Origin of the sequence: Paracidovorax anthurii (assembly GCF_003269065.1) — a bacterium.
In the GTDB taxonomy this organism is placed as follows: Bacteria; Pseudomonadota; Gammaproteobacteria; order Burkholderiales; family Burkholderiaceae_C; genus Paracidovorax; species Paracidovorax anthurii.
In genome coordinates this window covers 56907-170834 of record NZ_QLTA01000003.1, presented here as the reverse complement: position 1 = coordinate 170834, position 113928 = coordinate 56907, and the positions used below count along the sequence as shown (strand labels likewise).

General features: G+C 70.7%; 97 protein-coding genes, 1 tRNA gene and 1 riboswitch (2 of these 99 running past the window's edge). Of the genes, 43 read left to right on the top strand and 55 right to left on the bottom strand.

The genetic code is table 11. The features are described from left to right. On the top strand, positions 1-858 hold the 3' end of the coding sequence (locus AX018_RS02895; RefSeq protein ID WP_111875811.1) for a M61 family metallopeptidase. 924 nt of this gene lie to the left of the window's left edge; the window shows 858 of its 1782 coding nt (coding positions 925-1782); its start codon lies off the left edge, out of view; it ends in the stop codon at positions 856-858. Positions 859-922: 64 nt separating this feature from the next. Further along, positions 923-1702: an enoyl-CoA hydratase gene (locus AX018_RS02890; protein ID WP_111875810.1), complete on the top strand. Its 780-nt coding sequence runs from the start codon at positions 923-925 to the stop codon at positions 1700-1702. 21 nt (positions 1703-1723) lie between these two features. On the opposite strand, the gene AX018_RS02885 is transcribed toward AX018_RS02890, so the two are convergent. Together AX018_RS02885 and AX018_RS02880 are read right to left on the bottom strand one after the other, a co-directional pair. Further along, positions 1724-2848 (bottom strand): sigma-54 interaction domain-containing protein, encoded by a 1125-nt coding sequence (locus AX018_RS02885; RefSeq protein WP_111875809.1) that lies wholly within the window; start codon positions 2846-2848, stop codon positions 1724-1726. A gap of 5 nt (positions 2849-2853) precedes the next feature. Next, on the bottom strand, positions 2854-3996 hold the full coding sequence (locus AX018_RS02880; protein ID WP_111875872.1) for an acyl-CoA dehydrogenase family protein: 1143 nt from the start codon (positions 3994-3996) through the stop codon (positions 2854-2856). A gap of 421 nt (positions 3997-4417) precedes the next feature. On the opposite strand from AX018_RS02880, the gene ssuD reads away from it, so the two are divergent. From ssuD to AX018_RS02825, 11 genes are all read left to right on the top strand, one after another. Then, positions 4418-5590 (top strand): FMNH2-dependent alkanesulfonate monooxygenase, encoded by a 1173-nt coding sequence (gene ssuD, locus AX018_RS02875; RefSeq protein ID WP_111875808.1) that lies wholly within the window; start codon positions 4418-4420, stop codon positions 5588-5590. Further along, the gene (locus tag AX018_RS02870; RefSeq protein ID WP_111875807.1) at positions 5587-6771 is read left to right on the top strand and encodes an acyl-CoA dehydrogenase family protein; all 1185 of its coding nucleotides are present in this window, start codon (positions 5587-5589) and stop codon (positions 6769-6771) included. Before ssuD ends, AX018_RS02870 begins: the two co-directional genes overlap by 4 nt. A 344-nt stretch (positions 6772-7115) precedes the next feature. Then, entirely contained in the window at positions 7116-7700 is a 585-nt protein-coding gene (gene msuE, locus AX018_RS02865) for an FMN reductase (RefSeq protein WP_111875871.1), read from the top strand. Positions 7701-7746: 46 nt separating this feature from the next. Further along, entirely contained in the window at positions 7747-8868 is a 1122-nt protein-coding gene (gene sfnG / locus AX018_RS02860; RefSeq protein ID WP_111875806.1) for a dimethylsulfone monooxygenase SfnG, read from the top strand. Positions 8869-8903: 35 nt separating this feature from the next. Then, the gene (locus AX018_RS02855; protein ID WP_111875805.1) at positions 8904-9707 is read left to right on the top strand and encodes an ABC transporter ATP-binding protein; all 804 of its coding nucleotides are present in this window, start codon (positions 8904-8906) and stop codon (positions 9705-9707) included. A gap of 11 nt (positions 9708-9718) precedes the next feature. Then, positions 9719-10600: a branched-chain amino acid ABC transporter permease gene (locus AX018_RS02850; protein WP_211322356.1), complete on the top strand. Its 882-nt coding sequence runs from the start codon at positions 9719-9721 to the stop codon at positions 10598-10600. A gap of 6 nt (positions 10601-10606) precedes the next feature. Next, positions 10607-11695 carry a branched-chain amino acid ABC transporter permease gene (locus AX018_RS02845; RefSeq protein ID WP_111875804.1) on the top strand — a complete coding sequence of 363 codons (1089 nt, stop codon included), beginning with the start codon at positions 10607-10609 and terminating at the stop codon, positions 11693-11695. A gap of 47 nt (positions 11696-11742) precedes the next feature. Then, positions 11743-13056 carry an ABC transporter substrate-binding protein gene (locus AX018_RS02840; RefSeq protein ID WP_111875803.1) on the top strand — a complete coding sequence of 438 codons (1314 nt, stop codon included), beginning with the start codon at positions 11743-11745 and terminating at the stop codon, positions 13054-13056. A gap of 47 nt (positions 13057-13103) precedes the next feature. Further along, the gene (locus AX018_RS02835; RefSeq protein WP_111875802.1) at positions 13104-14393 is read left to right on the top strand and encodes an SfnB family sulfur acquisition oxidoreductase; all 1290 of its coding nucleotides are present in this window, start codon (positions 13104-13106) and stop codon (positions 14391-14393) included. A gap of 5 nt (positions 14394-14398) precedes the next feature. Further along, entirely contained in the window at positions 14399-15187 is a 789-nt protein-coding gene (locus AX018_RS02830; protein WP_111875801.1) for an ABC transporter ATP-binding protein, read from the top strand. A gap of 79 nt (positions 15188-15266) precedes the next feature. Continuing rightward, entirely contained in the window at positions 15267-16466 is a 1200-nt protein-coding gene (locus tag AX018_RS02825; RefSeq protein WP_111875800.1) for a DUF2252 domain-containing protein, read from the top strand. Positions 16467-16573: 107 nt separating this feature from the next. Here AX018_RS02825 and AX018_RS02820 read toward each other — a convergent pair. Next, positions 16574-16650 (bottom strand) — tRNA-Met (locus AX018_RS02820). A gap of 137 nt (positions 16651-16787) precedes the next feature. Here AX018_RS02820 and AX018_RS02815 point away from each other — a divergent pair. The 6 genes from AX018_RS02815 to mdoH all read left to right on the top strand — a co-directional run bounded on the left by AX018_RS02815 (position 16788) and on the right by mdoH (position 24661). After that, positions 16788-17207: a hypothetical protein gene (locus tag AX018_RS02815; RefSeq protein ID WP_245951402.1), complete on the top strand. Its 420-nt coding sequence runs from the start codon at positions 16788-16790 to the stop codon at positions 17205-17207. Positions 17208-17319: 112 nt separating this feature from the next. After that, entirely contained in the window at positions 17320-18669 is a 1350-nt protein-coding gene (gene miaB, locus AX018_RS02810; RefSeq protein ID WP_111875798.1) for a tRNA (N6-isopentenyl adenosine(37)-C2)-methylthiotransferase MiaB, read from the top strand. A gap of 17 nt (positions 18670-18686) precedes the next feature. Continuing rightward, positions 18687-20147 (top strand): sensor histidine kinase, encoded by a 1461-nt coding sequence (locus AX018_RS02805; RefSeq protein WP_111875797.1) that lies wholly within the window; start codon positions 18687-18689, stop codon positions 20145-20147. After that, positions 20137-20859 (top strand): hypothetical protein, encoded by a 723-nt coding sequence (locus AX018_RS02800; protein WP_211322353.1) that lies wholly within the window; start codon positions 20137-20139, stop codon positions 20857-20859. Before AX018_RS02805 ends, AX018_RS02800 begins: the two co-directional genes overlap by 11 nt. Before the next feature lie 9 nt (positions 20860-20868). Continuing rightward, a complete protein-coding gene (locus tag AX018_RS02795; RefSeq protein WP_111875796.1) occupies positions 20869-22287 on the top strand; it encodes a sigma 54-interacting transcriptional regulator in 1419 nt (472 codons plus the stop codon). Between the two features lie 292 nt (positions 22288-22579). Further along, entirely contained in the window at positions 22580-24661 is a 2082-nt protein-coding gene (gene mdoH / locus AX018_RS02790; RefSeq protein WP_111875795.1) for a glucans biosynthesis glucosyltransferase MdoH, read from the top strand. Positions 24662-24939: 278 nt separating this feature from the next. On the opposite strand, the gene ffh is transcribed toward mdoH, so the two are convergent. After that, positions 24940-26316: a signal recognition particle protein gene (ffh, locus tag AX018_RS02785; RefSeq protein WP_111875794.1), complete on the bottom strand. Its 1377-nt coding sequence runs from the start codon at positions 26314-26316 to the stop codon at positions 24940-24942. 80 nt (positions 26317-26396) lie between these two features. Here ffh and AX018_RS02780 point away from each other — a divergent pair, with 80 nt between their 5' ends. From AX018_RS02780 to AX018_RS02745, 8 genes are all read left to right on the top strand, one after another. Further along, positions 26397-27194, top strand: coding sequence for a cytochrome C assembly family protein (locus AX018_RS02780; RefSeq protein WP_111875793.1), 798 nt, complete (start codon positions 26397-26399; stop codon positions 27192-27194). Next, on the top strand, positions 27191-27421 hold the full coding sequence (locus AX018_RS02775; protein WP_111875792.1) for a PP0621 family protein: 231 nt from the start codon (positions 27191-27193) through the stop codon (positions 27419-27421). Before AX018_RS02780 ends, AX018_RS02775 begins: the two co-directional genes overlap by 4 nt. 23 nt (positions 27422-27444) lie before the next feature. After that, entirely contained in the window at positions 27445-29148 is a 1704-nt protein-coding gene (locus AX018_RS02770; RefSeq protein ID WP_111875791.1) for a two-component system sensor histidine kinase NtrB, read from the top strand. Between the two features lie 26 nt (positions 29149-29174). After that, on the top strand, positions 29175-30674 hold the full coding sequence (locus tag AX018_RS02765) for a sigma-54-dependent transcriptional regulator (RefSeq protein WP_111875790.1): 1500 nt from the start codon (positions 29175-29177) through the stop codon (positions 30672-30674). Further along, positions 30655-31290 carry a 1,6-anhydro-N-acetylmuramyl-L-alanine amidase AmpD gene (gene ampD / locus AX018_RS02760; RefSeq protein WP_111875789.1) on the top strand — a complete coding sequence of 212 codons (636 nt, stop codon included), beginning with the start codon at positions 30655-30657 and terminating at the stop codon, positions 31288-31290. The genes AX018_RS02765 and ampD overlap by 20 nt, the downstream gene beginning before the upstream one ends. A gap of 374 nt (positions 31291-31664) precedes the next feature. Further along, positions 31665-34619 carry a ribonucleoside-diphosphate reductase subunit alpha gene (locus AX018_RS02755; protein WP_111875788.1) on the top strand — a complete coding sequence of 985 codons (2955 nt, stop codon included), beginning with the start codon at positions 31665-31667 and terminating at the stop codon, positions 34617-34619. A gap of 135 nt (positions 34620-34754) precedes the next feature. After that, on the top strand, positions 34755-35951 hold the full coding sequence (locus AX018_RS02750; protein WP_111875787.1) for a ribonucleotide-diphosphate reductase subunit beta: 1197 nt from the start codon (positions 34755-34757) through the stop codon (positions 35949-35951). A 187-nt stretch (positions 35952-36138) separates the two neighbouring features. Next, a complete protein-coding gene (locus AX018_RS02745) occupies positions 36139-36702 on the top strand; it encodes a histone (RefSeq protein WP_434803072.1) in 564 nt (187 codons plus the stop codon). 78 nt (positions 36703-36780) lie between these two features. Here AX018_RS02745 and AX018_RS02740 read toward each other — a convergent pair whose 3' ends face one another. The 7 genes from AX018_RS02740 to AX018_RS02710 all read right to left on the bottom strand — a co-directional run bounded on the left by AX018_RS02740 (position 36781) and on the right by AX018_RS02710 (position 43478). After that, positions 36781-37677, bottom strand: a complete 897-nt coding sequence (locus AX018_RS02740) for a carbohydrate kinase family protein (RefSeq protein WP_111875786.1) — start codon at positions 37675-37677, stop codon at positions 36781-36783. Between the two features lie 47 nt (positions 37678-37724). After that, positions 37725-39329, bottom strand: a complete 1605-nt coding sequence (locus tag AX018_RS02735) for a DUF3426 domain-containing protein (RefSeq protein WP_111875785.1) — start codon at positions 39327-39329, stop codon at positions 37725-37727. Positions 39330-39387: 58 nt separating this feature from the next. Then, positions 39388-40269 carry a 50S ribosomal protein L11 methyltransferase gene (prmA, locus tag AX018_RS02730; RefSeq protein WP_111875784.1) on the bottom strand — a complete coding sequence of 294 codons (882 nt, stop codon included), beginning with the start codon at positions 40267-40269 and terminating at the stop codon, positions 39388-39390. Between the two features lie 73 nt (positions 40270-40342). Further along, positions 40343-41692: an acetyl-CoA carboxylase biotin carboxylase subunit gene (gene accC / locus AX018_RS02725; protein WP_111875783.1), complete on the bottom strand. Its 1350-nt coding sequence runs from the start codon at positions 41690-41692 to the stop codon at positions 40343-40345. A gap of 50 nt (positions 41693-41742) precedes the next feature. Then, on the bottom strand, positions 41743-42192 hold the full coding sequence (accB, locus tag AX018_RS02720; RefSeq protein ID WP_111875782.1) for an acetyl-CoA carboxylase biotin carboxyl carrier protein: 450 nt from the start codon (positions 42190-42192) through the stop codon (positions 41743-41745). Positions 42193-42300: 108 nt separating this feature from the next. Further along, positions 42301-42882: a TlpA family protein disulfide reductase gene (locus AX018_RS02715; protein WP_111875781.1), complete on the bottom strand. Its 582-nt coding sequence runs from the start codon at positions 42880-42882 to the stop codon at positions 42301-42303. Beyond that, positions 42879-43478: a hypothetical protein gene (locus AX018_RS02710; protein WP_111875780.1), complete on the bottom strand. Its 600-nt coding sequence runs from the start codon at positions 43476-43478 to the stop codon at positions 42879-42881. The genes AX018_RS02715 and AX018_RS02710 overlap by 4 nt, the downstream gene beginning before the upstream one ends. A 189-nt stretch (positions 43479-43667) precedes the next feature. On the opposite strand from AX018_RS02710, the gene mpl reads away from it, so the two are divergent. Further along, positions 43668-45080 (top strand): UDP-N-acetylmuramate:L-alanyl-gamma-D-glutamyl-meso-diaminopimelate ligase, encoded by a 1413-nt coding sequence (gene mpl, locus AX018_RS02705; RefSeq protein ID WP_111875779.1) that lies wholly within the window; start codon positions 43668-43670, stop codon positions 45078-45080. A 107-nt stretch (positions 45081-45187) separates the two neighbouring features. Here mpl and AX018_RS02700 read toward each other — a convergent pair whose 3' ends face one another. From AX018_RS02700 to tldD, 5 genes are all read right to left on the bottom strand, one after another. Next, positions 45188-45496 (bottom strand): hypothetical protein, encoded by a 309-nt coding sequence (locus tag AX018_RS02700; protein WP_111875778.1) that lies wholly within the window; start codon positions 45494-45496, stop codon positions 45188-45190. Positions 45497-45682: 186 nt separating this feature from the next. Further along, complete coding sequence (locus AX018_RS02695) at positions 45683-46009, bottom strand: hypothetical protein (RefSeq protein ID WP_111875777.1); 327 nt, start codon at positions 46007-46009, stop codon at positions 45683-45685. 171 nt (positions 46010-46180) lie between these two features. Next, positions 46181-47326 (bottom strand): 3-deoxy-7-phosphoheptulonate synthase, encoded by a 1146-nt coding sequence (locus AX018_RS02690; protein WP_111875776.1) that lies wholly within the window; start codon positions 47324-47326, stop codon positions 46181-46183. 299 nt (positions 47327-47625) lie between these two features. Next, the gene (locus AX018_RS02685; protein ID WP_111875775.1) at positions 47626-48195 is read right to left on the bottom strand and encodes a hypothetical protein; all 570 of its coding nucleotides are present in this window, start codon (positions 48193-48195) and stop codon (positions 47626-47628) included. Between the two features lie 38 nt (positions 48196-48233). Continuing rightward, on the bottom strand, positions 48234-49694 hold the full coding sequence (gene tldD, locus AX018_RS02680) for a metalloprotease TldD (RefSeq protein WP_111875774.1): 1461 nt from the start codon (positions 49692-49694) through the stop codon (positions 48234-48236). Positions 49695-49829: 135 nt separating this feature from the next. On the opposite strand from tldD, the gene AX018_RS02675 reads away from it, so the two are divergent. Further along, positions 49830-51194 (top strand): amidase, encoded by a 1365-nt coding sequence (locus AX018_RS02675; RefSeq protein ID WP_111875773.1) that lies wholly within the window; start codon positions 49830-49832, stop codon positions 51192-51194. A gap of 22 nt (positions 51195-51216) precedes the next feature. Here the strand turns inward: AX018_RS02675 and rodA are convergent, their stop codons facing one another. After that, the gene (gene rodA, locus AX018_RS02670; RefSeq protein WP_111875772.1) at positions 51217-52383 is read right to left on the bottom strand and encodes a rod shape-determining protein RodA; all 1167 of its coding nucleotides are present in this window, start codon (positions 52381-52383) and stop codon (positions 51217-51219) included. Positions 52384-52455: 72 nt separating this feature from the next. On the opposite strand from rodA, the gene AX018_RS02665 reads away from it, so the two are divergent. Then, a complete protein-coding gene (locus tag AX018_RS02665; protein ID WP_111875771.1) occupies positions 52456-53049 on the top strand; it encodes a YqiA/YcfP family alpha/beta fold hydrolase in 594 nt (197 codons plus the stop codon). Positions 53050-53085: 36 nt separating this feature from the next. On the opposite strand, the gene AX018_RS02660 is transcribed toward AX018_RS02665, so the two are convergent. Then, the gene (locus AX018_RS02660; protein ID WP_245951401.1) at positions 53086-54666 is read right to left on the bottom strand and encodes a Wzy polymerase domain-containing protein; all 1581 of its coding nucleotides are present in this window, start codon (positions 54664-54666) and stop codon (positions 53086-53088) included. Between the two features lie 180 nt (positions 54667-54846). Here AX018_RS02660 and AX018_RS02655 point away from each other — a divergent pair, with 180 nt between their 5' ends. The 4 genes from AX018_RS02655 to mtgA all read left to right on the top strand — a co-directional run bounded on the left by AX018_RS02655 (position 54847) and on the right by mtgA (position 59516). Continuing rightward, entirely contained in the window at positions 54847-56934 is a 2088-nt protein-coding gene (locus AX018_RS02655) for a ribonuclease catalytic domain-containing protein (protein ID WP_111875769.1), read from the top strand. Positions 56935-56943: 9 nt separating this feature from the next. After that, positions 56944-57804, top strand: coding sequence for an energy transducer TonB (locus AX018_RS02650; protein ID WP_111875768.1), 861 nt, complete (start codon positions 56944-56946; stop codon positions 57802-57804). A 55-nt stretch (positions 57805-57859) separates the two neighbouring features. Beyond that, the gene (aroE, locus tag AX018_RS02645) at positions 57860-58705 is read left to right on the top strand and encodes a shikimate dehydrogenase (protein ID WP_111875767.1); all 846 of its coding nucleotides are present in this window, start codon (positions 57860-57862) and stop codon (positions 58703-58705) included. A 76-nt stretch (positions 58706-58781) separates the two neighbouring features. Beyond that, positions 58782-59516 (top strand): monofunctional biosynthetic peptidoglycan transglycosylase, encoded by a 735-nt coding sequence (gene mtgA, locus AX018_RS02640; RefSeq protein WP_111875766.1) that lies wholly within the window; start codon positions 58782-58784, stop codon positions 59514-59516. A gap of 247 nt (positions 59517-59763) precedes the next feature. On the opposite strand, the gene AX018_RS02635 is transcribed toward mtgA, so the two are convergent. From AX018_RS02635 to AX018_RS02620, 4 genes are all read right to left on the bottom strand, one after another. Then, entirely contained in the window at positions 59764-60615 is an 852-nt protein-coding gene (locus tag AX018_RS02635) for an IclR family transcriptional regulator domain-containing protein (protein WP_245951400.1), read from the bottom strand. Between the two features lie 200 nt (positions 60616-60815). Further along, on the bottom strand, positions 60816-61634 hold the full coding sequence (locus tag AX018_RS02630; RefSeq protein WP_111875765.1) for an HpcH/HpaI aldolase family protein: 819 nt from the start codon (positions 61632-61634) through the stop codon (positions 60816-60818). Further along, positions 61631-62008, bottom strand: a complete 378-nt coding sequence (locus AX018_RS02625) for a cupin domain-containing protein (protein ID WP_111875764.1) — start codon at positions 62006-62008, stop codon at positions 61631-61633. The genes AX018_RS02630 and AX018_RS02625 overlap by 4 nt, the downstream gene beginning before the upstream one ends. Further along, positions 62005-63006: a Bug family tripartite tricarboxylate transporter substrate binding protein gene (locus tag AX018_RS02620; protein ID WP_111875763.1), complete on the bottom strand. Its 1002-nt coding sequence runs from the start codon at positions 63004-63006 to the stop codon at positions 62005-62007. The genes AX018_RS02625 and AX018_RS02620 overlap by 4 nt, the downstream gene beginning before the upstream one ends. Positions 63007-63267: 261 nt before the next feature. Between AX018_RS02620 and AX018_RS02615 the strand changes: the two genes are divergently transcribed. From AX018_RS02615 to ruvC, 3 genes are read left to right on the top strand one after another with little or no spacing between them, the layout of a single operon-like run. Then, positions 63268-64071, top strand: a complete 804-nt coding sequence (locus AX018_RS02615) for a lysophospholipid acyltransferase family protein (RefSeq protein ID WP_111875762.1) — start codon at positions 63268-63270, stop codon at positions 64069-64071. Beyond that, a complete protein-coding gene (locus tag AX018_RS02610) occupies positions 64068-65072 on the top strand; it encodes a phosphatidate cytidylyltransferase (RefSeq protein WP_111875761.1) in 1005 nt (334 codons plus the stop codon). Before AX018_RS02615 ends, AX018_RS02610 begins: the two co-directional genes overlap by 4 nt. A 59-nt stretch (positions 65073-65131) precedes the next feature. After that, the gene (gene ruvC / locus AX018_RS02605; protein WP_111875760.1) at positions 65132-65680 is read left to right on the top strand and encodes a crossover junction endodeoxyribonuclease RuvC; all 549 of its coding nucleotides are present in this window, start codon (positions 65132-65134) and stop codon (positions 65678-65680) included. A 67-nt stretch (positions 65681-65747) separates the two neighbouring features. Here the strand turns inward: ruvC and AX018_RS02600 are convergent, their stop codons facing one another. After that, positions 65748-66275 carry an RcnB family protein gene (locus AX018_RS02600; RefSeq protein ID WP_111875759.1) on the bottom strand — a complete coding sequence of 176 codons (528 nt, stop codon included), beginning with the start codon at positions 66273-66275 and terminating at the stop codon, positions 65748-65750. 95 nt (positions 66276-66370) lie between these two features. Further along, positions 66371-68014, bottom strand: coding sequence for a methyl-accepting chemotaxis protein (locus tag AX018_RS02595; RefSeq protein WP_111875758.1), 1644 nt, complete (start codon positions 68012-68014; stop codon positions 66371-66373). Positions 68015-68273: 259 nt separating this feature from the next. On the opposite strand from AX018_RS02595, the gene AX018_RS02590 reads away from it, so the two are divergent. Further along, complete coding sequence (locus AX018_RS02590) at positions 68274-69983, top strand: methyl-accepting chemotaxis protein (protein WP_111875757.1); 1710 nt, start codon at positions 68274-68276, stop codon at positions 69981-69983. A 40-nt stretch (positions 69984-70023) separates the two neighbouring features. Here AX018_RS02590 and thiC read toward each other — a convergent pair whose 3' ends face one another. The 25 genes from thiC to AX018_RS02470 all read right to left on the bottom strand — a co-directional run bounded on the left by thiC (position 70024) and on the right by AX018_RS02470 (position 101405). Beyond that, positions 70024-71865, bottom strand: a complete 1842-nt coding sequence (gene thiC, locus AX018_RS02585) for a phosphomethylpyrimidine synthase ThiC (protein ID WP_111875756.1) — start codon at positions 71863-71865, stop codon at positions 70024-70026. Between the two features lie 84 nt (positions 71866-71949). Further along, positions 71950-72071: riboswitch (TPP riboswitch) on the bottom strand. 49 nt (positions 72072-72120) lie between these two features. Continuing rightward, positions 72121-72297, bottom strand: coding sequence for a hypothetical protein (locus AX018_RS25130; RefSeq protein WP_170146164.1), 177 nt, complete (start codon positions 72295-72297; stop codon positions 72121-72123). 7 nt (positions 72298-72304) lie between these two features. Then, positions 72305-73228 carry a UDP-3-O-acyl-N-acetylglucosamine deacetylase gene (gene lpxC / locus AX018_RS02580; RefSeq protein ID WP_111875755.1) on the bottom strand — a complete coding sequence of 308 codons (924 nt, stop codon included), beginning with the start codon at positions 73226-73228 and terminating at the stop codon, positions 72305-72307. A gap of 154 nt (positions 73229-73382) precedes the next feature. Then, positions 73383-74615: a cell division protein FtsZ gene (gene ftsZ / locus AX018_RS02575; protein WP_111875754.1), complete on the bottom strand. Its 1233-nt coding sequence runs from the start codon at positions 74613-74615 to the stop codon at positions 73383-73385. A 191-nt stretch (positions 74616-74806) separates the two neighbouring features. Then, complete coding sequence (gene ftsA / locus AX018_RS02570) at positions 74807-76036, bottom strand: cell division protein FtsA (protein ID WP_111875753.1); 1230 nt, start codon at positions 76034-76036, stop codon at positions 74807-74809. 31 nt (positions 76037-76067) lie between these two features. After that, positions 76068-76910 (bottom strand): cell division protein FtsQ/DivIB, encoded by an 843-nt coding sequence (locus tag AX018_RS02565; protein ID WP_111875752.1) that lies wholly within the window; start codon positions 76908-76910, stop codon positions 76068-76070. After that, positions 76907-77905 (bottom strand): D-alanine--D-alanine ligase, encoded by a 999-nt coding sequence (locus AX018_RS02560; protein WP_111875751.1) that lies wholly within the window; start codon positions 77903-77905, stop codon positions 76907-76909. The genes AX018_RS02565 and AX018_RS02560 overlap by 4 nt, the downstream gene beginning before the upstream one ends. Continuing rightward, positions 77902-79335: a UDP-N-acetylmuramate--L-alanine ligase gene (gene murC / locus AX018_RS02555; protein ID WP_111875750.1), complete on the bottom strand. Its 1434-nt coding sequence runs from the start codon at positions 79333-79335 to the stop codon at positions 77902-77904. Before murC ends, AX018_RS02560 begins: the two co-directional genes overlap by 4 nt. Next, positions 79332-80402: an undecaprenyldiphospho-muramoylpentapeptide beta-N-acetylglucosaminyltransferase gene (gene murG, locus AX018_RS02550; RefSeq protein WP_111875749.1), complete on the bottom strand. Its 1071-nt coding sequence runs from the start codon at positions 80400-80402 to the stop codon at positions 79332-79334. The genes murC and murG overlap by 4 nt, the downstream gene beginning before the upstream one ends. Next, positions 80399-81673 (bottom strand): putative lipid II flippase FtsW, encoded by a 1275-nt coding sequence (ftsW, locus tag AX018_RS02545; protein WP_111875748.1) that lies wholly within the window; start codon positions 81671-81673, stop codon positions 80399-80401. The genes murG and ftsW overlap by 4 nt, the downstream gene beginning before the upstream one ends. A gap of 37 nt (positions 81674-81710) precedes the next feature. Continuing rightward, on the bottom strand, positions 81711-83597 hold the full coding sequence (gene murD / locus AX018_RS02540; RefSeq protein WP_211322352.1) for a UDP-N-acetylmuramoyl-L-alanine--D-glutamate ligase: 1887 nt from the start codon (positions 83595-83597) through the stop codon (positions 81711-81713). Next, positions 83594-84772, bottom strand: coding sequence for a phospho-N-acetylmuramoyl-pentapeptide-transferase (gene mraY / locus AX018_RS02535; RefSeq protein ID WP_111875747.1), 1179 nt, complete (start codon positions 84770-84772; stop codon positions 83594-83596). Before mraY ends, murD begins: the two co-directional genes overlap by 4 nt. Then, a complete protein-coding gene (locus AX018_RS02530) occupies positions 84763-86253 on the bottom strand; it encodes a UDP-N-acetylmuramoyl-tripeptide--D-alanyl-D-alanine ligase (protein WP_111875746.1) in 1491 nt (496 codons plus the stop codon). The genes mraY and AX018_RS02530 overlap by 10 nt, the downstream gene beginning before the upstream one ends. Next, the gene (locus AX018_RS02525) at positions 86250-87803 is read right to left on the bottom strand and encodes a UDP-N-acetylmuramoyl-L-alanyl-D-glutamate--2,6-diaminopimelate ligase (RefSeq protein ID WP_111875745.1); all 1554 of its coding nucleotides are present in this window, start codon (positions 87801-87803) and stop codon (positions 86250-86252) included. Before AX018_RS02525 ends, AX018_RS02530 begins: the two co-directional genes overlap by 4 nt. Continuing rightward, positions 87800-89545 (bottom strand): peptidoglycan D,D-transpeptidase FtsI family protein, encoded by a 1746-nt coding sequence (locus AX018_RS02520; RefSeq protein ID WP_111875744.1) that lies wholly within the window; start codon positions 89543-89545, stop codon positions 87800-87802. The genes AX018_RS02525 and AX018_RS02520 overlap by 4 nt, the downstream gene beginning before the upstream one ends. Then, entirely contained in the window at positions 89542-89889 is a 348-nt protein-coding gene (gene ftsL, locus AX018_RS02515; RefSeq protein WP_111875743.1) for a cell division protein FtsL, read from the bottom strand. The genes AX018_RS02520 and ftsL overlap by 4 nt, the downstream gene beginning before the upstream one ends. Further along, a complete protein-coding gene (gene rsmH / locus AX018_RS02510) occupies positions 89886-90824 on the bottom strand; it encodes a 16S rRNA (cytosine(1402)-N(4))-methyltransferase RsmH (protein WP_111875742.1) in 939 nt (312 codons plus the stop codon). The genes ftsL and rsmH overlap by 4 nt, the downstream gene beginning before the upstream one ends. A gap of 5 nt (positions 90825-90829) precedes the next feature. Next, positions 90830-91258: a division/cell wall cluster transcriptional repressor MraZ gene (mraZ, locus tag AX018_RS02505; protein ID WP_111875741.1), complete on the bottom strand. Its 429-nt coding sequence runs from the start codon at positions 91256-91258 to the stop codon at positions 90830-90832. 313 nt (positions 91259-91571) lie between these two features. After that, positions 91572-92888 (bottom strand): ATP-dependent protease ATPase subunit HslU, encoded by a 1317-nt coding sequence (hslU, locus tag AX018_RS02500; protein WP_111875740.1) that lies wholly within the window; start codon positions 92886-92888, stop codon positions 91572-91574. Positions 92889-92993: 105 nt separating this feature from the next. Then, complete coding sequence (hslV, locus tag AX018_RS02495; protein ID WP_111875739.1) at positions 92994-93542, bottom strand: ATP-dependent protease subunit HslV; 549 nt, start codon at positions 93540-93542, stop codon at positions 92994-92996. 117 nt (positions 93543-93659) lie between these two features. Further along, positions 93660-95423: an STAS domain-containing protein gene (locus AX018_RS02490; protein ID WP_111875738.1), complete on the bottom strand. Its 1764-nt coding sequence runs from the start codon at positions 95421-95423 to the stop codon at positions 93660-93662. 87 nt (positions 95424-95510) lie between these two features. Beyond that, positions 95511-96083: an RNA polymerase-binding protein DksA gene (gene dksA / locus AX018_RS02485; RefSeq protein ID WP_415842055.1), complete on the bottom strand. Its 573-nt coding sequence runs from the start codon at positions 96081-96083 to the stop codon at positions 95511-95513. 225 nt (positions 96084-96308) lie between these two features. Continuing rightward, on the bottom strand, positions 96309-97433 hold the full coding sequence (locus AX018_RS02480; protein ID WP_111875736.1) for a CobW family GTP-binding protein: 1125 nt from the start codon (positions 97431-97433) through the stop codon (positions 96309-96311). 259 nt (positions 97434-97692) lie between these two features. Then, positions 97693-98877 carry a class I SAM-dependent rRNA methyltransferase gene (locus AX018_RS02475; protein WP_111875735.1) on the bottom strand — a complete coding sequence of 395 codons (1185 nt, stop codon included), beginning with the start codon at positions 98875-98877 and terminating at the stop codon, positions 97693-97695. 50 nt (positions 98878-98927) lie between these two features. Then, positions 98928-101405 (bottom strand): hypothetical protein, encoded by a 2478-nt coding sequence (locus tag AX018_RS02470; protein WP_245951399.1) that lies wholly within the window; start codon positions 101403-101405, stop codon positions 98928-98930. A 230-nt stretch (positions 101406-101635) separates the two neighbouring features. On the opposite strand from AX018_RS02470, the gene AX018_RS02465 reads away from it, so the two are divergent. Beyond that, positions 101636-103261 carry a methyl-accepting chemotaxis protein gene (locus AX018_RS02465; RefSeq protein WP_111875734.1) on the top strand — a complete coding sequence of 542 codons (1626 nt, stop codon included), beginning with the start codon at positions 101636-101638 and terminating at the stop codon, positions 103259-103261. Positions 103262-103324: 63 nt separating this feature from the next. Here the strand turns inward: AX018_RS02465 and AX018_RS02460 are convergent, their stop codons facing one another. From AX018_RS02460 to dapF, 3 genes are read right to left on the bottom strand one after another with little or no spacing between them, the layout of a single operon-like run. Next, on the bottom strand, positions 103325-104395 hold the full coding sequence (locus AX018_RS02460) for a tyrosine recombinase XerC (RefSeq protein ID WP_245951398.1): 1071 nt from the start codon (positions 104393-104395) through the stop codon (positions 103325-103327). 9 nt (positions 104396-104404) lie between these two features. Beyond that, positions 104405-105106: a DUF484 family protein gene (locus tag AX018_RS02455; protein ID WP_111875732.1), complete on the bottom strand. Its 702-nt coding sequence runs from the start codon at positions 105104-105106 to the stop codon at positions 104405-104407. Next, positions 105103-105981: a diaminopimelate epimerase gene (gene dapF / locus AX018_RS02450; protein ID WP_111875731.1), complete on the bottom strand. Its 879-nt coding sequence runs from the start codon at positions 105979-105981 to the stop codon at positions 105103-105105. Before dapF ends, AX018_RS02455 begins: the two co-directional genes overlap by 4 nt. A gap of 136 nt (positions 105982-106117) precedes the next feature. On the opposite strand from dapF, the gene AX018_RS02445 reads away from it, so the two are divergent. Next, positions 106118-106831, top strand: a complete 714-nt coding sequence (locus AX018_RS02445) for a glutathione S-transferase N-terminal domain-containing protein (protein WP_111875730.1) — start codon at positions 106118-106120, stop codon at positions 106829-106831. Positions 106832-106876: 45 nt separating this feature from the next. Here AX018_RS02445 and chrA read toward each other — a convergent pair whose 3' ends face one another. From chrA to AX018_RS02425, 3 genes are all read right to left on the bottom strand, one after another. Continuing rightward, positions 106877-108235 (bottom strand): chromate efflux transporter, encoded by a 1359-nt coding sequence (gene chrA / locus AX018_RS02440; protein WP_111875729.1) that lies wholly within the window; start codon positions 108233-108235, stop codon positions 106877-106879. 411 nt (positions 108236-108646) lie between these two features. Then, positions 108647-109669 (bottom strand): Bug family tripartite tricarboxylate transporter substrate binding protein, encoded by a 1023-nt coding sequence (locus AX018_RS02430; protein ID WP_111875728.1) that lies wholly within the window; start codon positions 109667-109669, stop codon positions 108647-108649. Between the two features lie 104 nt (positions 109670-109773). Continuing rightward, positions 109774-110337: a MarR family winged helix-turn-helix transcriptional regulator gene (locus tag AX018_RS02425; protein WP_111875727.1), complete on the bottom strand. Its 564-nt coding sequence runs from the start codon at positions 110335-110337 to the stop codon at positions 109774-109776. Positions 110338-110401: 64 nt separating this feature from the next. Between AX018_RS02425 and AX018_RS02420 the strand changes: the two genes are divergently transcribed. The 3 genes in view from AX018_RS02420 to AX018_RS02410 are tightly spaced (at most 59 nt apart) and all read left to right on the top strand, a layout consistent with a single transcriptional unit that may run on beyond the window. Then, positions 110402-111712, top strand: coding sequence for a flavin-dependent oxidoreductase (locus AX018_RS02420; protein ID WP_111875726.1), 1311 nt, complete (start codon positions 110402-110404; stop codon positions 111710-111712). A 59-nt stretch (positions 111713-111771) separates the two neighbouring features. After that, positions 111772-113445 carry an MBL fold metallo-hydrolase gene (locus tag AX018_RS02415; RefSeq protein ID WP_111875725.1) on the top strand — a complete coding sequence of 558 codons (1674 nt, stop codon included), beginning with the start codon at positions 111772-111774 and terminating at the stop codon, positions 113443-113445. After that, on the top strand, positions 113438-113928 hold the 5' portion of the coding sequence (locus AX018_RS02410) for an rRNA pseudouridine synthase (protein WP_111875724.1). 313 nt of this gene lie beyond the right edge of the window; only the first 491 of its 804 coding nucleotides appear in the window; it begins with the start codon at positions 113438-113440; its stop codon lies off the right edge, out of view. Before AX018_RS02415 ends, AX018_RS02410 begins: the two co-directional genes overlap by 8 nt.

Here is a 113928-nt window from a genome sequence, read left to right as displayed (position 1 = left end):
GCGCAGGAGAACTACACGCAGCTGCTGTGGTTCTTCGAAGGCTTCACGAGCTATTACGACGACCTGCTGCTGCGCCGCGCGGGCCTCATCGACGATGCGGCCTACCTGCGCCTGCTCACCAAAACCACCAACCAGGTGCTGCAGACGCCCGGGCGCCGCGTGCAGAGCGTTGCCGAGGCCAGCTTCGACGCCTGGGTGAAGTACTACCGCCAGGACGAGAACACACCCAACGCCACGGTGAGCTACTACACCAAGGGCTCGCTCGTGGGGCTGTGCCTGGACCTGGCCCTGCGCCGCGAAGGCCGCACCACGCTCGACGACGTGATGCGCGCGCTCTGGGAGCGCTGCGACGCCGGCCCCATGACCGAAGCCGACCTGCTGGCGGTGCTCGAATCGCTGGCCGGCCGGTCCTTCGCGCAGGAGATCGCGCAGTGGGCCCACGGCACGGTGGACCTGCCGCTGGCGGAACTGCTCGGGGCCCATGGCGTCGCCCTGCGCACGGAACCCGCCCAGCCCGCGCAGCGCCTGGGCCTGCGGGTCTCCGAAGGCCAGGGCCTGCAGGTCAAGGTGGTGCTGCGCGGAGGCCTGGCCGAGGAGGCCGGCTTCGCGGCCGGCGACGAATGGCTGGCCATCGAGGCCCGGGGCGAGACCTGGCGCGTGCAGCGCCTGGACGACGTGGCCCTGTACGCAGGCAGCGAAAAGCGCGTGACCGCCCTCGTGGCGCGGGACCGCCGCGTGCTCCGGCTGCCGCTCGCCCTGGAGCGGGACGCCGGAGCCGCGCAGGCCGATACCGTGGCCCTGGCGATCGCCGACGCGGCGCTGGCGCAGCGCTGGCTGGGGGCCACAGCGGGGGCGTAACGCTTCCTGCCAGCGGCCCTTGGGTATAGTCGTCCGCACCACAACGACACGCAGGAGATACCCCTTGGCCTACGAAGTCATCGAGGTCCGCATCGAGGCGGACAAGGTCGGCATCATCACGCTGAACCGGCCCAAGCAGCTCAACGCGCTCAACGACCAGCTCATGGACGAGCTGGGCGCCGCGCTGGCCGCCTTCGACGCGGACGAGCGCATCGGCTGCACCATCCTCACCGGCAGCGAGAAGGCCTTCGCCGCGGGCGCGGACATCGGGGCCATGGCGAACTACAGCTTCGCCGATGCCTACAAGGGCGACTACATCACGCGCAACTGGGAGCGCATCCGCTCCATGCGCAAGCCCGTCATCGCCGCCGTGAGCGGCTTCGCGCTGGGCGGCGGATGCGAGTTGGCGATGATGTGCGACTTCATCATCGCCGCCGACAACGCCCGGTTCGGCCAGCCCGAGATCAAGCTGGGCGTCATCCCCGGCGCGGGCGGCACGCAGCGCCTGCCGCGCGCGGTGGGCAAATCCAAGGCCATGGACATGGCCCTCACCGGCCGCATGATGGACGCCCAGGAGGCGGAGCGCGCGGGCCTCGTGAGCCGTGTCGTGCCTTACGACAAGCTGATGGACGAGGCACTGGGCGCGGCCCTGGTGATCTCGGACTTCTCCCGCGTCGCCGTCATGGCGGCCAAGGAAACCGTCAACCGCGCCTTCGAGGGCTCGCTCTCCGACGGCCTCATGTACGAGCGGCGCCTGTTCCACGCGCTCTTCGCCACGCAGGACCAGAAGGAAGGCATGGCGGCCTTCCTGGAAAAGCGCAAGCCGGACTTCACCCACCGCTGAAGGCGCGCGATGCCCGCGGCGCTACCGCAGCGCCGCGATGTCGCCGTTCTTGATGAGCCGCGCGCGCAGGATGTTGCGGCTGATGCCCAGCAGCCGCGCGGTCTGCACCTGGTTGCGGTGGCAGAACTCGAAGGCCGTGCGCACCACGGTCTCCTCGATGCGCTCGTAGAGCGGCTCGCCCTGCTCCTGGAACAGCCGGGCCAGCGCGGACTCCAGGGCCTGCTGGGGTGTCGCCTCCGCCGGCGGCGCATCGGCCACGGCACGGCGCTGCAGCCCCAGCGACGAAAGCTGCAGATCCTCGGCCGTGAGCACGCCATGGCGGCAGATCAGCAGGCCGTGGTGGATCACGTTCTCCAACTCGCGGATGTTGCCGGGCCAGTTGTGGCCCAGCAGCTTGCGCTCGGCGCCCGCGTCCAGCCGCACCGCGCCATAGCCCAGCCGGTGGCGGTATTCGTCGATGAAGTGGCGGGCCAGCGGCAGGATGTCGCCGGGCCGCTCGCGCAGCGTGGGCAGCGCCAGGTGCACGACGTGCAGCCGGTAGAACAGGTCCTCGCGGAAATTGCCCGCGGCCACGGCATCCTGCAGGCGCACGTTGGTGGCCGCCACCACGCGCACGTCCACGGGAATGCTCTTGCGCGCGCCCAGCCGCACCACCTCGCGCTCCTGCAGCACCCGCAGCAGCTTGACCTGGATCGAGAGCGGCAGGTCGCCCACCTCGTCGAGGAACAGCGTGCCGCCGTTGGCCGCCTCGAACCAGCCCGCCTTGGCCGTGAAAGCGCCGGTGAACGCGCCCTTCTCGTGGCCGAACAGCTCGCTCTCCACCAGCGTCTCCGAGAACGCGCCGCAGTTGACCGCCACGAACGGCCGCCCGCGCCGCGCGCTCAGCGCATGCACGTGGCGCGCGATCAGTTCCTTGCCCGTGCCCGTCTCGCCGACGATGAGCACATTGGCCTCGCTGGGCGCCACGAGGCGGATGCGCTCCAGCAGCGCCACCGAGCGCGGGTCTTCGAACACCTGCGCGGTGGCGCGGATCGACGTGGGCATGCCCCGTGCACCAGGCAGGGTGAGCAGCGGCGCCGAGTCCCAGTGCGGGGCCGGAGCATCGTCGCCATCGGGATGCGCGGAGTGGAAATGGAGGGCGGGCATGGCGTTCAGGAGTAGAAGCTGGGATCGGGATGGCGCTGCAGCAGGGCCCATTCCCCCAGCTCGCGCAGCTTGTAGGCCAGGGGATCGTGCAGGGTGTGGGTGCGCAGATTGCGCCAGTGGCGGTCCAGGCGCAGCCCGCCATGCGTGGCACGCGCGCCGGCCACATCGAACATGCGGGTGCAGAGGTCCAGGCCCATGCGCGTGGCCGCCACCTTGGCGGTGGCCACCGCCACGGCCACGTCGCCGCGCTCGGGGGCCGCGAGGGCCGCATCGCGCGCCCAGGCGGCATCGAACCGATCGGCCGCGCGGTCCAGCAGCACGCGCGCGCTCTCCAGCCCCACCCAGAAGTCGCCATAGTGGCCCAGCACATAGGGGTCGTCCGCCGCCTGCGCCACGCCCGAGGTGCGCCAGGGCCGGGCTTCGTTGAGCGTGTAGTGGCGCGCATCCTGGAACGCGCCCTCGGCGATGCCGAGGTAGATGCTGGTCAGCACGAGCTGGGCCAGCAGCGGTCGCAGGCAGGCGAAGGGCGTCGCCAGCGGACCGGGGTCGGCCAGGATCTCGTGGTGCTCGACCCGCACGCGCTCGAAGGTCACGCTCCCGCTGTCGGTCTGGCGCTGGCCGATGTTGTTCCAGTCCGGCGCCACGGCGATACCGGTGCGCGCCGTGGGCAGCGCCGCCACCACGAGGGCTCCGCCCCCCTCGTCGCGTGCGGAGGCGATCAGCATCTCGGAATCGAGCGCGCCGGAGCAGAAACTCTTCTGGCCCGAGAATTCGCTCCACCCGACATGGCGCGTGCACAGCGTGCGGTCGTCCAGCGGGTTGAGGGCGTTGCCCCAGAACCAGCGCAGCCGCGCGGTCTGCGCGAACCAGGGCTCCCACTGGTGCGGCTGCGAGAACAGGCGCGCCGTGGCCAGCATGAGATGGTGGAAGCCGAACACATGGGCCAGCGACGAATCGGCGCGCGCCAGGATCCGCACCACGTCCAGGGTGTCGCGCCAGCCGGCGCCCCCGCCGCCGTGCTCGCGCGGGATGCTCATGGCCAGCAGACCGCTGGCGCGCAGGGCATCGCGCTCTGCCTTGGGGGTTCCACCCAGCTCGTCCCGCTCGGCGGCCGTCAGGGCGAACTGCTCCGCCAGCCGCCGGGCCATGCCGTGCGCTGCCTCTCCCCCCTGCGCCCCGGCCGGGGCGGGCGCCGGATCGCCGGGCGCGTGGTCTTGCGGGGAAATCAGCACAGTGCTCACATCAAGCTCCCAGGAGGCGGTCATCGCGGCGCAGTCCGCCGTGCCACCGTGAACACCGCTGCTGCGTGAACAGCAATTCTGGAACCCCGCACCCCCAGCACCAAACGCGGATTCCAAGGATCGATAGATGGTTTGCGGCTACAGCAGCAACTGCGGCATGGCAGGCATCGCCGCAGCACGAACGCTCTCCGGCTGCTGCCACTGCAGCAGGACCAGACCGCGCTCCCAGGGAAAACGCATGGCACGGACCCTGCGACATCCGTGGCGTCGTCCCCCATCCCCGCAACGCCCCGTGCCGGCGCAACCTCCTGAATCCCCACCCACCACCATGCAAGTCTTCTGGTTCCTTCCCACCCACGGCGACAGCCGCTACCTGGGCACCGCGCAGGGCGCCCGCACCGTGAGCCACCACTACCTCAAGCAGATCGCCCAGGCCGCGGACGAACTGGGCTACGAAGGCGTGCTCATCCCCACCGGCCGCTCCTGCGAGGATGCCTGGGTGGTGGCCGCATCGCTCGCGCCGCTGACCGAGCGGCTCAAGTTCCTCGTGGCCATCCGCCCGGGCATCGTCTCGCCCACCGTGGCGGCGCGCCAGGCCGCCACGCTCGACCGCTTCTCGCAGGGGCGCCTGCTGCTCAACGTGGTCACGGGCGGCGATCCGGACGAGCAGCGCGGCGACGGCAGCTTCCTGGACCATGCCGAGCGCTATGCGCTCACCGACGAGTTCCTGCGCATCTGGCGCCGCGTGGCGGCCGGCGAAACGGTGGATTTCGAGGGGCGCCATCTGCGCGTGGAAAACGCCAAGGCCCTCTATCCGCCGGTGCAGAAACCCCATCCGCCGCTGTGGTTCGGGGGATCGTCCGACGAGGCCGTGGCCCTGGCCGGCGAGCAGGTGGACGTCTACCTCACCTGGGGCGAGCCCCCCGCCGACGTGGCCGACAAGATCGCCCGCGCGCGGGCCGCGGCCGCGCGGCACGGGCGCACGCTGCGCTTCGGTATCCGGCTGCACGTGATCGTGCGGGAAACCCGCGAGGCCGCATGGCAGGCCGCCGACGCGCTGATCTCCCACGTGACCGACGACACCATCGCCGCCGCACAGAAGGCCTTCGCGCGCTTCGATTCCGTGGGACAGCGCCGCATGTCGGCACTGCACGGCGGACGCCGCGACCGGCTGGAGGTGTCGCCCAACCTGTGGGCCGGCGTGGGCCTGGTGCGCGGCGGCGCGGGCACGGCCCTGGTGGGCGACCCGCACGAGATCGCCGCGCGCATGCGGGAATACGCGGACCTGGGCATCGAGACCTTCATCTTCTCGGGCTATCCGCACCTGGAGGAGGCCTACCGCGTGGCCGAACTGCTCTTTCCACTGCTGCCGATCGCCTCGCAACGCCCCGCAGGCCAGGCACACATCACCGGCCCCTTCGGCGAAATGATCGCCAACGACATACTGCCGCCCACGGAGCCGCACACCCACACCTCCGCCACGGAGGCCGCATTGCCATGAAACACTTCGCCTCCGAAGCCCGCAGGGACTGGCATGGCGCACAGGACAAGGTGGCCGCCGCGCTCGCCGCCACCGCCATCGTGCGCGATCAGGCCGGCGGCGTGCCGCTCCATGAACGCCAGCTGCTGCGCGAAAGCGGCCTGCTCGCGCTCTCCATCCCCACCACCCTGGGCGGACTGGGCGCCTCCTGGAGCGAGGTGCTGGGCACGGTACGGCGCTTCGCCCGCGTGGACAGCGCGGTGGCGCACGTCTTCGGCTTCCACCACCTGCTGCTGGCCACGGCACAGCTCTTCGGCCAGCCGGCGCAGTGGCAGCCCTGGCTCGAAGCGACCGTGGCGCAGCAGTGGTTCTGGGGCAATGCGCTCAATCCGCTGGACCGGGGCACCACCGCCACGCAGGCACCCGAGGGGCACTGGACCTTCCAGGGCCGCAAGAGCTTCTGCTCGGGCGCGGGCGACTCCGACCGGCTGCTCGCATCGGCCTTCGACGGCGCGGGACGGCTGCTCATCGCCGTGGTGCCCACGGCCCGCGAGGGCATCCAGGTGCAGGGCGACTGGGACAACATCGGCCAGCGGCAGACCGACAGCGGCAGCGTGGCGTTCGAGCAGGTCCGCGTCCATGCGCACGAACTGCTCGCCGACCCTGGCCCGCTGTCCTCGCCCTTCGCGGCCCTGCGCCCTCTGCTGGCCCAACTGGTGCTGGCCCATGTGTACCTGGGGCTGGGCGAAGGCGCGCTGGCCGAGGCGCGCGGATTCACCCTGCAGCATGCGCGCGCCTGGCACGCCTCGGGCGTGGAGCATGCCGGCGAAGACCCGTACCTGCTGGGCCACTACGGCGACTTCTGGCTGGCCCTGGAAGGCGCGCGCCTGCTGGCCCAGAAGGCCAGCGCGCTGTTCGATGCGGCGTGGGCCGAAGGGCTCGCGCTCACGCCCGAGGCGCGCGGGGACGTGGCCGTCGCCGTGGCGGCCGCGAAGGTGGCCGCGGGTCGTGCCGCGCTCGACGTGGCCCACCGGCTTTTCGAGGTGACCGGGCCGCGCGCCACCACGGCAGCGCTGCGCATGGACCGCTTCTGGCGCAACCTGCGCGTGCACACCCTGCACGATCCGATCGACTACAAGCGCCGCGAACTGGGGCAATGGGCCCTGCACGCGCAGCGGCCCGATCCCTCGTTCTATTCGTGAACCACGGGGCCGGGCCCTGCGCCCGCCTCGACGCCCCCACCCGATCCCCCGGCCCGCGCGGGCGCCTGCTTCCAGGCAGCCCGCGCGGGCCGCTGCATTTGCAGGGCCACGCAACCGCAACGGGAGCTGCTGCAGGAAGCGCATAAGCATGGGCGCTTTTCGCGGGACTGCTGGCTCCGCAGCAGCACCACAGCAGCGTGCTGTGCAGCACACAGCAGTCACGCGATGACGATTCTCCAAGTCATTGATTTACATCAGAAAAATCATTGGCACGCAAGCTGCTGAGTGAAGGCAGGACACCGCGCCGCGGTGCCTTCTTCTTCCACAGGAACGAATGGATCATCATGGCCCGCACACTGAACCTCGTCGCCGTCTCCGGCAGCCTGCAACGCCCCTCGCGCACGCTCGCGCTCGTTGAACACCTCGTGGAGAGGATCGGCGATGCCGTGCCGGTCCGCGTGCGCACGATCGAGCTGGGCACCGTCGGCCCGCGCCTCGCGGGGGCCCTGCACCGCAACCAGTTGCCGCCCGAGGTGGAAGCCGACATCGCCGCCGTCGAGCAGGCCGACGTGCTGGTGGTGGGCAGCCCCGTGTACCGCGCCACCTACTCGGGCCTGTTCAAGCATTTCTTCGACTTCGTGCACCACGAGGCCCTGGTGGACGTGCCGGTGCTGCTGGCGGCCACGGGTGGCAGCGAGCGCCATGCGCTGGTGATCGACCACCAGCTGCGGCCGCTCTTCAGCTTCTTCCAGGCCCGCACCCTGCCCCTGGGGGTGTACGGCACCGACAGGGACTTCACCGACTACCGCCTCACCGACCCAGCCCTGCTGGCCCGCGCCGCCCTGGCGGTGGAGCGCGCCGTGCCGTTGCTGCGCGCCGGCATCGCGGAGTCCGCCCCCCGCCGCCCCGCGCTGGCCGCCGTGGCCTGACATCCCTTCCCGCACCGCATCGCCCCACCCCCGAGGAGCCTTCACCATGAGCACCCACCGCACCGAACCCGTCAAATTCGCCTACTGGGTCCCGAACGTCAGCGGCGGCCTGGTCGTGAGCACCATCCCGCAGCGCACCGACTGGAGCCTGGAATACAACCAGCGGCTGGCCGTGGCGGCCGAGAAGGCCGGCTTCGAATACGCGCTGAGCCAGATCCGCTTCACCGCGGGCTACGGCGCGGAGTACCAGCACGAGTCCGTGTCGTTCAGCCAGGCCCTGCTGCACGCCACCACCACACTGAAGGTGCTGGCCGCCATCCTGCCCGGCCCCTGGCACCCGGCCGTGGTGGCCAAGCAGATCGCCACCATCGACCACATCTCGGGCGGCCGCATCGCCATCAACGTAGTGAGCGGCTGGTTCAAGGGCGAGTTCACCGCCATCGGCGAGCACTGGCTGGAGCACGACGAGCGCTACCGCCGCTCCAACGAATTCATCCGCGCGCTCAAGGGCATCTGGACGCAGGACAACTTCACCTTCAAGGGCGACTTCTACCGCTTCAACGACTACACGCTGAGCCCCAAGCCGCTGCAAAAGCCCCACCCGGAAATCTTCCAGGGCGGCAGCTCGCGCGCCGCGCGCGACAACGCGGCCAGCGTGTCGGACTGGTACTTCACCAACGGCAACACGCCCGAGGGCCTGAAGGCCCAGATCGACGACATCCAGGCCAAGGCCCGGGCCAACGGTCACACCGTGCGCATCGGCGTGAACGCCTTCGTGATCGCGCGCGATACCGAGGAAGAGGCCCAGGCGGTGCTGCAGGACATCCTCCGGCACGCGCACGTGGAGGCGGTGAATGCCTTCGGCGACGCGGTGAAGCAGGCGGGCAAGGCTTCGCCGGAAGGGGAAGGCAACTGGGCGAAATCCACCTTCGAGGACCTCGTTCAATACAACGACGGCTTCCGCACCAACCTCATCGGCACGCCGCAGCAGATCGCCGAGCGCATCGTGGCCCTGAAAGCCATCGGCGTGGACCTGGTGCTGACGGGCTTCCTGCACTTCATCGAGGAGGTGGAGTACTTCGGGCGCAAGGTGCTGCCGCTAGTGCGCGAACTGGAGGCCCGCCAGGGCGCGGCGGCGCGGCAGCCCGCGCTGGAGGCCGTGGCCTGAGGCCCCGCACGGCGACCGCACGCCCTCGCACCGCCATGGCATCGCCCCCCCCTCCCCCCGTGCTGCAGCTGCGGCACATCGACCTGGCCTTCGGCGGCGTGAAGGCGCTGTCGGGCATCGACCTGGACATCGCGCCCGCGGAGATCCGCGCCGTCATCGGTCCCAACGGCGCTGGCAAGAGCTCGCTGGTCAACGTGGTCTGCGGCCTGTACCGCCCCGACCGGGGCCGCATCCGGCTGGACGGAGCGGAGTTCACCCACGTGCCCACGCACCGCCTGGCGCGGCTCGGCGTGGCGCGCACCTTCCAGAACCTGGCGCTGTTCCGGGGGCTGTCGGTGCGCGACAACGTGGCACTGGGATGCACGGCGCCGCAAGGCACCTGGATCGGGCAATGGGCCGGATGGCCCGGCGCCCGCGAAGCCCGGCGCCAGGCCATCGCGCAGGCGGATGCGGTGCTGAGCTTCCTGGACCTGCAGGTGGTGCGCGACCGCCCCGCGGCCACCCTGCCCTACGGGCTGCAAAAGCGCGTGGAACTGGCCCGCGCGCTGGTAGCCGCGCCGCGCCTGCTGCTGCTGGACGAGCCCATGGCCGGCATGACGCTGGCCGAGAAACGCGACATGGCACGGCTCGTGCGCGCGGCGCGCGACCGCTTCGGCACCGCCATCCTGCTGATCGAGCACGACATCGGCGTGGTGCTCGGCCTCTCCGACCGCGTGGCCGTGCTGGACCACGGCCGCAAGATCGCCGACGGCACGCCCGCCGAGGTGCGCAGCGACCCCGCCGTGATCGACGCCTACCTGGGCGTGGAACACGCCACGGAAGACGGCGGGGGCGCATGATGGACCTGGACATCGCCTTCTTCGCCGAAGTGCTCGTGGGCGGCCTGCTCTCGGGCGTGATGTACGCGCTCGTGGCCATCGGCTTCGTGCTGATCTACAAGACCTCCGGCGTGCTCAACTTCGCGCAGGGCGCGCAGCTCTTGCTGGCGGCGCTGACCTTCGTGAGCCTCGTTGAGCGCGGAGCGCCCTTCGCCCTGGCGCTCGCCGCCACCCTCGCGCTGATGGTGCTGCTGGGCCTGGCCATCGAACGCGCCGTGCTGCGCCCGCTGGCCAACCGCTCGCCGATGACGCTGTTCGTGGCCACGCTGGGCCTGTCCTACGTGATCGAGGGCGTGGCGCAGCTCGCCTGGGGCACGCAGGTGCATGCGCTGGATCTGGGCATCGAGGACCGGCCGCTCGACGTCGCGGGCGTGCTGGTATCGCGCTTCGATCTCGTGGCCGCCGCGTGCGCGGGCATCGTGGTGGCCCTGCTCTCGGCCTTTTTCCGCTTCACACGCACCGGCCTCGCCTTCCGCGCCGTGGCGGACGACACCTTCGCCGCGCTCGCCGTGGGCCTGCGCCTGCCGCGCGTCTGGGCGGCCGTGTGGGCCGCCGCGGGCGTGATCGCGCTCGTCGCCGGCCTGCTGTGGGGTGCCCGCCTGGGGGTGCAGTTCTCGCTCTCGCTCGTGGTGCTCAAGGCCCTGCCCGTGCTGGTGCTGGGCGGCTTCGATTCGGTCGCGGGCGCCATCGTGGGCGGCCTGCTCCTGGGTGCGCTGGAGAAGCTGGCCGAGGTGTACCTGGGCCCCGCCGTCGGCGGCGGCATCGAGGGCTGGTTCGCCTATGCCGTGGCCTTGCTGTGCCTGCTGGTGCGACCGCGCGGGCTGTTCGGCCAGCGCCTGGTGGAAAGGGTGTGAACCGCCATGAGCGCCATCCTGCCGTCCGACGTGCCACGACCTCCCGCCCTCCCGGCCTGCGCCCCCCACCGCGCCAGGGCGCGCACGCCGCGCTGGCTGCCGGCTGCTGCGGTGCTGGCGCTGGCCTACGGGCTCGTGCCCGCACTGGCCACGCCCTACTGGTTCGACGCCATCCTCATTCCCTTCCTGGCGCTGTCGCTCGCCGGCGTGGGCCTCAACCTGCTCACCGGCTATGCCGGCCAGCTCTCCCTGGGCACGGCGGCCTTCATGGCGGTGGGCGCCTTCGCCACCTACAACATCCACCTGCGCGTGTCCGGCCTGCCGCTGCTGGCCAGCATGGCGCTGGGCGGCCTGTGCGCCACGGCCGTCGGGCTCCTCTTCGGCCTGCCGAGCCTGCGGCTGCGCGGCTTCTACCTCGCCGTCTCCACGCTGGCCGCGCAGTTCTTCGTGCAGTGGGTCCTGACCCGATTCGGCTGGTTCACGAACCACAGCAGCTCGGGGGTGATCGATGCGCCGGAGCTGCGCGTGGGCCCGTGGGTCTTCGACACGCCGGCCGCGCGCTACCTGTTCACACTCACCGTGGTGGCGGTACTCACCGCCGCCGCCTGGCGGCTCGTGGCCACGCGCACCGGCCAGCATTTCGTCGCCGTGCGCGACAACGAACTGGCCGCACGCGTGATCGGCATCCCGGTGCTGCGCACCAAGCTGCTGGCGTTCGCGATGTCGTCCTTCATCGTGGGCGTGGCCGGAGTGCTGTGGGCCTTCGTGTACCTGCGCACCGTGGAGCCCGCGGGCTTCAACCTGGACCGATCGTTCCAGATCCTGTTCATCGTGATCCTCGGCGGCCTGGGCACGATCCGTGGCGCCTTCCTCGGCGCGGCCCTCATGGTGGTGCTGCCGCTGCTGCTCTCGCGCCTGGGCGGCTGGGCGCTCGGGGGCGTGTTCGATTCCGGCGTGCTGGAGATGAGCCAGCGCATCGTGCTGGGCCTGCTGATCATCGGCTTCCTCATCGCCGAGCCCGACGGGCTGGCCGCGCTCTGGACGCGGGCCCGCAAGGCGCTGTCGCGGCGCCTCGGCATCACGCCTCCCCATTGATTTCCATTCCCCCGCTTCCGCTCTTCCATCCTTCCAGGAGTCTTTCCATGCGTTTTCTCCAGCACCTGCGCACCGCCGCCATGGCTGCCACCGTGGCCCTCACCGCGCTGGCGGCCCAGGCCGACGAGCAGTTCTTCCCCCTGCAGAGTTACCGGGTGGGCCCGTATGCCGCCGGGGGCACGGGCTTTTTCGGGGGCTTCATCGACTACCTGAACCTCGTGAACCTGCGCGACGGCGGCGTGGGTGGCGTCAGGCTGACCTGGACCGAAGGCGAGACGCAGTACGAGGTGGAGCGCGGCGTGGAGGTGTATGAGCGCCTCAAGACGCTCCCCGGCATCGCCGCGTGGAACCCGCTCTCGGTGGGCATCGCCTACGCCATGCTGGACCGCGTGACCGCCGACAAGGTGCCGCTGGTCACCATCAACCACGGCCGCACCGATACCACCGACGGCCGCGTGTTCAAGTACGTGTTCCCGCTGCTGCTCAACCCCTACAGCGAGACCTCGGGCATCGTGAACTACATCGCCGGCAAGGAAGGCGGCGCCGAGAAACTCAAGGGCAAGAAGATCGTGGTGCTCTACCACGGCTCGCCCTACGGCAAGGAAACGATCCCGATCTACGAACTGCTGGCAAAACAGTACGGCTTCACGCTGCAGCAGATCGAGGTGCCGCACCCGGGCAACGAGCAGCAGTCGCAATGGCTCGCCATCCGCCGGGCCAAGCCCGACTACGTGGTGCTGCGCGGCTGGGGCGTGATGAACCCGGTGGCGCTGAAGACGGCGCAGAAGACGGGCTTCACGGCCGCACGCATCATCGGCAACGTCTGGTCCAACTCCGAGGAAGACGTGATCCCCGCCGGCGATGCCGCCAAGGGCTACACGGCCATCACCACCGTGGCCGCCGGCACGCAGTACCCGGTGCTGCAGGAGATCCAGAAGACCGTGTACGCCGCGGGCAAGGGCAACCTGGAAGACGCCAAGCGCATCGGCAGCGTCTATCACAACCTGGGCGTGCTCAACGGCATCCTCAACGTCGAGGCCGTGCGCATCGCGCAGGCGAAATTCGGCAAGCGCACGCTCACGGGCGACGAGGTGCGCTGGGGCTTCGAGAACCTGCGGATCGACGAGGCACGCGCCGCCGCGCTCGGTGCCAAGGGCCTTTTCCACTCCATCCACGTGACCTGGGACAACCACGAAGGCAACGGCCGCGTGGCCTTCCAGCAGTGGGATGGCCGGCAGTGGAAGGTGGTGTCGGACTGGATCGCGCCCGACTGGAAGCTGCTGCGCCCGCTGATCGAGAAATCTTCCGAGGCCTATGCCAGGGAGAAGAAGCTCGCGGTGCGCCAGCGCATCGAGGACTGATCCCCCCGCTTCCCTTCACCCCCGCTCACCTTCAGGAGGAATCCGCCATGTCCGCCGTGCTCCAGAGCCCTGCCACCGAACAACCGATCCGCCCGCACGCCCTGCAGGCAGCCCACTCGCCCGGCAAGCCCGTGCCGGGCCTGCCCCGCAGCCCGGTGCCCGCCCACGTGATCCAGGACGATGCCGAAGCCATCGCCGTGGCCCGCCAACTGGCGGAGCGCCTGCGCCAGGGCGCCGCGCTGCGCGACCGCGACCGGCTGTGGCCGGTGGAGGAAATCGATGCCTACTCCCAGAGCGGGCTCTGGGCCATCAACGTACCCCGAGCCCACGGCGGCGCCGAGGTGTCCTACGCCACGCTGGCCGAGGTGATCGCGATCATCTCGGCGGCCGACCCCTCCATCGGCCAGGTCACCCAGAACCACCTGGGCATCGTGGCCGCGATCCGCACGGTCTCGGACGCGGCGCAGCAGCAGTTGCTGTTCCGGGAAATCCTCGCGGGCGCGCGCTTCGGCAATGCGTTCTCCGAATCGGGCTCCCGGCGGGCCGCCGACTTCGAGACACGCTTCGTCGAGGATGGCGACCACGTGGTGGTGAGCGGCCGCAAGTTCTACTCCAGCGGCGCATTGCTGGCCCACTACGTGCCCATCGTGGCCAACGACGCGCAGGGCCGTGCCTGGTACGCCATCGCGGAGCGGGACGCGCCCGGCCTGGCGGTGATCGACGACTGGAGCAGCTTCGGCCAGCGCACCACGCTGAGCGGCACGGTGCTCATCGACCAGGTGCGCGTGCCCAAAACGCATCTCGTACCGGCCTGGAAAGGCTACGACCGCCCCTCCGCGGACGGCGCCATCTTCCAGATCATCCAGGCCGCGATCGACGTGGGCATCGCCCGCGATGCGATCGCCGACACGCTGGACTTCGTGCGCACCAAGACCCGGCCCTGGGTGGACAGCCAGCGCGACACGGCCGCCGAAGACCCCTACACCATCCAGGCGGTGGGCGACCTGCAGATCCGCCTGCATGCGAGCGAGGCTTTGCTGGAGCGCGCCGGCCGCGCCATCGACCGCGCGCTGGCCGCGCCGGAAGCCGGCACCGTGGCCGAGGCCCAGATCGCCGTGGCCGAGGTGAAGGTGCTCTCCACCGAGATCGCCCTGCAGGCCACCAACAAGCTGTTCGAGCTGGCCGGCACGCGCTCCACGCTGGGCCAGTACCACCTGGACCGCCACTGGCGCAACGCGCGCACGCACACGCTGCACGATCCCGTGCGGTGGAAATACGCCATCGTGGGCAACTACTACCTGAACGGCGTCAAGCCCCCTTTCCACGCCTGGAGCTGAGCGCCATGGCCGCACAGGACACCGCCGCCCCGCTGCTGCGCCTGGAAGACGTGCATGCCCACTACCGGGGCGCCATCGCCGCGCTGCAGGGCGTCTCGCTGGACGTGCGGGCGGGCGAGATCCATGCGCTGCTCGGCGCCAACGGGGCGGGCAAATCCACGGCGCTGCGCGCGGTGTCGAACCTGCTGCCGGCCCTGCGCGGCCAGGTCACGCGGGGCCGCATCACCTTCGACGGGCACGACGTGCTGCGGGCCTCGCCCGACGCGCTGGTGCGGCGCGGCCTCGTTCCCGTGCTGGAGGGGCGCCACTGCTTTCCCTCGCTCACGATCGAGGAGAACCTCATCGCCGGCGGCCTGGGCGGCGGGGCCTCGCGGGCCCGGCTGGCGCAGGATCTGGAGCGCGTCTATGCCGCCTTCCCGCGCCTGCGGGCCCGGCGCGGCACGCCCGCGGGGCTCACCTCGGGCGGAGAGCAGCAGATGGCCGCGATCGGCCGCGCGCTCATGGCCCGGCCCCGCCTGCTGGTGCTGGACGAGCCCAGCATGGGGCTCGCGCCCCGCACCGTGGAGGACATCTTCCGGGAGCTGGCACGGCTCAACCGCGAGGAGGGGCTCACGCTGCTGATCGCCGAGCAGAACTCCACCGTGGCCCTGCGCCATGCCCACCGTGCCACGGTGCTGGACACGGGCCGCAGCGCCCTGGGCGGCAGCGCACAGGAACTGCGCGGGCGCGCCGACATCCGGGCGCTGTATTTCGGCGAAGCGCTGCCGGCGCAGGAGCTCGCGCGCGCCGCCTGACCCGCCGGAGGCCGCGGCCGCGCTGGCCCGCGCATGAATGCGCGCACAATGGAGCCTCCCGCACAGCCGAGCCTTCACCATGGACGTCGTACAGGAAATCCGCCAATACAACGCAGGGCGCGACCCCGAAAGGTTGATGCTCAAGTACGAGCGGATGCGCAGCGATCCCTTCGTGTTCCTGCGGGGCACATGCCACCTGTTCTATGCCCGCCTGCCCCGGGGCGGCATCTTCAAGTCGGCGCCACCCGTATGGTGCTGCGGCGACCTGCACCTCGAGAACTTCGGTAGCTACAAGGGCCAGAACCGGATCTCCTACTTCGATCTCAACGACTTCGACGAAGCCGTGCTCGCACCGGCCACCTGGGACCTGGTGCGCTTGCTGGCCAGCCTGCGCGTGGGAGCGGGAAGCCTGGACCTCCAGCCCCCCGCGGTGGAAGAACTCTGCACGGCGTTCCTCGCCGGCTATGTCCATGCCCTGGGCGACGGCAAGGCGTATTGGGTCGAGCCGCAAACCGCGCAGGGGCTGGTACGAACGCTGCTCGACGGCTTGAAGGATCGCCAGCGCGCGGCATTTCTCGACAGCCGCACGGTGCTCAAGGGCCACAAGCGCAGGTTGCGGGTCGATGGCAAGAAGGCCTTGCCGGCCTCCGAAAGCCAGCGCTCCGAGGTGCTCGCCTTCATGGAGACGTTCGCCCGGAAGCAGCACGACCCGCACTTCTACCGGGTGCTCGACGTCGCTCGCCGCATCGCCGGCACGGGCAGCCTCGGCGTGGACCGCTATGCCATCCTCGTGGAAGGCAAGGGGTCGCCCGATGGCAACTATCTGCTGGACCTCAAGCAGGCGCTGCCCTCGTCGCTGGCCGGGCGCCTGAAGATCCAGCAGCCCAAGTGGGGCTCGCAGGCCGAGCGGGTGGTGGATGTGCAGCGGCGCATCCAGGCCGTGTCCATGGCGTTCCTGCAGCCGGTGGAGCTGGGCGGGCTGCCCTATGTGCTGCGCGGCCTGCAGCCCTCGGAGGACCGCGTTACGCTGGCCGGCGCCCGGCAGCGGCTCTCCGACATCCGCGGAGTCGTCACCACCATGGGCCACCTGGTGGCCTGGGGCCAGTTGCGCAGCGCCGGCCGGCAGGGCTCGGCCATCGCGGACGAACTCATCGAGTATGCGCAGCGCAACAAGTGGCAGGCCAAGCTGCAGGCGGCTGCAGCGGAAATGGCCGCACAGACGTTCCGCGATGCGGCGGAATACAACGCGGCTTTCGACGATGGCGCGTTCCGCCTCTGAGCGGCGCACTCTGAGGGCAGGAGCCGGGCGAAGCCCCCGCCCGTTGCACACCCCTGCCAGAGAACGAAAAAGCCTTGCAGATCTTTCGACCTGCAAGGCTTTCGATTTGGTGGCGCTTCACGGATTCGAACCGCGGACCTGTGGATTATGATTCCATCGCTCTAACCGACTGAGCTAAAGCGCCTGAGCCCGCAAGTATAGCGTTTTTTTCGGCCTGCACAACTCCTCCGGGCAGGCCGCTCAGGTGCCGCGCCAGACCGGCCAGGGCGGCCCCGTAAAATTCGCGCCTTCAGCCCCTGGATGAACACCATGAACCGCTGCATGCCCTCCCTCCTCCTCGCCGCACCGGCCGCCCGCCGGATTGGCGCCGCCGCACTGCTGGCGCTGTGCACCGCCGCGCTCGCCCCCTCGGCGGCGCTGGCGCAGGTCCAGTCGTCGCTGGGCGGGGTGCGCAATTTCCCGGACGCGGCCCTGCGCGGCACCCTGGTCGTCCTCAGCACGGCGGAGGCGCAGATCGATGGCAAGACCCTGCGCACGGCGCCCGGCCTGCGCATCTTCAGCCCGCAGAACACCCTGGTGATGGCCCACACCCTGATCGGCCAATCCTTCACGGTGAACTACGTCATCGAGCCCAGCACGGGCATGCTGCATTCGGTCTGGCTCCTGAGCAAGGCCGAGGCGGCCGAACCCCGCAAGGGCAGCGGCACGGGTCGCAACTTCATTTTCGAGTCGGAACGCTGAGCCGCCCGCCCGGGCCGCCTCACCGCCCACGCCCAGAGACGCCGCCGCGCGCGGCCACGCCGTGCCATTCGCCGCGAAGGCACGCGCCTCCCTTTTTTCCGGAATCTTCCCCATGGCCAAAAAAGTCTTCGTCAAAACCTTCGGCTGCCAGATGAACGAGTACGACTCGGACAAGATGGTGGACGTGCTCAACGCCGCGCAGGGCTATGAGCCCACGCAGGACGTGGAGGAAGCCGACCTGATCCTCTTCAACACCTGCTCGGTGCGCGAGAAGGCGCAGGAGAAGGTGTTCAGCGACCTGGGGCGCATCAAGCACCTGAAGGCCCGCGGCGTGAAGATCGGGGTGGGCGGCTGCGTGGCGAGCCAGGAGGGCGACGAGATCATCAAGCGCGCGCCCTACGTGGACGTGGTGTTCGGCCCGCAGACGCTGCACCGCCTGCCCGAGCTGCTGGCGCAGCGCGAGGCGCAGGCGCGCCCGCAGGTGGACATCAGCTTTCCCGAGATCGAGAAGTTCGACCACCTGCCGCCCGCGCGGGTGGAGGGCGCGAGCGCCTTCGTCTCGATCATGGAGGGCTGCAGCAAGTACTGCAGCTACTGCGTGGTGCCCTACACCCGCGGCGAAGAGGTGAGCCGGCCGTTCGACGACGTGCTCGTGGAAGTGGCGGGCCTCGCCGACCAGGGCGTGAAGGAGGTCACGCTGCTCGGGCAGAACGTGAACGCCTACCTGGGCAAGATGGGCGGCACGGCCGAGACCGCGGACTTCGCCCTGCTGCTGGAGTACGTGGCCGACATCCCGGGCATCGAGCGCATCCGCTACACCACCAGCCACCCCAACGAGTTCACGCCCCGGCTCATCGAGGCCTATGCGCGCCTCCCCAAGCTCGTGAGCCACCTGCACCTGCCGGTGCAGCACGGCTCCGACCGCATCCTGATGGCGATGAAGCGCGGCTACACGGCCATGGAATACAAGAGCACCATCCGCAAGCTGCGCGCCATCCGGCCCGACCTGGCGATGAGCAGCGACTTCATCGTGGGCTTCCCCGGCGAGACGGAGGAAGATTTCCGCAAGATGATGAAGCTGATCGACGACGTGCACTTCGACAACAGCTTCAGCTTCATCTTCAGCCCGCGCCCGGGCACGCCGGCCGCCGGCCTGCACGACGACACGCCGCACGAGGTCAAGCTGCGCCGGCTGCAGGAGCTGCAGGCCGTGATCAACGCCAACATCAAGTCGATCAGCGAGAGCCGCGTGGGCACGGTGCAGCGCCTGCTCGTGGAAGGCGCTTCCAAGCGCGACGGCCGCGAGCTCATGGGCCGCACGGAGTGCAACCGCGTGGTCAATTTCGCCGGCCACCCCCGGCTCGTGGGGCAGATGGTGGATGTGGCGATCACCGAGGCCAAGGCCTACACGCTGCGCGGCGAGGTGGTCATGGCCGGCCACGAAGCGGCCGTGGCGCACTGAGCCCGGGGGAGTCCGGCTTGGGATTCGCCGAACGCCTGTTCCGCCGCCAGCAGGGGGTGGCGGCCCTGGGGGGCCTGTCGTTCCAGCAGATGCTGCTGCTGGCCTTCCTGCTGATCGCGGGGCTGCAGGGCGCCAGTTCGCTGCGCGCCATCTTCACGCTGGAGCAGCTCATGGGCCAGAGCCGCAACGGCGCGGCCGAGGCCATCCAGCTCAATGCCGCGGCGCAGAGCCTGAATGCCCGCGGCCAGACGCTGGAGCGCGCGGCCCGGCAGTCGCTCGTGCTGTCCGACCGCTCGCTGCGCCGGCGGTTCGACGAGATCTCGCGCGAGGCGCGCGACATCCTGCAGCGGCTGGAACTCAACGGCCTGCCGCCCGGGCAGGCCGCCCAGTGGCGCAGCCACCTGACCGACGTGACCGCGCTGCTGGACGGCCCGCCCGCCCAGTCCCTGGAGAACGAGCGGGCGGTGGCCGGGCTGTTCCTGGAACTCGACGGCCTGAACGGCGCCATCGCCCAGTCGGTGCAGGACATCAACACGCAGCGCAGCACCGCCCTGCTGGAGAAGATCGAGGCCAGCCGCCGCGAGGTGACGCACCAGGTCGTGGGCGTGATCGTGCTGGCCCTGGCCCTGGCCCTGGCGCTGGGCATCTGGCTCGCGCGGCCCTTCAAGCGGCTGGAGCACGCCATCCGGCTGCTGGGCGAGAACGAGCTGGCCCACGCGGTGGACATCCCCGGCCCCGTGGACATCCGCCGCGTCGGGCAGCAGCTCGAATGGCTGCGCATGCGGCTGCTGGAACTCGACGCGGACAAGGCGCGCTTCCTGCGGCACATCTCGCACGAACTCAAGACCCCGCTGGCCTCGATGCGCGAGGGCGTGGCCCTGCTGCAGGACGGGGTGACGGGCGAGCTCACGGACGGCCAGCGCGAGGTGGTGCACATCCTGCACCAGAACACGCTGGCGCTGCAGGGCGAGATCGAAGCACTGCTGCGCTTCAATGCCGCGGCGTTCGAGGCGCGGCAACTGCACCGCACGCCCACCGACCTCCTGGCGCTGATCGAGGCGCAGGTCGAGGCGCAGCGCCTGCAGTGGCAGGCCCGCAAGCTCGACGTGGCGGTCGAAGGCAAGCCCGTGACCCTGCCCGTGGACGCCGAGAAGATCGCGTCGGCCGTGGGCAACCTGCTCTCCAACGCCATCCGCTTCTCCCCGCGGGGTGGAAGAATCCTGATCCAGCTCACGCGCTTCGAGGACCGGATCCGCATCGACGTCTCCGACGAGGGCCCCGGCGTGCACGAAAATGACCGGGCCCGCATCTTCGAGCCCTTCTACCGCGGAGTGCGGCAGCCGGAAGACGCCGCGCGCGGCACCGGCATCGGCCTGTCCATCGTCCAGGAATACATCGGCGCCCACGGCGGCCGCGTCACCCTGGTCGAGGACGGCCAGCGCACCCCCTTCCGAATCGAACTGCCCCATGCTTCCTGACCTCTCGCCGCCGCGCACCGCCTCCTGCCCTCCGCCCGCAAAGGCGCGCGCCTGGACGGCGGCCTGCCTGGCGCTGTGGTGCGTGCTCGCGCTGGGCGGCTGCGCCGCGCCGCCGGCCGAGCCCCCTCCTCCGCCACCCACCATGGAGGAGCCCCCCGCCATGCCCCCCGAAAGCGAGGCGGAAAAGCCCGGAGCGGACATGGCCGCAGCGACCGCCCCGGACGCCGAACCCTCCCTGGCGCCCACGCGCGCTTCGGTTTCGGTGCCCCGGCAGATGCTGCAGTACGCCGACCGCGTGCGCGGCATGGCGCCGCCCGAGATCACCGCCGAGATCGCCCAGCTCTCCGATGCGCAGTCCACCGCCCCGGAGAAGACCTTCCAACTCGCGCTGGCCCTGCTGCAGACGCGCCAGCCGGCCGATACCGCGCGGGCCCTGGGCCTGGTGCAGAAGGTGCTGGGCGACAGTCGCCCGCAGGCCGCCTCCCTGCATCCGCTCGCGCGCCTGCTCGAAAGCCGCCTGCTGCAGCAGCGGCGCCTGGAGGAGCAGGCGGACCGGCAGGCGCAGCAGCTCAAGGACGGGCAGCGCCGGATCGACCAGCTGAACGAACGCCTGGAGGCCATGCGCGCCATCGAGCGCAGCCTGAACGCCCGCCCGGGCGCACCGGGCAATGGCAAGGCGCCGCCGTCCGCCCCGCCCGACACCTCCCGCTGAGCCCGCCGCATGCCCACGTCCTCCAAGCCCCCCGCTCCCGCCAGCCCCCGGCCGCGCATCCTCGTGGTGGACGACGATGCCGACATGCTGCGGCTGCTGTCCCTGCGCCTGAACGCGGCGGGCTACGAGGTCACGGCCGTGCCGTCCGCGGAATCGGCCCTCGCGCAGCTCGAAACCAGCCGGCCCCAGCTCGTGCTGAGCGACGTGCGCCTGCCGGGCCGCGACGGGCTGGCCCTGTTCGACGAAGTGCGCTCGCGCCACCCCTCGCTGCCGGTGATCCTGCTCACCGCGCACGGCACCATCCCCGACGCAGTCGAGGCCACCGCGCGCGGCGTCTTCACCTACCTCACCAAGCCCTACGACGCCAAGGACCTGCTCGACAAGATCGCCCAGGCCCTGGCGCTGAGCGCGCCCGCCATCCAGAGCACGCAGGCCGACAGCACGTGGCGCTCGGAGATCGTGAGCCGCTCCCACCGCATGGCCGACCTGCTGGCCGAGGCGCGCATGGTGGCGCAGTCCGACGCCAGCGTGCTGCTGCAGGGCGACAGCGGCAGCGGCAAGGAGCTGCTGGCCCGGGCCATCCACCGTGCCAGCCCGCGCGCGGCCCGGCCCTTCGTGGCCGTGAACTGCGGCGCCATCCCCGAGGCCCTGCTCGAATCCGAGCTGTTCGGCCACATGAAGGGCGCCTTCACCGATGCGCACAGCAACCACAAGGGCCTGTTCCAGGCGGCCGACGGCGGCACGCTGCTGCTCGACGAGATCGGCGACATGCCGCCGGCGCTGCAGGTCAAGCTGCTGCGCGTGCTGCAGGAGCGCGCCGTGCGGCCCGTGGGCGCGAGCCAGGCCACGCCGGTGAACGTGCGCATCATCTCGGCCACCCACCGCGACCTGGAGGCCGCCATGGCCACGGGCCAGTTCCGCGAGGACCTGTACTACCGCCTCAACGTGGTCACGCTGACCCTGCCCACGCTGGCCGACCGGCGCGAGGACATCCCGCTGCTGGCCAACCACTTCCTCGACCTGCTGGCCCGCAAGTACGACAAGCGCCTCTCCGGCTTCTCCCCCGAGGCCCTCAAGGCCCTCACCGCCGCGGCCTGGCCCGGCAACGTGCGCCAGCTCTACAACGTGGTGGAGCAGGCCTGCGCGCTGTCCACCACGCCGCTGGTGCCGCTGGGGCTGGTGCAGCGCGCGCTGCGCACGCCCACCGCGCAGGTGCTGAGCTTCACCGAAGCCCGCCAGCGCTTCGAGCGCGAGTACCTGGTGGACCTGCTGAAGATGACCGACGGCAACGTGGCCGACGCCGCGCGGCTGGCGCAGCGCAACCGGACCGAGTTCTACCGGCTGCTGCAGAAGCACGCCCTGACGCCGGGGCAGTTCAAGAGCGACACGGCCTCGCCGGACGATGTCGCCGATGAGCGACACGACTAAGTCCTTGATTCACAAGGATTTTTAAAAACGGCGCCGCGCTTCGGTCGCCGGTTCCCGACAAAACTGGGGATTTTGGCGCCCCTGGCGGGCCCCGCACAACTCCTTACAAGCAACGGCGCTCACAAGCCCTTGATTTTCAAGGACTTTTCCAGGCTGGCACAGGGTTTGCCCTAGCAATGCCATGCCACAGGCCCACCCCTCCTCCCGCACTGCGCCGACACCCGGCGCGGTGCGTCCGCGAGAGAGTGGCGGGCCTTCCTTCCTGGAACCCCACAACACAGTGAGCCCCCCCATGGAACCACAATCCTCCCGCCCGGAAACCGTGTCCCGCCCAGCCCGGGGCACGCCCGCCCCCGCTTTGGTGGCGCGCCGTGGCGCCCGCTATCCGCGACCCGTGGAATCCACGCGCAGCACCCTGCGCGAAGAACGCCACCCCAACTCGCTCACCGCGCCGCCGTTGCACCGCGGCTCGATGGCCCCGCGGCCCTGGCGCGGCTTCTGGAACAGCATCGGCACGGCCGTGCTGATGCGCCTGAACGGCCGCAAGGCCTCCGCCGGAGCGGATGTCGCCGTTTCAGAAGAAGGCTGGGAAGGCGCCGCACGGCAGCGCCGCAACGTCTTCATGCTGCTGGCCCTGGCCACCAGCGCCCTGGCCACCGCGCTCTTCGCCGGCGTGCAGCCCAACTACGACAGCGCCTGGCTCGAATACGGTCAGCTCGCCCTCTTCGCCCTGCTCTCCACCTGGGTGGTGACCGGCTTCCTGACCGGCGTGATGGGCTTCTGGGTGATGCTGCGCGGCGACCGCCACGCCCTCTCGGCCAAGAGCGTCAAGCACGACGTGCTGAGCCCCGACGCCCGCACCGCGATCATCATGCCCATCTGCAACGAGGACGTGGCCACGGTGTTCGCGGGCCTGCGCGCCACCTGCGAATCGGTGGCCGCCACCGGCCACGCGAAGACCTTCGACGTGTTCGTGCTCTCCGACAGCTATGACCCCGCGATCGCCGCCGCCGAGCGCGCCGCCTGGGAAGAGCTGCGCGCGGCCCTGGCCGCCAACGGCAACCAGCCGCAGGTCGAGGTCTATTACCGCCTGCGCACCCGCCGCACGCACCGCAAGGCCGGCAACGTGGCCGACTTCTGCCGCCGCTGGGGCAAGGACTACAAGTACATGGTGGTGCTCGACGCCGACAGCGTGATGAGCGGCGACTGCATCGTCTCCATGGCCAAGCTGATGGAAGCCCATCCGCGCGCCGGCATCATCCAGACCGCCACGCAGGCCATCGGCCACGTCACCCTGCACGCCCGCGCCCAGCAGTTCGCCTCGCGCGTCACGGGCCGCCTGTTCACGCTGGGCATGCAGTTCTGGCAGCTCGGCGAATCCCACTACTGGGGCCACAACGCCATCATCCGCGTGCAGCCCTTCATGGAGCACTGCGCCCTCGCCCCCATCCAGGGCACGGGCGGCATGAGCGGCGGCATCATGAGCCACGACTTCGTCGAGGCCGCGCTGATGCGCCGCGCCGGCTACCACGTGTGGCTGGTGTCCGATCTGGTCGGCAGCTACGAGCAGCAGCCGCCGGACCTGCTCTCCGAGCTGCAGCGCGACCGCCGCTGGTGCCAGGGCAATCTGCAGAACGCCCGCCTGATGGCCGAGCCCGGCATCCACCCCGTGCACCGCGCGATGTTCGTGACCGGCGCCATGGCCTACCTGTCGGCCCCGCTGTGGCTGGCCTTCATCACCTTCGGCACGGCCCTGTGGCTGTCCGGCGCGCGCCTCGTGGCCGACTGGAACGTGCTGCCGGGCGAACTGATGGCCCTGTGGGCCTGGACGCTGTGCATGCTGTTCCTGCCCCGCGCCCTGGGCGTGACCGCCATCCTCATGAAGGGCGAGCAGAAGCAGTACGGCGGCACCGCCAGCCTGCTCAAGAGCGCCGCGCTGGAAAGCGTGATGGCCATCCTGCAGGCGCCCATCCGCATGCTGGGCCACTCGCTGTTCGTGCTGATCGCCCTCACCGGCCTGAAGCTGGACTGGAAGTCGCCTCCGCGCGAGGCCAATGCCGTGCCCTGGGGCGACGCCCTGCGCCAGTTGGCGCCGATGACGATCGTGATCGCCCTGCTGGGCGTGGGCGTGGCCCTGATCGACCCCACCGCGCTGGTCTGGCTGATGCCCGTGGGCCTGCCGCTGGTGCTGGCGATCCCGCTGGTGGTGCTGTCGAGCCAGCTCGCGATCGGCCGGACCCTGCGCGCCCAGCGCCTGCTGCTGATCCCCGAGGAATCGTGGTCGCCGCCGGTGCTGCGCCGCGCCTGGATGCACGCCACCCAGCTCAAGAACGGCCCGCAGCGCCAGGCCGCTCCGCTGCTCAAGGCGGCCTGATCCGCCCGCTTTTGCCCCCGTGCGCCTCCGGGCGCACTTTCAGCCGGCCGCAGCGCCGGCTTTTTTATTGCTGCGCTTTCAATAGCAAACTATTCAATGGAATCGGCGACATGCAAGGCTTCAGGTATCAGACGATGCCTGGAGGGGGAGGCGCGCAGCACTCCCGGGAGGGCGAAATACGGGTGTTTTCGCCGCCATGTCGCCGCGTTTGCTGAATAGTTTGCTATCTATTCAGTAGCACCCGCCACGGCGCGAGGCGGCAGAGGTGGGGGCTGGCGTCAGAACGGCAGCTTGGGCATCCCGCCGCCGAAGCCCTTCATGCCGCCCATGCGCTTCATGAGCTTCATCAGGCCGCCGCCCTTCATCTTCTTCATCATGCCCTGCATCTGGCCGAACTCGTTGAGCAGGCGGTTCACCTCCTGCACCTGAACGCCGGCACCGGCGGCGATGCGCTTCTTGCGGGTGGCCTTGATGATCTCGGGCTTGCGGCGCTCCTGGGCCGTCATGCTCTGGATGATGCCTTCCTTGCGGCGGATGTCGCGCTCGGCCTTGTCCATGTCCACCTGGCCGGCCTTGGCCATCAGCTCGGAGGGCAGCTTGTCCATGAGGCTGGAGATGCCGCCCATCTGCTTCATCTGCTGGAGCTGGCCGAGGAAGTCGTTCAGGTCGAATCCGTCGCCGCTCTTGACCTTGGCGGCCAGCTTCTGCGCCGCCTCCAGGTCCACGCCGGCGCTCACCTGCTCGACCAGGGCCACGATGTCGCCCATGCCCAGGATGCGGCCCGCGTGGCGCTCGGCGTCGAACACCTCCAGGCCGTCGATCTTCTCGGACACGCCGGCGAACTTGATCGGCGCGCCCGTCACCTGCCGCACCGACAGCGCCGCGCCGCCGCGCGAATCGCCGTCGAGCTTGGTGAGCACGATGCCGGTGAGCGGCAGCGCCTCCTTGAAGGCCCTGGCGGTGTTGATCGCGTCCTGGCCCTGCATGGCATCGACCACGAACAGCGTCTCGACCGGGTTCAGGGCCGCGTGCAGCTCCTTGATCTCGTTCATGAGCGCCTCGTCGATCGCGAGGCGGCCGGCGGTATCGACGAGCAGCACGTCGAAATAATGGCGCCGCGCATGGTCGATCGCGGCGCGCGCGATGTCCAGCGGTTTCTGGTCGGGCGTGCTGGGGAACCATTCGGCGCCGGCCTGCTTCGTCACGGTCTTGAGCTGCTCGATGGCGGCGGGCCGGTACACGTCGCCCGAGACGGTGAGCACCTTCTTCTTGCGCTTCTCGATCAGGTGCTTGGCGAGCTTGGCCGTGGTGGTCGTCTTGCCCGCGCCCTGCAGGCCCGCCATGAGGATCACGGCCGGCGGCTGCGCGGCGAGGTTGATGTCCGACACGCCCTCGCCCATGGTGGCGGCCAGTTCGCGGTTCACGATCGAGACCAGCGTCTGCCCCGGCTTGAGCGAGCCCAGCACCTCCTGGCCCAGCGCCTTGTCCTTCACGCGCGCGATGAAGTCGCGCACCACCGGCAGGGCCACGTCGGCCTCCAGCAGGGCCATGCGGACCTCGCGCAGCATGTCCTGCACGTTGGATTCGGTGATGCGGGCCTGGCCGCGCATCTCCTTGACGAGCCGCGAGAGTTTTTCGGTGAGGGCGGAGGCCATGGACGTGTTCCGGTTGGATGGGCCGGACGTTGCATCCGGGCCGGTGCCGCCCGCACGGCGGCGGGCTAAACTGTGGACCCATGATTTTACCCAGCGTCTCCCCCGCGAACTGGCTGCTGTCCCTGGGCGCGGCGCTGGCCTATGCGGTGCCGGCCCTGGCGGCCTCGCGCATCGGCGCCGAGCGCGGCCGCGCCGCGCTCTGGGTCGCCTGGGTGCTGCACGGCGCGGTGCTGGCCTGGAGCCTGCTCGGGAGCACGCCCCGCTTCGGCTTCGCGCCCGCGCTCTCGATGACGGCGTGGCTGGTGCTCACCGTCTATGCCGTCGAGCACCAGCTCTTCCCGCAGCTGCGCGCGCGCTGGGTGCTCGCCGCGCTGGGCGCCGTGGCCGTGCTGCTGGCGCAGGTGTTCCCGGGCCAGCCGCTGCACGTCAATGCCTCGGCCTGGCTGCCGCTGCACCTCGCGCTGGGCATCGCATCGTACGGGCTCTTCGCCGCCGCCGTGGTCCACGCCTGGCTCATGACCCGCGCGGAGCGCCAGATCCGGCAGGCCGCCGACCCCCACAGCGGCGTGCCCCTGCTCACGCTGGAGCGGCTCACCTTCCGCTTCGTGGTGGCCGGCTTCGTGCTGCTCACGGCCACGCTCGCGGCGGGCCTGCTCTTCGGCGAAACCCTCTACGGCCGGGCCTGGAACTGGGACCACAAGGCCGTGTTCTCCGTGCTGTCGTGGATCGCCTTCGCGGTGCTGCTGATCGGGCGCTCGCGCTTCGGCTGGCGGGGCCGCATCGCGGTGCGGGTGCTGTACGCGGGGGCCGCGCTGCTCCTGCTGGCCTACGTGGGCTCGCGCTTCGTGCTCGAAGTCGTGCTGGGGCGCACCGCATGAAGTACCTGGTGCTGTTCCTCGTGCTGGCCATCGCCTTCTGGGCATGGCGCGGCCAGCGCGGCGCGCGCATGCAGCAGGAAGGCCACGCCCGGCGGCGCGGCATCGCGCCCCCGCAGGACATGGTGCCCTGCGCGCACTGCGGCGTGCACCTGCCCCGGCAGGGCGCCGTCGCGCACGCGGGCCTGCACTACTGCGGCCCCGAACACCAGCGCCTGGGGCCGCGCTGAGCCCGCCCGGCAGATCGCCCCCCGTGCCCTCCCTGTCCTCCCCCGCCGCGCCGGCGCACGCGCCGGACCCGCCCTTCGCCCGGCTGTGGACCAGCTTCCTCGTGGGCCGGGTGCTGGTGGCCGTGGCGCTGCTGCTGCTGCAGGCCCTGGGCTTCGCCTTCAGCAAGGCCTCGGAGCCCTTGCTGGCGGCCGTGTGCATCGCCTACCTCGTGGCCACCGTGCTGGTGCTGGCACACCCCGGAGAGGCGCCCCCCCCGCCCCAGGCCAGCATCCGCTGGCTGCCCACCATCGGCGTGGACCTGGCGCTGATCAGCGGCCTGCAGCTGCTGCAGGTGGGCGCGATGAATTTCACCCCGCTGTTCGGGCTGCCCATCCTCATGGCGGGCGTTCTGGGCACCCTCACGCTCGCCCTGGGCACCACGGCGGCGGCCACCCTGCTGCTGCTGGCCTGGGCGTGGTGGCTGGGCGGCAACGGAACGACCGAATCGACGCAGCGCTACTTCCAGTCGGCCCTGACGGGCTCGGGCTACTTCATCGTCGCCTACCTCGTGCACCAGCTGGCCACGCGGCTGCACCGCGAACAGCAACTCGCGCAGGAGAGCCATGTCGCCGCGAAGATCCAGGAGCAGGTAAGCGCGCTGGTGATCGACCACCTCTCCGACGGCGTGCTCGTGCTGGACCCGCACGACACGGTCCGCCTCGCCAATCCCGCGGCGCTGCAGATCCTGGGCGGCTCGCACAGCCCCGCGCAAAGTTTCTCCCTGGCCCGATCGGCCTCGTGGAGGCCCTTGCTGGACATGGCGCGCCAGACCTTCCGCGACGCGCAGTCCCAGAGCGCCGACATCGACATCCTGCACCCGGGCCAGAGCCCCCTGGCCCTGCACGTGCGAGCATGGCTCGCCTCCTCGTCCCGGATCGCGCACGACACCGGGGAAGCGCAGCTCTGCGTGATGTTCCTGCACGATCTGCGCGAGATGGAGGCGCGTCTGCGCACCGAGAAGCTGGCCGCGATGGGCCGCATGTCGGCGGCCGTGGCCCACGAGATCCGCAATCCCCTGGCCGCTATCGTGCAGGCCAACGCCCTGCTGGAAGAAGACCTCACCGAGCCCGCGCAGAAGCGGCTGGCCCGCATGGTGCAGCAGAACGCCGACCGGCTCGCCCGCATCGCCGAGGAAGTGCTCGACATCGCCCGCGTGCAGCACCAGATCGACCATGCCCCTGCAGCCCCGCTGCCCCTCGACGAGACGGTCGCCCAGGCCTGGAAGGACTGGCAGTCGCAGGCGCCCCAGCAGCGCCGGGCGCAGCTCTCGCTCCAGGCCGGGGCGGCGCAGGTGGAGTTCGACCCGGAACACCTGCGGCGGGTGCTCGTGAACCTGCTGGACAACGCCCTGCGCTACATGGGCCCGGAGCCGGACTCCCTGTGCGTCACGACCTCCACGGATGCCGCCGGCCAGATCCATCTGCAGGTCTGGAGCGACGGCGCCCCGCTGGACAAGACGGTCGAGCGCCACCTGTTCGAGCCCTTCTTCTCCTCGGAGAGCCGCTCCAGCGGCCTGGGCCTGTACATCTGCCGCGAACTCTGCCAGCGCCACGGCGCGTCCATCGCCTACGAGCGGCTCGCGCGCGTCCTGCCCCGGGGCGCGGTGGGCGGCAACGCATTCACCGTGTCATTCCGGCGCGCCGGCCGCCACGGGCCCGCCTCGCTGTTCGACACCATCGCCCTCTGAGAAGGTGTGAAAGAACCCGCCACGCCATGAACGCACCTGCCGCCACCATCCTGGTCGTTGACGACGAACCCGACCTGCGCACGCTCTACGAACTGACGCTGCTGCGCGAGGGCTACCGCGTCGAGACGGCCGCCACCGTGGCGGAGGCCCGTCAGCAGCTCAAGGCCCAGCGCTTCGACGCCGTCATCACGGACATGCGCCTGCCGGACGGCTTCGGCATGGAACTGCTGCAGGACATCCGAAACCAGAAGCGGCGCGAACGCTGCGTCGTCATGACCGCCTACGGGTCGGCCGAGAACGCCGTCGAGGCCCTGCGCTCCGGCGCCTTCGACTACCTCACCAAGCCGGTCGATCTCAAGCAGTTCCGCTCCGTCGTGGCGTCCGCCGTGCAAGGCACCGGCGGCGTGCCTGCGCCGCGCGCATCGCGGGGCGGCCAGGCCTCCCCGAACGCGGCGAACGCCTGCCCGGCCTCGGGCCTGGAGCAGCTGGTGGGCGACTCGGCGGCCATGGGCGGCGTCAAGCAGCGCATCGCCAAGGTCGCCCGCAGCATGGCGCCCGTGCTCATCCGGGGAGAATCCGGCACCGGCAAGGAACTGGTGGCGCGCGCGCTGCACGCCTGCAGCCAGCGCGCGGAGGGCCCGCTGGTGGCCGTCAACTGCGGCGCCATTCCGGAAAACCTGCTGGAGGCGGAATTCTTCGGCGCGCGCAAAGGCTCCTACACCGGCGCGAGCCAGGACCGCGACGGGTATTTCCAGGCCGCGCGCGGCGGCACGCTGTTCCTCGACGAGATCGGCGACCTGCCCCTGTCCATGCAGGCCAAGCTGCTGCGCGCCATCCAGGAGCGCAGCGTGCGGCCGCTGGGCTCCACCCAGGAAGACACCGTGGACGTGCGGATCGTGAGCGCCACGCACCGCGACCTGGCCGCCGACGTGCAGGCCGGGCGCTTCCGCCAGGACCTCTACTACCGGCTCAACGTGATCGAGATCGAGATCCCGCCGCTGCGCGAGCGCCGCGAGGACCTCCCGGCCCTGTGCGCGGCACTGCTCGAACGCATCGCGGCGGACGCGGGCATCCCCATGCCCCGCCTGACGCCCAGCGCCCTGGCGAGCATCGCGGAACACCCGCTCACCGGCAACGTGCGCGAACTGGAAAACCTGCTGCACCGCGCCGTGGCCCTGAGCGACGGGGAGGACCTGCACGTCGAGAGCCCCTCCAGCAACCCGCCCGCCCCTGCCCCTGCCGCCGCCCTGCCGCGCAATGGCTCCACGCCACCGCCGCCCGCCACGGGGCCGGACGGCAGCGGCGCCATGCCCGCCGCCACGGTTCCCCTGCCCAGCGATCTGCAAGGCTGGCTCGACCAGCAGGAGCGCGAGATCCTCGTGCGGGCGCTGCGCGAGCATGGCTTCAACCGCACCGCCACCGCCGCGCGCCTGGGCATCAGCCTGCGGCAGATACGCTACCGCATCGACCGCCTGACCATCGCGACGCCGCAGGACGACGACAGCCATGACGACAGCGCCGCCTGACCGGCGGGCGGCCGAATCGCCCGCGCGCGTCCCCGGCGCGCCCTGGGACGGCGGGTGGTACGGGCCCGCGGTACGCGAGCCCTCGCCCAACTTCGGCCCCCGCCCCGCGGGCACCGCCATCGACCTCATCGTGGTGCACTCCATCAGCCTGCCCCCGGGCGAGTACGGCGGCGGGCAGGTGCAGCGGCTCTTCACCAACACGCTGGACTGGGACGCCCACCCCTACTTCGGCGGCATCCGGGGCCTGCAGGTATCGGCCCACTTCTTCATCGAGCGCACGGGCCGGCTCTGGCAGTTCGTGAGCTGCGAGGACCGGGCCTGGCATGCCGGCCCCTCGCACTACCGGGGCCGAGACAACTGCAACGACGACTCCATCGGCATCGAACTGGAGGGCCTGGAGGGACGGACCTTCGAGACGGCCCAGTACCAGGCCCTGGCCGCGCTGTGCCGGGACATCGCCCACCGCTACCCCATCGCCCACGTCGCGGGACACGAGCACATCGCGCCCGCGCGCAAGCGCGATCCCGGCCCGGGGTTCGACTGGCCGGGCCTGGAACAGGCCCTGGGATGGCCGCAGGCCGCGTTCCCCGGCAAGTCAAGCCCTCCCGACTGCTGAGCAAGGGTTTTCCCGGAGGACTGGCGCGAAGTCCGGCAAATCGCGACACTCGCTCCCCTTGCGACGATCCAGCCCCCATGCAGGCTCCGCCGCCCATCGGACCGGCAACGCGCGCCACGCCTCGAACGCGGTGCCCGAAGCCCCGGATGGCGCGGGTTCCAAGGGGATGGCCGCCGCGCGTGCCGCAGCCCGGAACATTGAAATTCCCGGCGGATACGTTTTGGCACGAGTACACTACCGGTAGTGTCTTGTCGTCACTCCGCACGCTAGATATAGTGTGCAGAGCCACACCACCCAACCCACATCCGACCGCTCTGGCGGCGCCTTCCACGGTGCCGTCAGGCCTTCTTTTTCCCTGCTCCAAGAGGACCCTTATGCAAGCTGCGCTGAGCCCTTCATCCGCTACGACCGCACCCGATCAGACGCACTCGCCCCATGGCCCCTCCCAAGGCACCGGCGGCAACACGCTTTCGCACTACCAGATCATCCGCCGCAACGGCGCGGTGGTGCCGTTCGAGCCGCAGAAGATCGCCGTGGCCATGATGAAGGCCTTCCTGGCCGTGCACGGCACGCAGGGCGCGGCATCGGCCAGCGTGCGCGAGACGGTGGACACGCTCACGCAAAGCGTCGTGCGCGCGCTCATGCGCTCGCGCCCGGGCGGCGGCACCTTCCACATCGAGGACGTCCAGGACAACGCGGAACTGAGCCTCATGCGCGGCGGCCACCATGAAGTGGCGCGGGCCTACGTGCTCTACCGCGAGCGGCGCACCCAGGAGCGCGCGCACCAGCAGCACGAGCGCCAGGCCACGCCCGCCGCGCCGGTCCTGCACGTCACGGACAACGGCCAGCGCGTGCCCCTCGACGAGGCACGGCTGCTCGGCCTGATCGACTCTGCCTGCGCCAACCTGGGCGCCGACGTGCACACCGCCCCCATCGTGGCCGAGACGCTGCGCAATCTCTATGACGGCGTTCCGATGGACGAGGTCTACAAGGCCTCCATCCTGGCCGCGCGCACGCTCATCGAGAAGGACCCCGACTACACCTACGCTACCGCCCGCCTGCTGCTGCACACGATCGTGCGCGAGGTGCTGGGCCAGGACGTGGTGCCCGCCGAGATGGGCCCCGCCTATGCGGCCTACTTCCCGCAGTTCATCCAGAAGGGCGTGGACAACGAGCTGCTCGACCCGCGCCTGCTGCAGTACGACCTGGCCCGCCTCGGTACCGCCCTCAAGGCAGAGCGCGACCAGCAGTTCGACTACCTGGGCCTGCAGACGCTCTACGACCGCTACTTCCTGCACGTGCGCAAGACGCGCATCGAGCTGCCCCAGGCCTTCTTCATGCGCGTGGCCATGGGCCTGGCGCTGAACGAGCCCAACCGCGAGGCCCGCGCCATCGAGTTCTACGAGGTGCTCTCGTCGTTCGACTTCATGTCGTCCACGCCCACGCTCTTCAACAGCGGCACCCTGCGCTCGCAGCTCTCCTCCTGCTACCTGACCACCGTGCCCGACGACCTGGACGGCATCTACGAATCCATCAAGGAGAACGCCCTGCTCTCCAAGTTCGCGGGCGGCCTGGGCAACGACTGGACCCGCGTGCGCGCCCTGGGCTCGCACATCAAGGGCACGAACGGCGAATCGCAGGGCGTGGTGCCCTTCCTGAAAGTGGTCAACGACACGGCCGTGGCCGTGAACCAGGGCGGCAAGCGCAAGGGCGCCGTCTGCACCTACCTGGAAACCTGGCACCTCGACATCGAGGAGTTCCTGGAGCTGCGCAAGAACACCGGCGACGACCGCCGCCGCACGCACGACATGAACACCGCCAACTGGATCCCCGACCTGTTCATGCGCCGCGTCATGGAAAAGGGCACGTGGACCCTGTTCTCGCCCTCCAGCGCACCCGACCTGCACGACCTCTTCGGCGCCGATTTCGAGAAGGCCTACGTGGCCTATGAAGAGAGGGCCGCGCGCGGCGAGATCAAGCCCTCGCGCACGATCCAGGCCACCGACCTGTGGCGCAAGATCCTCACGATGCTGTTCGAGACCGGCCATCCCTGGATCACGTTCAAGGACGCCTGCAACGTGCGCTCGCCCCAGCAGCACGCCGGCGTGGTGCACTCGTCCAACCTCTGCACCGAGATCACGCTCAACACCAGCGATGCCGAAACCGCGGTCTGCAACCTGGGCTCGGTGAACCTCGTACGCCACCTCAAGGACGGCCCGAACGGCAAGGAACTCGATCACGACAAGCTGCGCAAGACCATCTCCACGGCCATGCGCATGCTCGACAACGTCATCGACATCAACTACTACGCGGTGGAGAAGGCGCGCAACTCCAACCTGCGCCACCGCCCCGTGGGCCTGGGCCTCATGGCCTTCCAGGACAGCCTGTACGAGCTGCGCATCCCCTACGCGTCGCAGGCCGCCGTGGAGTTCGCCGACCGCTCCATGGAAGCCATCTGCTACTACGCCTACTGGGCCTCGACCGAACTGGCGCAGGAGCGCGGCAAGTACTCCAGCTACCCCGGCTCGCTGTGGGACCGCGGCATCCTGCCCATCGACACGCTGGAGCTGCTGGAGAAGGCCCGCGGCGGCTACGTGGAGGTGGACCGCACCGCCACGCTCGACTGGAATGCGCTGCGCAGCAAGATCGCGCAGGACGGCATGCGCAACTCCAACTGCGTGGCCATCGCGCCCACCGCCACGATCTCCAACATCGTCGGCGTCGATGCGTCCATCGAGCCCTCGTTCGGCAACCTGTCGGTCAAGTCGAACCTGTCGGGCGAGTTCACCGTCATCAACGCCTACCTCGTGCGCGACCTCAAGCGCCTGGGCCTGTGGGACGACGTGATGGTCATGGACCTCAAGCACTTCAAGGGTTCGCTGCACCCCATCGACCGCGTGCCGCAGGACGTCAAGGCGCTCTACTCCACGGCCTTCGAGGTCGCGCCCACGTGGCTCGTGGAAGCCGCGTCGCGCCGCCAGAAGTGGATCGACCAGGCCCAGAGCCTGAACATCTACATGGCCGGCGCCTCGGGCAAGAAGCTCGACGAGACCTACAAGCTCGCCTGGGTGCGCGGCCTCAAGACCACGTACTACCTGCGCACGCAGAGCGCCACGCACGTCGAGATGAGCACCGTCAACACGCGCCAGCTCAACGCCGTCTCGTCGGGCAGCGAGGGCGGACTGCAGTCGGCAGGCACCGGCGCGGCGCGGCCCGCCAGCGCACTCGATGCGGCCGCCGCCGCGGCCCAGGCGCAGGCCGCCGCGCTGCCGGCGACCGACGTGAAGTTCTGCGCCATCGACGACCCCACCTGCGAAGCCTGCCAATAAAGCCGCTTCCCGCGCGAAGGTCTCGCCGCGAGACCTTCGCGCATGTGCTGTGAAGCAACAAAAACATGGCTGCACAACGCTCCAGCGCTTTTATTTTTGCAGCGCTGCTTTCATAATCCGACCATTGGAAGACCTATGCTGAACTGGGACGAAGAAGTCAAGCCCTCATCGCAGAAAACTCTGGACGGCGGTCTGCAAAGCCACCGTCAGGACGTGCTGTCCCCCACGCCCCTCCAGAGCCCCGCACTGCAGCCCGTCGCTGCCGCTGCGCCTTCCTTCTCCGCGCACGACACCCCCTCCACGCCGGTCCAGCACCGCCGCGTGAATGCCGCCGACAAGCGCATCATCAACGGCCAGACCGACGTCAACCAGCTCGTCCCCTTCAAGTACAAGTGGGCCTGGGAAAAGTACCTCGCCACCTGCGCCAACCACTGGATGCCGCAAGAGGTCAACATGACGCGCGACATCGCGCTCTGGAAGGACCCCAACGGCCTGACCGAGGACGAGCGCCGCATCGTCAAGCGCAATCTCGGCTTCTTCGTCACCGCCGATTCGCTGGCCGCCAACAACATCGTGCTGGGCACGTACCGCCACATCACCGCGCCCGAATGCCGCCAGTTCCTGCTGCGCCAGGCCTTCGAGGAAGCGATCCACACGCACGCCTACCAGTACATCGTCGAATCGCTCGGCCTCGACGAAAGCGAGATCTTCAACGCCTACAACGAAGTCGATTCGATCCGCAACAAGGACGAGTTCCTGATCCCCTTCATCGAGGCGATCATGGACCCCGACTTCAAGACCGGCACGCCCGAGACCGACCAGACCCTGCTGAAGTCGCTGATCGTCTTCGCATGCCTCATGGAAGGCCTGTTCTTCTACGTCGGCTTCACGCAGATCCTCGCGCTCGGCCGCCAGAACAAGATGACGGGTGCCGCCGAGCAGTACCAGTACATCCTGCGCGACGAGTCGATGCACTGCAACTTCGGCATCGACCTGATCAACCAGCTCAAGCTCGAGAACCCGCACCTCTGGACCGCCGAGTTCAAGGAAGAGATCAAGGGCCTCTTCATGAAGGCGGTGGAGCTGGAGTACCAATACGCCGAGGACACCATGCCCCGCGGCGTGCTGGGCATGAACGCCTCCATGTTCAAGGGCTACCTGCGCTACATCGCCAACCGGCGGGCCACGCAGATCGGACTGGAAGCGCTCTTCCCCAACGAAGAAAATCCCTTCCCCTGGATGAGCGAGATGATCGACCTCAAGAAGGAACGCAACTTCTTCGAGACGCGCGTCATCGAGTACCAGTCCGGCGGCGCACTGTCCTGGGACTAGTCTTCCCAGTATCCAAGGCCATGTATTTTCATTCCACGCCCCGCACCGGCAGCTCGCGAGAGCCCTGCCGTGCGGGGCGTTCCCGCGTTCATGGCGGTGCGAGCTCCGCAGGAGCCCTCATCGCCATGGATCACTCCCTGTCCAATGCAGGCATGGAGTGCTCTTTGCAAATCGACCCAAGGAGAAAATGATGGCAACTGCGAAGAAAGCCGCCGCCAAGAAGGCAGCACCCGCCGCGAAGAAAGCGGCTCCCGCGAAGAAGGCTACGGTAGCCAAGAAGGCCGCCGCACCGGCGAAGAAGGCTGCACCGGCCAAGAAGGCCGCCGCACCCGCCAAGAAGGCCACGGTAGCCAAGAAGGCTGCGGCACCGGCCAAGAAAGCCGCCGCACCCGCCAAGAAGGCTGCCGTAGCCAAGAAGGCCGCTGCACCCGCGAAGAAGGCCGCACCGGCAAAGAAGGCCGCCGCGCCCGCCAAGAAGGCTGCCGTAGCGAAGAAGGCCGCTGCACCGGCCAAGAAAGCCGCCGCGCCCGCCAAGAAGGCTGCAGCAGCGAAGAAGGCCGCCGCACCGGCCAAGAAGGCCGCAGTAGCGAAGAAGGCCGCCGCAGCGCCCGCGAAGAAAGCCGCTGCACCGAAGAAGGCCGCCGCCAAGAAGGCTGCCGCCAAGGCCTCTGCCCCTGCACCTGCGCCTGCAGCGCAAACCACGCTGAACCCGCAGGCGGCATGGCCGTTCCCGACGGGTGGCAAGCCCTGAGATCGGCCTTACCCGAAGTCTCGAATCAACCCGGTGCCTGCACCGGGTTTTTTTATGGCCACGCGGCCAGAGACATGGTCAGGCCGGCTCGAAATCCAGCACGTAGTTCTGCGGCCCGCGCTGCGCGATCTTGAGCGAGCCCATGCGATTGCCCAGCGCGGCGCACCGCGCCAGGGACCAGCCGCGTTCGAGGCCGAAGAGCAGCGCGCCGCGCCATGCATCGCCGCACCCCGTCGGGTCCACCACCTGCGCGGGCTCCACGGGCGGCACGAGCGTGCTCGCACCGTCCTCCCAGACTTCGCAGCCCTGCGCACCCAGGGTGACCACGAGGCCTTGCACCTTGCGGGAAATGTCCGCCAGGCTCCAGCCCGTGCGCTCGCACAGCATGCGGCCTTCGTAGTCGTTCACGGTCACCCAGGTGGCCTGCCCGATGAAGCGCGCGAGTTCATCGCCATTGAACATGGGCAGCCCCTGCCCCGGATCGAAGACAAACGGAATGCCTGCCGCCTCGAACTGCGCTGCGTGTTCCACCATGGCGTCACGCCCGTCCGGCGCGATGATGCCCAGGCGCAGATCCGGCTCCGCGGCGATGCGGGTCCGGTGGGCCTGCATCATGGCGCCCGGATGGAAGGCCGTGATCTGGTTGTTGTCGCGGTCGGTCATGATCAGGGCCTGGGCGGTATAGGTGTCGTCCACCTGCCCCACGTGGCGGGTGTCGATGCCGAGCCCCCGCAGGCGCTGGAGGTAGTCCGCGCCATCGCTGCCGAGCATGGCCATGGGCACGGGATCGCCCCCCAGCAGCTTGAGGCTGTAGGCGATATTGCCGGCGCATCCGCCGAAATCCCGCCGCAGGGTGGGCACCAGGAACGACACGTTCAGGATGTGCAACTGATCCGGCAGGATCTGCTCGGCGAAGCGCCCCTCGAACGTCATGATGGTGTCGAAGGCCAGGGAACCGCAAATCAGGGCTGCCATATGAAGAGATCCGATCGATTGAAAGAAGACAAGAAGAAACCGCGAAATCAGGGATAGAACGCCAGCAGCCGATAGCCAGCCACACGCCCTCCGACGGATGCCACGCTGACGGGCCAGGAGCCTCCCCACTCCCCACCCGCAGCCAGTTCCGTGGGAGCCGACAGATCCTGGGGCAGCAGCACGCGGCGCAGCACGGGCTGCTCCTGCGCATCCGTCAGGGTCAGCTCCAGCGCGGGCATGGCCACCGGGAAATCCGCCCGGCTCTTGATGGTGAGCGCGAGCTGGTAGCCCTCTCCCCGCGCCTTGTTGAACGACGAGCTGTCGATCACCACATCGCCGATGCGGCGCGGCGCAGAGAGGTGGCACCGCAGCGGCGTGCACAGGGCCTGCAGCGCCGGCCGGAGCGGAGGGTATTGCGCCGCGATGCGGTCCCGCTCCTGCAACCCGACCTGCAACAGCAGCACGCCCAGCAGCAGCACGCCCGAGACACCGAGCGCGGCGCGCACCGCGGGCCGGCGCCACCACGCCTTGCGCCGGGCAGCGCGCACGAAACCCGGCTCATCTTTGTTCTCGTCGTCCTCGTCGTCATCCAGGTCCCGGTGGCCTCTGGCGGGCGCGACACCCGGGGGACGGGGCGAATCCGCCCGCGCGGATCGCCACACGGAGGGCGCGGCTTCCGGCGAGGCACCGGCCACGCCGGCATCCTGCGCCTTCCGCGCTTCGGGCGATGGATCGGGAAGGACCATGGCCTGGGTCGCCACATCGACCGGGTCGGTGTCCGTGTCGATCGCCTCATGCGACACGCCCATGACCACGGACTGCGCCACGGCATTTTCCCGCTCCACGCCTGCGCCATCGTCCGGCGCGGTGGATTCGGTCAAGGCGGGGCGACCCGGCAACGGCACCGCATCCTCGCGCATTCCATCCTCGCCATCGTCTTCCGGCCAGCCGGAATCGCGGAGTTCGGCAAACGGCAGCTCATAGCCTCCGAGCGAGTCGCGATCCACAGGCTCGCTGGGAGCAACGGCAGGCGCCACGGGTGCAGGACCTGCCTGCGGCGAGGAAGGCATTGGAGCCTCCCCCTGACCGGCAGCGGTCGGGGCTGGTCCGGAGGTCGGGGAGCGGGAACGCCATGCCAGCGGAGACAAAGGCTCCAGACCCCAATCCGGGGCAGGAGCCGCGCCGCCAGGGGCCTCCTGCCGGCGGCTGGCCGGCACCGCAGCCACGAGGAAGGGTGGCACGGCCGGCGCGGGCGGCAGTGGGCTCGCCGGAGGACTGCCGAATGCCAGGGGCAATTCAGCAGGCGCCGCCGGTGCGGGCCGCACGGTGTCTTGCGCCGCCTGCGGCGCATGGGAGGCCACCGGCACCACCGCCGGAGCGGCTGGTGGCTGCGGCGGAGACGGATGGTGCACACCACCACCCCAGGCGCGCTGCGGCGCCGGCGCGGGCCGGGGTGCGGCCTTGGGCTTGTCGGGCAGCGCCAGATCGGACAACAACTCGCCCCCCCGGGCCGCCGAAGGCACCAGGTGGGCGGCGGCATCGAACACTTCCTTGCACTGCCCGCAGCGCACCCACCCTTCGGAGATGCGCAACTGGTCCGCGACGACCTTGAAGGTCGTGCCGCAGGCAGGGCAGCGTGTGATCTGGCTCATCGGCTCGGCATTGTAGGGGGCGCCCCGAGGCCCGCGCGGAGCCCCGCAAGCCTGGGCGTCAGCGGGCCGCCGTCATCAGGATCCAGCCATCCTCGCGGTCGGCGACCTGCAGGGGCAGCCAGGGAGCATAGGCCGCCTGCAGCTCTTCGGCCTGGCGCTCCAGGATGCCCGCCAGCACGAGGTGGCCGCCCTCCGCCACGTGGGCGCAGAGCAGCGGTGCCAGCACCTTGAGCGGCGTGGCCAGGATGTTCGCCAGGACGGTCCGGTACGCGCCCTGCGCCATGTCGGGCAGGCCCGCCTTCAGCGCGACGCCATTGGCCTCGGCGTTGAGCCGCGTGGATTCCACCGCGGCGTTGTCGATGTCCACCGCGTCGATGTCGGTGGCGCCGAACTTGGCGGCACCGATCGCGAGGATGCCCGACCCGCAGCCGTAGTCCAGCACGCGGCCGAAATCGCCGCCGTGCCGCGCGATCCAGCGCAGGCACATGCGCGTCGTGGGGTGCGTGCCCGTGCCGAAGGCCAGGCCCGGATCCAGGCGGATGCTGCGCCGGGCCTGCGGCGGCAATTCGTGCCAGGTCGGCACGATCCAGAAATCGGGCGTGATGTCCACGGGCGCGAACTGCGACTGCGTGAGCCGCACCCAGTCCTGGTCCTGCACCTCGGCGATGCCCAGAACGCGGCATCCTTCGAAGAAGTCCTGGACTTCCAGCAGCGCCCGGGCCTCATCGGCCGCCGCCTGCGTAGGAAAGAGCGCCACCATGCGGCTGCGCTGCCAGCCATCCTTGGGCGGGGGCATTCCGGGCTCGCCGAAGAGGGCCTGTTCGGCATCGGTCTGGGCGTCGGCGTCCTCGACGGACACGCTCAGGGCATCCAGCGCCTCAAGGGCTTCGCTCAGGGCTTCGACCCGCGCTTCGGGACACATCAGGCTCAGCTCAAACATGGAAGGCAATCTCCTGCAAAAACGACAATGCTGGCACCCGTTGCCGGATGCCAGCATGCATGGCCGACGGCGCTCAGCGCTTGTGGGCGCCCAGCCACTCTTCCAGATAGTGGATGTTCGTGCCGCCGGCGACGAACTTGGCATCCACCATCAGCTCGCGGTGCAGCGGGATGTTGGTGTTGATGCCTTCCACCACGGTTTCGGACAGGGCCGTGCGCATGCGGGCCAGGGCCTGCTCGCGCGTGTCGCCGTGCACGATAATCTTGCCGATCATGGAGTCGTAGTTCGGCGGCACGTAGTAGTTGGTGTAGGCATGCGAATCGACGCGCACGCCCGGGCCGCCCGGCGCATGCCACATGGTGATGCGGCCCGGCGACGGGATGAACTTGTACGGGTCTTCCGCGTTCACGCGGCATTCGATGGCGTGGCCCCGGATCTCGACCTGGCGCTGGGTGAAGGGCAGCTTCTCGCCAGCGGCGACCATGATCTGCGTCTTCACGATGTCCACGCCCGTGATCCACTCGGTGACCGGGTGCTCGACCTGCACGCGCGTGTTCATCTCGATGAAGTAGAACTCGCCGTTCTCGTAGAGGAACTCGAACGTGCCCGCGCCGCGGTAGCCGATCTTCTTGCAGGCCGCCACGCAGCGCTCGCCGATCTTCTCGATGAGCTTGCGCGGGATGCCGGGGGCCGGCGCCTCCTCGATCACCTTCTGGTGGCGGCGCTGCATGGAGCAGTCGCGCTCGCCCAGATAGACGGCGTTCTTGTACTTGTCGGCCAGCACCTGGATCTCGATGTGGCGCGGGTTCTGGAGGAACTTCTCCATGTAGACGGCCGGGTTGCCGAAGGCCGCCTGGGCCTCGGCCTTGGTCATCTGCACGGCGTTCACGAGCGCGGCCTCGGTGTGCACCACGCGCATGCCCCGGCCACCGCCGCCGCCCGCGGCCTTGATGATGACCGGGTAGCCGACGGTCTTGGCGATGCGGCGGATCTGCACGGGATCGTCCGGCAGCTCGCCGTCGGAGCCCGGCACGCACGGCACGCCCGCGCGGATCATGGACTGCTTGGCCGACACCTTGTCGCCCATCGTGCGGATCGAATCGGGCGTGGGCCCGATGAACTGGAACCCGCTCTTCTCCACGCGCTCGGCGAAGTCGGCGTTCTCGGAGAGGAAGCCATAGCCAGGATGGATCGCCTCGGCGTCGGTCACCTCGGCGGCCGAGATGATGGCCGGCATGTTGAGGTAGGACAGCGGCGACGGCGCGGGGCCGATGCACACGGCCTCTTCCGCCAGCTTGACGTACTTGGCGTCGCGGTCGGCCTCGGAATAGACCATCACGGCCTTCACCCCCAGCTCGTGGCAGGCGCGCTGGATGCGCAGGGCGATCTCCCCACGGTTGGCGACAAGAATCTTTTTAAACATGAATATCCCGGTTCGCTGCAGACATCTGCGGTTGGGCGCAGCGCGAAGGCTTACTCGATGACGAACAGCGGCTGCCCATACTCGACGGCCTGGCCGTTCTCGCCGAGGATGCGCGTGACCGTGCCGGACTTGTCGGCCTCGATCTCGTTGAGGATCTTCATCGCTTCGATGATGCAGATGGTGTCGCCTTCCTTCACCTGGCTGCCGATCTCGACGAACGCCTTGGCGCCCGGGCTGGAGGCGCGGTAGAAGGTGCCCACCATGGGCGACTTGACGATGTGACCCGCTGGAGCGGCCGGGGCGGGCAGTTCCGCCACCGGGGCCGGAGCCGCCGCGGGTGCGGCGGCAGGGGCTGCGACAGGAGCCGCCACGAACTGCTGGACGACGGCGCCGCCGCTCTTGACGATGCGGACCTTACCTTCCGCCTCGGTAATCTCGAGTTCCGACACGTTCGACTCGGAAACGAGGTCAATCAAGGTCTTGAGTTTTCGCAAATCCATGGGGACTCCAACGCCTAAAACGAAATAGGGCGCGAATTTACCCCAATTTATGCCTTCAACCCCTATCCGGCATCAAATTCCATCATCTCCAGATGGGCAGCCGAGGTTTCAGGCCAGGGAAGCCCATTGGCGAAGGTCCTCGGCCGTGACCTGGCCCATTTTACGGTGCCGGATGCCGCCATCTGCGCCCAACAGCACGGTAAACGGCAGCCCTCCGGTGAGATTTCCCAGATTCCGGCCCAGCTCGGTCCCCTGAAGCCCCGCCAGTCCGATGGGAAAGTCCAGTGGCACCCGGGCCAGGAACTGCCGCACGGACGATGGCTGGTCGATGGCCAGGCCCACCACCTGCCACCCTTTTTCTTTATTCGAACGATAGAAAGCGTTGAGCATGGGCAACTCTTCCACGCACGGCGGGCACCACGTGGCCCAGAAGTTCACCAGCATCTTGCGGCCCCGCAGCGACTGCATCTCCAGCGCCGGCGAACCCGGCTGGGGCGCATCGAAGCGCTGCGACCAGAGCGCCGCCTCCGCCCCCGGCTCCACGGCATGCGGCCGCAGGCGCCACCAGGCCACCCCGGCGCCGGCCGCCCCGGCAGCGAGCGCCGCGCCGGCATAGAGGGCGCGGCGGCGCGAGGGCTGCCGCGGCTGCGGCGGCGTACCAGGGGTCGGTACCGGGGATGGCGTGGTCATGGTGCTTCCTCTTCCTCCAGGAGTTTGCGCACGGCCCGCACATCGCCGCGGGGAACGCGGCCGCGCGCATCGGGCCGCAGGGCGCCGCGCAGATCGTCCAGATCATAGACAAGCAGGTGCACGCCGATCATCTCCCCCAGCGCGGGCGAGTGGCTGGACAGGCTGAGCGCTTCCACCGATTCACCGTGGAAGCCGGTCACCGTGCGGGGCTCGTACTCCACATGGTGGTCGATGAGCGCGATCTCCGCGGATTTGCAGTCATCGCAAAAGAGCTGCAGGTAAATATCCGACAGGCGCGTGGCCGTGCCATACCAGACGGCCCCGCCCAGATGGGGGCGAAACTCCGCCATGCGGTCCATCCAGAGCATGGCCAAATGCCGCAGCGCGCGGAGTTCGCCGGGCTGGGTGTCGGCGCGGAAGAGGCCGATGTACTCGCGCACGGCATCCTCCACCAGGTCGTTGTCGGGCAGCGGCGTGCGCGCCGGCAGGCCCAACTGGCGGACGGCGCGGCGCTTGGCCGGCCCCCACTCCATCCCCTCCTCGACGACGAGGCGGGCGGCGGCATTGGCGATCTCGGTGGCGAGGGCGTTGGACATGGCGGCGTCTCGGCTGGGGGATTGCCCGCATTGTGGCCCGGGCGGCCCCGTCCGGGCCGGGTCAATGCGCCCGCGCGGCGCAGGGTCTTGGCCCGGCAGCGCGATGCGCTCCTGGAAACATAGCACCCTGCGCCGGCGCGGCGGCTGCGCCAGCGCCCCCCGCAGCCCCGAAACGTAGAATCGGCGCCCATGCATATACACATTCTGGGCATCTGCGGCACGTTCATGGGCGGGCTGGCCGCGCTGGCGCGGGAGGCCGGCCACCGGGTCACGGGCTGCGATGCCGGGGTGTACCCGCCGATGAGCGACCAGTTGCGCGCGCTGGGCATCGAACTCATCGAAGGCTACGGGGCCGAGCAGCTCGACCTGGCCCCGGACGTGTTCGTCGTCGGCAATGTCGTGAGCCGCGCGCGCCTGGCCGACGGCAGCCCCAAGTTTCCGCTGATGGAGGCGATCCTGGATGCCGGCGTCCCCTACACCAGCGGCCCCCAGTGGCTGGCCGAGCACGTGCTGCAGGGGCGCCACGTGCTCGCCGTGGCCGGCACGCACGGCAAGACCACCACCACCTCGATGCTCGCCTGGGTCCTGGAATGCGCCGGGCTGCAGCCGGGCTTTCTCGTGGGCGGCGTGCCGCTGGACTTCGGCGTCTCGGCGCGGCTGGGCGCCGCCCAACGGCCCGTGGCCCACGACGGCCCGGCCGGCGGGGCGCCCCTCTTCGTCATCGAGGCCGACGAATACGACACGGCCTTCTTCGACAAGCGCAGCAAGTTCGTGCACTACCGCCCGCGCACGGCGGTGCTGAACAACCTGGAATTCGACCACGCCGACATCTTCGACGACCTCGCCGCCATCGAGCGGCAGTTCCACCACCTCGTGCGCACCGTGCCCCCCTCGGGCCGCGTGGTGGTCAACGGGCTGGAGGAAAGCCTCGCCCGCGTGCTGCAACAGGGCTGCTGGAGCGGCGTGGCCAGCTTCGGCGCCGCCGTGAGCGATTTCTCCGCCCGGGGCGAGCCGCAGGCGTTCGACGTGCTGCGGGGCGACCGCGTGGTGGCGCGCGTGGAGTGGGCACTCACCGGCGTGCACAACCAGCTCAACGCGCTGGCGGCCATCGCCGCGGCCGAACATGTGGGCGTGTCTCCGGCCGATGCCGCCGCGGCGCTGGCCCGGTTCCAGAACGTCAAGCGGCGCATGGAGCTGCGCGGCACCGTGAACGGCATCGCGGTGTACGACGACTTCGCCCACCACCCCACCGCGCTGCGCACCACCCTCGACGGCCTGCGCCGCCGGCTCGGGCCCGAAGCGCGCATCCTGGCGGCTTTCGAGCCGCGCAGCAACACGATGAAGCTGGGCACGATGAAGTCGCAACTGCCCTGGGCGCTCGAATCCGCCGACCTGGCGTTCTGCCACACGGCGGGGCTGGACTGGGACGCGGCCGCCGTGCTGGCGCCGCTGGGCGAACGGGCCCGGACCGCGGCAGGCATCGACGCGCTCGTGGCGCAGATCGTTCAGGCGGCCCGCCCGGGGGACCACGTGGTGTGCATGAGCAACGGCAGCTTCGGCGGCATCCACGCCAAACTGCTCGATTCGCTATCAAATATATAGCAAACTACGTAGCATTTACGGCGACATGGAGGGGGTTTGGCTGAAAACCCTCTCCAGAAGGCCTCCAGGCCGGCCCCGCAGGCCGCACTGGCGCGAGGCGAGGCCGGTCAATAGCTGATCGCCATCGCGGGCACGTCCACGCGCACCATGGGCCGCGCGAGCGCCGCGGTGGCCGCCGCCGCAAACTGGCGGCCCCAGCCCTGCGCCAGCAGCGCCGGCCCGGCGGCCTGCGCCACGGTCAGCACCTTGTCGGCGGTGAGCACCTTGCCGCTGGCCCGCAGCGGCTCGCATTCCAGGCGCACGAATTCCTCGTCGAGCCAGCGGCGCGCGATCTCATGGGCCATGGGCACCTCGCCTTCGAGATCGAATCGGAATTCCTGGCCGGGTGCGAGAAGGACGGTGACTTCGCTGCGCATGGGAGGGTCTTTCGGCGGGCGGAGGGAACGAGGGGCCCGCCACTTGGCTCGTGCCGGGCCCGGCGCACATCTATCTGCCGAAAAGCTTACACGGCACCTCGCTCCAGAAGCTCGCGGTAAACCCTCGGCCCCGCCCCAGGGCACGCCCACGATCCAGCAGGGATCGGTCCGATGCCTGCCTCCTCGTTACCGAGCCGCCACCTTGATGCGCACGCCATCCTGGCCGAAGGTGACCAGGATGTTCTCCTTGGCGACACGGCCCGGAACGAAGATGGGAACACCCAGGGGAACGACCAGTTGGCCATTGGCATCCGCATGGACCTTCAGTTCAACCAGCACGCGGAGTGCCTTGAACCAGTCCTCCACATCGGTGATGCCCCGGGCCAGGGCCGAGGCCTCCAGCAGGGCCTTCAACTCGTCCAGCCGATGGGCCAGCGCATCCCGGGCCGGAACGGCCCCGGTGTTCGGACTGGATGCGGGGGCGGCGTTCGGGGCTTCTTCATTCGCAGACATGGTGTTTCTCCTTGCAGGGCATGGGGGTTGGCAGGAACGGAAGGCGGACCGTGACCCCGGGCCAGGTCGATGCCGCCACCGCACCCGGCCGGATCACGGCGCCCCGCATTCTTGCAACAAAAGGCGGCAGAAATGCCGTGACCACGAGGGCGTTGGATCGTGGCCGCTTGCTCAGGCGGCCAGGGGCATCGCGTTGCGGCGGGCCGCCACGGCTTCGGACAACTCGGCCAGGGTGCCCAGCGAGTCGTCCCAGCCCAGGCACGCGTCCGTGATGCTCTTGCCGTATTCGAGCGCGCAGGCGTCGTCCTTGCCCGGCGTGAACTTCTGCGCGCCGGCCACCAGATGGCTCTCGATCATCACGCCGAAGATGCTGTGCGATCCGCCCGCGATCTGGCCCGCGATGTCGCGCGCCACGTCGCGCTGGCGCTCGTGCTGTTTGTTGCTGTTGGCATGGCTGCAGTCCACCATGAGCGAGGGCGGCAGCTTCGCCGCCTCCAGATCCTTGCAGGCGGCGGCCACGCTGGCCGCGTCGTAATTGGGGGTCTTGCCGCCGCGCAGGATCACGTGGCAGTCGCGGTTGCCCTGGGTGTTGACGATCGCCACCTGGCCGTTCTTGTGCACCGAGAGGAAGTGGTGGCCCCGGCTCGCGGACTGAATCGCGTCGGTGGCGATGCGGATGTTGCCGTCCGTGCCGTTCTTGAAGCCGATGGGCGCCGAGAGACCGGAAGCCAGCTCGCGGTGCACCTGGCTCTCGGTGGTGCGTGCGCCGATCGCGCCCCAGCTGATGAGGTCGCCGATGTACTGCGGCGAGATCACGTCGAGGAACTCGCTGCCGGCCGGCACGCCCAGGCGGTTGATGTCGATGAGCAGCTGGCGCGCGATGCGCAGGCCCTCGTCGATGCGGTAGCTCTCGTCGAGGTAGGGGTCGTTGATGAGGCCCTTCCAGCCCACGGTGGTGCGGGGCTTCTCGAAATAGACGCGCATCACGATCTCCAGCGTGTCTGCGTACTGGGCGCGCACGGGCTGCAGGCGGCGGGCGTATTCCAGGGCGGCGGCCGGATCGTGGATGGAGCAGGGGCCGATCACCACGAGCAGGCGGTCGTCGCGGCGGGCCATGATGTCCTGGATGCGCTGCCGCGTGCGGGAGATCAGCGTTTCCACCGCCGTGCCCCGGATCGGGAAGAAGCGGATGAGATGTTCGGGAGGAGGCAACACGGTGATGTCCTTGATACGTTCGTCGTCGGTCTGGCTGGTTTTCTCGACGTGGCGGTACCAGGCATCGCTGGCGGGACTGGCGGGGTGGGCTTGGGCCGTCATGGCTGCTTCCTCGTGAGGTAGATCGGTAGGAAAAAAATCGGGGACCGGAAAAAACAAAAACCGCCGGGCTTTTCAGCGTCGGCGGTTGTGGGGGGTAGGTGCTTTCAGGGGTGGTTGCGCGCTAACCTCTCATCCGCCAGGGACAGAGAACCAAAAGGACCAAAAATAAAACGCGCTGCGAATCTGCATGCGTGGCAATGTAGCACTCTTTTCCGTGCCGCGACATTTCATCGCGTTGCGCGAGGGCGACAGACGCGGCGCGGCATCCGCCCACACCGGCCCCGCGTGCCGTGGACGGACTACCGGCGGGCCCGCCCGCGCAAGGCCAGCCAGTCGCCCAGCCGCCCCCACCAGCGCCGCGGCGGCGGGTGGCCCGCCAGCGTGCCGGCGAGCAGGCTCTGCAATTCGCTCGGGCCCTGGCCGCCCTGCCCGTACATGTCGATCAGGAGCACGGCTTCTCCCAAGACCCGCCAGGCCTGCCGCTCGAAGGCACCGAAGCACGGCGCCTCGTTGCGGCTGCGGCGCTGCAGCGCCTGCTGCCACGCCGCGACCGCCCGCACGAGCTGGCGCATGGCCCCTTCGTAGGCGGAGAATTCGTAGAGGGCGTGCCATGCCGATCCCAGGCCGGTCAGGAACCGCTGGTGCTCGCGCGCGGCGCGCAGCAATTGGTCGGCACAACCCAGCACGGCCTGCGGGTCGGCCCCGGGCGCCCTGCGGATCTGCACCGCCTGCTCGACCAGCCCCGACAGCGCCGTAACGGCATCGCGGAACTCCCGCGAATCCTCGTCCGCGACACCCTCGCGCAGCAGCCGGCTGATGTCGCCGAACGTCTGCAGGCTGGTGGGCAGTTGCGTGGGGGCGGGAGGCATGGTGTCGTGCGCCCCGCCGGATCACGCGTGACAGCGACTCAGGCGGTGCCGCCGACGGTCAGACCGTCGATGCGCAGCGTGGGCTGGCCCACACCCACGGGCACGCTCTGGCCCTCCTTGCCGCAGGTGCCCACGCCGCTGTCCAGGCGCATGTCGTTGCCGATCATGGTGACCTTCTTGAGCGATTCGGGGCCGCTGCCCACGATGGTGGCGCCCTTGACGGGGTAGAGGATCTTGCCGTCCTCGACCCAGTAGGCCTCGCTGGCGGAGAACACGAACTTGCCGCTGGTGATGTCCACCTGCCCGCCACCGAAATTGGTGGCGTAGAGGCCGCGCTTGATGCTCGCCACGATCTCGGCCGGGTCCTTGTCGCCGCCCAGCATGTAGGTGTTGGTCATGCGCGGCATGGGAATGTGCGCGTAGCTCTCGCGGCGGCCGTTGCCGGTGGGCGCCACGCCCATGAGGCGCGCGTTCATCGCGTCCTGGATGTAGCCCTTGAGGATGCCGTCCTCGATGAGCACGTTGCGCTGGCTCGCGTGGCCCTCGTCGTCCACGTTGAGCGAGCCGCGCCGGTCGGCGAGGGTGCCGTCGTCGAGCACCGTGACGCCCTTGGCGGCCACGCGCTGGCCGATGCGGCCGCTGAAGGCGCTCGACCCCTTGCGGTTGAAATCGCCCTCCAGCCCGTGGCCCACGGCCTCGTGCAGCAGCACGCCGGGCCAGCCGGGCCCGAGCACCACGGTCATCTCGCCGGCCGGGGCCGGGCGCGACTCCAGGTTGACCAGCGCCGCGTTCACGGCCTCGTCCACGTACTGGCGGATCTGCGCGTCATCGAAATAGGCGAGGCCGAAGCGCCCGCCGCCGCCGGCCGAGCCCACCTCGCGGCGGCCGCCCTGCTCGGCGATCACCGTCACCGACAGGCGCACGAGCGGGCGCACGTCGGCGGCCAGCGTGCCATCGGCGCGCGCAACCAGCACCACGTCGTACTCGCCCGCCAGCCCCGCCATCACCTGCGCCACGCGCGGGTCCTTGGCGCGCGCCAGCTGCTCCACCTTTTCCAGCAGCGCCACCTTGGCGGTGCTGTCCAGCGTGGCGATCGGGTCCGTGCCGGGGTAGAGCGAGCGGCTGCTCGCGATCTTCTTGAGGGACACCTTCGCGCGCCCGTCCTGGGCCGCGGAGGCAATCGACCGCACCGTGCGGGCGGCATCGCGCAGGGACGCCTCGGAGATGTCGTCGGAATAGGCGAACGCCGTCTTCTCGCCGCTCACCGCGCGCACGCCCACGCCCTGGTCGATGCTGAAGGAGCCCGTCTTGACGATGCCCTCCTCCAGGCTCCAGCCTTCGCTGCGCGTGTACTGGAAGTACAGGTCGGCGTCGTCGACCCGGTGCGCCCGGATGTCGGCCAGCGCGCGCGCGAGGTGGGTTTCGTCCAGGCCGAAGGGCTCCAGCAGGAGCTGGCGGGCGATGGACAGGCGTTCGATGGTCGGTTCGCGGGAGATCATGGGCGGATTCTAGAAGCCCCGGCCGGCATGTGCCGCTCTGCCCGCGCACATCCCGCCCGGCGGCGTGGCCTCTCTTTCGGCCTGCAAGAATGCGCTTCGCGCCTTTTCCCTTCACCGCTCCAGGAGTCCACCCGCATGCCCGCCCTCGCCCTGCCCCCCATCCGTGACCTCGCCCAGGCCCTGACCCGCGGAGCGACCACGAGCGAAGCCCTGGTCGAAGGGGCGCTGGAGCGCATCGCGGCCCATCGGGCCGCCGGGGGCGCCGCCTACATCGGCGAAGTGGACGCGGAGGCCGCCCGCCGGGCGGCGCGCGCCAGCGATCTGGCGCGGGCGGCAGGCCACGTGCCCTCGCCGCTCGCGGGGCTGCCGGTGTCGGTGAAAGACCTTTTCGATGTCCGGGGGCAGGTGACCCGGGCGGGGGCCTCGGTGCTGGACGGCCAGCCCGCCGCCACGGCCGACGCGCCCGCCGTGGCGCGGCTGCGCGCGGCGGGCGCGATCCTGCTGGGCCGCACGAACATGAGCGAGTTCGCGTTCTCCGGCCTGGGGCTCAACCCGCACCATGGCACGCCGGCCCACCCGCACGACGCCGCGCGCATCACCGGCGGGTCGAGCTCCGGCGCGGCGGCCACGGTGGCATGGGACCTCGCCGTCGCCGCGCTGGGCACCGACACGGGCGGCTCCATCCGCATCCCCTCGGCGTTCTGCGGGCTCACGGGCTTCAAGCCGACGGCGCGGCGGGTGCCGCTCGCGGGCGCCTACCCGCTCTCGCGCAGCCTGGATTCGGCCGGGCCCCTGGCGCGCAGCGTGGATTGCTGCGCGATCCTGGACGCGGCGCTCGGCGGCGACGCCCTGGAGACGCGCGCCGCGCCCCTCGCCGGCCTGCGGCTGGGCATCACGGAAGACTTCGTCATGGACGGCCTGGAACCGGAGGTAGCCGCCGCCTTCGACCGCGCGGTGCGGCGGCTCTCGGCCGCCGGGGCGCGCATCGAGCGCGTGGGCTTCGCCGAGCTGCAGGCCCTGCCGCAGATCAACGCGGCGGGCGGGCTCATCGCCGCCGAGGCATGGCAGGTGCACCGGGCGCGCCTCGCGGACCCGGTGGTGGCACGGCGCTACGACCCCCGCGTCGCGCAGCGCACCCGCCGGGGCGAGGCCCTCTCGGCGGCGGATTACATCGACGTGCAGGACGCCCGCGCCCGGCTGCAGTCCACCGCGCGCGAGCGCCTGGGCCACCTCGATGCCTGGCTCATGCCGACGGTGGCGATCCGCGCGCCCCGGCGGGCCGAGCTGGAGCACGACGACGCGCGCTTCTTCGCCACCAACGCCCTGGTGCTGCGCAACCCCTCCGTCATCAACTTCCTGGACGGCTGTGCGCTGACCCTTCCCTGCGAGGCCCCTGGCGAGCTGCCCGTGGGCCTGTCGGTGGCCGGGCTGCACGGCGCGGACGCCCGGGTGCTGCAGGTGGGCCGCGCCGTCGAGGACTGCCTGCGCGCGGCCGGATGAGGCATCCCGCGCCGCGCGGGAATCATCCGCCGCGCTCGGCCAGCGGATGGCGCTGGGCCCGGGCGATGGACATCAGCACGCCCAGCGCCAGCCCCAGCGTGACCATGGCCGTGCCGCCGTAGCTGATGAACGGCAGCGGCACGCCCACCACGGGCAGGATGCCGCTCACCATGCCCATGTTCACGAAGGCATAGGTGAAGAAGATCATCGACACCGCCCCGGCCATGAGGCGCCCGAAGAGCGTGGAAGAGCCCAGCGCGATGGCCAGCCCGCGCCACACCAGCAGCAGCAGGCAGACGATCAGGAAAAGGTTGCCGGCCAGGCCGAACTCCTCGGAGTACGCGGCGAAGATGAAGTCGGTGGTGCGCTCGGGAATGAATTCCAGGTGGGTCTGCGTGCCGGCCATGAAGCCCTTGCCCCAGATGCCGCCCGAGCCGATGGCGATCATGCCCTGGATGATGTGGAAGCCCTTGCCGAGCGGATCGCGCGTGGGGTCGAGCAGCGTGCAGATGCGCTGCTGCTGGTAGTCGTGCAGCACGGGCCAGCGCACGCCGTCGGCGCACAGCTGCGGCTCGAACCACACGATGAGCATGATGCCGATGCCCCCCAGGATGACGGGCGGTAGCACCAGCCGCCACGGCAGGCCGGCGAAGAAGATCACCGAAAGCCCGGCGGCCAGCACCAGCAGCGAGGTGCCCAGATCGGGCTGCTTCATGATGAGCCCCACGGGCACGGCCAACAGCACGCCGGCCACCACGAAATCCAGCGGGCGCAATTGCCCTTCGCGCTTCTGGAACCACCAGGCCAGCATGAGCGGCATGGCGATCTTGAGGATCTCGCTCGGCTGGATCACGATCCCCACGTTGATCCAGCGCTGCGCGCCCTTCTTGATGATGCCGAAGAGCGCCACCGCCACGAGCAGGGCCACGCCCGCGGCATAGAGCGGCACGGCCAGGGCCATGAGCCGCTGCGGCGGGATCTGCGCGACGACGAACAGGATGCCGGCCGCGAGGACCATGTTGCGCCCATGGTCGTAGAACCGCGTGCCGTGGTCGTAGCCCGAGGAGTACATCGCCACCAGGCCCGTCGCCGAGAGCAGCAGCAGCACCGCGATGAGCGGCCAGTCGAAGCCCCGGAACAGGGGCAGGATGCGCTGCGGCAGGGATGGCTTGTCGAAGACGGCGGACATGGGGCGACATTATCGGCGGCCCGCCCTCGGGCGGCGCGGCACAATGCCCCGTCCCCCCACGCCCGCCGCGCCATGCCGCACGCCACCACCCACCTGCTCTATCTGCACGGCTTCCGCTCGTCGCCCCGCTCGGCCAAGGCCGTGCAGATGGCGGACTGGGTGGCCGCGCACCGGCCGGACGTGCGCTTCTGGTGCCCGCAGTTGCCGCCCTCGCCGCGCGAGGCGATGGCGCGGGTCGCGCAGGGCATCGCGGACTGGCCCGCAGGCCGCATGGCGGTGGTGGGCTCGTCCCTCGGGGGCTTCTACGCCAGTTGGGTGGCGCAGCAAAAACCCGGCTGCGCGAGCGTGCTGCTGAACCCCGCCGTGGACCCGGCCCGCGACCTGGAGCGCTACATCGGCGAGCAGACGTCCTGGCACGACCCGGCCGAGTCGTTCTACTTTCACCCCGGATACATCGCCGAGCTGCGCGCGCTGGACACGCGCGGCCAGCCGCCGGCCGGGCCGGAACTGGCCATCATCGCCAAGGGCGACGAGCTGCTGGACTGGCGGGAGATGGCGCAGCGCTACGCCCACGCGCAGGTGCTGCTGCTGGAAGGGGGCGACCACGCGCTGAGCGATTTCGCGCAGCACCTGGGCACGGTGACGGCGTTCTGCGGGCTGGGCTGACGCCCCGTCGTCCGCCAGCGGGCCCGCCGGCGGACTTCACGGCGCGGGGGACACCCGCCCCATGCCCTTCCTCGCCCAGATACCGTACTCCTGCGGATAGGCCGCCCGGTAGCGCCGCATGTGGAACGCCGCCTCGTCCTTGCGCCCCAGCAGCAGGGCGCTCTCGATCAGGGCCTCGATCACGCGCGGCTCGGGCGAGTAGTGCACGATGCGCAGGGCCATCGCGTGCACGCGCTCGGCATTGGCCCGCGTGGGCGGGGTGGTGGTGAGGACGGCGAAATCGAGCGTGTCGCGGAAAAAGAGGATGGATTCCGCCACGCGCCGCGTGGTGTCGTCGCGCAAGGCCGGATCGCGCTGGTCCACGGGGCGGTAAAGCTGGGATACGCGGTGGTAGTCGCGCACGGCCAGCCACGCGCCGCCCGCCGCGAGGCCGCCCGCCAGGGCCGCCGCGCACAACAGCGCGCCGCGCGCGCGCGCCGAAGCCCTCCAGAGACCGGGCCAGAGCAGCGCGAGCGCGCAGGCGGCGGCCAGCTGGAACGGCCCGTACCAAAGAGGAAATTCCAGCAGGCTGTGCACGCCGATGAGGGCGAGCAGGCCCCAGGCGAGCTGCCGCGCGGGTTCGGTCTCGCGCCAGGGCTTGGCGCGCCATGCCAGCCAGAGCCCGAGCCCGCATGCGGCCAGGGCGAAGGGCAGGCCCAGTTCCACCGCCAGGTGCAGCGGCAGGTTGTGCGCGTTGTCCACCAGCAGGCAAAAGCGCGTGCCCGGGAACTCCGTGGAATAGTGGGCATAGGCCAGCTCGCCCCAGCCCCAGCCGGTCCACGGCCGCTGCGCGATCAGGTGCAGCACGTTGGCCCAGAGCACGCGGCGGTTGTCGCACGGGTGCCCCTCGGCCGAGAACCGGGTGAAGAGGCCGTCGATGGTGAAGCCCGTCCAGCGCTCCAGCAGGATGGGCAGCAGCCACCCGAGGGCCGCGTACAGCGCGATGCCCACCACGCCCATGGCGAGTGCGGACGTGCCCATCGCGCGGCGCCAGAGCAGCAGCAGGACCAGCAGGACGCCCCATTCGAGCGCCCCGGTGCGCGAGGCCGTGGCCGCCGCGGCGGCGGCCAGCAGCATGAGCGCCCAGGCCGCCAGCATGCCCAGGCCCACCGAAGCGGGCCGCATGCCGCGCGGGGCCTGCGCCGGCGGGTCCGTGCGCAGCCGGGCCACCCACCATGCCAGCGCCCACACGCCCATGCACAGCAGCGTGGCCTGCTGGTTGCGCTGGCGCAGGTTGCCCATGGCGACCCCGGGCGAGGACGGGTGGACCCACGGCGCCCAGCCCGGATCGCCCCAGAAGAACTGGGCCAGGCCCACGACGGAGGCCGCCAGCGCCGCGAGCAGCACCCCGGCCGCCACCAGCCCGGCCGCGCGGTGCCGCAAGCCCTCCCCCGCCGCGCCGGCCGGCTGGCGCGCCCAGGCGCCCACGAAAACCGCCGCCACTGCCAGGGCGCACAGGCCCGACACGAGCAGGGGCCAGAAATTCGAGAGCGGCGACGCCGTGTAGCCATAGAGGAACGGCAGCGCGATGGCCGGGATGGCGAGGCAGGCGATGGCCATCGGTACGGCCCTGGACATGGGAAGGTGCGCGGTCATCGGAGGAAAAAAGCCGGGGGAGATGGCGGGGCGCCACCGCTCGGGGAGTGCACGCCCCGGCGCGGCGCCGTGGCACGCGAAAGCGCCAGATCATAGGGGCGCGGGCGGTGCGGCGGGGGCCGCCGGGCCGGCCCGGCCGCGCCCCATGGGACAATCCCGCCCATGCACGCACTGTTTGAAGAAGCCGGCAAGTTCCTCGCCGGCCGCATCCTGTCCGAGGCCGAAAGCTCGGCCCAGATCGAGTTGGATTCGGGCAAGCGGGTGAAGGTGAAGGCCGCCCACATCCTGCTCAAGTTCGAGAAGCCCGCCCCCGCCGACCTGCTGCGCGAGGGCCAGGCCCTGGCCGCGACCATCGAGCTGCCCCTGGCCTGGGAGTTCGCGCCCGAGGACGAATTCGGCTTCGCCGACCTCGCCCGCGACTATTTCTCCGAGAACGCCACGCTGGTCCAGCAGGCCGGCGCGCTGTTCGCGCTCTACGAGGCACCGCACTATTTCCGCCGCGCGGGCAAGGGCCGCTTCAAGAAGGCGCCGGCCGAGATCCTCCAGCAGGCGCTGGCCGCCATCGAGAAGAAAAAGCTCCTCCAGCAGCAGATCGAGGACTGGGCCGGCCAGCTCGGGCGCGGCGAGTGCCCGCAGCCCATCCGCGAGCAGCTCTACAAGATCCTCTTCCGGCCCGACAAGAACGCGCCCGAATACAAGGCCGTGGTGGAAGCCAGCCGCGCCACGCACAAGGCGCCGCTGGACCTGCTCACGCAGGCCGGCGCGATCGATTCGCCCTACCAGTTCCACTGGAAGCGCTTCCTGTTCGACAACTTCCCCAAGGGCACGGGCTTCCCGGCCCTCGTGGCGCCGCAGCCGCCGGCCGACCTGCCGCTCGCGCCCGTGCAGGCCTATTCGATCGACGATTCGCAGACCACCGAGATCGACGACGCACTCTCGGTGCAGGGCCTGGGCACCGGCACCGTGGTGCTTGGCATCCACATCGCGGCGCCGGGCCTGGCCATCGTGCCGGGCACGCCGCTCGACCAGCTCGGCCGCCAGCGGCTCTCCACCGTCTATATGCCGGGCTACAAGATCACCATGCTGCCCGACGAGGTGGTGAAGATCTACACGCTGGACGAGGGGCGCGCCAACCCGGCCGTGTCGCTCTACGCGACCATCGACGAGGCCACGCTGGAGATCACCGGCACCGAGACGAAGCTCGAACGCGTGCCCGTGGCCGTGAACCTGCGCCACGACCAGCTCGACCACATCGTCACCGAAGCCTGGCTGCAGGACCCGTCGGTTGAGGTCGAAAACACGCCGGAGTCGCTGTCGGATCGACGTGAGCAGCTATCGTTTTTGTATCGCCTCGCGCAGAAGCTGAAGGCGCAGCGCGAAGTGGTCCGCGGCAAGCCCGAGACCTTCAACCGGCCCGACTACAACTTCCGCCTCGCGGGGGTGCCCGTGGGCGGCGAGCCGGCCGGCACCGAGACGGTGGGCATCACCACGCGCCGCCGCGGCGCGCCGCTGGACCTGATCGTGGCCGAAGCCGCCATCGTGGCCAACAGCACCTGGGGCGGCCTGCTGGCCGAGCACGGCGTGCCAGGCATCTATCGCAGCCAGGCGAGCCTCGCGCCCGGCATGAAGGTGCGCATGGGCACCAAGGCCCTGCCGCACGCGGGCATCGGCGTGAAGAGCTATGCCTGGGCCACCTCGCCGCTGCGCCGCTACGTCGATCTGGTGAACCAGTGGCAGATCATCGCCTGCGTGCGCCACGGCAAGACCGCCGCGCTGGCCGCGCCGTTCAAGCCCAAGGACGCGGACCTGTTCTCGATCATCAGCAGCTTCGACGCGGCCTACGGCGCCTACAACGGCTACCAGGCCGGCATGGAGCGCTTCTGGACGCTGCAGTATCTGCGGCAGAACGGCATCGCGGAGATCGAGGCCAGCGTGATCAAGGAAGGTGCGGGCGGCAGCTTCCTGGTGCGCGCCGAAACCCTGCCGCTGGTGCTGCCCGTGCTGGGCGCGCAGGGCCTGCCGCGCGGCGCGCGCGTGCGGGTGAAGCTCGGCGAGATCGACGACATCACCCTGGACGTGAACGGCACGGTCGTCGAGCGGCTGGACAGCCCCGCCGGCCTGCCGCCGGCCGCGGAGGACGGCGCCGAGGACGACGAGGAGGCCGTGGCCGGCCCCATCGCCATCGCGGTGGACGTGAACGAGGCGGAGGCGGCCGGCGGTACGGCCGGCGCGGCGCCCCAGCCCGCATAATCGGCCGCCGTGACACGCCCCGCCCTCCTCCGACGGTTCAGCACGCTGCAGATCGCGCTCGCGATCTCGGTGGCCGTGCACGCGGCGCTGCTGTCGGTGCGCTTCATCGACCCGGAAGGCTTCAACCGCGTCTTCCAGGACACGCCGCTGGAGGTGATCCTGGTGAACGCGAAGTCGAACGAGCGCCCCGACAAGGCCCAGGCCATCGCCCAGTCGTCCCTGGCGGGCGGCGGCGATGCGGAGAAGGGCCGCGCGACCAGCCCCCTGCCCTATTCCGCCATCACCCACGTGGGCGAGGATTTCGAGGAGGCGCAGCGCAAGCTCGACGCCATGCAGGAGCAGCAGAACCAGCTGCTCGCGCAGCTGCGCAAGCAGCTCGCCACCATGCCCGTGCCCGATCCGCGCGACCCGAGCCAGAACGCCGACCAGGAACAGCAGGAGGAAAAGCGCCGCCAGCTCCTGAAGCTGCTCGCGGAGATCGAGAAGCGCATCAACGAGGAAAACTCGCGGCCCAAGAAGCGCTACATCAGCCCCGCCACGCGCGAGGAGGTGTACGCCGTCTATTACGACGCGCTGCGCCGCAGGATCGAGGACAAGGGCACGGAGAGCTTTCCCGAGCAGGCGGGCAAGAAGCTCTACGGCGAGCTGACCATGATCGTGACCGTGAACCACGACGGCCGCGTGCTCGACACCGAGGTGGTGCAGGGCTCGGGCAACCGCCTGCTGGACCAGCGCGCGCAGGCCATCGCGCGCGCCGCCGGGCCGTTCGGCAGCTTCGACCCGGCCATGCGCGCCAAGGCCGACCAGATCGCGGTGGTGTCGCGCTTCAAGTTCACGCGCGAGCAGACCCTGGAAACCAGCGTGCGCTGACGCGCACGGCCGCCGTCCCTCCCTCCTTTCTTTCGCTGCAGCTTTCCTCTCCGACATGACGACTCCTTCCGAGCCGGACGCCTACTGCGTGATGGGCCACCCCGTGGAGCACAGCCGCTCGCCCTGGATCCATGCGCGCTTCGCCGAACTCACGGGCGAGCGCATGGCCTACACGCGCCGGCTGGTGCCGCTGGACGGCTTCGCCGCGGCGCTCGCGGACTTCGCGGCGGCGGGCGGGCGCGGCTGCAACGTGACGGTGCCGTTCAAGCACGATGCCGCCCGGCTCGCCACCCAGGCCAGCGACCGCGTGCGGCGCGCCGGGGCGGCCAACACGCTGCGCTTCGGGCCCGATGGCGCCATCCATGCCGACAACACCGACGGCATGGGCCTGGTGGCCGACATCGTGCGCAACGCGGGCGTGCCGCTCGCGGGCCGCGACGTGCTGCTGGTGGGCGCGGGCGGCGCCGCGGCCGGGGTGCTCGCGCCGCTGCTGCAGCAGGCCCCGCGCCGCGTGGTGGTGGTGAACCGCACGCAGGCCCGCGCCGAGGCGCTGGTGCAGGCGCACGCCGACCTCGCGGCGCTACAAAAAACAGAGCTAGAAGCCCAGCCGATACGGCGACATGCGGGCGATTTCGATGTGATCATCAACGCCACGGCCAGCAGCCTCGCCGGAGACGGCGTGCCCGTGCCGGGCGAGGTGCTGCGCCCCGGCGCGCTGGCCTACGACATGATGTACGGCCCTGCCGCCCAGGGCTTCATGGACTGGGCGCGCGCCCACGGGGCGGTGCCGCGCGACGGGCTGGGCATGCTGGTGGAGCAGGCCGCCGAGGCGTTCGCGATCTGGCGCGGCGTGCGCCCTCCGGCGGCGCAGGTGCTGCAGGAACTGCGCGCGCAGGCATGAGCCACCCCCGGGGCCGCTTCGCGCCTTTCCGCCGGGGAGGCACCACCGGCACCACGGGCCTGGCGGAAGGCCGCCCATGAAAGCCCTGCTGCGCTGGATCGGCTGCGTGCTGCTGGCCTGCGTGGCGCTGCAGGTCTTCTTCATCGCGCGCATCGCCGCGATGGCGGTGATCGACCCGCAGTCCACGAGCTTCCAGCGCTCCGAGGCCTGGGCCCGGATAGCGGGCGGCGACGGCCTGCGCTGGCGGCAGGAGTGGGTGCCCTACGGCCGCATCGCCGACACGCTCAAGCGCGCGGTGATCGCCTCGGAGGACGACGGGTTCGCGAACCACGACGGCGTGGACTGGAACGCGATCGAGAAGGCCTGGGAGCGCAATGCGCGCGCCGAGGCGCAGACGGCCCGGCTGCAGGAGGCCCGGCCCGGGCGCACGGTGCGCCCGGCGAAGATCCGGGGCGGCTCCACCATCACGCAGCAGCTCGCCAAGAACCTGCTGCTCTCGGGCGAGCGCACGCTGCTGCGCAAGGGCCAGGAGTTCGTGCTCACGCTGGCGCTGGAGCAATTGCTCAGCAAGGAGCGCATCCTGGAGATCTACCTCAACAGCGTCGAATGGGGCGAGGGCGTGTTCGGCGCCGAGGCCGCCGCGCAGCGCTATTTCCGCAAGAGCGCCTCGCAGCTCAGCGCCGCGGAGGCCGCCCGCCTGGCGGTGATGCTGCCCGCGCCCAGGCGTTTCGAGAAAAACCCGGACTCGGCCTACCTGTCAGGCCGCACCCGGGTGATCCTGGGCCGCATGGCGAGCGCCGAGCTGCCCTGAGCCGCGCACTCTGGAGCCCACCCGGGCACCTTGACCCCTGCCCGGCATCGGTCGGCCATGGCATCGCCCCGAGCCCAAGAAACCGGCGCCGCGCCACCTGTCAGATGGCCGCGGAGCAGGCCACGCCAGCGGACGCCATGGAGCGGGCCTGGCCCGGCCACCGGCGTCGTCCCCCTTCTCTCACAGCGCGCAGCGCTGTGAGAGAAGGGGGAAGGCGCGCAGCGCCACAGGGGGTTGCCTCAGACCCTCAAGCCGCAACCGGATGCGCCGCCGCGGACAGGCCCGCCAGCTGCAGGATGGGCGTGGCGAGCGGCGGCGGCACGGGCGCGCCGCCGGCCTGCTGGGAGCCCGCGGCCTCCTCACCGATGCGCGAGGCGGTGGACTGCACCAGCGAGAGGAAGCGCTTGAGCATGCGGTCGTCCATCTGGCTCGCGAAGGTGGAGTACACCAGCGCGCCGCGCAGCACCCCGCCGCCGAACACCGGCACCGCGAAGGCCGTGCTCTCGGAGCTGTTGCGCGCATAGCGGATCGCATAGCCCTGGCGGCGCGTCTCCTGCACCATCCGGCGCAGCGCCCACATGTCGGTGATCTTCTGGTGCGGCTCGCCGTGGGTGTTGGCGGCCTCCACCAGGATGCGGCGCTCGGCGCGGCTGCAGTGCGCGAGGTAGGCGCGCCCCAGGGCCGAGGGGATCAGGTCGTAGCGCCGGCCCAGGCTCGACGGGCGGATGGCGTAGGGGCTGTAGGGCATGGTGCAGAACACCACGCGCATCTGGTGGCCGTCGATGACGGCGAGCGACAGCGGCCATTTGATCTGGCGCGTGGCGGAGATCATCATCGGCGCGGCCAGCTCGGCCAGGCGCAGTTTCTCGTTCACGCCGCTGCTCAGGTTGCCCACGGCGAGCGTGAGCTGGTACTGGCCATAGGCATGCGGATCGCTGCGCACGTATTTCTCGTACTCCAGCGTGCCCAGCAGGCGGTGGAGCGTGGATTTGGCAAGACCGGTGCGCTGGTGCAGCTCCTGCAGGCTCCAGGTGGAGCGCTCGTTCATGACGCGCAGGATCAACAGCGCACGTTGCACGGAACGGACTTCGGTACTCATGGTGTTCTCTCAGTGGAAGTGGGGGCCGCGGAAGGCACGGGTCGAAGGGAGGTGCGCATGGGCATCGCGGGCGCACGCGGAAGAAGGGCATGGAAAAGCACGCTCCGCGGCGTGGCGCGCTCGCAACTGGATCGGTCTGGATGGCTGTGCATGTTTTTCCATACCCTTTTGGTTCCCGGAAGCAGGCTCCTGTGGAACGGTTACGGCGCGCAGGCCGCTTCGGATTCAGCCGCGCCCGCCATGACCTGCCGCGCAGCCTTGCGCAGCAGGGCCTGGTCGGACCCGACCACGAAGAAGGAGGCGCCCATCGCGCCCAGATCCGGCACGGCCCGCGCATCGGGCACGAAACAGCCGACCGCGCGGCCCGCGGCCCGGCCCGCCGCGCACACGGTGGCCATCGCCTCCGCCACGCGCGGGTCGTCCGTGCCCGTGGCGCCGAAGGACACGGCCAGGTCGGCGGGGCCGACGAAGAGGCAGTCCACGCCCGGCACGGCCGCGATGGCGGCGGCCTCGGCCACGGCCTGGGCGCTCTCGATCTGCACGATCACGGCCGTGTGCTCGTCGCTGGCGCGCAGGTGATCGGCCATGCTGCGCAGGCCGTAGCCGCCGGCGCGCGAGGCGGTGGAGAAACCGCGCGTTCCGCCCTGCCCGTAGCGCGCGGCGCGCACCACCTCGGTGGCGATGCGCGCATCGTCCACGTGCGGCACCATCACGCCGGCCGCGCCCAGGTCCAGCGCCTGCTGGATGGCCGCCGCACGCGGGTACGGCACGCGCACCAGCACGGGCAGGCCGCAGGCATGGCCGGCCAGCAGGCTGCGGTCGAGGCTCTCGGGGCCGAAGGGCGCGTGCTCGGCATCGAGCACGAGCGTGTCCAGCCCCGTTGCCGCCAGCACCTCCACGGTCTGGTGGGAGGTGGTCTTGACGAAGGTCGACAGCAGGCGCTCCCGCGCCGCCAGGCGCTGGCGCAGGCTGGCGGTGGGCGCCGGCCCGGCGTGGACGGGTTCTGCAAAGGGCGTCATGGGTGGTATTCCGGACGCGCGGGGGTGAAGACGTCGAGATTGAGCACCGGCTCGTCGCCCACCACCACGCCGTAGTGCTCAGCGTTGGGCGGGATGAGCAGCAGCCCGCCGGGCCCCAGCCGCACGATGCGCCCATCCACGTGCACATCCATCAGGCCCGCGAGGATGTACATCACCTGCTCGTTCGGGTGGGAGTGCGGCAGGGGCTCGTGACCAGGCATGAGCCGGTGCAGCGCCAGCGTGACGTTGTCGCTGCCGAAGGTCTTGCGCTCGATGCCGCGGCGCACGGGCACCCACTCCAGCGCGCTCCAGTCCACGCTGTGAAGGGCCGCCGTGGCGGCCTGCGGCAGGGAAGCGGGAAGGGAGGAGGTCATTCTGCGGCGATGCGAAGGGATTGGATGGTGCGCGTCCACAGGTCGTGGTCGGCCAGCAGGACGTTGCGCAGTTGCAGCGGGGACAGCGGCGCGCGCACCATGCCCAGCCCCTTGAGGCGCTCGGCGATCTCGGGCAGCGCGGTGACGCGGTTGATCTCCTGGTTCAGCAGCGCGCGGCGCGCGGGATCGAGCCCGCGCGGCGCGAACACGCCATACCAGTTGGTCACCTCGAAGCCCTTGAGCGTCTCGGAGACGCTGGGCACGTCGGGCAGCAGGTCGGAGCGGGTCTTCTCGGTGGCGGCCAGGATGCGGATCTTGCCGGCCTGGGCATGCGGCAGCAGCAGCGACGCGCCGCCCGCGAACATCTGGCACTCTCCCTGCAGCAGCGCCGCCACGGCCGGGCCGCCGCCCTTGTAGGGCACGTGCACGATGTCGAGGCCCGCGGTCTTGGCCAGCAGGGCCAGCGTGAGGTGGTTGTGCGTGCCGATGCCGCCGGAGGCGTAGTTGATCTTGCCGGGGTTGGCGCGGATGTAGGCCAGCAGCTCGGGGAAGGTGCGCACCGGCAGGCTCGCCGAGACCGCGATCACGTTGATCGCGTAGGCCAGCATGGCGACGGTATCGAAATCGTTGATCGGATCGAACGGAAGCTGCTTGTAGAGGCTGCCGTTCATCGCATGCGTGGACATCGCGCCGATCTCGAGCGTGTAGCCGTCGGCCGGGGCACGGGCCACCAGCGCCGCGCCCAGGTTGCCCCCGGCGCCCGCCACGTTCTCGACCACGATCGGCTGGCCGCTGCCGGCGAACAGTTGCTTGGAGAGCAGGCGCGCGAGGATGTCGGTCGATCCCGCCGGAGCGAAGGGCACGACCAGCCGCACCGGCTTGGACGGGAAGTCTCCCTGCCCATGGGGGCCCTGGGCCCGCGCGGCCCACGGCAGGGCGGCGCCCGCGAGGCAGAGTGCAAGCGCCTGGCGGCGCGACGGCGAAGCGTTGGTCGGCATGTGGATCGGTCCCTCTCTGATTAATTTGAAAAAAACGTATCAAAAATCCCCACCAGGACAGGTGATTGGCAAAGTCTAGAAGCCATATTCGTCAAATAGGGGGGCAACTTTCCGGATTCCGATCTACGGAACAACCCTTTTGCATTCCAAGGAATGATTGAATTCCCACAAATTGGGATTTCTACGCCGATGTGCCCCCCTGCTTCCGGACGGGCGGAGGCTCCGGCGGGCGCTGCCGGGCTCGCCCGTATCATCCGCGCCATGTTGTCCAAGTTGATGAGCCTTTTCCTGCTCGGGCTGGTGCGCCTGCTCACCGGCTCGCAGGCCCGCTGGTATGGTTGCCCGCCCAAGGCCGAGCAGCGCATCTATTTCGCCAACCACCAGAGCCATGCCGACCTCGTCATGATCTGGGCCGCGCTGCCGCAGGAGCTGCGCAGCATCACGCGCCCCATCGCCGCCAAGGACTACTGGACCAAGACGCCCTTGCGCCAATGGATCACCACGGCCGTGTTCAACGCGGTGTACGTGGACCGCGTCTCGGGCCCGCCGGCCGCGGCCCGCGCCCCGGCGGAGGGTGCGCCCACCGCTCCGGCGCAGGCCCCCGCCGCGCAGCCCGCCGCCGGCCCGGCCCCCACGCAGGGCATGCTGGAGGGCTTCAACGCCAGCGCGGCTACCACGGCCGCGCCCGCCGCGGCGCAGCCGCCCGCCAGCCCCGAGGCCCTGCGCGCGGCGCTGGCCGAGGACGACCCGCTCGCGCCGCTGGTGCGCGCGCTGGAGAGCGGCGACTCCATCGTGATCTTTCCCGAAGGGACGCGGGGCAACGGCGACGAGCCCCAGCCCTTCAAGTCGGGGCTCTTTCGCCTCGCGCAGATGTTCCCGCAGGTGGTGCTGGTGCCGGCCTGGATCCAGAACGTGCAGCGCGTCATGCCCAAGGGCGAAGTGGTGCCGGTGCCCATCCTGTGCTCGGTGACCTTCGGCGCCCCCGTCGAACTCGCGCCCGGCGAGGAGCGCCGCGCGTTCCTCGACCGTGCGCGCCGCGCGGTGATCGCGCTGAGGGAGGTGTGATGGACTTCCTGCGCAACCTCACGACCACGCAGCAGATCGGCGCGCTCTTCGTCGCCATGTTCGGGCTGCTCTCGCTGGTCACGCTGTACGCGTTCTTCCAGACCCTGCGCGAAGCGCGCGGCCCCGGCCCCGAGGACCAGGCCGCGCACGAGGCGCACCAGCAGGAATGGCACCGCTTCTGGAGCCTGCTCAAGACCTCCTGGGCCATGGCGACGGTCTTCTGGGTGGGCTGGGCCCTGGGCGACGCCGTGGCCACCGTGCTCTTCGCGATCGTCGCGTTCCTCGCGCTGCGCGAGTTCATCACGCTCTCGCCCACGCGGCGGGGCGACCACCGCAGCCTCGTGCTGGCGTTCTTCGTCGTGCTGCCGCTTCAGTTCGCCATCGTGGGGCTGCGCAAGTTCGACCTGCTGACGGTGTTCATCCCGGTCTACGTCTTCCTCGCGCTGCCCGTGGCGAGCGCGCTGGCCAACGACCCCGAGCGCTTCCTGGAGCGCAACGCCAAGCTGCAGTGGGGCATCATGGTCTGCGTCTATGGCATGAGCCACGTGCCGGCGCTGCTGCTGCTGGACTTCCCCAACTACGAGGGCAAGGGCGCGTTCCTCGTGTTCTTCCTCGTCGCGGTGGTGCAGACCAGCGTGATCGTGCAGCACCTGCTGGGCCGGCGCTTCCCGCACCGGCCGGTGGCGCCGCAGGTGAGCCAGAGCTTCCAGTGGCTGAGCTGGATCATCGGCGTGCTCGTGGGCGGCCTCGCGGGCGTGGTGCTGTCGTTCATCACGCCCTTCAAGCCGGGGCAGGCCCTGGGCATGGCGCTGCTGGCCTGCCTCGCCGGCAGCCTGGGCCACCTCGTGATGAAGGCCCTCAAGCGCGACCGGGGCGTGACGAGCTGGGGCCTGCAGGGCCAGTCCACCACCGGCGCGGGCGGCCTGCTGGACCGCGTGGACGCGCTGTGCTTCGCCGGGCCGGTGTTCTTCCACTCCGTGCGCTGGTATTTCGGCCTTTGAGTGTTTTCGCCCCCACGTCGCCGAGAAATCTACCTGAGTAGCTATAAAAAGCGTAGCAAATGAGAATCCTGGGCATCGACCCCGGCCTGCAGACCACCGGCTTCGGCGTGGTGGACGTGGAGGGCCACCACCTGAGCTACGTCGCCAGCGGCACCATCCGCACGACGGGGCTGGCCCTGGGCGACCTGCCCGGGCGGCTGAAGGTGCTGTTCGACGGCATCACCGAGGTGGCCGCGCGCTACGGGCCCGACGTGGCCACGGTGGAGATCGTCTTCGTGAACGTGAACCCGCAGTCCACCCTGCTGCTGGGCCAGGCCCGGGGCGCCTGCGTCACGGCCCTGGTGGCGAGCAACCTGCCCGTGGCGGAATACACGGCGCTGCAGATGAAGAAGGCCGTGGTCGGCCATGGCCGCGCGGCCAAGTCGCAGGTGCAGGAGATGGTGCGCCGCCTGCTGCAGCTGCCGGGCCTGCCGGGCACCGACGCGGCCGATGCGCTGGGCCTGGCCATCACCCACGCGCACGCGGGCGCGGCCATGGGCCGCCTGGGGCAGGCCGCCACGCTCAGCCGCCGGCAGCACGCCATGTACAAGGGCGGCCGCAGCTACTGACGGCGGCCACGCGCCCCGGCCCGCGAGGCGCGGCACGGCGCGGCCGCCCGGGGCATGCCCCCTTGCTTCAGCGGAAGACGATCTGGGCGATGACGCCCGAGCCGATGGTGATCAGCAGGTAGTCGGGGCCGTTCTGCACCCAGTGGTAGCCGCGCGGGGGCGGAGCGAGGTGGTGGCGGCGCCAGTCGTTCACCACGTAGTGGCGCGAGCGGTACATGGGCGGAATGCGGCCGCCCTGGTACCAGTCGTGGTGCGGCCCCGCGCCGCGGTGGCCATGGGCCCGCGCGTGCTGCGGCGGTCCGGGCCGGTGGCCCGGCCCCGCATGGGGATTGGGGTGATAGGCCTGCGGCGGCGGCCCGTGGCGGGGGCCGGCCTGGCGGCCATCGTGGAGTTCATGGCGGCGGCCATCGCGACCATCGCGGTCGCCGTGCCGCGCGCCGTGGGAAGGCCGGTCGTACCCGGGCACGCCGTCATACGGCTGGGCGCGCGCACCGGCGGCGAGCACGCCCAGGGCCGCCACGGCCAGGGCCGCCCGCGCGGCGCGGGCCAGGCCCGTGCGGGAAAAAGCGGCGGGCGAGGGGTCGGAACGTGGCATGTGGAAAACTCCCGGAAAAAACGCCGAGTATCGCCCGGCGCGGGCCGGCCCGCGCCACTGCCGCGATTCGGGGCAGCAGCCCCGCGCCCACGCCGTTAAAGCGCCGGCTCGTGGTGCGCCAGCCGCGCCACCCGCAGCCCGGGCAGGGCCCCGGCGGCGGGCCGGGCCGGCGCATCCCCCGCGCCATCGAGATGGAAGCGGCTCACCGCATGCGTGAGCTGCACCGCCTGCTCGCGCAGCGATTCCGATGCCGCGGTGGATTGCTCCACCAGCGCCGCGTTCTGCTGCGTCATCTGGTCGAGCTGGCTCACCGACTGGCTGATCTGGCCGATGTTGTCGCTCTGCTCGGCCGAGGAGTTCGTGATCTCGGAAATCATCTCGGACACGCGGCGCACGCTGTCCACGATCTCGGTCATCGTCGCGCCGGCCTGGCTCACGAGCCGCGAGCCGTCCTCCACGCGCTCGACCGACGAGCCGATCAGCTCCTTGATCTCCTTGGCCGCGGAGGCCGAACGCTGCGCCAGGCTGCGCACCTCGGCCGCCACCACCGCGAAGCCCCGGCCCTGCTCGCCCGCGCGCGCCGCTTCCACGGCGGCATTGAGCGCCAGGATGTTGGTCTGGAACGCGATGGAGTCGATCACGCCCGTGATGTCGGCGATCTTGCGCGAGCTGTCGGTGATCTGGCCCATGGTGCTCACCACCCGCGACACCACGCTCCCCCCGCGGGCGGCCACCTCGGCCGCCGTGGAGGCGAACTCGCTGGCCTGCCGCGCGGACTGCGTGCTCTGCTGCACGGTGCTGGTCAGCAGCTCCATGGAGGAGGCGGTCTCCTCCAGGTTCGCAGCGGTCTGCTCGGTGCGCTGGCTGAGGTCGTGGTTGCCCGAGGCGATCTCGGTGCTGGCCGTCGAGATGCTGCCCGAGGCCTCCTGCACCTGCCGCACGAGGCCGCGCAGCGCCTCCTGCATGCGGCCCATGGCCACCACCAGCAGGCCCACCTCGTCCTGCTGCGAGGGCCGCACCTCTTGCGAGAGATCGCCGCCGGCGATGCGCTCGGCCAGCTCGCGGGCCTGGGACAGCGAGCGCGTGATCGAACGCACGCTGAAGAACGTGAGCGGAATCAGCACCGCCAGCGCCAGCACGAGGCCGATGCCGATCGCGGCGGCCATGGCGGCCGTGCGGGCCTCCACGCCCTGGCGGGCCTGCTCCATCTGCTGGCGCGCGCTCTGCGCGAGGCTCGCCAGCGTCTGGTCGGTGGCCTCCATGTGCGGCTTGAAGCGGTCGGCATAGGCCGCACCGCCCGCGCCGTCGAGCTGCGCGCGCTCGATCTGCTCGAAGATCGGGGAGATGCCGCTCTCGTACTGCTTGACCTCGGCGAGCGCCTTGTCGATGGCGGCCACGAAATCCGCCTCGCCCGACTGCACCTGGCGCACGTCGGCGAGGCCCTTGCGCAGCGCGGCGAGCGTCTTGGCCCAGATCTCGCGCTGGGCCGCCACCTCGACCGAGTTGTTGAAGTTGAGGATGAGATCCTTCTCGGTGCGGCGCAGCGTGCCCAGCGTCGTGCGCAGGTCGGCCATGTCCGTCAGCGTCTGCACGCGCTGCGAGAACAGCACCTGCAGGGTATCCCGCGTGTGGTCGAGGGCCAGGTACCCCATGGCCCCGATGACGACCAGCAGGACCAGGGAGAAGATCGTGCCGAAGTACAGGCGCGTGCGGATCGACAGCCGTCCCAGAGCGTTCATGGCTTCCTCTACAAAACGTGACACGGACGCATGCAATAACCGCGCCCACCTCCACGGCGGCCTCGTGGATCGCCGGGGCCGCCACTATATGCGGGGGCTTCCGGGGCGGCTGACAGGGTAACCACGACTGGCGAAGTCACGGCGGAAGTGCCCCAGGGTGGGCGTGGGATAAACAAATTGTCACAAGCACGGTGCACAGTCGCACTGCCTTCGGGCAACCCCGGGACTCTCCCGCTCCGCGCCCGACGGCGCAACGACCATGGTGCCTCCCTTGAACAGCCATCCGCACGCCCTCGCCACCCCCTCCGCCACCGCCCGCGCCGGAGCCCTGCCGGCCCCCGGCCGGGCGGCGCCGCGCAGGCTGGGCCCGCTCGGCCGAAGGCTGCTGGGCGTCTTCCTCGCGGTGCTCGCGCTCAACGGCATCGGCTCGGCCATCGGCATCGCCGCGCTGCAGCGCATCGGGCACTCCGCCAGCGCCATGGTGGACCGCCGCGTGGCCACGGAGCGGCTGGTGGCCGACGCCCACCGGCTGCAGGCCATCAACGCCGAGCGCTACAAGGCCGTCGCCCTCAGCTCCGAGCCCGAGGTCGGCGAGATCCTCGGCGCGGACATCTCGCGCACCCAGCAGCAGTACGACGCGCTCATCGCGCAGCTCGCCGAGCGGCTGCAGGGCACCGAGGACGCCGGGCGCCTCGTGGCCGTGCGCACCGCCGGGACGGATTTCCTGCAGGCCTGCAAGGAGCTGGTGGCGGCGCGCGACTCCGGCCTCACGGAGCGCATCCGCAAGGTCTATGGCGAGCGCTTCCGGCCCGCTGCCGGGCGGCTGCTCTCGTCGCTGGACGCGCTGTCGCAGTCCCAGCGCCAGGCCATCGACGCGGGCGCCGCAGAGGTCGCCGCGCTGGGCGCCACGGGGCGCTGGGCGCTGCTCGCGTTCGGCGCGCTGTCGCTGGCCCTGGGCACGCTGCTGGCCCTGTGGCTCGTGCGCAGCATCACCCGGCCCATCGCCCTGGCGAGCGCCACGGCGGACCGCGTGGCGGGCCTGGACCTGCGCCACGAGATCCACGGCCACGGCCGCGACGAAACCGGCCGCATGCTGGCATCGCTCGCGATGATGCAGGCGGCGCTGCGCAGCCTCGTGCGCCGCGTGCAGGCCCTGGGGCAGAACATCAACGCCGCCTCTTCCGACATCGCGGGCGGCAACGCCGACCTCTCCAACCGCACCGAGGAAACCGCGGCCCGGCTGCAGGAGACCGCCGCATCGCTCGAACACGTCACGCGCCGCGTGGCCGATGCCGCCGACTCCGCCCAGCGCACCGAAAACCTGGCGGCCGAGGCCGCACACGTCGCCCGGGAAGGCAACGGCGTGGTGGAACAGGTGGCGCACACCATGCAGCAGATCGCGGCCGGCTCGCGCAAGATCGCCGACATCACCGGCATGATCGACTCCATCGCCTTCCAGACCAACATCCTGGCGCTCAACGCCGCCGTGGAGGCCGCGCGCGCCGGCGACCAGGGCCGGGGCTTCGCGGTGGTGGCGGCGGAGGTGCGCAACCTCGCCAACCGCTCCGCCGAAGCGGCCCGCGAAATCAAGGCGCTCACCACCGCCTCGGTGCGGCAGGTGGAATCGGGGGCGGGGCTGGCCCAGCAGGCCGGCCAGACGATGCGCCGGGTGGTCGCCACCATCGAGCACACGGCCCAAACGATGGGCGAGATCCGCAGCCATGCGCAGTCGCAGAACGAAGACATCGCGGCCATCCACGCCGCCATGACCCGCCTGGACGAGATGACCCAGCAGAACGCCGCGCTGGTGGAACAATCGGCGGCGGCCACCGAGAGCCTGCGCGGCCAGACCCATGACCTCGCCAGCCTCGTGAGCCGGTTCGCGCTGCCCCCGCAGGACAGCGGCGCGGACGCGGCGGGCACGGCGCTGGCCGCGCCCCGGCCGCAGCGCCTGCTGGCGGCCGGCTGACGGCCCGCCCGCGCGGAGGGTAGCCCGCCGCGGTGCCGGATCAGACGGGCTGGATCGGCACGTAGAGCTCGCCGCCGCCGCTGCGGAACTCCTTCGACTTGTCCTGCAGGCCCTTGGCGGCGAACTCGCGCACCTCCTGCGTGATCTTCATCGAGCAGAACTTCGGGCCGCACATCGAGCAGAAATGCGCCACCTTGGCGCTGTCCTTGGGCAGCGTCTCGTCGTGGTATTCCTGCGCGGTCTCGGGGTCCAGGCCCAGGTTGAACTGGTCCTGCCAGCGGAAATCGAAGCGCGCCTGGCTGAGCGCGTCGTCACGCGCACGCGCGCCCGGATGGCCCTTGGCCACGTCGGCCGCGTGCGCGGCGATCTTGTAGGCGATGATGCCCTGCTTCACGTCGTCGCGGTCGGGCAGGCCCAGGTGCTCCTTGGGCGTCACGTAGCACAGCATGGCCGTGCCCATCCAGCCGATCATGGCCGCGCCGATGGCGCTGGCGATGTGGTCGTAGCCCGGCGCGATGTCGATGGTCAGCGGGCCCAGGGTGTAGAACGGCGCCTCGTGGCAGTGCTTGAGCTGCTCGGTCATGTTGGCCTGGATCATGTGCATGGGCACGTGGCCGGGGCCTTCGATCATGGTCTGCACGTCGTGCTTCCAGGCGATCTGCGTCAATTCGCCCAGGGTCTGCAGCTCGGCGAACTGCGCCTCGTCGTTGGCGTCCGAGCCGCTGCCCGGGCGCAGGCCGTCGCCCAGGCTGAAGGACACGTCGTAGGCCTTCATGATGTCGCAGATGTCCTCGAAGTGCTCGTAGAGGAAGCTCTCGCGGTGGTGCGCCATGCACCACTTGGCCATGATGGAGCCGCCGCGCGAGACGATGCCGGTGCGGCGGTTTGCCGTGAGGGGGATGTAGGCGAGCCGCACGCCCGCATGGATGGTGAAGTAGTCCACGCCCTGCTCGGCCTGCTCGATCAGCGTGTCGCGGAAGATCTCCCAGGTCAGGTCCTCGGCGATGCCGCCCACCTTCTCCAGCGCCTGGTAGATCGGCACCGTGCCGATGGGCACGGGCGAGTTGCGGATGATCCAGTCGCGCGTGGTGTGGATGGCCTTGCCGGTGGAGAGGTCCATCACGTTGTCCGCGCCCCAGCGGATCGCCCAGACCAGTTTCTCGACCTCTTCCTCGATGCTGGAGGTGACGGCCGAGTTGCCGATGTTGGCGTTGATCTTCACCTTGAAGTTGCGCCCGATGGCCATCGGCTCGACCTCGGGGTGGTTGATGTTGGCCGGGATGATGGCGCGGCCCCGGGCGACCTCGTCGCGCACGAACTCGGGCGTGATGATCTTCGGAATGCTCGCGCCCATCGGGTTGCCGGCCAGGCGCTGTTCGCGCGCGGTGTCCTGCTGGTACTGCGCGATCCACTCGCGGCGGCCGTTCTCGCGCAGGGCCACGTACTCCATCTCGGGCGTGATGATGCCCTGGCGCGCGTAGTGCATCTGGCTCACGTTGCGGCCCGCCTTGGCGCGCAGCGGCCTGCGCTGCAGCGCGGCGGCCTCGGCGCGCAGCTGCGCCAGGCGCGCCGCGTCCTCGCTCTTCTGGCCGTCGTCCAGGGCGACTGGCGGGCGGCCCTCGTAGGCTTCGGTGTCGTTGCGGTCGGCGATCCAGGCGCCGCGCACGCTGGCCAGGCCCTGGCGCACGTCGATCACGGCCTCGGGGTCGGTGTAGGGGCCGGAGGTGTCATAGACGCTCACCTGCTCGCCATTGGTGAGCGCGATGTCGCGCACGGGCACGCGCAGGTCGGGCCGGCTGCCGGTGAGGTAGCTCTTGGTGGAGGCGGGAAACGGGGCGCGCGTGAGCGCGAGCAGGTGGGAGAACTTGTCGGGGGCATTCATGGTGGGCACTCCAGGGTCGGGTTGGAATGCTCCGCCATCGGCCGCGTGCCGCCGTGCGCCGGACGGACCGGCGGCGCGGGAATGCACACTGACTGCAGCTCTTCTTACGCTGGTACTAACCAGATCAAGTTCGCGGTTCCGGCGGTCAGGTCCGCCGTCTCAGCACGGCCAGGAATCGATTCCTACGTGCACCCCGGAGCAGACGCGAGTATAGGAGCGATGCCGGGCGGTGTCATCACCGCGCCGGCGCAGGGGTCAGAGGAAGCGTTCCAGCGCCAGCACGGCGAAGAACGCGAACGCGGAAATCACCGTCCACTTGAGGATGGCGATGCCGAAGCGCTTGTAGCGCGCCTGGCCCGTGCCCACGTAGAACACGAACGACACGCCCGCCATCAGCAGCAGCAGGAAGAAAACCCAGCGGAACAGCAGCATGGCCGCGTCACCAGGCCTGCGCGGGCTCGGCGAACCCCGCGGGGGCCTGCCGTTCGCTCTCGAACGTGGCGATCTCCCAGGCGTCCTCGTGCGCGAGCAGCTCGCGCAGGAGCCGGTTGTTCATCGCATGCCCCGAGCGGAAGGCGCTGTAGGCGGCCAGCAGGGGCTTGCCGACGATATAGAGGTCGCCGATGGCGTCGAGGATCTTGTGCTTCACGAACTCGTCGTCGTAGCGCAGGCCGTCGGCATTGAGCACCTTGTAGTCGTCCATGACGATGGCGTTGTCGAGCCCGCCACCCAGCGCCAGGCCGCTCGCGCGCATCATCTCCACGTCCTTCGTGAAACCGAAGGTGCGCGCGCGCGCGATGTCGCGGGTGTAGTTGCCCGAGCCCAGGTCGAACTCCACGCTCTGGCCCGTGGAGTCCACGGCCGGGTGGGCGAAATCGATCTCGAAGCGCAGCTTGTAGCCGTGGTAGGGCTCCAGGCGGGCCCACTTGGCGTTGGCGCCCTCGCCTTCGCGCACTTCCACGGGCCGCGTCACGCGGATGAATTTCTTGGGGGCGTTCTGCAGCGCCACGCCGGCGCTCTGCAGCAGGAAGACGAACGAGGCCGACGAGCCGTCGAGGATCGGCACCTCCTCGGCCGTGATGTCCACGTAGAGGTTGTCCAGCCCGAGGCCCGCGCAGGCGGACATGAGGTGCTCCACCGTGTGCACCTTGGCCCCGCCCACGCCGATGGTCGAGGCCATGCGCGTATCGACCACCGATTCGGCGCGGATGGGGATGTCCACGGGCTCGGGCAGATCGACGCGCCGGAAGACGATGCCCGTGTCGGGCGCGGCGGGACGCAACGTGAGTTCGACCCGCTGGCCGCTGTGCAGGCCCACGCCGACGGCGCGGGTGAGGGTCTTGATCGTGCGTTGCTGGAGCATCCGGCGATTTTAGGTGGCGGCTCCCGCCCCCACGCGCATGCATGCCTATGGCATTCATAGCCGGCATGTCACAACGGAAACAAAAAATCCGCCGGCCCCACGAAGGGAGCGGGCGGATGGTTCGCACGCGCCCCGCACGGCGGGGCGGGCGTTGTCAGTCGGCCTGCTTGCGCAGGAACGCCGGGATCTCCAGGTCGTCCATGCCGCCGGAGGACAGCGCATCGACGCGCGCCGCGGCCTGCGTGCGGTTGGTGCGCCAGACGCTGGGCACCGACATGTTGCCGTAGTCGGCCTGGGAGGCCGAGCCGCCCGCGAGGCCGCCGGCCACGCCCACGCCGGCACCCGCGATGGGCATCTGGTAGGCGAGGTTGTCGGTGCCGGTGCGCAGGCCGCCCTGCACCACCGAGATGGGCTGGCGGCGCGCGTTGGCGCGCGAGAGGCCCGTGGCCACCACGGTCACGCGGATCTCCTCGCCCAGGCTGTCGTCGTAGGCCGCGCCGTAGATCACGTGGGCATCGGGCGAAGCGTAGGCATTGATGGTGCTCATCGCCAGGCGCGACTCGGACAGCTTGAGGCTGCCCTTGGCGGCCGTGACCAGCACCAGCACGCCCTTGGCGCCGGAGAGGTCGATGCCCTCCAGCAGCGGGCAGGCGACGGCCTGCTCGGCGGCGATGCGCGCGCGGTCGGGGCCGCTGGCCGTGGCCGTGCCCATCATGGCCTTGCCGGGCTCGCCCATCACGGTGCGCACGTCCTCGAAGTCCACGTTCACGTGGCCGTACTCGTTGATGATCTCGGCGATGCCGCCCACGGCGTTCTTGAGCACGTCGTTGGCGTGCGCGAAGGCCTCGTCCTGGGTGATGTCATCGCCCAGCACTTCCAGCAGCTTCTCGTTGAGCACGACGATCAGCGAATCGACGTTGGCTTCCAGCTCGGAGAGGCCGTTGTCGGCGTTCTGCATGCGGCGGCCGCCTTCCCACTCGAAGGGCTTGGTGACCACGCCCACGGTGAGGATGCCCATTTCCTTGGCCACGCGCGCGATCACGGGCGCGGCGCCGGTGCCCGTGCCGCCGCCCATGCCGGCCGTGATGAACAGCATGTGCGCGCCCTGGATGGCCTGGCGGATGTCCTCCTGCGCGGCCTCGGCGGCCTCGCGGGCCTTCTCGGGCTTGCTGCCCGCGCCCAGGCCGCTGTGGCCGAGCTGGATCACGCGGTGCGCGCTGCTGCGGGTGAGCGCCTGCGCATCGGTGTTGGCGCAGACGAATTCCACGCCCTGCACCTGTCGCGAAATCATGTGCTCGACGGCGTTGCCGCCGCCGCCGCCGACACCGATCACCTTGATCTGCGTGCCCTGGTTGAATTCTTCGGCTTCGATCATTTCGATGGTCATGCTGGTGCTCCTAGTCCTGGTCTTTCACGTGAGATTTGCGGGTGGCCGTTCGGCCGGTCCGGGGTTCGATGGATAAAACGGTTGAGGCGGTCATGCGGGCATGCGCCGCGGGCGGGCCGGTGTTCCGCCATCGGTGGCGGGACAGGGCCGTCGGACTTCCGCGGGCAAGCCGGTGCAGATGGGCGTACATCTCAGAAGTTCCCGATGATGAAGTCCTTGAAGCGGCCGAAGGCGGTCTTCACCGAACCGCTCTTCTGCGCCACCTTGAAGCCGCGCAGGCGCGCCAGGCGCGCCTCCTCCAGCAGCCCCATGACGGTGGCCGCGCGGGGCTGGGCGATCATGTCGGCCAGCGCGCTGGAGTATTTGGGAATGCCGCGGCGCACGGGCTTGAGGAAGATGTCCTCGCCCAGTTCCACCATGCCCGGCATGATGGCGCTGCCGCCCGTGAGCACGATGCCCGACGAGAGCACTTCCTCGTAGCCCGATTCGCGGATCACCTGCTGCACGAGCGAGAAGATCTCCTCCACGCGCGGCTCGATCACGCCGGCGAGCGCCTGCTTGGACAACATGCGCGGGCTGCGGTCGCCCAGGCCGGGCACCTCCACCTGCGCCTCGGGGTCGGCCAGGAGCTGCTTGGCGTAGCCGCTCTCGACCTTGATGTCCTCGGCGTCCTTGGTGGGCGTGCGCAGCGCCATGGCGATGTCGCTGGTGATGAGGTCGCCCGCGATGGGGATCACGGCCGTGTGGCGGATCGCGCCGCCCGTGAAGATCGCCACGTCGGTGGTGCCCGCGCCCACGTCCACCACGGCCACGCCAAGCTCGCGTTCGTCGTCGGTCAGCACCGCCTGGCTGGAGGCGAGCGGGTTGAGCATGAGCTGCTCGACCTCCAGGCCGCAGCGGCGCACGCACTTGATGATGTTCTCGGCCGCGCTCTGCGCGCCCGTCACGATGTGGATCTTGGCCTCCAGGCGGATGCCGCTCATGCCGATGGGCTCCTTCACGTCCTGCCCGTCGATCACGAATTCCTGCGGCTCCACGAGCAGCAGGCGCTGGTCGGAAGAGATGTTGATGGCCTTGGCGGTCTCGACCACGCGCGCCACGTCGGCGGGCGTGACCTCCTTGTCCTTCACGGCCACCATGCCGCTCGAATTGAGGCCCCGGATGTGGCTGCCGGTGATGCCGGTATAGACCCGCTGGATCTTGCAGTCGGCCATCAGCTCGGCTTCTTTCAGGGCCTGCTGGATGCTCTGCACCGTGGCGTCGATGTTGACCACCACGCCGCGCTTGAGGCCGTTGCTGGGCGCCACGCCCAGGCCCGCGAGCTTGAGCTCGCCGCCCGGCAGCACCTCGGCCACGACGGCCATCACCTTGGCCGTCCCGATGTCCAGCCCCACCACCACGTCTTTGTATTCTCTTGCCATATCTTGTGTGTCCTGCCTGAGTCAGGGTCCTTCAGCGGTTCTGTCCTGCGGGCCGTGCACCGCGCGCCGGGGCCGGCCGCGCGGCCGCGCGCACCGGCGCCGTGCCATCCACGGTGGTGACGCCGCGCAGGCGCATGGCATAGCCGTCCGGATGGCGCAGGTCCGCCGATTCCAGCGCGTCGGGGCGGCGCCCGTACTGGGCCACCACGCGCCCGGCCGTGCGCACGAAGCGCCGGGTGCGCGCCTCCACCTCGTCCGCGCTGCCGCCGCCCAGCTCGATCGCCGCGCCGCCCGAGAGCTTCGCGCGCCAGCTTCCGCGCCCGGAAAGCTCCAGCGCCGCGAGGCGGCCGCCGAGCGGCTCGACGAGGGGCGCCAGGCGCTGGTACATGCGCATCACCTCCAGCGACTGGCCCTGCGGGCCCTGCAGCCGGGGCAACTCGTCGTCCTCCACGTCGTCGGCGCTGGCCTCGAAGACCTCGCCCTGGCGGTTGACCAGCGCCGCGCCCTCCTCGGGGCCCCAGTAGGCGAAGGCATCGTGCTCCTGCAATTCCACGCGCAGGCCGTTGGGGAACTCGCGGCGCACCATCGCGCGGCGCACCCAGGGCACCTGCTCGAACGCCTCGCGCACGGCCTTGAGGTCCATGGTGAAGAAGTTGCCCACGAGGTGCGGCCCGACGTTGGCGCGCAGCGTCACGGCGTTGTTGTGCACCAGCTCGCCCTGGACCACGATGCGCCCGATGGCGAACATGGGGTGGTGCCTCGCCCAGGACCCCGCCGCCACGAGCACGGCCGCGGCACAGCCCACGAACAGGACCATGGCGGTCCAGTTCATGAGCTTGACGTCCAGCGGTGCGGGCAGCGTGGTCGTGGTCATGCGGCTCCCGAAGCTCCTGGCGCCGTGCCGTGGCCCTGCAGCGCGTCGAGCGACGCGCCCGCGAGGATGCGCAGGCACAGCTCCTCGTAGCTCACGCCCATCGCGCGCGCCGACATCGGCACCAGCGAATGGCCCGTCATGCCGGGCGAGGTGTTGATCTCCAGCAGGAAGGGCTTGCGGTCGCTGGCGCGCACCATGATGTCCGCGCGCGCCCAGCCGCGGCAGCCCAGCGTGCGGTAGGCCTCCACCACCAGGCGCTGGATCTCGCGCTCTTCCTCCGCGGGCAGGCCGCTCGGGCAGTGGTACTGCGTGACGTCGGTGAAGTACTTGTTCTGGTAGTCGTAGTTGCCCTGGGGCGCGACGATGTGGATGAGCGGCAGCGCCTGCGCGCCCGCGCCCTGGCCCAGCACCGGGCAGGTGGTCTCGTCGCCCTCGATGAACTGCTCGCACAGCACCTCGGGGTCGTAGCGGGAGGCGAGCCGGTAGGCCTGCTCGCACTGGCCGGGCGAGGTGACCTTGGTGAGGCCGATGGTCGAGCCCTCGCGCGCGGGCTTCACGATCATGGGCGAACCCAGCGCCTCCAGGGCCCGCGCCGTCTCGGCCGCGCTCGCCACCAGGCGCCAGTCCGGCGTGGGCAGCCCCTCGAAGCGCCAGATGCGCTTGGTCATGGTCTTGTCCATGGCGATGGCGGATGCCATCACGCCCGGGCCGGTGTAGGGAATGCCCAGCAGCTCCAGCGCGCCCTGCACCGTGCCGTCCTCGCCGTGGCGGCCGTGCAGCGCGATGAAGCAGCGCGTATAGCCGTGGCGCTTGAGCTCGGACAGGTCGGTCTGCGACGGATCGAACGCATGCGCGTCCACCCCGCGCGCGCGCAGTGCCTGCAGCACGCCGCCGCCGGACATGAGCGACACCTCGCGCTCGGCCGAATCGCCGCCCATGAGCACGGCGACCTTGCCGAGGGCCTTGACGTCGATTTCGAGGTCTTTCTGGCTCACTGTCGCCGTCCTTCCTGAATAGTTCGCTCTTCTTTCTGTAGCATATCGACCACCTTCGCGGGCACGGCGCCGATGGAGCCGGCCCCCATGCACAGGATCACGTCGCCGCCGCGCGCGTTGTCCGCGATGCGCTGCGGCAGGTCGGCGATGTCGTCCACGAAGACGGGCTCGACCTGGCCCGCGACACGCACGGCGCGCGCCAGCGAGCGGCCGTCGGCGGCCACGACGGGCGCCTCGCCGGCCGCGTACACCTCGGTGAGCAGCACGGCATCGGCGCTGCCCATCACCTTGACGAAATCCTCGAAGCAGTCGCGCGTGCGGCTGTAGCGGTGCGGCTGGAAGGCCAGCACCAGGCGCCGGCCCGGGAAGGCGCCGCGCGCCGCGGCGAGCGTGGCCGTCATCTCCACGGGGTGGTGGCCGTAGTCCTCGATCAGCGTGAAGGTGCCGCCGCCCTGCGCGGGCAGCTCGCCGTAGCGCTGGAAGCGCCGGCCCACGCCCTTGAACTGCGCGAGCGCGCGCAACAGCGCCTCGTCGGGCACGTTCAGCTCCACCGCCACGGCGATGGCCGAGAGCGCGTTCAGCACGTTGTGCTCGCCCGCGAGGTTGAGCACCACGTCGAGGTCGGGCAGCGTGACGCCGTTGCGCCGCTGCACCCGAAAGTGCATGCGGCCCGCGTCGGCGCGCACGTCCACCGCGCGCACCTGGGCATCCTCCGAGAAGCCATAGCTCGTGACCGGGCAGGTCACGTCGGGCAGGATCTCGCGGATGGCCGGGTTGTCCACGCACAGGATGGCCGTGCCATAGAACGGCATGCGGTGCAGGAAATCCACGAAGGCCGATTTCAGCCGGCCGAAGTCGTGGCCGTAGGTTTCCATGTGGTCGGCGTCGATGTTCGTCACCACCGCCATCACGGGCAGCAGGTTGAGGAACGAGGCATCGGATTCGTCGGCCTCCACAACGATGTAATCGCCCTGCCCCAGCTTGGCGTTGGCACCGGCGCTGTTGAGGCGGCCGCCGATCACGAAGGTCGGGTCCAGGCCCGCTTCGGCGAGCACGCTGGTGACGAGGCTCGTGGTGGTCGTCTTGCCGTGCGTGCCGGCGATGGCGATGCCGCGCTTGAGCCGCATGAGTTCGGCCAGCATCAGCGCACGCGGCACCACCGGGATCTTGCGCTCGCGCGCGGCCAGCACTTCGGGGTTGTCGGCCTGCACCGCGGTGGACGTGACCACCGCATCGGCGCCCTCGATGTTCGAGGCGGCGTGGCCGACGTGCGTGGCGATGCCCAGGGCCGCGAGGCGGCGCAGCGTGGCGCTGTCGGAGAGATCCGAGCCCGAGATCTCGTAGCCCAGGTTGAACAGCACCTCGGCGATACCGCACATGCCGGCGCCTCCGAGGCCCACGAAATGGATATGGCGGATGGCGTGCTTCATGCGGCCAGCTCCTCGCACGCGTTCGCCACCTCGCGGGTGGCATGGATCTTCTGCATCGTCTTGGCTTTCAGCGCACGCTCCATCAGCGTTTGGCGCTCCGTGTCTTGTAGCAACCGTGCCAGCCATTCGGCCGACAGGTCGCGCTGCTGCACGAGCCATCCGCCGCCGGCATCGGCGAGGAAACGGGCATTGGCCGTCTGGTGGTCGTCCACCGCGTGCGGGAACGGCACGAAGACGGCCGCCGCGCCCACGGCGGCGATCTCGGTCACCGTGCTCGCACCCGCGCGGCAGACGATGAGGTCGGCCTCGGCGAACGCGGTGGCGGTGTCGTCGATGAAGGGGGTGAGCGTGGCCTCCACGCCCACGGCGGCGTAGTTCGCGCGCAGCGCGTCGATCTGCGTGGCGCCGCTCTGGTGGGTGACCACGGGGCGGCGGTCGGCGGGAACGAGCGCGAGCGCCTGCGGCACGATGTCGTTGAGCGCCTTCGCGCCCAGGCTGCCACCCACCACCAGCAGGCGCAGCGGGCCGGTGCGGCCGGCGAAGCGCGCCTCGGGCGCGGGCTGCCGCGTGAAGGCCGCGCGCAGCGGGTTGCCCACCCACGCGCCCTTCCTGAGCGCCTCCGGGAATGCGGTGAACACCCGGTCGGCCACGCCAGCGAGCACCTTGTTCACGAGCCCGGCCACCGAGTTCTGCTCATGCACCACGAGCGGCTTGCCGCAGAGCACGGCCATCATGCCGCCGGGGAAGGTGACGTAGCCGCCCAGGCCCACCACCACGTCCGGCTTCACGCGCCGCACCACGGCCAGCGCCTGCCAGAACGCGCGCAGCAGGCGCAACGGCAGCAGCGCCAGCGTGACCGGCCCCTTGCCGCGCACGCCCGAGAAATCGATGGGCTCGAACGCGAACCCCTGCGGCGGCACGATGCGCGACTCCATGCTGCCCGGCGTGCCGAGCCAGTGCACGCGCCAGCCGCGCGCGCGCAGCTCCTCGGCCACGGCAAGGCCCGGGAAGATGTGGCCGCCGGTGCCGCCGGCCATCACGAGGGCGGTCTTCGGGCGGGCCGTCATACACGCCCCCCTCTCATCAGCAATTTATTCTCGTAGTCCACCCGCAAAACCACCGCGATGGCCACGAGGTTCATGAGGATGGCCGAGCCGCCGAAGCTCATGAGCGGCAGCGTGAGGCCCTTGGTGGGCAGCGCGCCGAGGTTCACGCCCATGTTGATGAAGGCCTGGAAGCCCATCCAGATCGCCACGCCCTGCGCGACGAGGCCCGCGAACACGCGGTCGAGCGCGATGGCCTGGCGGCCGATGTGCATGATGCGGCGCGTCATCCAGAAGAAGAGCACGATGAGCACGAGCACGCCGGCGAGGCCGAACTCCTCGCCGATGACGGCAAGCAGGAAGTCGGTGTGCGCCTCGGGCAGCCAGTGCAGCTTCTCCACGCTACCGCCCAGGCCCACGCCGAAGATCTCGCCGCGCCCGATGGCGATGAGCGAGTGCGAGAGCTGGTAGCCCTTGCCCAGCGCATGCGCCTCGCTGAACGGGTCGAGGTAGGCGAAGATGCGCTCGCGCCGCCAGGGGCTGCCCATCACCATGATGGCGAAGGCCAGCACCAGCACGGCGGCGATCAGGAAGAACATGCGGGCGTTCACGCCGCCCAGGAACAGGATGCCCATGGCGATGATGGCGATCACCATGAAGGCGCCCATGTCGGGCTCGGCCAGCAGCAGCACGCCCACCACCGCCACCGCCACGCCCATGGGCAGCACGGCGCGGAAGAAGCGCTCCTTGACCTCCATCTTGCGCACCATGTAGTCGGCCGCGTAGATGAGCACCGCGAACTTGGCGAGTTCGGAGGGCTGGAAGTTCATGATGCCCAGCGACAGCCAGCGGCGCGCGCCGTTGACCACCGTGCCCACATGCGGCACGAGCACGGCCACCAGCAGCGCGATGGACACGATGAACAGCCACGGCGCCACGCGCTCCCAGACGGACATCGGCACCTGGAACGCCAACAGCGCCGCCACGAAGCCCATCGCCAGCGCGAAGATGTGGCGCATGAGGAAGTGGGTGGGCGCGATCTTGCCGAAGCGCGGGTTGTCCGGCATAGCGATGGAGGCCGAATACACCATCACGAGGCCCCAGGCGAGCAGCGCCACCACCACCCAGAGCAGCGCCTGGTCGAAGCCGAGCACGCGCGCGGGCGTGGTCGTGGTCTTGCGGTACTCGGTGCCGCCCACGCGCACGGGCAGCACGTCGGCCGCGGGCGCGGCGCCGCCGCCGAACCAGCCGGCCATGCGCTGCCAGAGGCCCTGGGCCGGTGCGCCAGCGCTCATGGCGCAGCCTCCCTGCGGCGGGCTTGCCGGACGGCGCTCATGCGAGGCCCCCTTCCAGCGCCTGACCGGCCTCGTCGGCGAGGGCCTGAACGGCCTCGCGGAACACCTCGGCGCGGTGTTCGTAATTCCGGAACATGTCGAAGCTCGCGCAGGCGGGCGACATCAGCACGGCGTCGCCCGCGTGGGCGCGCTGCGTGGCGATGCCCACGGCTTCGGGCAGCGTCGCGGCGTCGATCAGCGGCACGCCGGCGCCCTGCAGCGCGGCGCGGATCTGCGGGCCGTCGCGGCCGATGAGCACGGCAGCGCGCGCATAGCGGGCCACGGGCGCGGCCAGCGGCGAGAAATCCTGCCCCTTGCCGTCGCCGCCCAGGATGACGACGACGCGCCGGTCCGCGCCCAGGCCCCCCAGCGCGGCCACCGTGGCGCCCACGTTGGTGCCCTTGCTGTCGTCGAAATACTCCAACTCGTTCAAACGGCCCACGGATTCCACGCGGTGGGGCTCGCCGCGGTACTCGCGCAGGGCATAGAGCATGGGCGCGAAGGCGCAGCCGGCGGCATGGGCCAGCGCCAGCGCGGCCAGCGCGTTCACCGCGTTGTGCCGGCCCCGGATGCGCAGCGCGTCGGCCGGCATCAGGCGCTGGATGTGCAGGTCTTCCTCGGCCTGCCCGCGCACGCGCTTCGCGGTCTCGTCGGCTTCCTGCGCGCGCACCAGCCAGGCCATGCCGTTGACGACCTCGATGCCGAAGTCGCCGGGGCGCTGGGGCATGTCGCCGCCGAAGGTCACGTGGGCACGCAACTGGGGCTTTTGCAGCTTGACCCGCACGGGCGGCGGCAGCATGGCCATCACCGACGGGTCCTCGCGGTTGAGCACCATGAGCCCCGACGCACCGAAGACACGGGCCTTGGCGCCCGCGTAGGCCTGCAGGTCGCCGTGCCAGTCGAGGTGGTCCTGCGTGATGTTGAGCACGGTGGCGGCCGTGGGCTCGAAGCCGGCGACGCCTTCCAGCTGGAAGCTGGAGAGTTCGAGCACCCAGGCCTCGGGCAGCGCGTCCGCGTCCAGGTGGCGGCCCAGCGTGTCGAGCAGGGTGGGGCCGATGTTGCCGGCCACCGCCACGGAGCGGCCCGCGCATTCCACGAGCAGGCCGGTGAGCGAGGTCACCGTGGTCTTGCCGTTGGTGCCGGTGACGGCCAGCACCGCGGGCGCATAGCCATGCGATGCCCGGAGCGCCGCCAGGGCCTGGGAAAAGAGGTCCAGCTCCCCGCCAGTCGCCATGTTTTCTTGCTTTGCAGCTACAAAAACAGGAGCAAACGTCGCGGGACTCAGGCCCGGCGAGCGGTACACGCCCTGCAGCCCACGCCCCTGCACGAGCGCGGCATCGAAGGCGCCGGACACGAAGCGCACCTGCGGCAGCTCGGCCTGCAGCGCGGCGAGCTGCGGCGGCGCCGTGCGCGTATCGGCCACGGTCACCTCGCGGGCGCCGCAGCGCACGCACCAGCGCGCCATCGCCAGGCCCGAGGCCCCCAGCCCCAGGATGAGGAGGTTCTGCCCGTCGAGCGGGCGCAGCCCCTCGCCCGGGCGGCCGGCCGCGGCGGCGGCGGGCGCCTCTACAGAATCGGCCCCGGCGAAAGCCTCGGCCTGCGGTTCCGGGGCGGGCCCGTCTTCGCCCTCGGGCGCCTGCACGTCCGCGAAGATGCGGGCCACGAACTCCGAGGCGGCCTGCGCCGCCGATACGCGCGGCGCGGTCATGTCGATGGCGTCCGCGAGCGTGGGCACGGGCGTGCCGGCACCGGCACCGGCACCGGGCACCGGTGCCTCGCCCGGGCCCGACGGCACGGGCGCATGCTCCGGCCCGGCGGCCGCCTCCGGGGACGGGGGCAGCGCCGGTTCGGCGGCAGCGAGGGGGTCGCGGTCGAGCGGGTTCATCGCAGTTTCAGCGTGGTGAGGCCGATCAGGCACAGCAGCATGGTGATGATCCAGAAGCGCACGACGACCTGCGTCTCCTTCCAGCCGCTCTTCTCGAAGTGGTGGTGCAGCGGCGCCATCTTGAGCAGGCGCCGGCCCTCGCCGTAGCGGCGCTTGGTGTACTTGAACCACGCCACCTGCAGCATCACCGACAGCGCCTCGACCACGAAGATGCCGCCCATGATGGCCAGCACGATCTCCTGGCGCACGATGACGGCGATGGTGCCCAGCGCGCCGCCCAGCGCGAGCGCGCCCACGTCGCCCATGAAGACCTGCGCCGGGTGGGTGTTGAACCACAGGAAGGCGAGGCCCGCGCCGGCCATGGCCGAGCAGAAGATCAGCAGCTCGCCCGCGCCCGCGATGTTGGGGAACAGCAGGTACTTGGAATAGACCGAGCTGCCGGTCACATAGGCGAACACGCCGAGCGAGGCGCCCACCATGACCACGGGCATGATGGCGAGGCCGTCCAGCCCGTCGGTGAGGTTCACGGCATTGCTCGACCCCACGATGACGAGGTAGGTCAGAATCACGAAGCCGAGCACGCCGAGCGGGTAGCTCACCTCCTTGAAGAAAGGCACCAGCAGGCCGGCCTGCGGCGGCAGGTCCATCGAGAAGCCGGACTGGATCCAGGTGATGAACAGCTCGAACACGCGCGCGTTGGAGTTCTCGGAGATGCAGAACACCAGGTACAGCGCCGCCAGCAGGCCGATGACGGATTGCCAGAAATACTTCTCGCGCGAGCGCATGCCCTCGGGGTCCTTGCGCACCACCTTGCGCCAGTCGTCCACCCAGCCGATGGCGCCGAAGCCCAGCGTGACGGCCAGCACCACCCACACGAAGCGGTTGGAGAGATCGAACCACAGCAGCGTGGAGATGGCGATGGAGCCCAGGATGAGCACGCCGCCCATGGTGGGCGTGCCGCTCTTGGAGAGGTGCGACTCCATCGCATAGCCGCGGATCGGCTGGCCGATCTTGAGGGCCGAGAGGACGCGGATCACCTTCGGCCCTGCGACGAGGCCGATGAGCAGCGCCGTCATGGCCGCCATCACCGCGCGGAAGGTGAGGTACTGGAACACGCGGAAGAAGCCGAACTCGGGCGAGAGCCCCTGCAGCCATTGGGAGAGCATCAGCAGCATGCGGTGCTCCCCGGGGTGGTGGCGCGGGCCGTGCCGCCTGCGCCGTTGCCGTCCTGCGGGCGGATTTGCGAGGCCGCTTCCAGCGCCTGCACCACCTGTTCCATCTTCATGAACCGCGATCCCTTCACCAGCACGCTGCCCACCGCGGGCAGGGTGTCTTGCACCGCCGCGAGCAGCGATGCCATGTCGTCGAAATGCCGCGCATCCGGCCCGAAGGCCCGCGCGGCGTATGTGCTGAGCGCGCCCAGCGCGAACAGCCGGCCGATGCCGCATTCGCGCGCATGGGCGCCCGCCTCGGCATGGAACTGCGGCCCTTCGTCCCCCACCTCGCCCATGTCGCCCATCACCAGCAGTTGCGGGCCGGGCAGTTCGGCCAGCACGTCGATGGCGGCGCGCATGGAGTCGGGGTTGGCGTTGTAGGTGTCGTCCACGGCCGTGAGGGCGCGCGGCGCCCCGGAGGGCTGCGGCACCCAGGCCTCGAAGGCGCGCGAGCGGCCCTTCACCGGCTCGAAGGCCGCGAGGCCGCGCGCGATGGCATCGAGCGGCGCGCCCGCGGCCAGCGCGCAGGCCGTGGCGGCCAGCGCATTGGCCACGTTGTGGCGACCCGCGATGCGCAGCGTGCCATCGAAGGCGCCCTGCGGCGTGTCGATGTGTACGCGCCACGCGCCCGCCTCCCAGCGGGCCTGCGTGCAGCGCACCTCCGCGCGGCTGCCGGCCTGCGCGCCGAACGTGAGGCAGCGGCGCGCGCCCGCGATCTCGCGCCAGAGGGGCGTGTATTCGTCGTCGGCGGGGAACACCGCCACGCCGTCCGCGGACAGCGCCGCGATCACGGAGCCGTTCTCCTCGGCCACCGCGCGCACCGTGCGCATGAACTCCAGGTGCTCGCGCTGCGCGTTGTTGACGAGTGCCACCGTGGGCCGCGCGATGTCGGCAAGGTAGGCGATCTCGCCCGGATGGTTCATGCCGAGTTCGATGACCGCGGCCTCGTGCTGCGCGCCCAGGCGCAGCAGCATCAGCGGCACGCCGATGTCGTTGTTGAAGTTGCCTTGCGTTGCAAATGCGGCCTCGCCCTTCCAGGCACGCAGCACCGAGGCGGTCATCTGCGTGACGGTGGTCTTGCCGTTGCTGCCCGTCACCCCGATGAGCGGCAGCGCGAGGCGCGCGCGCCAGCCCGCCGCGAGAGCGCCCAGCGCCGCGAGCGTGTCGGGCACCTCGATGCCGGGCAGGCCCGCGGCCTCCAGCCGGCCGGGATGGGCCAGGGCCGCGGCGGCACCGCCCGCGCGCGCGTCGGCGAGGAAGTCATTGGCATCGAAGCGCTCGCCCTTGAGCGCCACGAACAGGTCGCCCGCGCGCAGGGTGCGCGTGTCGGTGTGCACGCGGGCCAGGGGCAGCTGCGCATCCCCGGCGAGGCGCGCCTGGGGCACGCGGGCCTGCACGAGCGCGTGCGCATCCCGCAGGGTGAGCAGGGCGGGCGCGGTCATGGCAGGCCTCCCGGCTCGGTGGGGGCCGCGCCGCCGGCGTCCCGCAGGCCGAGCGCCGCCCGTGCATGGGCGGCGTCGGAGAAGGGCCGGCGCACGCCCGCCGCTTCCTGGTAGTCCTCATGGCCCTTGCCGGCGATGAGCACCACGTCGCTCGTGCCCGCATCGGCCAGGGCGCGCGCGATGGCCACCTCGCGGTCGGGTTCGGCCCGCACCAGGGCCCCCTCCGCGGTGCCCCGCAGGATCTCCTGCAGGATGGCTGCGGGGTCTTCGTTGCGCGGGTTGTCGCTGGTCACGATCACCGCATCGGCGCGCTGCTGCGCGATGCGCCCCATGAGGGGCCGCTTGGCGCGGTCGCGGTTGCCCCCGCAGCCGAACACGCACCAGAGGCGCCCGCCGCGCTCGGCGGCCACGGGCCGCAGGGCCTGCAGCGCCTGGTCCAGCGCATCGGGCGTGTGGGCATAGTCCACGGCCACGAGCGGCTGGCCCGGCAGGTGGATCAGCTCCATGCGGCCGGGCACGGGCGAGAGCTGGGCACAGGCCCAGAGCGCATGCTCCAGCGGCACGCCCAGCGCGCGCAGCGCGGCGGCCACGGCGAGCAGGTTGTGGATGTTGTAGTGGCCGATCACCCGCGTCTGCAGCACATGGGTGTGCACGCCCTCGGCCACCGTGAAGCGCAGGCCGCCCTCGCCCCAGGCGATGTCGCGGGCCTGCAGGCGCGCGGGGCCGGCGATGGACGTGGTCCACAGGTCGAGCGGGCGCTGCGCGAGCGCATCGGCCAACTCCGCGCCGCGCGGATCGTCGATGTTGACGATGGCGGCCTGCAGTCCGGGCCAGTCGAAGAGCGCGCTCTTGGCCTGCCAGTACGCGGCCATGCCGGGGTGGTAGTCCAGGTGGTCCTGGCTGAAGTTGGTGAACACCGCGGCGCGGATGCGCGTGCCGGCGAGCCGGTGCTCCGCCAGCCCGATGGACGAGGCCTCGATGGCGCAGGCGGCATCGCCCGCCTCCACCAGCGCGGCGAAGGCGCGCTGCAGCCGCACCGGGTCGGGCGTCGTGAGGCCGGTGCTTTCCAGCTCCGGGGGAACCCCCAGGCCCAGGGTGCCCACGATGCCGCAGCGGCCCGGCTTCGACAGCCCGTGCTGCGACAGCAGGTTGAGCGCATCGGCCAGCCACCAGGTGGTGCTGGTCTTGCCGTTCGTGCCCGTCACGGCGATCACGTCCAGCCGCTGCGCGGGCAATCCGAACCACTCGGCGGCCAGCAGCCCGGTGGCGGCCTTGAGGCCGTGCAGCGCCGCGATGCCGTCCGCCCCGAAGCGGAAGGCCTCCACGCCTTCGTGCTCCACCAGGCAGGCCACGGCGCCGCGTGCGAGCGCCTCGCCGACGTGCATGCGGCCATCGGTGGCGGCGCCCGGCCAGGCGACGAACGCATCGCCCGGCTGCACCTGCCGGCTGTCGGTGCGCAGCGTGCCCTGCGTCACGCGCGCGCGCAGCCATTCGAGCGCCTCGTGCACGGAGCCGAGCAGTGGCGGCTGGGGAACGGCGGTTCCGGTCATAGCGACTCCTCGACGCTGTTGGCGACGATCTGGGGCTTCACGGCCATGTCCGGCGACACGCCCATCATGCGCAGCGTCTGCTGCACGACCACGCTGAACACGGGCGCGGCCACGGCCCCGCCGTAGAAAACGCCGTTGCTGGGCTCGTCGATCATCACCGCGACGATGATGCGGGGCTTGTCGATCGGTGCCATGCCGGTGAACCACGCGCGGTACTTGCCCGAGGCATAGCTCTTGCCCACCTGCTTGCGCGCGGTGCCGGATTTTCCGCCCACCGAGTAGCCCACGGTCTGCGCCTGCTGCCCCGTGCCGCCGGGGCCCGCGGCCATCTGCAGCATCTTGCGCACCTGATCGGCCGTGCGCTCGGAAAACACGGGCACGCCCACGGCCGGCTCGTGGGTCTTGAGCATGGTGGCGGGAATGACCTTGCCGCCGTTGGCGAAGACGGTGTAGGAGCGCGCCATCTGCAGCAGGCTGGCCGAGAGGCCGTAGCCATAGGACATGGTGGCCTGCTCGACCGGGCGCCACGTCTTGTAGGGCCGCAGCCGGCCGCCCACCACGCCGGGGAAGTGGATCTGCGGCTTCTGGCCGAAGCCGGCGGCGGAGAAGGTCTCCCACATCTCGCGCGCGGGCATCTGCATGGCGATCTTGGTGGTGCCCACGTTGCTGGATTTCTGGATCACGCCCTCCACGGTGAGCACGCCGTAGTTGTGCGTGTCGGAAATGGTGGAGCCCGTCACGGTGACGCGGCCGGGGTTGGTGTCGATGATGGTCTCGGGCTTCACGCGGCCCGTCTCCAGCGCGAGGCCGATGGTGAAGGGCTTCATCGTGGAGCCGGGCTCGAACACGTCGGTGATGGCGCGGTTGCGCAACTGCTCGCCAGTCAGGTTCTGGCGCTTGTCGGGCACGTAGCTCGGGTAGTTGGCGAGCGCCAGCAGCTCGCCCGTGTGCGCGTCGATCACCACCACGCTGCCGGCCTTGGCCTTGTGCAGCGCCACCTGGTCGCGCAGCTTCTGGTAGGCGAAGAACTGCACCTTGCTGTCGATCGAGAGCTGCATGTCCTTGCCGTCCACGGGCGGCACCTCAGCGCCGACGCCCTCCACCACGCGGCCCAGGCGGTCCTTGATGACGCGGCGCGAGCCGGGCTTGCCGGCCAGGTCCTTGTCGAAGGCGAGTTCCACGCCCTCCTGGCCATGGTCCTCCACGTTGGTGAACCCCACCACGTGCGCGGCGGATTCGCCCTCGGGGTACTGGCGCTTGTATTCCTTGCGCTGGTAGATGCCCTTGATGTCCAGCGCGGCGATCTGCTGGCCCAGCTCCCAGTCGAGCTGGCGCTTGATCCAGACGAAGGTCTTGTCCTCGTCGGCGAGCTTGGCCTGCAGCGCGGGCAGGGGCATCTCCAGCAGCCGGGCCAGCTCCTTCATCTTGGCGCGCACCTCGGGCCGGTCCTGCTCCACGTCCTCGGGAATGGCCCAGATGCTGGCGGCCGGCACGCTGGAGGCCAGGATCAGGCCGTTGCGGTCGAGGATGCGGCCGCGGTTGGCCGGCAGCTCCAGCGTGCGCGCGAAGCGCACCTCGCCCTGGCGCTGGAAGAAGGCATTGCCGAACACCTGCACGTAGGCCGCGCGGCCAGCCAGCGCCAGGAAGCCCAGCGCCACCATGGCGACGATGAACTTGCTGCGCCAGACGGGCGTCTTGCTCGCGAGCAGCGGGCTGGAGGTGTAGAGGACGCTGCGGCTCATCGGCGTCCCCCTGCGGCGGGCGCCGCACCGGCCGGGCCGGACGCGCCGGCCATCGCGGCGGACGCGGTGACGACGGGGCGGCCGTCGTCCGCCACGTACTGGGTGATCGCCGGCGTGGCCGTGCGCATCTGCAGGCGGTCGCGCGCGAGCTTCTCCACGCGCAGCGGCGTGGCCTGGGCGCGCTTCTCGACCTGCAGGCGCTGGTGCTCGGTCTCCAGCCGGCGCGACTCGGCGATGGCGCGGTCCAGCTCGGTGAAGAGGCGGCGCGACTCGTACTGCGTGTGCACGAGGTAGAGCGCGCTGGCCAGCACGGCCAGCAGCAGCACGAGGCTCAGGCGCGTCATGCCGGCACCTCCGTGCGCTCGGCCACGCGCATCACGGCGCTGCGCGCGCGCGGGTTGGCCTCCACCTCGGCCGCGCCGGGCTTGACGCGCTCCAGCGCCTTGAGCCGCATGGGCTGCGGCGCGGCGAAGGGCGCGCGGCGGTCGTAGACCTCCTTGGAGTGCTGGGCGATGAACTGCTTGACGATGCGGTCTTCCAGCGAGTGGAAGCTGATGACCACCAGCCGGCCGCCGGGCGCCAGCACGCGCAGGCTGGCCTCTAGCGCGGCCTGCAGTTCTTCCAGTTCAGCGTTGATGAAAATCCGAAGAGCCTGAAAGGTCCGTGTGGCGGGGTTCTGGCCGACTTCGCGGGTCTTGACCGCGCCAGCCACGAGCTGGGCCAGCTCGGCAGTGGTGCGCAGCGGGCCGCGTTCCGCGCGCCAAGCAACAATCGCCTTTGCAATGGGGCCAGCAAACCGTTCTTCACCGTATTCACGAATCACCTCCGCAATCTGCCCCACTTCGGCCGAGGCCAGCCAGTCGGCCACGCTTTCGCCGCGCGTGGTGTCCATGCGCATGTCGAGGGGGCCGTCGAAACGGAAACTGAAGCCACGCGCGGGGCTGTCGATCTGCGGCGAGCTCACGCCCAGGTCCATGAGGATGCCGGCGGCGCTGCCCTCGGGAAGCTCGACCAGGTGGCGAAAGCCCTCGTGCCGAATGGAAAAGCGCGCATCGGTGATGCGCGCTGCTTCTTGGATGGCCTCGGGGTCCTTGTCGAACGCCACGAGGCCCCCGCCCGGCCCCAGCTTCTCCAGGATGCGGCGCGAATGCCCGCCGCGCCCGAAGGTCGCATCGACCCAGGTGCCGGCCGGCGACGGACCGGCGGCACCCAGCAGGGCATCGACCGCCTCGTCCAGAAGAACAGTGGTGTGCTGAAGCAGCAAAGGTGCGACTGCCATGGCCTTCAGAAAGAAAAGTCCTTGAAGGCCTCGGGCATCCCGCCCTGCATGGCCTGGGCCTCCTGGGCCTCGTACGTGGCCTTGTCCCAAAGCTCGAAGTGGTTGCCCATGCCCAGCAGCATCGCGTCCTTGGTGATGCCGGCGGCCTGGCGCAGCTCGGGGGCGACGAGCACGCGGCCCGTGCCGTCCATGTCCACGTCCTGGGCGTTGCCCAGGAAGATGCGCTTCCACCATTGGGCGGACATCGGCAGCTCGGCGATGCGCTCGCGGAACTTCTCCCACTCGGGGCGGGGGAAGACCATGAGGCAGCCGTGCGGGTGCTTGGTGATGGTGAGCTGGCCACCGGCCGTCGCGCTGAGGACGTCACGATGCCGGGTCGGCACGGAAAGCCTTCCCTTCGCATCCAGACTCAGCGATGACGCCCCTTGAAACACCGATCAGACCCCGACATGTTGTCGCCGCCAAAGCCCGCAAAACCGGGGCCGGAGGGCACTTTTCACCACTTAATTGCACTTTTTTGCACTGTAGCAGGAAAAGACCCAGCCGCACGAGGGGGTGCAACAAAGTTTTGCAATGAAATCAAGGACTTAGCGGCGACAGCGAAGGCAGCGTATCGCCAAAATTCCTTCATGGATAAGCACTTAGCAGACCCTGTGCAAGTGATACCTGAAGGTTGTGCGCCAACATGGAATGCGCGCACGCGCATCCCGGCCGCCGGACGGCGGCGGGGCGCCTGTAGGCGGGCTCTTACAGGATGTAGCGCGAGAGGTCTTCGTTCTGGCTGAGGCTGGCCAGGCGCGCGTCCACGTAGGCCGCATCGACGCGCACCGTCTGGCCCGACAGGCGCGTGGCGTCGAAGCTCACCTCGTCCAGCAGCCGCTCCATGACGGTGGAGAGGCGGCGCGCGCCGATGTTCTCGGTGCGCTCGTTGACCTCGAAGGCGATGTGCGCGAGCCGGGTGATGCCCTCGGGCAAAAACTCCAGCGCCACGCCCTCCGTGGCCAGCAGGGCCTGGTACTGCTTGACGAGGGAGGCGTGCGTCTGGGTGAGGATGGCCTCGAAATCGCCCACCGAGAGCGACTCCAGCTCCACGCGGATCGGGAAGCGCCCCTGCAACTCCGGGATCAGGTCGCTGGGCCGGGAGAGGTGGAAGGCGCCCGAGGCGATGAAGAGGATGTGGTCGGTCTTGACCATGCCGTACTTGGTGCTCACCGTGGTGCCCTCCACCAGCGGCAGCAGGTCGCGCTGCACGCCCTGGCGGGAGACGTCGGAGCCGCTCGTTTCCTGGCGCGTGGCCACCTTGTCGATCTCGTCGAGGAAGACGATGCCGTTCTGCTCGGCGTTCTGCACGGCGCGGGTCTTGATCTCCTCCTCGTTCACGAGCTTGGCGGCCTCCTCGTCGGCGATGAGCTTGAGGGCCTCGGCGATCTTGAGCTTGCGCGTCTTGCGCCGCTCCTGGCCGATCTGGCTGAACATGCCGCGCAGCTGCTCGGCCATGTCCTCCATGCCCTGCGGGCCCATGATTTCGAGCTGCGGGCGCGCATCGGCGACGTCGATCTCGATCTCCTTGTCATCGAGCTGGCCCTCGCGCAGCTTCTTGCGGAACACCTGGCGCGCGGTGCTGTCGGCCGGCTGCTCGCCGGTGCGCGCGGGCGGGATCAGCACGTCGAGGATGCGGTCCTCGGCCGCGTCCTCGGCGCGGGCGCGCACCTTCTTCATGTCCGCCTCGCGGGTCTGCTTCACGGCGACCTCGATCAGGTCGCGGATGATCGAATCCACGTCCTTGCCCACGTAGCCCACCTCGGTGAACTTGGTGGCCTCCACCTTGATGAAGGGCGCGTCGGCCAGCCGCGCGAGGCGCCGCGCGATCTCGGTCTTGCCCACGCCGGTGGGGCCGATCATGAGGATGTTCTTGGGCGTGATCTCCTGGCGCAGGCCGGCATCGACCTGCTGGCGGCGCCAGCGGTTGCGCAGCGCGATGGCGACGGCGCGCTTGGCGCCCGCCTGGCCCACGATGTGGCGGTCGAGTTCGGAGACGATTTCCTGGGGGGTCATGGAGGACATGGAAGAACCTGGAAGCGAAAGGGGCCGCATGTCGGCGTGAATACTACGAAATTCGCTACATAAAATATAGCGAACACACTGAAAGGAGCAGGTGCGCCCCGCCGGTCAGAGCGTCTCGATGGTGTGGTGCATGTTGGTGTAGATGCACAGCTCGCCCGCGATGGCGAGGGACTTGCGCACGATCTCCTCGGCCGGCAGCTCGGTGTGGTTGAGCAGCGCCTTGGCGGCCGAATGCGCATAGGCGCCGCCCGAGCCGATGGCCACGATGCCCTGCTCGGGCTCCAGCACGTCGCCGTTGCCGGTGATGATGAGCGAGGCGCTGGCATCGGCCACGGCCAGCATGGCCTCCAGGCGGCGCAGCACGCGGTCGGTGCGCCAGTCCTTGGTGAGCTCGATGGCGGCGCGCGTCAGGTGGCCCTGGTGCTTGTCGAGCTTGGCCTCGAAGCGCTCGAACAGCGTGAACGCATCGGCCGTGGCCCCCGCGAAGCCCGCGAGCACCTTGCCGTGGTAGAGCTTGCGCACCTTGCGCGCGGAGCCCTTGACCACGATGTTGCCGAGGGTGACCTGGCCGTCGCCGCCGATGGCGACCTGGATGGTGCCGTCCGCGGCCTGGCGGCGGACGCTGAGGATGGTGGTGCCGTGAAACTGTTCCATAGCGTCCGGAAATGGGGGTGCCTGCCCGGATTGCAACGGCTGGCCCGCAGGAGTGGGCGGCGCCCCATCCCAACCGCAGGGGCGGGCTGAAGGGCCGACGGCCCCGGCGCCGATCCGTCAGTTCTTGCGCGGGACGATGATCGCGTGCTCGTTGACGCCGATCACGTTGAAGAACACGGCCACCAGCCGCTGCACCTGCGTGAAGTGGACCACGTTGCCCAGGGCCTGCTGGGCGGCGGCCCAGTTCAGCACCGAGCCGGCGGCCGCGAAATCCACGCGCGCCAGCCGGTCGCAGCCGATGGCGAACGGCACGCCGGTGTGCAGGCGGGCCTCCATGGGTTCGAGCATGGGCGTCGCGTCGCCCTCGATGTGGCCGGACAGCGATGCGGCCGGCACGGCGGGCTCCAGGCCGCCGATGAACGAGGAGGACGGATCGCCGAAGCCCGAGGCGAGCGGGTCGGCCTCGGGCGCGCCGGCCTGGGCACCCGCGGCCGGCGCCACGCCGTCGTCGTCGGAATAGCTGCAGCGCGGCGGCACCCAGGACGGCGGCGAGACCTCGTAGGTGACGCAGTAGTCCAGCGCGACGAGTTCGAACTCGTCGGGCTTGCCCATGAGCCGCAGCGCCGCCATGCGCAGGCGCCACCACTCGGGCGACACGCCCGCATCGCCCGAGGGCGTGCGCGCCTCCAGCAGGCTCGCGAGGGCATCCACGCCCTTGAAGACGATGGCATCGGCCCGGTCCGCCCACTGGCCGAAGAGCTGGGCCAGCCCCGGGAGGGCCCCCTCTTCCACGGTCATGAGGCGCGACCACGCGAAGGTCCAGGGCGGCGCAGAGCGGGCGATGGACGCCTGCAGGGCCACCACCGACTGGGCGGCGATCACGGACGGCGCATTCCAGAGGAATTCGCGCTGCGGCATCCCCGCGGCCAGGGGGGAGGACGCCGCGGGCGCCTGCAGCCCCAGCAGCTCGGGCATGGAGAACCACAAGGGCGCGGAGCGGCCGAACCGCGCCGCGAAATCGATGGCCAGCGCGTCGAAGCGGTCGTGCTCGCCGACGGCGCGGTAGAGGTCGAAGAGCGTCATCCAGAACTCGGACTGCCGTTCGAGTTCGTCGTGCTCGTGCTGCGCCAGCACCTCCAGCAGGCCCGATTCCGCGCCGGCGTAATCGCCATTGGCGAAGCGGATGGCCGCCTCCTCCAGGTCGGGCTCATGGACGAAAGGCTCGGGCTCGGGGGCCTGCGGGGCGGGCACGGCCGGGTCGGCGCGCTCGGTCAGCAGGGGCGGCTGCCCGCCGCCGCGGGAGGACGCCGGGAAATCCAGGCCCGACGGGGGCAGGCTGTCCCCGGCGAAGAGCGGCTGCACGCCGGCGCCCGTGTTCAGGCTCGCGGGCAGGCTGGCCGGCGCGGTGGGGGCGAACGCCCGGGCATGCGCGGCGATGGTGGAATCGGTGGCGCCCATGGGCGCCGGCTCGGTGGGCGCGATGCCGCCCGGCTCGGTGGAGGCCCCGGCGGCGGGCTGGTTGCTCTTCCACCACTGCTGGGACATCTGCGCCTCGATCTCGTCGATCTTCTTGAGCGTGACCGCCCGGTCGTCGGGCGAGGTCATGCTGGTGTGGAAGAACGAGGGGCGCGCCGTCAGGTCTTCGGTGCGCTGGCCGTGCAGCGCCTCGCGCTGGCGCAGCTTGCGCAACTGATCGAACTCGCGGCGCCGCACGAAGTCGTTGCGGCGCTTGCGCTCGATCATTTCCTTGAGCATCTGCTTGCTGTACTGGCTCTCCCGGTCCTCGTCGATCGAGTCGAGTTCGTTCCAGTTGACGGTGGGGTTGCGGACGAACCGCACCATCTTGGACAGCAGGCCGCGGGAGGATTCTTCCTTGCTCATGGGATCGTCGTGGTTCCAGGCACGCGCCGCGGCGCAGTGGTCATGAAAAGGTCGGGCGCCGGGCGGGTGGCGGGAGGGTGCGGCCGGTCAGTCCCCGAACATCTTCTGTTTCAGCTCGCGGCGCTGCTGCGCCTCCAGCGACAGGGTGGCCGTGGGGCGGGCCAGCAGGCGGCCGACGCCGATGGGCTCGCCGGTCTCGTCGCAGTAGCCGTAGTCGCCCGCGTCGATGCGCGCGATGGACTGCTCGATCTTCTTGAGCAGCTTGCGCTCGCGGTCGCGGGTGCGCAGCTCCAGCGCGTGCTCTTCCTCGATGGTGGCGCGGTCGGCGGGATCGGGCACCACCACGGTGTCCTCGCGCAGGTGCTCGGTGGTCTCGCCGGCGTTGTTGTGCATGTCCTGCTTGAGCATGACGAGCTTGTGGCGGAAGAAGGCCATCTGCTTCTCGTTCATGTATTCGCCGTCGGGCATGGAAAGCACCTCGGCGTCGGTCAGCTCCTCGGCCGGCTTGGTTTTCCAGTTGTTGGCCAGCTTCGGGTCTTTCTTGGCGGCCGCGACGGGCGATTGCTCTTGCAGGGTCGTAGGCATGGTATGTCTTTGGCTGGCTGTGCCGGCCAGGGTGGCCGGCGATGGTGCCGTGGATAGTACGGTCAATTGCTTCAAACGGGAAGAAGGCCGGCAGCCGCGCCCACCCCTTTTCGCAGGGTGGACACGAAGGGCCCGCGGGGCCTCCCGGTCCGCCCGCGCTCCCCGGCGGCTCGCGGCATGGACAGGAGGGCGGCAAGCCCTCCGGTTTTTACCGGGGCGCGATTGTATCGACCTGATTCGACAACGCGCGGCCGCCCCGCGCGAAGTAGTGGTTATCCTACAAACACCCTCCGGCGGGCCTCACGCCAGGCACTGCTCCAGGCCCTGCTGGAAGATGTCCTGCGGCAGGTCGATGCCGATGAAGACCATCCGGCTCTGGCGGCGCTCGCCCTCGGCCCACTGCGGCCCCAGGTCGCTGCCCATGAGCTGGTGCACGCCCTGGAAGATCACCTTGCGCTCGGTGCCCTTCATGTCCAGCACGCCCTTGTAGCGCAGCATGCGCGGGCCGTAGATGTTGACGATGGCGCCCAGGAAATCCTCCAGCTTGGCGGGGTCGAAGGGCCGGTCGGCGCGGTAGACGAAGCTTTTCACGTCGTCGTCGTGGTGATGGTGGTGGCCGTGGCCGCCGTGCTGGTGCGAGGGATGGCTGCAGTGCTCGCCATGCTCGTGGTCATGGTCATGGTCATGGTCATGGTCATGGTCATGGTCATGGTCATGGTCATGGTCATGGTCATGGCCGTGATCTTCGTGCCCGTGGTCGTGGTCGTCCTCCTTGAGGAAGTCCGGGTCGATGTCGAGCTTGGCGTTCAGGTTGAAGCCGCGCAGGTCCAGCACCTCGGAGATCGGCACTTCGCCGAAATGCACGGCCTTGATCGGCGCGCGCGGGTTCATGTGCTTGAGGCGGTGGATCAGCGCGTCGGTCTCCTCCCGGCTGACCAGGTCGGTCTTGGAGAGGAAGATCTGGTCGGCGAAGCCCACCTGGCGGCGCGCCTCCTGGCGGTCGTTGAGCTGCTGGGCCGCGTGCTTGGCGTCCACCAGGGTGAGGATGGAGTCGATGAGGTAGGTCTCGGCGATCTCCTCGTCCATGAAGAAGGTCTGGGCCACGGGGCCGGGGTCGGCGAGGCCGGTGGTCTCGATCACGATGCGGTCGAACTCGATGAGGCCCTTGCGGCGCTTGGCGGCCAGCATCTGCAGCGTCTCGCGCAGGTCTTCGCGGATGGTGCAGCAGATGCAGCCGTTGCTCATCTGCACGATCTGCTCCTTGGAATCGGTCACGAGGATGTCGTTGTCGATGTTCTCCTCGCCGAATTCGTTCTCGATGACGGCGATCTTCTGGCCATGCGCCTCGGTCAGCACGCGCTTGAGCAGCGTCGTCTTGCCCGAGCCCAGGAAGCCGGTCAGGATGGTGGTGGGGATGAGGGACATGGGAGGTCTTTCAGGAAGGAAGAATCGCCGCGGCGCGGGGCCCGGAGGGCGGCGCGGCCCGGCCTCCGGAAGGTCTCTTCAAAGTTTAGCGATCGTGTCAACCCCCCCTGCGGGCGCGGACACCTCCGCCGGGCCGGGCACCCAGCAACTATCAAATATATAGCAAACTATTCAGCATTGACGGCGACATGGAGCCGATTCGATGCCCCAACCGCTCCAGGAGGCCCCCGGAGCGGCCGCGCAGCCGCGCGGAGGCGCCTCAGCCCTTGCGCATCACCGCCAGCCCCTTGAGGTACTCGCCCTCGGGGAATTCCAGCGTCATCGGGTGGTCGGGCGCGCCGCCCAGGCGCTCCAGGATGTAGCCGTCCACGTTGGCATCCGCGCCGGCCGAGGCCACGATCTTGTGGAACAGGTCGGCGCCGATGCCGCCCGAGCACGAGAAGGTGTAGAGCATCCCGCCGGGCGCGAGCAGCTGCAGCCCCAGGCGGTTGATGTCCTTGTAGGCGCGCGCGGCGCGCTCGGCATGCGCCGCCGTGGGAGCGAACTTGGGCGGGTCGAGCACGATGGCGTCGAAGGTTCGCCCCTCCTGCAGGAAGCGCCGCAGCGAGGCGTTCACGTCGGCGTCGAGGAAATCCGCGCGGGTGGCGTCGAAGCCGTTGAGCGCCACGTGCGCCCGGGCGCGCTCCAGCGCCGGGGCCGAGGAGTCGATGGAGGTGACGTGCCCCGCCCCGCCGGCCAGCGCCGCCACGGTGAAGCCGCCGGTGTAGCAGTAGCAGTTGAGCACCCGCTGCGCGCCCAGCCGGCGCACGGCCTCGGAGAAGCGCTGGCGGCTGTCGCGCTGGTCGAGGTAGAAACCGGTCTTGTGGCCCTCGGCGATGTCCAGCGTGAGGCGCCAGCCGTGCTCGCGGATGGTGATGCCGGTGGGGCCTTCGCCGCGCAGCCAGCCGGTGGCGGGCGCGAGGCCCTCCAGCTGCCGCACGCTGGCGTCGGAGCGCTCGTAGAGCCGCTGCAGGCCGGTGGCATTCAGCAGCGCATCGGCGATCACGGCCTTCCAGCGCTCGGTGCCGGCGCTGGTGAACTGCGCCACCAGGGTGTCGCCGTAGCGGTCCACGATCAGGCCGGGCAGGCCGTCGGATTCGCCGTGCACCAGGCGCACGCCGTCGCTGTCGATGGCGAAGCGCTCCCGCGCCTGCACGGCGCCGTCCACGGCCGCGGCGAAGAACGCGGCATCGATGCGCTGCGCCTCGTCGAAGCTCCAGGCCCGCGCCCGGATGCGCGACTGGGGGCTGAACGCCGCCCAGGCCAGGAAGCGGCCCTCGGACGACTCCACGCGGACGGTCTCGCCGCTGTCGCCACCGCCCTTGGCGATGGCCGATTCGAAGATCCAGGGATGGCGGCGCAGGAGGGAGCGCTCCTTGCCGGGGCGCAGGCGGATGGTTTTCATGGGGGCATATTGTCCGGGAGCGGGCCGGGCGCGGGCCCGCTCCCCGGCGGTCAGCGCGCGGGCTGCGCGGCCGCCTCCCGGCGCGCCGGGTAGAGCGCCACGGAGCGCAGCTCCACGGCGGAGCCCGCCTGGCCGCGCCACGCGAGGCGCAGGCGGTCGAACGCGGGCGCGCCCTGCCCCGCGTCCGCCGGCAGCGGGACGCGCAGGCCCGCGGGCCCCCGCTCCCACTGCCGCACCGGCGTCTCCGGGACCAGGGGCTGCCAGGCGCCGCCGGCGGCCTGCACCTCCACGGCCAGCCGCAGGTCCTCGCCACCGCCCTCGGCCTGCACGATGAGGGCGTCGAACGCGCCCGCGCGCGCGCCCAGCTCGGCGGGGGAGAGCACGGCGGCGCGGCCCTCGCCGCCCAGCGGCAGCCGCAGCCCGTCCGCCGTGGCCGACGCCCGCGCGCCGCCGTCGGCCTGCCACTGGTCGGCATCCCGGTGCATGCCGGCGCCGAAGGTCCACAGCCGTGCGCTGCGGGGCAGGTCGTAGCGCGACATCATGAATTGCTGGATGGCCTGCTCCAGCGGCGTGCGGCGCAGCGAGGTGTAGCTGACATAGCCCGGGCTGCCCGCGGTCTCGCCCGGGCTGCCGTTCCAGGCCATCGGGGAGATGAAGCGCGCGCCGTAGTTGGCCACGTCCCGCAGGGAGCGGTAGGCCTGCTCGTAGGTGGCCATGCGCTGCGGGTGCAGCAGGTCGGCCGTGTTGTATTCGACCACCGCCCATTCCGGGCTGTAGCGCCGGAACTCGGCGAAGAGCGATGCGCTGCCCTCCATGCGGATGGCATTGAGGGCGCTGTTGCCGTAGATGATGGCCCCGAGGCGGCCCTCCACGGGCACGGAGCCCTCGATCGACATGCCGCCCGAGTCGTAGTTCTTGGCCGGGCTGTCCAGCCGCACGGGGAACGGGTCGATCAGCTCGCCCGGGGGCATGAAGCCCTGCGAGGAATAGATGCGGCCGGCCGGCACGCCAGTCTGCGCGACCCACTGCGACAGCTCGTCGTAGTGCAGCTTGACCAGGTGGCGGCGGAAATGCTCCCACTCCTGCGTCCACGGGTCCTTCCAGAACTGCGACATCTGCGTGGGGAACTCGCGCGGCGGGTCCACCTCGTCCCAGGAGGCGTGGCGCTTGCCGGTCAGCCGGCCGACCTCCTCCAGCGTCAGCGCGCGCGGGCGGCGGTAGGCGGAGAGGTCGGGCACGCCGGCGCCGCCCGCGCCCGCGTAGGGGCCCGTGCCGCGCAGCCAGTCGCGGAACTGGCGCAGCGTCTGGGGGTTGTAGTCATACCACTGGCGCCCCTCGAAGAACGGATTCACATAGACGTCCGGGTCCAGGTTGACCCCGATGAAAAGGTCGGGGTGCTCGGCCGCGAAGCGCTGGATGAGGGCCGACGCCTGCTGCAGGTTGCGCTTCTTGTAGAAGCGGGCGCGCTCGGCGAACACGTTCAGGCTCAGGGAGCGCCCGAGCTCCGGCGATTCGAACGAGCCGGGCTGCGCGGCCAGCGCCGTGTCGGGCATGACCTGGTTCTTCTCGTTCCACTGGCACAGGCTCTCGTCCTGCTCCAGCACGTCGTTGATGTCCCACTGCGGCGCGTCGCAGGGGGCATCGGCCCAGAACCCCGCATTGAGCGTGAACAGCACGGGCATGTTCTGCTCGACGGCGAAGCGCATCACACGGTTCAGGCTGTCCTCCGCGATGAAGCGCTGCCCGCACTTTTTGTCCGGCACGAAGTCCGGATCGAAGGCGTAGTCGCCGCTGGCGCCGGTAGTGGTGCGCATATAGAGGATCTGCACGCGGATGCCGGCCTTGACCGTGCGGCTCTCGTAGGGCGCATAGGTCTCGCGGATGCCGTTGGCGCCGCCCTCGCCCACGTGGCTGGTGGCGATGGGGAAATAGAACACGTCGTCCCGGTCCAGCTCGCGCCCCTGCCGGGCGGCCTGCCAGCGGGTGGGGTAGTCGTCCGGGAACAGGGACTGCCGCAGCAGCGTGGTCTTCAGCCCCTTGCGGTCCACGGCCACGATCTCGACGGAGCTGACGCCGCGGGTCAAGCCCTGGATGACGACGTCGCCGCCAAAGCCCGCCGCCACCGAGCCGGGCAGTTCGGGATGCACGGCGCCGACGTCCGGGCGCGGCTGCCCGTGGGGCAGCAAGGCCTGCGACTGGCCGTTGACGAACACCTCCACGCTGCGCACGCCGTCCGGGCTGAGCGCCCAGCCCCGCACGTGCAGCGCGCCGCCGGGCGACTGCCGGAACGCATCCACGTAGCCGATGGCGCGCCCCGCCGGCACGGCAGCGGGCGCGGGCGCCGCGGCGGCCACGGCCCGCAGCTTCGTGCGGGCCCAGAGCCCGCCGCCGCCCGCCATCGCGGCCAGCACCACCAGCGCCAGCGCGCCCCCCAGCCAACGCCCCGCCCGTGCCCCCCGCCGTCCGCGCCCCTTGGTCTCATCCATGCATTGCCGGCGCGCCACGCGCCCCTCCGTGTTGTGTGCCATGACGGCCGGTATTCTCGGGCATGAATTCATGCGCATTCGGCAAGAGTTCATGCATGCCGCGCAAAGGGTCGGGTGGCGTTCATACCTTCGATAACGAAGGGGATCACCTCGGAGTGAAAGATTTGAGGATTGTTGAGAAATCCTCCGCCCGGGTTTCTTAGGATCGCCCCCAGCCAGGCCCAGCCGGGTTCCATGGCACCACAGATCAACAACCTCCAGGGGGAACCATCATGCAATTCTTTCACCGGCTCAAGATATCCACGCGGCTCGGCTGGCTGCTCGCCGCACTCTGCCTGCTGGCGGCGGGCGTCGGCGCGGCGGGGCTGCTGGGCATGGGCAGCTCCAACGCCGGACTGGTCACCGTCTACCGCGACCGCGTCGTGCCGCTCCAGCAGATCAAGATGGTGGCCGATGCCTACGCGGTCAACGTAGTGGACACGGCCCACAAGGTGCGCGACGGCGCCATGACGCCGCGGCAGGGGCTCGACTCCATCGCCGCCGCGCGCAAGGACATCGAGACGCAGTGGAGCGCCTACCTGGCGACCGACCTGCACGCCGAGGAGCGCCGCCTGATCGGCGAGTTCCAGCCGCTGCAGGTGCGCGCCGACGCCGCCGTGCAGACCCTCGAACACCTGCTGCGCGCGCAGGACATCCCCGGGCTGACGGCGTTCGCCGCCCGGGAGATGTACCCGGCGCTGGACCCGCTGCAGACGGTGCTGGCCACGCTCACGCAGGTGCAGCTCGACACGGCGCGCAACACGTACGAGGCCGCCGAAGTCCAGTACCACGAGACCCGCACGGGCGTGATCGCCGCCGTGCTGGCGGGCGTGATCGTGGCCATCGGCTTCGGCATGCTGGTGGTGCGCGGCATCCTGCGCGAACTCGGCGCCGAGCCCTCAATGGCCGCGGCCGTGGCCCGCAGCGTGGCGCAGGGCGACCTCACCATCGCCATCCAGACGCGCCCCGGCGACGCGACCAGCCTGATGGCGCAGCTGCGGCGCATGCGCGACCAGCTCGCCGCCATGGTGGCGGCCATCCACGAGAGCGCGGAGAGCGTGTCCTCCGCCGCGCTGCAGATCGCGCAGGGCAACAGCGACCTCTCGGCCCGCACCGAGGGCCAGGCCGGCGCGCTGCAGCAGACCGCCGCCTCCATGGAACAGCTCAACGGCACCGTGCGCCAGAACGCCGGCAACGCCCTGGAGGCCGACCGCGTGGCCCAGGCGGCCTCGCGGGTGGCGGCGCAGGGCGGCGCGGTGGTGGCCGAGGTGGTGAGCACCATGCAGGACATCAACGACAGCAGCCGCCGCATCGCGGACATCACCGGCATCATCGACACGATCGCCTTCCAGACCAACATCCTGGCGCTGAACGCGGCCGTGGAAGCCGCCCGTGCCGGCGAACAGGGCCGGGGCTTCGCGGTGGTGGCGGCCGAGGTGCGCCAGCTCGCGCAGCGCGCCGGGCAGGCCTCCGGCGAGATCAAGGGCCTGGTCACCACCAGCATCGAGCGCGTGACCGCCGGCTCCGCCCTGGTGGACCGCGCCGGCCAGACCATGGACAGCGTGGTGCGCTCCATCCAGGGCCTGTCGCAGCTGGTGGGCGATATCACCGCCGCCAGCCAGGAGCAGCGCCAGGGCGTCGAGCAGATCAACGGCGCCGTGAACGACATGGACCGCACGACCCAGCACAACGCGGCCCTGGTGGAAGAGATGGCCGCCGCCGCCGCCGCGCTGAGCCAGCGCGCCCGGGAGCTGGTCAGCGCCGTGGCCACCTTCCGCCTCCCGGGCGAGCGGCTGCTGGCCGGGCCCGCCACGCCGGTGGCGGCGGGCATGGCGCAGCGGCTGCTGCAGCACGGCTGAACGCCGGGGGATCGCCAGCCGGGGAATCGCCACGGCCGCGCGCCCGCCGGCAGGGCCCGCCCGCTACCCGCCCGGCTTGCGGCGCGCGCGCGGATGGGCGGCGTCGTACACCTTCGCGAGGTGCTGGAAATCGAGCCGCGTATAGACCTGGGTGGTGGTGATGTTGGCGTGGCCCAGCAGCTCCTGCACGGCGCGCAGGTCGCCGCTGGACTGCAGCAGGTGGCTCGCGAAGGAGTGGCGCAGCATGTGGGGATGGACGGGCGTGGTCAGCCCCGCGAGCTGGCTGCGCTGGCGCAGCCGCGACCAGATCGACTGCGCCGTGAGCCGCGCGCCGCGTTGGCCCACGAACAGCGCCGCATCGAGGCGCGCCGACTGCGCGCCGCCGAACGGCTGGGCGCGCACCGCCAGCCACGCGCGCAGCGCCGCGAGCGCCGCCGCCCCCACGGGCACGCCGCGCCGCTTGGAGCCCTTGCCGAACACGTGCGCCTCGGCGGCCTCCAGATCCACCCAGCCCCGGCCCTGGCGCTGCGTGTCCGGCCCGGGGACGGCATCGAGCCCCGCCAGCTCGCCCACGCGCAGGCCGCAGCCGTAGAGCAGCTCCACCATGGCCGCGTCGCGCGCCTCCAGCCAGGGGTCGGCGCCGGACGTGCCCTCGAACTCCGCCAGCCGCACCGCGTCGTCCACGCCCAGCGCCTTGGGCAGCGGCTTGGGCGCGCGCGGCGCGCGCACGCCCTGCACCGGGTTGTGGGGCACGAGGCCCTGGCGCAGCGCCCAGGTGAAGAAGCCCCGCCAGCCCGAGAGGATCAGCGCGATGCCGCGCCCGCCGCGCCCCTCGGCATGCATGCGGGCCACGAAGCGGCGGATGTGCGCGGGCTGCAGGCCGCGCAGCGGCGCGCCGGCCTCGTGCGCGAAGGCGGCGAGCTTGTGCAGATCGAGCGTGTAGAGCGTGACCGTGCGCGCGGCGAGGCGCTTTTCCACCCGCGCGTACTCCAGGTAGCGCAGCACGTCGGGGTCGAGCGGCGGTCCGCCGGCCGGGGGCCCGGAAGGCTCCGCGCCCGGGTGCGCGGGGGGCGGCGGAGCCTCCTCCGCAGGAAGAAGGCCGGACGGCGGCCGGCGCCCCGCTGCGCGCGCCATGGCCCGGGCTCAGCGCAGGCGCGAGAGCGCCGATCCGGCCAGCTCGGCCATGCGCGCGAGGAATTCGGTGCCCATGGTCGCATCGAAGCGATGCGGATCGGCCGAGCCCAGCACCAGCAGGCCGAAGGCCGGCGCGTCGCCGTCGAGTGCGCCCTCGCGCAGCGGCAGCAGCGCCACCGACTGCACCTGCGCCGCCTCGGGCAGCCAGCCCGCCGGCTCGAAGCCGAGGTTGGGGCCGCAGAAGGGCTGCGTGAGCGAGGTGGCGAAGGAGCGCGCATCGGCACTCGCGCCCTGGGCGAACGGCGCGCCCGCGTAGGGCGGGGCCAGCTCCCACAGGCGCAGGGCGGCCTGCGGCACGTCGAAGAGGCGGCGGATGCCCTGCTCCACCACGCGCGGCAGCGCCGCCGGGTCGCGGGCCTCGGCCAGCTCGCGCGTCCACTGGTGGATCTTCTGCGCGATGGCGGTGTTCTCGTGGCTGTGGCGCACCATCTCCATGATGCGCTGCTCCAGGCCCTTGATCTTCTCGCGCAGCATCTCGGCCTGGCGCTCCTGCAGGCTCACGGCGCGCTGGCCGTGCGGGCTGGTGAGCGTGACGCCGGTCAGCAGCTCGGCGTGGCGCTCGAAGAAGCCCGGGGTATTGGCGAGGAACTCGGCGATGTCCTCCTCGGTGATGGGCGGCACGGCGTGGGCGGGGGAATGCGGAGTGGTCATGGTGCGTCGGGAATGTCGATCTGGCCTTCGAAGACGGTGGTGGCCGGGCCGGTCATGAAGACCGGATCGGCCGCATCGCCGCTCCAGGCGATGGTGAGCAGGCCGCCGCGCGTCTGGACATCGACGCGCGCATCGAGCAGGCCCAGGCGGATGCCGGCGGCCACCGCCGCGCAGGCGCCCGTGCCGCAGGCGAGCGTTTCGCCCGCGCCGCGCTCATAGACGCGCAGCCGCACGCGGGCACGGTCCACGATCTGCAGGTAGCCCGCGTTCACGCGCTGCGGAAAGCGCGGGTGGCGCTCGATGGCCGGGCCGGTGCGCGCGACCGGGGCGGTGTCCACGTCGTCCACCAATTGCACGGCATGCGGGTTGCCCATGGAGACGATTGCTACCAAAAGTGGGGCAGACTCTTCAATGGAATCAGCGACCAGCGGCCACTTCTGCCCTGCCCCCTGCGCCACGGGCGCCAGGCCCGATGCGTCGAAGGGCACCTCTTCGGGCGCGAAGCGCGGGCGGCCCATGTCCACCGTGACGCGGCCGTCATCGGTGAGCCGGGGGGCGATCACGCCGGCCAGCGTCTGCACGCGGATGGTGTCCTTGGCCGTCAGGCCCTTGTCGCGCACGTAGCGCGCGAAGCAGCGCGCGCCGTTGCCGCACTGCTCCACCTCGCCGCCGTCGGCGTTGTGGATCACGTATTCGAAATCGATGCCCTCGGCCGGCGCGGGCCGCACGGTGAGGATCTGGTCGGCGCCGACGCCGAAGTGGCGGTCGGCCAGGAAGCGGTACTGCGCGGGCGTGAGCCCGAGGCGCCCCTGCGTCTCGTCGAGCACGACGAAGTCGTTGCCCGCGCCCTGCATCTTGGTGAAGCGGATCTGCATCCGCGCGATTATCGCCGCCGCGCGGCGCATGCCATGCCCCCGCGCCAGCGCGGACCGGGCGCCCGCGCGATGATGGCGCACGCGACCCTTCGCGTCCCTTCGCGTCCTTTTCCTCCGTTCATCTCCAGGAGCCCCGATGACCGACGACGTTCTTGCCGCCCATCCCATCACCCGCAAATGGCCGGCCCGCCACCCCGACCGGCTGCAGCTCTACTCGCTGCCCACGCCCAACGGCGTGAAGGTCTCGATCCTGCTGGAGGAAGCGGGCCTGCCCTACGAGGCGCACCTCGTGCGCTTCGACCAGGACGAGCAGAACTCGCCCGAGTTCCTCTCGCTCAACCCCAACAACAAGATCCCGGCCATCCTCGACCCGGACGGCCCCGGCGGCCAGCCGCTCGCGCTCTTCGAATCGGGGGCCATCCTGGTCTACCTGGCCGACAAGACCGGCCGCTTCCTCGCGCCGGCCGGCGCGCGGCGCTACGAAACGCTGCAGTGGCTGATGTGGCAGATGGGCGGGGTCGGGCCCATGTTCGGCCAGCTCGGCTTCTTCCACAAGTTCGCCGGCAAGGACTACGAGGACAAGCGCCCGCGCGACCGCTACGTGGCCGAAACGCGGCGCCTGCTGGGCGTGCTGGACCGGCACCTGGCCGACGGCCGCGCCTGGATGGCGGGCGACGACTACACCATCGCCGACATCGCCGTCTTCCCGTGGGTGCGCAACCTCGTGGGCTTCTACGGGGCGGGCGACCTGGTGGAGTTCGGGCGCTTCACCCACGTGCAGCGCGTGCTGGACGCCTTCGTGGCCCGGCCCGCCGTGGCGCGCGGGCTGGAGATTCCGGCAAGGGCCTGAGACCGCGCCCCGGCCCCGCCCGGGGCCGGCGGCCCTCCGCCCTCCTCACAGTCCGAGGGCGAAGCCGGCGAGTCCCGCGGCGACGATGACCGGAACGGCCCCCACCCGGTAGCGCATCAGCGCCACCGCGGCCGCCAGGCCGATGAGCACCGACGGCCCGTCGATGCCGCCGTGCAGCCCCTTCGGCCAGAAGACGTGCCAGGCGAAGAACACCGCCAGATTCACGATGACACCGACCACCGCCGCGGTGATGCCCGCCAGGGGCGCCGTGAGCCGGAGATTGCCGTGCGTGGACTCGATGAACGGGCCGCCCAGCAGGATGAAGACGAACGACGGCAGGAAGGTGAAGAACGTGACCACCGATGCCGCGACCGCCCCGGCGAGCAGCGGTGCATCGGGGCCGAAGAGGGCCTGCGTCCACCCGCCGACGAAGGCGACGAACGACACCACCATGATGAGCGGGCCCGGCGTGGTCTCGCCCAGCGCCAGGCCGTCGATCATATGGGCCGGCGTGATCCAGTGGAAGTGCTCGACCGCGCCCTGGTAAACATACGGCAGCACGGCGTAGGCGCCCCCGAAGGTCATCAGCGCCGCCTTGGTGAAGAACCATCCCATCTGCGCCAGGACGGAGTTCCAGCCGTACAGCGCCACCAGCCCCCCGATGGCCAGGAGCCAGAGCCCCGCTCCGGCGAGGAACACGTTGCGCAGGCGCCGCCAGGAGAACCGCGCATGGCCGGGCACGGGCGTGTCGTCGTCGATGAGCGCGGGGCCCCTCCCGTGGGCCGGCCCGGCCGCGGCGGGGCCCGCCGCCCGTGCTCCGAACGCCTCGGGACGCCATCGGCCCCCGGCATGGCCGAGCACGGCCGCCGCCATCACGATGAGGGGGAACGGCACATCGAAAGCGAAGAGGGCCACGAACGCCGCGGCGGCGATCGCCCCGAGCCAGCCGTTGCGCAGCGACCGCGCCCCGACCCGCGCGGCGGCCTGCGCCACGAGCGCCGTGACGGCCGGCTTGATGCCGTGGAAGAGGCCCGCCACCGCGGGCGTGTCGCCCTGGGCCATGTACAGCCAGGCCAGGGCGATCATGATGAACAGGGAGGGCAGGACGAAGAGCAGGCCCGCCAGGATGCCGCCCCAGGTGCGGTGCAGGAGCCAGCCGAGGTAGGTGGCGAGCTGCTGCGCCTCGGGGCCGGGGAGCAGCATGCAGTAGTTCAAGGCATGCAGGAACCGCCGCTCCGAAATCCAGCGCCGGCGGTCCACCAGCTCGTCGTGCATGAGCGCGATCTGGCCGGCGGGGCCGCCGAAGCCGATGAACCCGAGCTTCAGCCAGAAACGCAGGGCCTCGGAGAGGGAAACGGACGGGGGGCGCGGGGAATCGGCGGCGGAAAGCGGCACGGTGTCCATGGAAACTCCAATGAGCATTTCCAGCGCTTAGACGGGACACCGTCTACCCTTGCGGGACGGGAGGCTGTGTTCCCGAGGCGGCCGATTCTCCTCTTTTTCCCCTTAGAACGTGTTCACGATCTCGCAGGGGTCGCGTTGGAGCGCAATCGGGATGAGTGGATGCCTCGGATGCGCCGCATGGGCTCGTGCCCATGCCAGCATCGGGGGCGTTCAATCGCCCGATTTCGCTCCAACCCTTCGGGCAGTGGCGTGTGCGGGCGGTCTGCGGCGTTGCGGCGCTGGCCCATAGCCGGGCTATGGGCGGCGCACCGCGCCTTGCATCCCACCCGCACACGCCACTGCGCGACCCCTGGGAGATCGTGAACACGTTCTTAGGGGCCCGCTCCAGGCGCCACGCCCCGGCCTGCCGCCCTACTCCTCCGACGAGAAGCCCGAGGCGGCCACGACGGGGCCCCAGCGGTCGCGCTCCTGGGTGAGCTGGCGGGCGAACTCCTCGGGCGTGCCCGAGGCGGGCTCGAAACCGAGCTTGGCCAGCGCCTCCACCACGGCCGGCTCGCGCACCGCCTGCCGGGCCGCATCGGCCCAGCGCTCCACGGCGGCAGCCGGCGTGCGCGCGGGCAGGTAGAGGCCGTAGCTCTCCACGCCCTGGATGCCCGTGAAACCCTGCTCGGCGAAGGTGGGCACGTCGGGCAGGAAGCGCGAGCGCCGCGTGTCGCTCACCGCCAGCACGCGCACGCGGCCCGTGGGAATGTGCGGCAGGCAGTCGCCCACGCTGAAGCAGCCCGACGCGACCTGCCCGCCCATCAGCTCCTGCAGGCCCGGCGCGGCGCCCCGGTAGGGCACGTGCGTGAGGGCGATGCCCGCCGCGCTGGCGAACTGGCTGCCGATGAAATGCGGCATCGCGCCCGCCGCGGGAGAGGCATAGCCCTCGAGCACCGGGCGGCCCTTGGCCCATTCGACGAACTGGCGCAGCGTCCTGACCGATTCCGGCACCTTCGGGCCCACCATGAAGCCGCAGGTCGAGAGCGCCACCGGCGCCACGGGAATGAAATCGGTGGCGGGCCGGTACTGCAGGCGCTTGAACACGTGCGGGTAGATCGTGAGCATGGACGAGGGGCTGAGCACCAGCGTGAGCCCGTCGGGCGGCGCGTCCTTGAGCGCGGCGAGCGCGATGCGGCCGCCCGCGCCCGTGCGGGACTCGACCACCGTGGTGGCGCCGGTGCGCGCGCGCCAGCTCTCCGCGATGCGGCGCGCCACCACGTCGATCGAGCCGCCCGCCGGAAAGCCGACCAGGATGCGCTGCACGCCCTGCTGCGCCCGTGCGCCGCCGGCCATGCCCAGGCAGAGCGCGGCCAGCGCCAGGCCCGCGCCGCGCCGGTCGATGCCGCGTGCCGACGCGCTGCGGGACGGTGCCCGCGAGGAACTCGAATCCATGGTTGTCTCCTGTGGTGGGTCGAATGTGGTTGTGGCGAAGCCGCCCGGCACCGGGTACGGCGCGGCCCCGCGCCGCACGCCCGCCCCGGCAGCCCCGGGGGACATCAGCCCGGGAAGCCCGCGCTGGCCAGCCGCTCCAGCAGCGGCTGCAGCGCCGCCCCCTCGGGGCCCAGCGCCGCGATCAGCGCGGCATCGTGCGCCCGCACCCGGGCGGTGAGCGCCTCCAGGGCCTGCACGCCCTCGGGGGTGGCGTGCAGCGTCCAGGAGCGGCGGTCCTGCGGATCGGCCTCGCGCAGCACCCAGCCCTGCGTGTGGAGCCAATCCACCAGGCGCATGCCGCCGCTGCGGTGCAGCCCCATCGCCCTGGCCAGCAGGCCCTGGCGCAGGCCCGGATTGGCGATGACCAGCACCAGCGCCGCGAACCGCTGGGGGCTCACGCCCTCGCCCACGGCCTGCTGGAAATGCAGGTACAGCGCGTTCTGCGCGCGGCGCAGCGCATAGCCCATCAGCGTGTCCAGCACGCCGTAGCTCAGGCCCGGCAGCGGGCGCAGCTCGCCCTCGGGCGGGTCGTCGGCCCGGGCCGGCGCGGCATGGGGGCAGACGGGCGCCACGTTGCCCGGGCGGGCGCGGTCACCGCGGGTTTTTGCGGATCTGGTGGTTTGTTGCATGAGGCAACAATAGAACCGCGCATTGATCCCCGTCAAGCGGAAAGACCCGGAGACAACCCTCGCCATGACCGCCTCGCACACCCCCTCCCCGCCCCCCGCCACGCCGCACCCCCTGGACATCGTGATCGCCGGCGGCGGCATCGGCGGCCTCGCCGCCGCGCTGGCCCTCGCGGACCAGGGGCACCGCGTGACCGTCTGCGAAGCGGCGGCCCGCCCCCAGCCGCTGGGCGTGGGCATCAACCTGCTGCCCCACGCGGTGGCCGTGCTGGACAGCGTGGGCCTGCTGCCCGCGCTCTCGGCCATGGCGGTGCCCACGCGCGCGCTGGTCTTCGCCAACCGCCACGGCCAGCCCATCTACGAAGACCCGCGCGGCACGGAGGCGGGCTACAGCCATCCGCAGTTCAGCGTCCACCGGGGCGAGCTGCAGATGCTGCTGTGGAACGAATGCCTGCGCCGCCTGGGCGCCGACCGGGTGCGCGCCGGCACGCGCGTGGCGGGCTGCAGCCAGGACGCGGCGGGCGTGCAGGCCCACGCCGAGCTGGCGGGCGGCGGCACCGCCACCCTGCGCTGCGACCTGCTGATCGGCGCCGACGGCATCCACTCGGCCCTGCGCCGCCAGTTCCACCCGAACGAGGGCGCGCCCCGCTGGAACGGCATGATGATGTGGCGCGGCACCACCTGGGCCCGCCCCTTCCTGGACGGCCGCACCATGGTGCAGGCCGGCCACCGCCGCGCGAAGTTCGTCGTCTATCCCATCGCCCCGCCGCGCGCGGACGGCCTGCAGCTCATCAACTGGGTGGCCGACCGCCGCCTGCGCGAGGACGGCTTCGGCGGCGGCCTCGCGGCGCCCAGCCGCGAGGACTGGAGCAAACCCGGCTCGGTGGACGACCTGCTGCCCACCTTCGGCAGCTGGCGCTTCGGCTTCATCGACGTGCCCGGCCTCATCGCCGAAGCCACGCAGATCCTGGAGTGGCCCATGGTGGACCGCGACCCGCTGCCACGGTGGCGCCAGGGCCGCGGCGTGACGCTGCTGGGCGACGCGGCCCACCCCATGTACCCCATCGGCTCCAACGGCGCCACGCAGGCCCTGCTGGACGCGCGCGCCATCGCCGACGCGCTGGCCGCACACCCGCTCGACCTGCCCGCCGCGCTCGATGCCTACGAGGCCGGCCGCCGGCCGATGACGGCGCGCATCGTGGAACTCAACCGCGCCGAAGGGCTGGACGCCATCCTCGACATGGTGGAAGAGCGCGCGCCCGAAGGCTTCGAGCGCATCGGCGATGTGCTCGACCCCGCCGTGCTGGCCGACTGGGTGAGTGCGTACAAGACGGCGGCGGGGCACCGGCAGACGCCGGTGGCGGAGCCCCATGCCTGAAAACGTGTCCACGATCTGAGCCGGGGCCCGCGCGGCCCGGGGCTGCCGATAATCCCCCGATGCCCCGCCCCTCCCAACAACTCCACCCCCACCGCGAACCCGCCGCCCCGCGCGCGGCGGCCACCGTGCTGCTGCTGCGCGACGCGCCCGGCGGCGCGGGCGTCGAGGTGCTCATGACGCGGCGCTCGCCCCATGCGAGCTTCGCGCCGGACGCCTACGTGTTTCCCGGCGGCGCCATCGACGCATCGGACGCCGATGCCGCCACGCACGCCCGCGCCGACCGGCGCGCCGGCCAGGACGCCGGGCAGGTCACCCAGGCCGTCGCCGCCCTCCGCGAGAGCTTCGAGGAGCTGGGCGTGCTGCTCGCGCGCCGCGCGGACGGCCGCTTCGCCAACGCCGCCGACATCGCGGCGCTGGACCGCCATGCACCCTTCGCCGCGCAGTGCGCCGCGCGCGGGCTGCGCCTGGCCGCCGACGCGGTGTTCCCGCTCGCGCACTGGACGGCCGACCGCGATCTGCCCAAGCGCTTCGACGTGCCGTTCCTCGTCGCGCGCATGCCGCAGGGCCAGGAGCCCGTGGCCGACGAGGCCGAGCAGTTCGAGCCCGTGTGGGTGCGCCCCTGCGACGCGCTGGAACGGCACGCGGCCGGGCGGTTCCTCATGATCTTCCCCACCATCCGCACGCTGGAGCGGCTGGCCGCCTTCGCCAGCGCCGACGCGGTGCTCGCCGCCGTCGCGCACGGCCGGCCGCTCTGGACGAGCTGCCCGCGCGCGGGCCTGCTCGCCGGCCGGGAGTCGCGCCACATGGAGCACGAGGCCCCGTTCGGCGAACTGGCCCTGGTGTGCCCGGACGGCCAGATCGTGCACCCGCTCGACTGGCAGTCGGAGCGCCCCGTGCCGCTGCTGCGCAACGTGCAGCGCCTCACCGCGCCCAACCCTGGCGCGATGACCGGCCCCGGCACCAACAGCTACCTCGTGGGCGACCCCGCCACCGGCCACATCGCCATCGACCCCGGACCGGCCGACGAGGCCCACCTGGAGCGCCTCTGGCACGCGGCCGGCGGCGACATCCGCGCCATCGTCTGCACGCATTCCCATCCCGACCACTCCCCCGGCGCGGCCCCGTTGGCCGATCGCGTGGCCGCGTCGGGCCGCCCTCGCCCGCCCGTGCTGGGCCTGCCCTCCGCCCCCACGGCGCGCGCCGCCAGCCGCTTCACGCCCGACCGGGCGCTATCGAATGGAGAGCTGCTCACGCTGAGCGGACGCCGACATGAAGGCGAAATAACCCATACTCTTGAAGTGATACACACCCCGGGCCACGCGGCCAACCACCTCTGCCTGCTGCTGCGCGAGGACGGCCTGCTCTTCAGCGGCGACCACATCCTGAACGGCAGCACCACCGTCATCGACCCGCCCGACGGCCACATGGACGACTACCTCGACTCGCTCGACCGGCTCGATGCGCTGTGCGCCGCACACGGCGCGGACTTCATCCTGCCCGCGCACGGCTACGCCATGGAGGACGCGCGCGGCGCGATCGCGCGGCTCAAGGCCCACCGCCTCGCGCGCGAGGCCAAGGTGCTCGCCGCCCTGCAGGCCCTGCCCGGGGGCAGCCCGGAGGACTGGGTGCGCCACGCCTATGCCGACGTGCCCGAGCGCATGTGGCCCGTGGCGCAGCGCTCGCTGCTCGCGCACGTGGAGCGCATCCGCGCGCTGGAGGCCGGCCATGCCTGAGCACCGCATCCCCACGGAACATTCCGGCACCGATGACGGCATGCGCCTGTCCCGGCGCGTGGCCGAGCTGCAGGGCTGCTCGCGCCGCGAGGCCGAATGGCTCATCGAAGGCGGCTGGGTGCAGGTGGACGGCCTCGCGGCCGAGCTGCCCGGCACCCGCGTGCGGCCGGACCAGGCCGTGGCCGTCGCGCCCGGCGCGCGCGCGCAGGAGGTGCCGCCGGTCACGCTGCTGCTGCACAAGCCCGCCGGCTGGGCGGCCGGGCTGGACCAGGGCCCGGCGGGCGACCATCGGCAGGGCCGCGGCCAGGGCGCGCCCGATGCCATCGCCCTGCTGGAGCCCGGCACGCGCCATGCCGGCGACAGCCCGCCGGTGCGCGTGCTGCAGCGGCACTTCCGCCAGCTCGAATGCTTCACGCCGCTGGCCGACGGGGCCAGCGGGCTCGTGGTCTACACGCAGGACCGCCGCATGGCCCGCCGGCTGGC

Coding starts and splice junctions, on each gene's coding strand:
- AX018_RS02475 (WP_111875735.1), bottom strand. CDS start 98,877: ATGAAAACCATCCGCCTGCGCCCCGGCAAGGAGCGCTCCCTCCTGCGC.
- AX018_RS02685 (WP_111875775.1), bottom strand. CDS start 48,195: ATGCCTCCCGCCCCCACGCAACTGCCCACCAGCCTGCAGACGTTCGGC.
- AX018_RS02795 (WP_111875796.1), top strand. CDS start 20,869: ATGCCCACGTCCTCCAAGCCCCCCGCTCCCGCCAGCCCCCGGCCGCGC.
- AX018_RS02745 (WP_434803072.1), top strand. CDS start 36,139: ATGATGGCAACTGCGAAGAAAGCCGCCGCCAAGAAGGCAGCACCCGCC.
- AX018_RS02470 (WP_245951399.1), bottom strand. CDS start 101,405: ATGGCACACAACACGGAGGGGCGCGTGGCGCGCCGGCAATGCATGGAT.
- AX018_RS02845 (WP_111875804.1), top strand. CDS start 10,607: ATGAGCGCCATCCTGCCGTCCGACGTGCCACGACCTCCCGCCCTCCCG.
- AX018_RS02665 (WP_111875771.1), top strand. CDS start 52,456: ATGCCGCACGCCACCACCCACCTGCTCTATCTGCACGGCTTCCGCTCG.
- AX018_RS02780 (WP_111875793.1), top strand. CDS start 26,397: ATGATTTTACCCAGCGTCTCCCCCGCGAACTGGCTGCTGTCCCTGGGC.
- AX018_RS02700 (WP_111875778.1), bottom strand. CDS start 45,496: ATGCGCAGCGAAGTCACCGTCCTTCTCGCACCCGGCCAGGAATTCCGA.
- ffh (WP_111875794.1), bottom strand. CDS start 26,316: ATGGCCTCCGCCCTCACCGAAAAACTCTCGCGGCTCGTCAAGGAGATG.
- AX018_RS02690 (WP_111875776.1), bottom strand. CDS start 47,326: ATGACGGCCCAAGCCCACCCCGCCAGTCCCGCCAGCGATGCCTGGTAC.
- rsmH (WP_111875742.1), bottom strand. CDS start 90,824: ATGGCAGTCGCACCTTTGCTGCTTCAGCACACCACTGTTCTTCTGGAC.
- AX018_RS02600 (WP_111875759.1), bottom strand. CDS start 66,275: ATGCCACGTTCCGACCCCTCGCCCGCCGCTTTTTCCCGCACGGGCCTG.
- AX018_RS02455 (WP_111875732.1), bottom strand. CDS start 105,106: ATGACCACTCCGCATTCCCCCGCCCACGCCGTGCCGCCCATCACCGAG.
- AX018_RS02565 (WP_111875752.1), bottom strand. CDS start 76,910: ATGACCACGACCACGCTGCCCGCACCGCTGGACGTCAAGCTCATGAAC.
- AX018_RS02615 (WP_111875762.1), top strand. CDS start 63,268: ATGTTGTCCAAGTTGATGAGCCTTTTCCTGCTCGGGCTGGTGCGCCTG.
- ftsL (WP_111875743.1), bottom strand. CDS start 89,889: ATGACGCGCCTGAGCCTCGTGCTGCTGCTGGCCGTGCTGGCCAGCGCG.
- AX018_RS02430 (WP_111875728.1), bottom strand. CDS start 109,669: ATGGATTCGAGTTCCTCGCGGGCACCGTCCCGCAGCGCGTCGGCACGC.
- ruvC (WP_111875760.1), top strand. CDS start 65,132: ATGAGAATCCTGGGCATCGACCCCGGCCTGCAGACCACCGGCTTCGGC.
- AX018_RS02750 (WP_111875787.1), top strand. CDS start 34,755: ATGCTGAACTGGGACGAAGAAGTCAAGCCCTCATCGCAGAAAACTCTG.
- AX018_RS02765 (WP_111875790.1), top strand. CDS start 29,175: ATGAACGCACCTGCCGCCACCATCCTGGTCGTTGACGACGAACCCGAC.
- accB (WP_111875782.1), bottom strand. CDS start 42,192: ATGGATTTGCGAAAACTCAAGACCTTGATTGACCTCGTTTCCGAGTCG.
- murD (WP_211322352.1), bottom strand. CDS start 83,597: ATGAACCCGCTCGACCGCGACCCCCTCGCTGCCGCCGAACCGGCGCTG.
- AX018_RS02675 (WP_111875773.1), top strand. CDS start 49,830: ATGCCCGCCCTCGCCCTGCCCCCCATCCGTGACCTCGCCCAGGCCCTG.
- tldD (WP_111875774.1), bottom strand. CDS start 49,694: ATGATCTCCCGCGAACCGACCATCGAACGCCTGTCCATCGCCCGCCAG.
- murC (WP_111875750.1), bottom strand. CDS start 79,335: ATGAAGCACGCCATCCGCCATATCCATTTCGTGGGCCTCGGAGGCGCC.
- AX018_RS02425 (WP_111875727.1), bottom strand. CDS start 110,337: ATGCAACAAACCACCAGATCCGCAAAAACCCGCGGTGACCGCGCCCGC.
- dapF (WP_111875731.1), bottom strand. CDS start 105,981: ATGCAGATCCGCTTCACCAAGATGCAGGGCGCGGGCAACGACTTCGTC.
- AX018_RS02445 (WP_111875730.1), top strand. CDS start 106,118: ATGACCGACGACGTTCTTGCCGCCCATCCCATCACCCGCAAATGGCCG.
- ftsA (WP_111875753.1), bottom strand. CDS start 76,036: ATGGCAAGAGAATACAAAGACGTGGTGGTGGGGCTGGACATCGGGACG.
- AX018_RS02460 (WP_245951398.1), bottom strand. CDS start 104,395: ATGGCGCGCGCAGCGGGGCGCCGGCCGCCGTCCGGCCTTCTTCCTGCG.
- AX018_RS02525 (WP_111875745.1), bottom strand. CDS start 87,803: ATGACCGGAACCGCCGTTCCCCAGCCGCCACTGCTCGGCTCCGTGCAC.
- AX018_RS02755 (WP_111875788.1), top strand. CDS start 31,665: ATGCAAGCTGCGCTGAGCCCTTCATCCGCTACGACCGCACCCGATCAG.
- AX018_RS02735 (WP_111875785.1), bottom strand. CDS start 39,329: ATGAGCCAGATCACACGCTGCCCTGCCTGCGGCACGACCTTCAAGGTC.
- AX018_RS02870 (WP_111875807.1), top strand. CDS start 5,587: ATGAAACACTTCGCCTCCGAAGCCCGCAGGGACTGGCATGGCGCACAG.
- murG (WP_111875749.1), bottom strand. CDS start 80,402: ATGACGGCCCGCCCGAAGACCGCCCTCGTGATGGCCGGCGGCACCGGC.
- msuE (WP_111875871.1), top strand. CDS start 7,116: ATGGCCCGCACACTGAACCTCGTCGCCGTCTCCGGCAGCCTGCAACGC.
- AX018_RS02800 (WP_211322353.1), top strand. CDS start 20,137: ATGCTTCCTGACCTCTCGCCGCCGCGCACCGCCTCCTGCCCTCCGCCC.
- AX018_RS02715 (WP_111875781.1), bottom strand. CDS start 42,882: ATGACCACGCCATCCCCGGTACCGACCCCTGGTACGCCGCCGCAGCCG.
- mpl (WP_111875779.1), top strand. CDS start 43,668: ATGCATATACACATTCTGGGCATCTGCGGCACGTTCATGGGCGGGCTG.
- chrA (WP_111875729.1), bottom strand. CDS start 108,235: ATGGACACCGTGCCGCTTTCCGCCGCCGATTCCCCGCGCCCCCCGTCC.
- AX018_RS02815 (WP_245951402.1), top strand. CDS start 16,788: ATGCCCTCCCTCCTCCTCGCCGCACCGGCCGCCCGCCGGATTGGCGCC.
- AX018_RS02775 (WP_111875792.1), top strand. CDS start 27,191: ATGAAGTACCTGGTGCTGTTCCTCGTGCTGGCCATCGCCTTCTGGGCA.
- AX018_RS02655 (WP_111875769.1), top strand. CDS start 54,847: ATGCACGCACTGTTTGAAGAAGCCGGCAAGTTCCTCGCCGGCCGCATC.
- AX018_RS02635 (WP_245951400.1), bottom strand. CDS start 60,615: ATGAGTACCGAAGTCCGTTCCGTGCAACGTGCGCTGTTGATCCTGCGC.
- accC (WP_111875783.1), bottom strand. CDS start 41,692: ATGTTTAAAAAGATTCTTGTCGCCAACCGTGGGGAGATCGCCCTGCGC.
- sfnG (WP_111875806.1), top strand. CDS start 7,747: ATGAGCACCCACCGCACCGAACCCGTCAAATTCGCCTACTGGGTCCCG.
- AX018_RS02480 (WP_111875736.1), bottom strand. CDS start 97,433: ATGTCCCTCATCCCCACCACCATCCTGACCGGCTTCCTGGGCTCGGGC.
- ssuD (WP_111875808.1), top strand. CDS start 4,418: ATGCAAGTCTTCTGGTTCCTTCCCACCCACGGCGACAGCCGCTACCTG.
- aroE (WP_111875767.1), top strand. CDS start 57,860: ATGACGACTCCTTCCGAGCCGGACGCCTACTGCGTGATGGGCCACCCC.
- AX018_RS02520 (WP_111875744.1), bottom strand. CDS start 89,545: ATGAGCCGCAGCGTCCTCTACACCTCCAGCCCGCTGCTCGCGAGCAAG.
- thiC (WP_111875756.1), bottom strand. CDS start 71,865: ATGAATGCCCCCGACAAGTTCTCCCACCTGCTCGCGCTCACGCGCGCC.
- AX018_RS02420 (WP_111875726.1), top strand. CDS start 110,402: ATGACCGCCTCGCACACCCCCTCCCCGCCCCCCGCCACGCCGCACCCC.
- AX018_RS02825 (WP_111875800.1), top strand. CDS start 15,267: ATGGACGTCGTACAGGAAATCCGCCAATACAACGCAGGGCGCGACCCC.
- AX018_RS02830 (WP_111875801.1), top strand. CDS start 14,399: ATGGCCGCACAGGACACCGCCGCCCCGCTGCTGCGCCTGGAAGACGTG.
- AX018_RS02465 (WP_111875734.1), top strand. CDS start 101,636: ATGCAATTCTTTCACCGGCTCAAGATATCCACGCGGCTCGGCTGGCTG.
- ftsW (WP_111875748.1), bottom strand. CDS start 81,673: ATGAGCGCTGGCGCACCGGCCCAGGGCCTCTGGCAGCGCATGGCCGGC.
- prmA (WP_111875784.1), bottom strand. CDS start 40,269: ATGTTTGAGCTGAGCCTGATGTGTCCCGAAGCGCGGGTCGAAGCCCTG.
- AX018_RS02630 (WP_111875765.1), bottom strand. CDS start 61,634: ATGACGCCCTTTGCAGAACCCGTCCACGCCGGGCCGGCGCCCACCGCC.
- lpxC (WP_111875755.1), bottom strand. CDS start 73,228: ATGCTCCAGCAACGCACGATCAAGACCCTCACCCGCGCCGTCGGCGTG.
- AX018_RS02490 (WP_111875738.1), bottom strand. CDS start 95,423: ATGAGCAAGGAAGAATCCTCCCGCGGCCTGCTGTCCAAGATGGTGCGG.
- AX018_RS02620 (WP_111875763.1), bottom strand. CDS start 63,006: ATGCCGACCAACGCTTCGCCGTCGCGCCGCCAGGCGCTTGCACTCTGC.
- AX018_RS25130 (WP_170146164.1), bottom strand. CDS start 72,297: ATGCTGCTGTTCCGCTGGGTTTTCTTCCTGCTGCTGCTGATGGCGGGC.
- mtgA (WP_111875766.1), top strand. CDS start 58,782: ATGAAAGCCCTGCTGCGCTGGATCGGCTGCGTGCTGCTGGCCTGCGTG.
- AX018_RS02625 (WP_111875764.1), bottom strand. CDS start 62,008: ATGACCTCCTCCCTTCCCGCTTCCCTGCCGCAGGCCGCCACGGCGGCC.
- ftsZ (WP_111875754.1), bottom strand. CDS start 74,615: ATGACCATCGAAATGATCGAAGCCGAAGAATTCAACCAGGGCACGCAG.
- AX018_RS02695 (WP_111875777.1), bottom strand. CDS start 46,009: ATGTCTGCGAATGAAGAAGCCCCGAACGCCGCCCCCGCATCCAGTCCG.
- AX018_RS02740 (WP_111875786.1), bottom strand. CDS start 37,677: ATGGCAGCCCTGATTTGCGGTTCCCTGGCCTTCGACACCATCATGACG.
- AX018_RS02530 (WP_111875746.1), bottom strand. CDS start 86,253: ATGACCGCGCCCGCCCTGCTCACCCTGCGGGATGCGCACGCGCTCGTG.
- mdoH (WP_111875795.1), top strand. CDS start 22,580: ATGGAACCACAATCCTCCCGCCCGGAAACCGTGTCCCGCCCAGCCCGG.
- AX018_RS02835 (WP_111875802.1), top strand. CDS start 13,104: ATGTCCGCCGTGCTCCAGAGCCCTGCCACCGAACAACCGATCCGCCCG.
- AX018_RS02710 (WP_111875780.1), bottom strand. CDS start 43,478: ATGTCCAACGCCCTCGCCACCGAGATCGCCAATGCCGCCGCCCGCCTC.
- AX018_RS02880 (WP_111875872.1), bottom strand. CDS start 3,996: ATGGCCCGGCGGCTGGCGGAGCAGTTCGCCCTGACGGCCGCCGAGCGG.
- hslU (WP_111875740.1), bottom strand. CDS start 92,888: ATGTCCTCCATGACCCCCCAGGAAATCGTCTCCGAACTCGACCGCCAC.
- AX018_RS02415 (WP_111875725.1), top strand. CDS start 111,772: ATGCCCCGCCCCTCCCAACAACTCCACCCCCACCGCGAACCCGCCGCC.
- hslV (WP_111875739.1), bottom strand. CDS start 93,542: ATGGAACAGTTTCACGGCACCACCATCCTCAGCGTCCGCCGCCAGGCC.
- AX018_RS02595 (WP_111875758.1), bottom strand. CDS start 68,014: ATGAACGCTCTGGGACGGCTGTCGATCCGCACGCGCCTGTACTTCGGC.
- rodA (WP_111875772.1), bottom strand. CDS start 52,383: ATGTCCGCCGTCTTCGACAAGCCATCCCTGCCGCAGCGCATCCTGCCC.
- ampD (WP_111875789.1), top strand. CDS start 30,655: ATGACGACAGCGCCGCCTGACCGGCGGGCGGCCGAATCGCCCGCGCGC.
- AX018_RS02885 (WP_111875809.1), bottom strand. CDS start 2,848: ATGCCCGCCCTCCATTTCCACTCCGCGCATCCCGATGGCGACGATGCT.
- AX018_RS02660 (WP_245951401.1), bottom strand. CDS start 54,666: ATGTCCAGGGCCGTACCGATGGCCATCGCCTGCCTCGCCATCCCGGCC.
- AX018_RS02590 (WP_111875757.1), top strand. CDS start 68,274: ATGGTGCCTCCCTTGAACAGCCATCCGCACGCCCTCGCCACCCCCTCC.
- AX018_RS02855 (WP_111875805.1), top strand. CDS start 8,904: ATGGCATCGCCCCCCCCTCCCCCCGTGCTGCAGCTGCGGCACATCGAC.
- mraY (WP_111875747.1), bottom strand. CDS start 84,772: ATGCTGCTGATGCTCTCCCAATGGCTGCAGGGGCTCTCGCCCGAGTTC.
- miaB (WP_111875798.1), top strand. CDS start 17,320: ATGGCCAAAAAAGTCTTCGTCAAAACCTTCGGCTGCCAGATGAACGAG.
- AX018_RS02840 (WP_111875803.1), top strand. CDS start 11,743: ATGCGTTTTCTCCAGCACCTGCGCACCGCCGCCATGGCTGCCACCGTG.